The following is a 96,057-nucleotide window of genomic DNA, read 5'->3' as shown; positions in this document are numbered from 1 at the left end:
GGGTGGCCCCGCGCCGAGACCAGGTTGGGGGTGGGACCCCGCGCCCCTTAAGGGGCGCGGGGAACTGCGCGATCAACCACAACGCACCCGCACTCGCAATCGCAACCCAACCCGGCAGGCGAGTAGGCGCACCAAACACCCATTTGTCACTACCGCCCCGTACTGTCGAACCATGGCAGTCCCCGCACCCGCACCCTCTTCGGCCTACGACCCGGCGTCAGCCGACCGCTGGGCCCCCGAACCCGACAAACGCCCCGGCCGCACCGCCTTCCAGCGCGACCGCGCCCGCATCCTGCACTCCGCCGCCCTGAGAAGGCTCGCCGGCAAGACCCAGGTCGTCACCCCCGGCACCCCCGCCCAGGCATGGGACGCCAGCCCCCGCACCCGCCTCACCCACTCCCTCGAATGCGCCCAGGTCGGCCGGGAGCTGGGCGCCGCCCTCGGCTGCGACCCCGACCTCGTGGAGGCCGCCTGCCTCTCCCACGACCTCGGCCACCCGCCCTTCGGCCACAACGGCGAACAGGCGCTGAACGAGTTCGCGGACGACTGCGGCGGCTTCGAGGGCAACGCCCAGTCCCTGCGGCTCCTCACCCGCATCGAGCCCAAGCGGTTCACCCCCGAGGGCTCCGTCGGCCTCAACCTCACCCGCGCCGCCCTGGACGCCGCCACCAAGTACCCGTGGCCGCGCGGCGCGCACCCCACCGCCCCGGCCTCGCCCAAGTTCGGTGTGTACGAGGACGACCGGCCGGTCTTCGACTGGGTCCGCAAGGAGGCCCCCGGCACCCGCACCTGCTTCGAGGCGCAGGTCATGGACTGGTCGGACGACGTCGCCTACTCCGTGCACGACGTCGAGGACGGCCTGCACGCCGGTCACATCGACCCCAACTGCCTGCACGCGGAGCCGGAACGGCAGGCGGTGTTCGCCGTCGCCGTCGGCCTGTACGTGCCCGCCGGCACCGACCCCGCCGAACTCGCCGCCGCCCTCGACCGGCTCCAGGACGAGGAGTGGTGGCCGCACGGCTACGACGGCACCGCGGTCGCCCAGGCCCGCCTCAAGGACGCCACCAGCCAGCTCATCGGCCGGTTCTGCCTGGCCGCGGAGGGCGCCACCCGCGAGGCCTACGGCACCGGCCGGCTCACCCGGTACGGCGCGGAACTCGTCGTACCGCGCGAGGCCCGAATGGAGTGCGCGGTACTCAAGGCCATCGCCCACCGGTACGTCATGCAACGCGCCGAGCAGGAGCGGCTCCGCGCCGACCAGCGGGTCGTCGTCGCCGAACTCGCCGAGGCGCTCACCGCCCGCGCGCCGGACGGGCTCGACCCGCAGTTCCGGGCGCTGTTCGACGCGGCCGGCGACGACCACGCCCGCAAGCGGGTGATCGTCGATCAGATCGCGTCGCTCACCGACGCCTCCGCGCAGTCGCTGCACGCGCGACTGACGGGACGTATGTGAACACTTTGTGACTCTCTGCGACCCTCGGTGGCCTGATCGGGGCAAGATCGCGTCAGCGGGGGTCATTCCCTCTTCCCGCATCACGCTGCGTGCGGGAGGCTCACAGTGCGGCGCATGTGGGCGGCATATGTGGCGGCACCCTTACGAGGAGGCATCAAGTGGTCGACGCGGACCAGACTTTCGTCATCGTCGGAGGCGGACTCGCCGGCGCGAAGGCGGCCGAGACGCTCCGAGCCGAGGGCTTCAGCGGCCGGGTGATACTGATCTGCGACGAACGCGACCACCCGTACGAGCGCCCGCCGCTCTCCAAGGGATACCTGCTCGGCAAGGAGGAACGCGACAGCGTCTTCGTGCACGAGCCCGCCTGGTACGCGCAGCACGACATCGAACTGCACCTCGGCCAGACCGTGGACCGCATCGACCGCGCCGCGAAGACCGTCCGGTTCGGCGACGACGGCACGCTGGTCCGCTACGACAAGCTGCTGCTCGCCACCGGAGCGGAGCCCCGCCGCCTCGACATCCCCGGCACCGACCTGGCCGGCGTCCACCACCTGCGCCGCCTCGCGCACGCCGAGCGCCTCAAGGGCGTCCTCGCCGCCCTCGGCCGGGACAACGGGCACCTGGTCATCGCGGGCGCCGGCTGGATCGGCCTGGAGGTCGCGGCGGCGGCCCGGACGTACGGCGCCGAGGTCACCGTCATCGAGCACGGACAGACCCCGCTGCACAGCGTCCTCGGACCCGAACTGGGCAACGTCTTCGCGCAGCTGCACGAGGAGCACGGGGTCCGGTTCCGCTTCGGGGTGCGGCTCACCGAGATCGTCGGCCAGGACGGCATGGTGCTCGCCGCGCGCACCGACGACGGCGAGGAGCACCCGGCGCACGACGTGCTCGCGGCGATCGGTGCGGCGCCGCGGGTCGGGCTGGCCGAGGCGGCCGGGCTCGAGCTGGCCGACCGGGCGCAGGGCGGGGGCGTCGTCGTCGACGAACGGCTGCGGACGTCCGACCCGGACATCTACGCGGCCGGCGACGTGGCCGCCTTCCCGCACGCGCTGTTCGGCACGAGGCTCCGCGTGGAGCACTGGGCCAACGCGCTGAACGGCGGCCCGGCGGCGGCCCGCTCGATGCTGGGGCAGGACGTCGCGTACGACCGGGTGCCCTACTTCTTCACCGACCAGTACGACCTGGGCATGGAGTACAGCGGGTGGGCGCCGCCGGGGTCGTACGACCAGGTGGTGATCCGGGGGGACGCGGGGAAGCGGGAGTTCATCGCGTTCTGGGTGAAGGAGGGGCGGGTGCTGGCCGGGATGAACGTGAACGTGTGGGATGTCACAGAGCAGATCCAGAAGCTGATCCGCTCCGCGGCGCCGGTGGATCTCGACGCTCTGGCCGACCCCCATGTGCCGTTGGAATCGCTCGCCTAGGGGGCTGCCGGGTTCTGCCGTCTCGCGGGTAAGGGTGCGTGGGGGCTGGTCGCGCAGTTCCCCGCGCCCCTGAAGGGGCGCTCCGGCTCGCCGGAGTTGTCACCGCACCCCCGTAGAATTCATCCGTGGCCGGACGGATCAATGACGAGGATGTGAAGGCGGTACGGGACGCGGTCCCGATCGACGCCGTCGTGTCCGAGTACCTCCAGCTGCGCAACGCGGGCGGCGGGAACCTCAAGGGACTGTGCCCGTTCCACGACGAGAAGTCGCCGTCCTTCCAGGTCAGCCCGAGCAAGGGACTCTTCCACTGCTTCGGCTGCCAGGAAGGCGGCGACACCCTCACCTTCGTGATGAAGGTGGACCATCTCTCCTTCTCGGAGGCGGTCGAGCGGCTGGCCGCCCAGGCCGGCATCACCCTGCGCTACGAGGAGGGCGGGTACAACCCGGCCCACCAGCGCGGTGAGCGGATCCGGCTGGTCGAGGCGCACAAGGCCGCCGCTGTCTGGTACGCGGAGCAGCTCGCCACCAGCCCCGAGGCCGAGACCGGCCGGCTCTTCCTCGCCGAGCGCGGCTTCGACCAGGCCGCCGCCGTCCACTTCGGTGTCGGCTACAGCCCGCAGGGCTGGGACCACCTCACCCGCTATCTGCGCGGCCAGGGCTTCACCGACAAGGAGCTGTTGCTGTCGGGGCTCTCGCAGGAGGGCAGGCGCGGGCCCATCGACCGGTTCCGGGGCCGCCTGATGTGGCCGATCCGGGACATCGGCGGCGAGGTCGTCGGCTTCGGCGCCCGCAAGCTCTACGAGGCCGACAACGGGCCCAAGTACCTCAACACGCCCGAGACCGCGATCTACAAGAAGTCCCAGGTCCTCTACGGCATCGACCTCGCCAAGCAGCACATCGCGAAGGCCAGCCGCGCGGTCGTGGTCGAGGGCTACACCGACGTCATGGCCTGCCACCTGGCCGGGGTGACGACCGCGATCGCCACCTGCGGCACGGCCTTCGGCGGCGAGCACATCAAGATCCTCCGCCGGCTGCTGATGGACAACGGCTCGGCCCGCGTGATCTTCACCTTCGACGGTGACGCGGCCGGGCAGAAGGCGGCCCTGCGCGCCTTCGAGGACGACCAGAAGTTCGCCGCCGAGACGTACATCGCCATCGCCCCCGACGGCATGGACCCCTGCGAACTGCGCCTCGCCAAGGGCGACGAGGCGGTCGCCGACCTGGCCGAACCCCGCACCCCGCTCTTCGAGTTCGCGCTCCGCCAGATCGTCGCCCGCTACGACCTGGACACGCCCGCGGGTCGCGCGGCCGCCCTCGACGAGGCGGCGCCGATCGTCGCCCGGATCAAGAACAGCGGCGCCCAGCACGAGGTCGCCGTCCAGCTGGCCGGCATGCTCGGCATCCTCGACACCCAGTTCGTGGTGAAGAGAGTGGCCCAGCTGGCCCGTTGGGCCCGTGAGAAGGGTGGCGGCGGGGGCCGGACCTCCGCCCCGGGGCGCGGCCCGCAGCAGCCGTCGTACGACACCGGCGGCTCCCGCCCGGCCGTGTCCGGCCCGGCCCTCAACCTCCGCAACGCCGTCTTCGCCACCGAGCGCGAGCTGCTGAAGCTCGCCCTCCAGCGCCCCGAGCTGGTCTCCCCGGCCTTCGACGCGTACGGCATCGACGAGTTCACCGCCGAGCCCTACGCGGCCGTACGCCAGACCATCATGGAGGCGGGCGGCGCCGAGTACGGCGTGCAGGATCCGCAGGAGTACCTGGTCCGGGTCCGCGATGCGGCCGCCGACGACGCGGTCCGCGCGATGGTCACCGAGCTCGCCGTCGAGGCGATCATGCGCCGCACCGTCGACGAGAACTATGCGGGCGAACAACTCGTGACCGTCCGCCGCCGGGCCGTGGACCGCCGCATCCACGAGATCCAGATCACCCTCACCCGCCTCGGCAACGGCGGCGACCCCGCCCAACTCACCTCCGTGCAGAACGAGTTGTGGGTCCTCCAGCAGTACGGGCAGGCGCTGCGCGAGCAGGGCCCGGCCGCCCTCTGAGCCCCGCTCGGCCGCCGGGATAACCGCGCGGTCACGGACCGGACGCAAAAAGTCACCGCACGCCCCTCGTGGCGGCGATGTGTCTTCCCCCACACTGGGGGCGGTGCCTGAGTCCTCGGAGCGCGGCCGGCCCGTCCCGGACGGGTCCTACACCCCCGCCGTTCCACTCATCGCGTACGGGACGGACAGCGGCGAGGCCGTCGTCTCCGCTCCCGAAGTACCGCTGCCGCACCCCCTGGCAGCGATCATCCTGGAGGTCGCCCCCGTGCAGACCCAGACCCTGACCCAGACAGACAGCAGCAGCACGCTCACGGACGATCCGGAAGCCGACAGCGGCGGCTATGCCGGCGTACCGCCGCAGAGCCGGGCCGCGCTGCACCCCGAGACCGAGCCGGAGGGCCCGGCTTCGGAGGAGCTCACGGCCGACGCCCCCGACACGGAGTCCGAGCCCGAGTCCGAGCCCGAGCCCGCCGCGTCGCGCGCCGCCGCCCGCGCCGACACCGCCGGCCCCTCCTCGGACCTGTTCCGCCAGTATCTGCGCGAGATCGGCCGTATCCCGCTGCTCACCGCCGCCGAGGAGGTCGAACTCGCCCGCCGCGTCGAGGCCGGCCTGTTCGCCGAGGAGAAGCTGGCCGGCGCCCCCGACCTCGACAGCGAACTGGCGCTGGACCTGGACCGGCTGGTCGTCATGGGCCGCATGGCCAAGCGCCGCCTCATCGAGGCGAACCTGCGGCTGGTCGTGTCGGTCGCGAAGCGGTACGTCGGCCGGGGCCTGACCATGCTCGACCTGGTGCAGGAGGGCAACCTCGGGCTGATCCGCGCCGTCGAGAAGTTCGACTACGCCCGCGGCTACAAGTTCTCGACGTACGCCACCTGGTGGATCCGCCAGGCCATGTCCCGTGCCCTGGCCGACCAGGCCCGCACCATCCGGGTCCCCGTGCACGTGGTGGAGCTGATCAACCGGGTCGTCCGCGTCCAGCGCCGGATGCTGCAGGAGCGGGGCTACGAGCCGACACCCGACGAGGTCGCCGCGCACCTGGACCTGGCGCCGGAGCGGGTGGGCGAGGTGCTGCGGCTGGCGCAGGAGCCGGTGTCCCTGCACGCCCCGGTGGGCGAGGAGGACGACGTCGCCCTCGGCGACCTCATCGAGGACGGCGATGCGGCGAGCCCGGTCGAGTCGGCGGCGTTCCTGCTGCTGCGGGAGCACCTGGAGGCGGTGCTGTCCACGCTCGGGGAGCGGGAGCGGAAGGTCGTCCAGCTGCGGTACGGCTTGGCCGACGGCCGGCCGCGCACGCTGGAGGAGATAGGGCGGATCTTCGGGGTGACGCGGGAGCGGATCAGGCAGATCGAGTCGAAGACTCTGAACAAGCTGCGGGATCACGCCTTCGCGGACCAGCTGAGGGGCTATCTGGACTGACGCCGGGTGCGGGTGCGTGGGGGTTGCTCGCGCCCACGCGGCGGCAGCCGCAAATCGATACAGCCCCGCGCCCCTTACGGGGCGCTTCGCCCGCCGCTCCTTCCCAGCCGCCCTTCTCAGCCGCGGGCAGTCGTGCCGCTGGGGCGGCACGGGTGGGCGCTGGGGGTCCCCCCGGCCGAAGGCTGGGGGAGGCACCCCGCAAGCGCGGGCGAGTGAACCCCCCCCGCCCGCGCCCACGACGCACCGCACCCGCTCAGTCCACCTCCGCCACCGCCTGCGCGAACTGCGCCTTGTACAGCCGGGCGTACGCCCCGTCCGCCGCCAGCAGCTCCGCGTGCGCCCCCTGCTCGACGATCGAGCCGTTCTCCATCACCAGGATGGTGTCCGCGTCCCGGATCGTGGAGAGCCGGTGGGCGATGACGAACGACGTCCGCCCGTCCGCCAGTTTGGCCATCGCCTTCTGGATCAGTACCTCGGTACGGGTGTCGACGGACGACGTCGCCTCGTCGAGGACCAGGATCGTCGGGTCGGACAGGAACGCCCGCGCGATGGTGATGAGCTGCTTCTCACCGGCGCTGACGCCCGTGCCCTCGTCGTCGATGACGGTGTCGTAGCCCTCGGGGAGGGTGCGCACGAACCGGTCCGCGTGGGCCGCCCGCGCCGCCTCCTCGATCTCGCCCCGGGTGACCTCGCGAGAGGCGCCGTACGCGATGTTCTCCGCGATCGAGCCGCCGAACAGCCAGGTGTCCTGGAGCACCATGCCGATCCCGGCGCGGAGTTCGTCCCGGGACATGCGGGTGATGTCGACGCCGTCGAGGGTGATCCGGCCGTCGGAGACGTCGTAGAACCGCATGAGGAGGTTCACCAGCGTGGTCTTGCCGGCGCCCGTCGGGCCGACGATCGCGACCGTGTGGCCGGGCTCGACCGTCAGGGAGAGGTCCTCGATGAGGGGCTTCTCCGGGTCGTAGCGGAAGGACACGTGCTCCAGGGCCACCCGGCCGCGGAGTTCCGCCGGTCGTTCGCCCGGCACCGGGTCGGCCGTCTGCTCCTCCGCGTCGAGGAGTTCGAAGATCCGCTCGGCGGAGGCGACACCGGACTGCACCAGGTTGGCCATGGAGGCGACCTGGGTCAGCGGCATCGAGAACTGCCGGGAGTACTGGATGAAGGCCTGGACGTCACCGATGGACAGGGCGCCGGACGCGACCCGCAGGCCGCCGACCACCGCGACCAACACGTAGTTCAGGTTCGACACGAACATCATCAGCGGCTGCATGACCCCGCTGTTGAACTGCGCCTTGAACCCGGCCTCGTACAGTGCCTCGTTCTGCTCGGCGAACTGCTGCGCCGACTCGTCCTGCCGGCCGAACACCTTCACCAGGGTGTGCCCGGTGTACATCTCCTCGACGTGGGCGTTGAGCTTGCCGGTGGTCCGCCACTGCTGCACGAAGTGCGGCTGCGAGCGCTTGCCGATGCGGGTGGCGACCAGGAAGGACAGCGGCACGGTGGCCAGGGCCACCAGCGCGAGGATCCAGGACACCCAGAACATCACCGCGAGCACGCCGACGATGGTGAGCAGCGAGTTGATGAGCTGGCCCATCGACTGCTGGAGCGTCTGGCCGATGTTGTCGATGTCGTTGGTGGCGCGGGAGAGCACCTCGCCGCGCTGCCGCTTGTCGAAGTAGGAGAGCGGGAGCCGGGACAGCTTCGACTGGACGTCCTCGCGCATCCGGTACATCGTGCGGTTGACGGCCCGGTTGACCATCCGGGTCGCCACCGCCATCAGCAGGCCGGCGACGAGGTACGTGCAGAGCGCGAAGAGCAGGACGTCGCCGACCTGGCCGAAGTCGATGCCCTTGCCCGGGGTGAAGTCGGTGCTTCTGAGCATGTCGGCGACCGTGTCCTGGCCGCGCTCGTGCATGCCCGCCAGGACCTGCTCCTTGGTGGAGCCGGCCGGCATCTGCTTGCCGATGACACCGGCGAAGACCAGGTCGGTGGCCTTGCCTAGGATCTTGGGGCCGATCACGTTGAGGGTGACGCTCACGACCACGCAGAACAGCAGCAGGTAGATCGTGAACTGTTCGGGTTTGAACCGGGCGAGGAGCCGTTTGCCCGAGTTCTTGAAGTCCATCGAGCGCGTGTCGGGGCCGCCCCCGGCCATCATGCGTCCCATGGGCCCGGCCATCAGGCAGCCTCCGCTTCCGTCAGCTGGGAGAGCACGATCTCCCGGTAGGTCTCGTTGCCGGCCATCAGTTCGTGGTGGCGGCCGGTGCCGACGACACGTCCCTCGTCGAGGACGACGATCCGGTCGGCGTCTCTGATGGTCGCCACCCGCTGGGCGACGATGACGACGGTCGCCTCGGCCGTCTCCTGGGCGAGCGCGGCGCGCAGGGCGGCGTCGGTCGCGTAGTCGAGGGCGGAGAAGGAGTCGTCGAAGAGGTAGATCTCCGGGCGCTGCACGAGCGTGCGGGCGATGGCGAGCCGCTGCCGCTGGCCGCCCGAGACGTTCGTACCGCCCTGCGCGATGGGCGCGTTGAGCCCGCCCTCCAGATCGGAGACGAAGCCCTTGGCCTGCGCCACCTCCAGCGCCTGCCACAGCTCCTCGTCGGTGGCGTCCGGATTGCCGTACCGCAGGTTGGTCGCCACCGTCCCCGCGAACAGGTACGGCTTCTGCGGGACCAGGCCGACGGTCTTCGCGAGCAGCCTCGGTTCGAGGCCGGAGACGTCCTCCCCGTCCACCAGGACCTGGCCGTCGGTGGCGTCGAAGAGGCGTGCCACCAGGCCGAGCAGGGTGGACTTGCCGCTGCCGGTGGAGCCGATCACGGCGGTCACCTCGCCGGGCCGGGCCACCAGGTCGACGGCCTTGAGCACCGGCTCCTCGGCACCCGGGTAGCAGAAGCCCGCGGCCCGGATCTCCAGATGGCCGTGCCGGCGCAGCTCGGTGACCGGTGCGAGCGGCGGGACGACGCTGGACTCGGTGTCCAGGACCTCCTCGATGCGCTCGGCGCAGACCTCCGCGCGCGGCACCATCATGAACATGAAGGTGGCCATCATCACGGACATCACGATCTGCATGAGGTAGGCGAGGAAGGCGGTCAGGTCACCGATCGCCATCTGGCCGCTGTCGATCCGGTGGGCACCGAACCACACCACGGCGATCGAGGACACGTTCACGGTCGTCATGACGATCGGGAACATCAGCGCGAGCATGTTGCCGGTGGCCAGCTGCATGTCGGTCAGGTCCTTGTTGGCCTTCCCGAACCGGCCCTGCTCGTACTCGTCGCGCACGAACGCGCGGATCACCCGGTTGCCGGTGATCTGCTCGCGCAGCACCCGGTTCACCGTGTCGAGCCGCACCTGCATGGCCCGGAACAGCGGCCGCAGCCGGCGCACGATCAGGGCGACGGAGATACCCAGCACGGGTACGACCGCGACCAGTACCCCGGACAGCGGAACGTCCAGGCCGAGGGCGAGCACGATGCCGCCGACACACATGATGGGCGCCGACGCCATCAGCGTGAACGCCATCAGGACCAGCATCTGGACCTGCTGTACGTCGTTCGTCGTACGGGTGATGAGCGAGGGCGCCCCGAAGTGACCCACCTCACGTGACGAGAAGGACTGCACCCGGTCGAAGACCGCGGCCCGCACGTCCCGGCCGAGCGCCGACGCGGTCCGGGCGCCGTAGTACACCGCACCGATGTTGCACACGACCTGTGCGAGCGAGATGCCGATCATCAGGGCGCCGAAGGACAGGATGTAATCCGTGTCACCCTTCACGACGCCGTTGTCGATGATGTGTGCGTTGAGCGTGGGCAGGTAGAGGGTGGCGCAGGTCTGCAGGAACTGCAGCAGCACCAGGATGGAGATGGGTTTCCTGTAGGGCCTGAGATAGGTCCGCAGAAGTCGTATGAGCACGCTACGTCTCTCGGAGTCGGCGGTGGGGGCGGGGTCGCTGGCCCGGAAAAAGGCGGGTCGCTTGCCCTAGGCCCCTATCGTCCGACACTCCACCCGCGTTACCTCAACCGATTAACCCGACAGCGGACGCACCCGGGCATCCACAGGCGTACGTTTCGCGCCGTTTACGACCGGAACGCTCCCGGATGGGTCTGCTCCCGCACCGAGACGTACTGCTGCCGGACCGCCTGCCCGACGGCCAGCTCGTCACCGGGCTCCAGGACCTGCGCCGCCGCGCCCTGCCACACGGGCGGCGTACGCGGGTCCAGGGTCCCCTGCGAGACCCCGAGCGCCCAGGCCGCCTGCCGGGCCGCCCCGATCGCCGCGTAGTCCGCGGGCTGCGGTACGACGACCTGCGCGCCGAACAGCATCGGCGCCGCCGCCTGTACGGCCGGCAGCTCGGCGGCCTGCCCCAGCAGGAAGATCCGCCGCACCCCGACGCCCCGGTTGCGCAGCACGTCCAGCGCGTCGGCGAGCCCGCACAGCATGCCCTCGAAGGAGGCCCGCGCGAGATGCTCGGCCCGCATCGACTCCCGGCGCAGCCCGGCCAGTGTCCCCGCGGTGTGCGGCAGGTTCGGCGTCCGCTCGCCCTCCAGGTACGGCAGCATGACCAGCCCGTGCGAGCCCGGCGTCGACTTCATCGCCAGGTCGGAGAGGCTCTCCAGATCGGCCAGCCCGAGCAGCTCGGCGGTACCGCGCAGGGCCCGTACCGCGTTGAGCGTGGTGACGACCGGCAGGTGCATGCCGGTGGCGTCGGCGAGCGAGGTGATCATCCCGGAGGTGTCGGCGAGTGCCTCCGTGTGCACGGCCATGACCGACCCCGAGGCGCCCAGCGACACCACGGCGTCCCCGAACCCGAGCCCGAGGCCGAAGGCGGCGGCCATGGTCTCGCCGGTCCCCGCGGAGATCAGCAGCCCCTCCGGGGTGGTGCCGGCCGCGTCGGAGGGCCCGATCACCTCGGGCAGCATCGTCTGGTGCCCCAGGGCGAGTTCGACGAGGTCGGGCCGGTAGCCGCCGGTGGCCGCGGACCAGTACCCGGTCCCGGACGCCCCGCCCCGGTCGGTCGTCCTGCGCACCGGCCGCCCGAGCAGCTGCCACACCAGCCAGTCGTGGGCCTGCAGCAGTACGGCGGTCCGCCGGGCGTTCTCCGGCTCGGTCTTCGCCAGCCAGCGCAGCTTGGTGACGGGCTGTGCGGCCTGCGGCACGCACCCGACCGCCTGCGCCCAGGCCTCCCGGCCGCCCAGCGCGTCGATGAGATCGGCGGCCGCGACCTGGGCGCGCTTGTCGCCGCCGACCATCGCCGGACGGACGGTGTTGCCCTGCGCGTCCAGCGGGACCAGCGCGTTCTGCTGCGCGGACACGCCGATCGCCTGCACGCCCTCCAGGAGCCCGCCCCCGGCGGCCTCGCCGAGGGAGAGCAGCCAGGCCTGCGGGTCGACGTCACTGGGGCGCGCCGCGCCGTCCGGCGTGTCGACCGGGTGCGGTGCGTATCCCTGGCGGAGCACCGCACCGGTGTCCGCGTCGCAGACCACGATGCGAGTGAAATCGGGTGAGCTGTCCAACCCGGCGACTATCCCCATGCCCGAAATTCTGCCGCACGCTCCGCTGTGGTTCGGCCGACGGGCGCCGTTGGGGTGAGGGCCGGGCTTCGTGTGCGGGTGCGTCGTGGCCGGTCGCGCCCACGCGGCGGAGCCGCAAATCGATACGGCCCCGCGCCCCTGGGGGGTTGCCGACGGGCGGGTCGAAAAGTGTGCCTACGTGTTGCTGGTGCCCCAGTCGTCCTCGGCTGCGCCGTTCGGGTTGCGGTCGCGCAGGGAGCGGACCCGGGCCGCCACCGAGTCGGGCATGTGGTCGCCGACCTTCACGCTGACCGTGTGGAAGGCCTTGCCGGCGTAGACGCGGCCCTGCTGGGCGGCGGTCTCGGCGGTGTTGCGGACGGCCGGGTTCTGGGCGACCTGCCGGGCCGACTTCTTCAGCTGCTCGTATCGCTCCCGTCCGGCCCTGGTACCGAGCACGTAACCCAGAGCGAGCCCGACGACGAACGTGAGCTTGTAGCGCATGACGGCCACCCTTCCCTCGTGGGGGAGTCTCGTGGGGAGTACCGATTGGCGGAGCACCCCCCTGCTTGCGCTAATGTATGTGTCGCAGCGAGCGCCCGCCCCCTGGCGAATACCCAGGTAGGTGCGTTCGATGCAACGAGGCATTCCTCCGTAGCTCAATTGGCAGAGCAGCCGGCTGTTAACCGGCAGGTTACTGGTTCGAGTCCAGTCGGGGGAGCTCGGTCCTCCGTAGCTCAATTGGCAGAGCAGCCGGCTGTTAACCGGCAGGTTACTGGTTCGAGTCCAGTCGGGGGAGCATGCTGAACGAGGACCCCTGCTGGGGTCCTTTTTCATGTCCGTCCCGTGCCCGCGGGAACCGCCGGGCCTGCACGGATGTCCTCAAGGTCATGAACGTCGCAGTTCGCCGACCAGCCGAGGCAGGAGATCGTATGAGCGGCTATGCTGCGGCAGACGGCGCGCACACATGTACGCGACACGCCGCTATGGGGCGGTAGCTCAGCCGGTTAGAGCAGCGGACTCATAATCCGTCGGCCGTGGGTTCGAGTCCCACCCGCCCCACCAGCGCAGGGCTGTGACCTGCGGAAACATTCCGTTTTGGGTGTTGGAACGTCAACTTTGCCTGAACGGACTGAATCCGCTGCTCCTGGGTTTGGGGTCCGGCGGTGCTCGGAGGAGCCCAAGCCCCACTGACCTGCGGCGGAGTAGACGAGTTCCGTTGTCGCTCGCCGCCCGGGCGACTGCTCTGAGGGTGGATGCCAAGACCCAGGGGCCGTACGGGGGCCGGGGCGGCGCAGCCGTGTCCAGGCCGACGGTTCGTCCGGGACGATTCGTTGCCCCCCCTTGGCAGGTTGCGCGGCACGGGCCTGTTGTCCCAGAAAGCTCTCCCCGACCCGACCCGACCGCCCGTTCCGGACTCAGCCGGTGCCCGTCGGCAGCGGTTCGTCCAGGAGGAAGGCCCGCAGCAGTGCGGTGTAGCGGCCGGGCTGTTCGCCCGAGATGGAGTGTCCGGCGCCCTTGACGGTCACCAACTCGGAGCCTGCGAGGGTGTGTTGGTACTCGGCGGTCACGGCGGGCTTGATGAAGTCGCACTCCCCTCGCATGATCAGAGAGGGGATGCGCAGGGTGCGCAGACGGGGCCGGGGGTCGGGGAGCTTCTCGAAGTCCCTGACGGTCATCTGGTTGCTGTAGAAGCCCTGAGGGTTGTCGTGCGCCGTGGTGGGCGAAGCGTCCTCACACGAGGTGCTGTCTTTTCCCTGGAGGGCGACTTCGTGCATCCAGTGGTCGACCTCGCGGTCGCCGACCAGTGCGTGCGCGGCGCCGGGGTTGATCTGGAGGAGCAGGCTCGCCGCGATGATGCGGGGTGCGCTGTTCAGCCGGTCGAGCCGGGCCTTCTGGGCGGGGGAGAGGCGGTTCCAGGGTTCCCCGGCCTTGGAGCCGGGGTATTGACGGCCCCACAGCGCGCCCGGCGAGGTGAAGACCGCTTTGGCGACGTGTTCGCCATGGGCGGCCAGGTACTGGGCGGTGAGTGATCCGCCCCAGGACTGGCCGACCAGGATGATCCGGTCGGCGCCGAGTGTGCGCCGGATCGCTTCCAGGTCGGCGACCTGGCGGGCGACGGTGTATCCGGTGACGTTCCGCAGCCGGGTGGAGCGGCCGGCGCCGAGCTGGTCGTAGGAGTAGACGTCGAAGCCGTCCGCCGCGAGTTCACGGCCCCCGGTGGGGACGCCCTCGCCGGGGGTGCCAGGACCGCCGTGCAGGAAGATCACCGGGGTCGGTCTGGCCTTGCCTGTGGCGGGGGCATGGACATAGGCGATGCGTGAACCGGTCGGCAGATCCCAGAACCGCACGCCGGGCGGGGCGGGGGCGGCCGTCGTGGTGGGCATCGGACGGAGGACGGTGACGGCGGCGAGGACGGCGAGGGCCACGGTCAGGCCGGCCGTGAGGAACGCGGTCGCCCGCCGGGCCGGGCGGCGGGCGAGGCCGAACAGGGCGAACGCCGTCCGGCCCAGCAGTCCGCCGGCCAGGGCACCGCCGACGAGACCGACGATGACCAGGACCGGCACGCTCGCGGTGACGAACGCCGCGGCGAGGAAGCCGGCCACCGCCACGGCAGGGGTCAGCAAGAGCGCCAGGAACAGCAGGGCGCCGCCGGCGACACGGTGGAGAAGTATGGGTGACATGCCTTCGAGGCTAGGAAACCGACGCGGGCGATCCGTCCAGCTCAGGGACGGTCCCGCCGCGTGCGAGGGCCGCCCTGCGGCGGGGTGTCACCCCCACTCGACCGCCGTGTCGCCGTCCGCCGCCTGCCCGACGACGCACAGGTCGGGTTCCGCGTCGAGGATCGCCGCGATCCCGGCCCGTACGACGGCCTGGTCGTCCGCGACGGTCACTCTGATCGCCATGGGAACGCCTCCGGGAGCCACACGCGGACCGCACCGCGGTCGGTCGTCGAGAGGGTACCGCCGGCGGCGTCCGCGAGGGCGCGCAGCCGCCGCTCCACATCGGGGACGGTGGGTGCCGGACCGGAGACCTCCACGCCGTCGGGGAGCGTGCGCACGGTGAGGGTGGCGCCCACGGCCATGAGCGCGGAGGCGGTCCGGTACGCGAAGACCTCCACGGCGGCGGGCAGCGGGCGGCGTGCTCCGACGTACCGGACGACGGCGCCGTAGCGCGCGGCCAGCGCGGTGATCCCGGAGACGGTGGGCGGAGGGGCGTCGTCGGCGTCGTCCCCTGCGCGCAGCCCGGACAGCAGGTCCCGCAGCGCGGTCAGTCCCGCGCGGGCCTCTTCCCGCACGGCCGGCAGATCCCCCTCCTCCGCCGCGGCGACGACCGCCCGCGCGTGCCGGAGCGCCGTGTCCCGCAGCCCGGTGGCGAACAGCAGACGCTGCGCGGACACCGCCGCGTCGGCGTCCCCGTCGAGCAGGACCCGCCGCCGGGCGTCCGCGGCCCACAGCCGCTCATGCCGCCGGGCGGTCCGGCGCCCCCACGACCAGACGGCGAGGGCGGGGAGGGCCAGCACGCCCGCCAGCACGGCCCAGGCCGCGGTACGGCTGCCGGTGATGCCGCTGCCGCTCGCCAGCGCGAGCCCGCCCACGGCGGCCACGGCGAGCGGCGCGAGCAGGCCTCGGCGCCACGGCAGACGCACCCCGACGCTGTGGACGAGCGTCAGCTCGACCCACCCGTACACCAGGAAGATGTCGCTCACCGGCGGCTGGGTCCAGCCCGCCCGGTCGCAGGCCCACCACAGCAGCAGCGCCGACAGCACCGCCGCGAGCGCGCGGCCGGGCGACCGTGAACGCCAGGCCAGCGGCACGGCGTGCAGGCCCGACAGCACGACGGTCACCAGCGCGGGCAGCAAACCGCCGAACGGAGCCGGTACGTCGGCCGACAGCAGGCTCGCACCGAGCGACAGCGCGATCGCCAGGGCTACCAGCGCGTAGTCGAGCGCGGCCGTCCCACGCCACCGGGGCCGCCGGCGGCGGGGAAGAACCGTCGCCGCAGGCAGCGAGGCCCGCACGCGCCAGCCCTCTCGACGGCCTTGCCCCACAGGTCCCGCGCGGAACGTCCCGCCCGTCGCGGTGACGGTGGCCGCCAGCCCCGCGAGACCGCGCCCGGTCCCGAGGCCCGGCTCGACGGCCGTACCGCCGTCGTCCGTGACGGTGACGACGAACAGGTGATCGCCGTCGACCTGTACGGGTTTGTCCTGGTCGTCCGTCGGCTCGATCCGGACGCGCACGGTCGCGCCCTCGGCGTACCGGGCCGCGTTGGTCAACGCCTCCCGGACGACCCGGTACGTCGCTTCCGTACTGCCGACCGGTGCCTTGTCGACCGTGCGCCGGTAATCCACCGCGTGCGCGGCGGCCAGCGCGTCGACCTCGGTGAAGCCGGCCGCGGTCGTGTCCAGCTCGGTGAGGCGCTCCAGTTCGCGGACGGCTTCCCGGCCCGCCTCGTCGGCGTGGCGCAGCGCGTCACCGGTCCGTTCCCGGTCGGCGAGCCTGAGCGCGGCGCCCGCGGCCACCACGATCCCGGTCAGCCGATGCGCGGCCACGTCGTGCAGCTCCGCCGCCAGCCGGTCCCGTTCCGCCAGCGCCGCGAACAGCGGGACCGCCGCCGTGCTCGCCTCGTAGTCCGCCAGCGCGGACCGGCGGGCCGACCGGTGCCGACGGGAGCGGCCCGTCGCCCAGACGACCGCCACCACCCCACCGGCCGTCAGCGCGACCCCCGCCACGTAGTGCGGCGGTTCACCATGTACGGCGGGGATCGCGGCGACGGCCAGCGTGAGCACGACGGCTCCCGTGCCCCTGATCCCGGCCTCGGGGTGGCCGGACCGCTGTTCAGGGAAACCTCTTCGTCCCCGGGTGGATTTGTCGTACTGGTGTGGACGGGCACCATCGTCCACACCAGTACGACGGGGATCACAGGGAACAGTGAGGGCGGGAGAACGGTGAGGGGCTCACGATTCGGGGTGTCGGCACTGCTGACGGTGTGCGCGCTGGTTCCCGCGGCGGGCGGTGCGGTCGCCGCGCCGCCCGCCGTGGTACCGGACGGAACCGCGTTGCAGGCGGCGCTGGACCGGGTGACGGCGACCGGCGCGGTCGGCGCGGTCGCCGAGGTCCGGCAGGGCGATGCCGTATGGCGCGGCAGCAGCGGCAAGTCCAGGCTCGACGGCCGGCAACCGGCCCCCGTCGACGGCCGCTTCCGCGCCGGAAGCGTCACCAAGACGTTCACCGCCACCGTGGTGCTCCAGCTGGTGGGCGAGGGGCGGCTGCGCCTGTCCGACACCGCCGAGCGGTGGCTCCCCGGCCTCGTTTCCGCCCCCGGAGGCGACCGGATCACGGTCCGGGATCTGCTCCAGCACGCCAGCGGCCTGCCCGAGTACACCGACGGACTGCTCGACGGCGACGTCCCCCGTGACCGCTTCCGCACCTGGACACCCGCCGAACTGGCCCGACGGGCCGTCAAGGACGGCAACGAGAACCGCCCTCTGCTGTTCCCGCCGGGCACCGACCACCACTACTCCAACACGGACTACATCGTGCTCGGCATGATCATCGAAAAGGTCACCGGCCGCTCCTACCGCACCGAGATCGACCAGCGCATCATCCGGCCCCTCGGACTCCGGGACACCCGCCTGCCGGGCTCCTCTCCCTTCCTCACCGGGCCCCACTCCCACGGCTACGAACCGGTGAAGAATGCGGACGGGACACTCGTCCCGGTCGACTACACCACCGTCAACATGTCCGTCGCCGGCGCCGCGGGCGAGATCATCTCCACCACCGCCGACCTCGACCACTTCTTCCGCACCCTGCTCAGCGGCGGCCTTCTGCGCCCGGTCGAGCTGCGCGAGATGACCGCCGACCCCAGCGGCGGCGGCTGGGGCCTCGGCCTGGAGATCGCCACGCTCCCCTGCGGCACGATCGTGGGCCACAGCGGCGGCACTCCCGGCTACCGCACCGTCTCCTTCCACACTCTCGACGGCACCCGCCAGGTCACCGTGGACTGGACCGACTGGGGCACCGACGCCGACGCCGGCCCCGCGGCCCTCGCCCTGATGACCGCCGCCCTGTGCCCCTCGTAGCCACCAACGGCCGAACTCCCTGCCTGGCCCGCAACGAGGTAGCTGTCGGAAACGGTGGGCTGATGGCGCTCCTGGAATTCGGCCACCCGGTAATCGGCTCCCCCTCAGAGTTGCCAGTCCGCTGATCAGGACCCGTGGCATGTCACTCGTTCCCGCGGATGACTCTTGGTGCATTCCGTCAGACCACGGACGGCCTACCACGGGTCGATGACAAGGCGCGGTGAGGCGCGCACCATCAGCCATGACCTCGACGTGTAAGCCGGATGCCCTCGCCGAGGCGGCGATCGGCGGGCCAGAAGGGACCTTTGCCATGGGAGCATTCGATCGATTCGTGTCGCGGCGGGCCTTCGCTGGTGTGCCGGTGTCGGTGTTGTCGTGGATGGCGGCCCGCAATCTGCCACGGACGACGAGGCCGGCGAGACGGGAAGAAGTCAAGGCGCCCGGCAACACACGGGTCACCGATGATGCTTTCGCCGCGTGCATCGAACCGGTCGTCGCGGTCAATCCACTCGATCCGCGTAACCTCCTGGCCGTCTGCCGGGTGTTCGTCGGATCCGGCATCGGTGTAGCCGCGTACACGTCGTTCGACGGCGGCAGCACCTGGCGCGCGCGGGGCCTGCTGCCCGGCCTGGTACCGGACTTCGACGGCAATCCGACCGTGGCCTTCGACAGCCGTGGCCGTGCGTTCGTGTGCTGCGTCGTGGCCACCCAGGGGCCGCCGCGCCACGGTGATGTCCTGATGTGGCGCAGCGACGACGGTGGGCGCGGTTTCCGGCCATCGGCCACGGCGATCGCGGGTGGTGCTGGGCTGGTGGACCATCCCAGCCTCACGTTCGGCACGGGAAGCCGCCGCGCATCCGCGCCTCTGTACCTCGCCGCGGGGGTGTACGGCACCGCCGACGAGGGTGTGGTCGTCGCCCGCTCCACCGACGGTGGCCGGACCTTCCAGCCCCCGCGTGTACTTGATCCTGCCGCAGGCGCCAGGGCTGTCGCCCCCGTCGCCGCGGCCGGACCGGACGGCTCGCTCACCGTCGCCTACTTCACCCCCTCTCCGAGTGGTGACGTGCTCATCAGAGCCGTCACCTCAGGCGACCACGGCGAGACGTTCACGGAGCCGTGCACGGTGGCCGAGATACCGGCCATGGCGCCGGGTCTGGGAGACGTCACCGCGAAGAGCGGCCCGGCTCTCGCGGCTGCCGCCGACGGCGGTCTCGTCTGCGCGGCCGTCACCGGCTTCGATGACGTGACCGGCATGTCGCGACTGCTGCTGGCGACATCGGCCGGCCCCACCGACCCCACCCCGACGTGGAGCACACCGATGACCGTGGCGGCCAGTGACGAGACGGTTTACCTGCAACCCCAAGTCGCCATCGCCGACGACCACCGCATCGCGATCTCCCTCTATGCACTGTCCCTGGCAACACTGCACATGGACGTCCTGCTCCACATCTCGGACCCGGTGCGAGCAGCATCCACGCAACCTGCCTTCGGGCCGCCCCTGCGCGTCACCACGCGGGCCTTCGATCCCCGGCAGGCCATCGACACCGGCAGCACCCACTGGCTCGGCAACTACCAGGGACTGGCCGCTGCTCCCGGCGATGTCCTCCACCCGATCTGGACCGACACGCGCACCGGCCGCGCGCAGATCTTCACCGCCGCTGTTCGCCGTCCCCGCGCCTGACCCCCGGACAAAGGCGAGCTTGAGCACGCCTCTGCCCGCTCCCTGGAACGGTATGCGCGGCCCGGCGTCGCCCTGTCGCCCGGCACGTTGCCGAACGCGACCCTGCCGGTCGTCGGCGCAGGTGAATCCGAGCGCATCCGGGCCTGGGGCTCATTTCGTTGCTCCTTCGGCGTGGATCTCGGTCACACCCCGCTTAAGCTGCGAGCGTGGATTACAGCGAGCTTGAGGCGGACGTTCTGCGGCTGGTCGTCGGGGCCACCGAGGCCGGCGTTCGCGCGTTCGGTGAGGAGACGGTCACCCGTCTGGCGCGGCCGGAATTGCTGCGCGGTGCGGCCGAGGACGAACTCACCGAAGAAGCCCGGGCGGCACTGGCCACCGCCTGCGCGAACGTGCTGACCATCAGCGCCGCCGAGCTGCACGACGAGCTGGCGACGATCTATGACGGCATCCTGGTCGAGGACGGTCTGGACCCCGGAGTCCTCACCGTCATCAGCGCGTTGGCGCACTGGCAGAGCTACCTGGAGCAGAACCGGCGCGGCGAGGTCTACGAACTCGCCATCCGTTCCATCGAGGACATCGACCAAGAGGTGTCCGCGGATCTCGGCGACTTCCTCGCCACACCGGAGATGGCCGCCGAGTACGAGCGCATCCGGCGGCTGCTGGACCCCGGCGCGGGGCAGGAACGCGGGCCCCACCACAGGTAGTTCTGGAGACGGCTCGCAGAGATGTGAGCGGGCCGTCAGTGGCTGGCTCGTGGTGCAGACCAAGGGGACACATCGGTTTTGGCTCATCGCCTGGACCGCTGTAACCATTCCGGCTTCCCCGACCCCGTCGACGGCGGTCGCATCCGCGCCGCCTTCAGGTACAGGACCCGAGCGTCGGCCAAACCGACCGGGCCGGCCCGGTCCCGCATCTGCCGTTATAACCTCAGTGGTGTATGCCGCCAGTGGAATAAATTGTAGAGGGGGGGCGCGTCCATGGCTTGGTAGATTGTCGTGGTCGAGCCAGCTCTGTCGTGGCTTCACGGCCTGCGCCGCACTGACCGCGACACTCTGCTTCAGGTCAGCCGGGCTGTCACTGTCGCCCCGGCTCGGCAGGGGCCACGGAAGTGCGGTTGCTGTTCGTGTTCGACCCGGACCGGCAGGCCGTGATCCTGGTCGGCGGTGACAAGGCGGGCAACTGGTCCGGCTGGTTCCGCGTGGCGGTGCCCCGGGCGGAGCAGGCGTACGCGGTGACCTCGGTACACCCTTCGACCCGCTGCCCCGACGCCCGTGAGCAGGGAACTGTCCATACCTTGCCCCACCGCCTCCGGCGGGGTGGTTCTGAGCCACGATGCGCCGCAATGTTGGTGATGTATTCTGATGACATACATCACGGATGCTGGAGGTGGTCGATGTCCGTCACACAGATTGATCTCGATGACGAGGCACTCGCCGAGGCCATGCGGCTGATGGGTGTCACGACGAAGAAGGAGACGGTCAACGCGGCCCTGCGGGACTACGTGGCACGGATCAAGCGGCTCGATGCCGCCGAGAAGCTGGCCGCGCGTGGTGCGCGTGGCGAGTTCGAGCAGGCCGCGGCGGCGCATGACGCAGGCAAGCGTGCCCGGCGCGAGGCCTTTGAGTGATCACATACCTGCTTGACACGTCCGCCCTGTGGCACCTGTTCCGCACCCCCGGAGCATTGCCGCCCTGGGAGGGGCACATCGCCGCCGGGGTGTTCCACCTCTGCGAGCCGACACGCACCGAATTTCTGTACTCGGCAACCAGCCCGTCCCACCGGGACGAACTCGCGGAAGAGCTGGACGCACTCTGCCACCTCTCTCCCGTTCCGAAGAACGCCTGGCGTTGGGTCGGCACCGCTCAGTACAAACTGACGCAGCAGGGTCAGCATCGCGCGGCCGGAGCGATCGACCTGTTGGTGTGTGCGACCGCAGTTCACCACGGGCACACCGTCCTCCACGTGGACAACGACTTCGTGACGGTGGCCGGAGTGCTCAAGGAAGTTCAGCAGCGGGACGTACGAGCCTGATCTCCTGGGGCCGACCCGATTGCCGGCCTGTTGACCTCTCGTGGATCGACGCCCAAGTCGCTGTCCCAGTCCCGGGACTGGGAACCTGGCCGCTCCTCTGAGTGCAGCCGTCGCGCCGTCCAGATCCGCGAGCCGTTCAGCGCACGCGCATCCACTGCGGGGAGAAACATCTGATCGGCAGCCTCCGAGATCAGGTCATCGCATGGAGCCTGTCTGTGTCGTGGTGGCTGCTGCTACGTCCGCACCGCATACAGGTTGCCGTCAACGTTGCCGATGTAGACGACGCCGTCGGCCACGGTCGGGGACGACGACACGGCACTGCCGGTGAGGAAGGACCAGCGTTTCTTGCCGGTTGCCGCGTCCACCGCGTACAGCCTGCTGTCCCGGCTGCCGACGTAGACCACGCCACCGACCACAGTGGGAGACGAGTACACGACGTTGTTGGTGGGGAAGGACCAGCGTTTCTTGCCGGTTGCCGCGTCCACCGCGTACAGCGAGTTGTCCCAGCTGCCGACGTAGACGACGCCGTCGGCCACGGTCGGGGACGAGTACACGACGTTGTTGGTGGGGAAGGACCAGCGTTTCTTGCCGGTTGCCGCGTCCACCGCATACAGGTGGAAGTCGTCGCTGCCGACGTAGATCACGCCGTCGACCACCGTCGGGGACGAGGACACGGCGCCGTCGGTGGGGAACGCCCAGCGTTCTTCGCCGGTTGCCTGCACCGCATACAGGTTCTGGTCAGCGCTCCCGAAGTAGACCACGCCGTCGACCACGGTCGGGGACGAGGCCACCAAGCCGCCGGTGGGGAAGTTCCAGCGTCTCCCGCCCGTTGTGACGTCCACTGCGTACAGGCTCTCGTCCCAGCTGCCGACGTAGACCTTGCCGTTGGCCACGGCAGGGGAGGAGAACACGACGTTGTCGGTGCGGAAGTTCCAGCGTTTCTTGCCGGTTGTGGCGTCCACCGCGTACAGCGAGTTGTCCCAGCTGCCGACGTAGACGACACCGTCGGCCACGGTCGGGGATGAGGACACGCCCTTGTCGGTGGGGAAGTTCCAGCGTTTCTTGCCGGTTGCCGCCTCCACCGCGTACAGGTTGTGGTCGGCGCTGCCGACGTAGACCACGCCCCCGACCACGGCCGGGGACGAGGACACGGCGTCGCCGGTGTGGAATTTCCAGAGTGGTGAGCCGCTGGATGTGGGTGGTTTCGTAGATCCGTTACCGGAGTCCGTGGTGTTGCGGGTGAGTAATTTCCAGCCGGTGAGGCCGGCTCCCGCGGTGAGGGCTGTGCCTGTCAGGCCGAGCAGGGCGCGGCGCCGGGATATCGCCTGCTGGGCTCTGGGTGGATGTCCGTGCGGCAGCGGGACCAGGTTCAGCGTCCCTGTCGCCGGGGTGGATCCGGTGGGTGTGGGCCGGCGCGGGGTCGGGGGGACGGGGCGGTGCTGTTCCCCGGTCAGGGGCAGTGCCTGATGCGGCCCGAGGGCGGGCGGCGGTGGGGTCGGCGGTGCCGCTCCGGGCGGTTCGGCAGGTGGGGGAGGCAGTGCTGCTGCGGGCGGGGTGGGCGGTGGGGTGCCGGGGGCGGGGTCTGCTGCCGAAGGCGGTGTCGGGGGCGGGGTGCGGGGCAGGGCGGTGGCGGTGTGTGTCTGGATCAGGTGGGCGATCTGCTCGGGCATCCAGCCGGGCTCGGCCCGCAGCGTGGCCGAGGTCGGCTCTCCGCCGCCCTCGTTGGCGCCGTCCGCGGGGGTGAGTCGGTCGAGGAGGTGGGCGATGGTGGGGCGTTGGTCGGGATCCTTGGCCAGGCAGGCGGCCACCACCTCGCGCAGTTCGGGTGGCAGGGCGGCGAGGTTGGGGGGTTCGTGGACGGCGCGGTAGTGCAGGGCGTGGGGGGTGCCGGTGCCGAACGGGCCGACTCCGGTGGCGGTGTAGGCCAGCACTGAGCCGAGGGCGAAGATGTCGCTGGCGGGTCCGACCGGGCGGTCGGTGAGCTGCTCGGGGGACATGAAGCCGGGGGTGCCGATGGTCATGCCGGTGTGGGTCAGCGCGCTGGCGTCGACGGCCACCGAGATGCCGAAGTCGATCACTCTCGGGCCGTCGGCGGCCAGGAGGATGTTGGACGGTTTGAGGTCGCGGTGGACGACGCCGGCGGCGTGGATCGCCTCCAGCGCCTCGGCCAGCCCCGCCCCCAGCGCGAGGACGGGCCGGGTGGGCCAGGGGCCGTGCCCGGCGATTGCCTGGCCCAGGGAGACGCCGGGGACGTAGACGGTGGCCAGCCAGGCCGGGGAGCCGTCGGGGTCGGCGTCGACCACGCCGGCGGTGAAGGCTCCGTTCACCCTGCGTGCGGCGGCCACCTCGCGGGCGAAACGGCGCCGGAAGTCGCCGTCCCCGGCCAACTCCGGGCGTACCACCTTCACCGCGACCGGACGCCCTCCGGGCGAGCGCGCCAGATACACCCGGCCCATGCCGCCCGCGCCGAGCCGTGCCACGATGCGGTAACGCCCCACCAGTCGCGGGTCTTCCGGCCCCAGGGCCTCGAACACTGCCACCCCACCCCACGCTCCCTGCCCTGCGGCCTCCGGGGCCGCTGTCGTAGAGGGCACATCATTCCCGACAGCCTCGTCCGCTCCCACCGCGGAAGGCCGACACCTGCAGTCGGAAGCTTCGTGCGGGGCCGGTATGACGAGTGCGGGCGGGGCGGGTGGTGGGGCTGGTTGCCGGCCGTACGGTGACGGCCTGGTCGCTGAAGGCAACGGTGAAGACGCGTACGGACCGCTCAAGCCAGTTGCGCCGGATGACGTACTTGCAGCCCGTGTACGTGTGGCCGGGACGGGATCCGTGTCCCCGTGCCGTGGTCGAGGACGCGGCCGGAGCTGTCGACGGCGTCGCCGCACTGGTAAAGAAGTGGTAATGTCTGGTCGGCAGGTTCAGCGTCACCTTCGGGTACGTGCCCGAACTGGCTGTGCAGACCCGGCTCCCGGCGTCCGCGTCCCTGCCGAGGACCTTGCAGTCGGCGCAGCCCTTGACAGCGACCGGCACGGTGCAGAGGATCCCCGCTGCTCGACGATCGTGGCGGCCTCCTCGCGGCGACCGCCGCGCACGGTGGCGGCCTCCCGGAGCTGTACCCCTCTTCCGCGTACCACCTGGGCTCAGGCGACCGCACCCCCCAGACCCTGAACGCACTGACCGGCGGGTACGGCTCTCGGCGTACGGTCAGGAGTTCCCGCGCTGGAGTGCGTACAGTGTGGCGCCGTGTTGGTTTTCCAGCGTCTTTCCGTTGGGGCCCTGGAACGGCCAGGCCAGGACGTAGAGCGTGCGGCCGACCGGGCACGCCGCGGCGCCGCCGTTGGCGGTCAGGGGGTGGTGCCAGCGGGAGGTGCCGGACGCGGGGTCCAGGAAGGTGAGCGTGCCCCGGTCGGTGTACTTCGTGGCGCGACTGGGGACACAGATCGTGCTGCCGGTCAGGACAGGGCCCTTTGAGTCGACCTGGGTTCCCATGTCGCGGGTCCAGCGGCGGTGGCCGGTGGCGGCGTCGAAGACCTGGACGACGTAGGAGCCGGTCAGTTCGGGAAACTTGTTGCCCCCGGCCACGACGGTGTCGCCGGAGACGAGGAGAGGGGTCCGTACCATGTCGATGTCGGTGTCCGACTGCCAGCGCACACGGCCGGTCGAGGCGTCGATGGCGACGAGGGTGCTGCGGTACTGGTCCCCGTAACGGCGAACCACCGTGTACAGCGTGCCGCCCGCCCGCTGGATGTTCAACTCGGTGCCGACCGGCAGGTTTCCCGCCCGCCGCAGGACCGTTCCCGAGACGGCGTCGAGCGTGATGAGCGCGTTGTGCTCCTCGTCGGCGCTGGCGCTGCTCGGGCTGGCGGTGACGTGGAGTTCGCGTCCGGCCAGGACCGGGGCTCCCAGGAAGCCTTCCGAAGAGAACTTCCAGCGCAGTGCGCCGGTCGCCAGGTCCAGCGTCCACGCCATCGACCCGTCGTCCTGCACCCCGGTGGTCAGGTACACCAGGCCGTTTCCGGTCACCGGCGCCGACGGTCCCGTCGCCCTCGCGGACAGTTGGGTGCGCCACTTGGTCCAGCCGGACCGGGTGTCCAGCGCGTACAGGACGGTCTTCGAGGCCACGGAAGTCTCCCCGATCACCACAAGCATGGTGTCCCCGGCAGGTGTCGGGGCGTGCCGGGTCAGACCGTCGAGTTCGCGTTCCCAGAGCACGCGGCCCGAGGACGTCTCCAGACCGTTCACCACCGTCCGTCCGCCGGTGCGGACCCCGGTGACGCAGACGACGCCCGCGCCGAACGCCGGTGCGGACTGGCTGTCGAGCCCCGACAGCGCCTGCCACCGCTTGCCGCCGCCGGACTGCTCCACCGCCACCACCCCGCCGAAACCCGACAGGTACAGGACCCCGGCGTGCGCGTTCAGCACCGACGGATACAACCCGTCCAGCGGCTTGGACCACACTTGCTTCCACGGCCACTGCGCCGCGCCGCTGTCGAAGAGCCGCCAGATGCCCACCCCGCCGGCCGCCGCAGCCAGACCACCCGCGCCCAGAACCATGAACCGCCGCCGCCCGGCGGACCGCCCCGGCACCGCCCCGTCAGCCGTCGTCATCCCGTCAGCCGCCTCCGTTCCACACCGCCGCACATGGCCCGTCCGACCCACCATTCTCGCCCAACTGGCGCCTTTTTAAAGGAACTTCAGCCGTCCTGATGGTCGGGGCGGAGCCTCGCCTGCCGGGACCGTCCTCGGACGGGTTCCTGTTCGGGTGAGGGCGGGACCGCCGGCACATGTCGGCAGAGACCTCACGGTGCCAGCGCGTCAAGTCCGCGGCGGCGAGTTCGGTGGTCACCGCCGAGAATGCGTTCTGGCGATGTGCCGAGGGACCGAGGAAACAGCCCGCAGAGAGGACAGAACGGCCCCGGGGTCACTCGACCCTCTCGTGCAGTGCCGTGTGGTTCGGTGGTCAGGCCGCCGGGACGATCGCCGACGGCTTCGTCCAGTCATCGAGCAGAGCAGTGAGCTGTTGCGAACACGCCGGCGCCAATGGGGCGGCAACTGGCATGCAGACCGCTCGGTGAGAGCTACGAACCTTCGGCGTCCGCCTGGGCCGCGAGCGGGCTGGGCTTCTCGACGGGGCCGCGGACGTCTCTCCTCCTTGGGGAACACCAGACCTGTTTGGCGAAGAGCCGACCGCTCATTCCGGATGTGTTCACAGATGCGCCGGTTCCGGTACACAGGGCGCGGCTCTGATGAGCCCGGCACCCGCAGCACGCCCCGAACACCCGGGAGAGACCAGATGACCAGACGTTACGTCAGACCCGCGGCCGTCCTCGCCGCCACCGGAGTCCTGGCCGGAGTGACCGCCGCCCAGCCCTCCGCGTTCGCCGCCTCCCCCCGCCCGGCGGCCGCCGCCAGGCACGTTCTGCTGATCTCCGTCGACGGGCTGCACCAATCGGACCTGGCCTGGTACATCGCCAGGCACCCGAAGTCCGCGCTGGCCCGGCTGGTCGGCGGCGGCGTGGAGTACACCCACGCCAGCACCACCACGCCGTCCGACTCCTTCCCCGGCATGGTCGCCCAGGCGACCGGCGGAAGCCCCGGAACCACGGGCATCTACTACGACGACACCTACAACGCCGCGCTTCTCCCGGCGGGAACCACCAGCTGCAAGGACGTCAAGCCCGGGGCCGAGGTGGACCTCACCGAGGACCTGGACAAGAACCAGGCCTCCATCGACGCCGGTCAGGGCCTCGCGGGCCTGCCGGACAGCATCCTGTCGATGACCGGCCACCCGGCGAGCCTGATCAACGCGTCGAAGCTGCCGGTCGACCCGAAGACCTGCAAGCCGGTGTACCCGCACTCGTACCTCAAGGTGAACACGATCTTCGAGGTGGCCCGCAAGGCGGGTCTGCGCACCGCCTGGTCGGACAAGCACGCCGCCTACGAGATCCTCAACGGCCCCTCAGGCACCGGCGTCCAGGACCTGTTCACTCCGGAGATCAACAGCGACGCCCTCGGCTACGCCGCCGGCCACGACTGGACCACGGACAACAAGGCCACCGAGCAGTACGACGGCTACAAGGTGAAGGCCGTCCTCAACGAGATCGACGGCTTCGACCACAGCCGCACCCACAAGGTCGGCACCCCGGCGATCTTCGGCCTCAACTTCCAGTCGGTCTCCACCGCGCAGAAGCTGCCCGCCTCCGACGGCCTCACCGGCGGTTACACCGCCAAGAACGTCCCGGGCCCGCTGCTGGTGAAGAACCTGGACTTCGTCAACACGGAGATCGGCGCCCTGACCGCCGAGATCCGCAAGCGGCACCTTTCCGGCAGCACCGCCGTCATCCTCTCCGCCAAGCATGGCCAGTCGCCCACCGATCCCGCCGCGCTCACCCGCGTCGACGACGGCCCGCTGCTGGACGGCCTCGACGCCGCCTGGAAGAAGCTGCACCCCGGCGCCGCCGATCTGGTGACGCACGCGGTGGACGACGACGCCATGCTGCTCTGGCTCTCCGACCGCTCCGCGGCCGCCACCGCCTTCGCCAAGAAGTACCTGCTCGCACAGAGCGGCACCGGCACCGACATCAACGCCGCGCCCAAGGCCTACACCCACAGCGGGCTCAGCAAGGTCTACGCCGGCCAGGCCGCGGCCGACTACTTCCACGTCAAGGCCGGCGACGCCCGGGTCCCCGACCTCCTCGGCGTCGCGCAGTACGGCGTCGTCTACACCGGCGGCACCAAGAAGGTCGCCGAGCACGGCGGCGGCCACTCCGACGACCTCGCCGTCCCCCTCGTCGTGTCCGGCGCCTCCGTCCCGGACGGCGTGCGCGACTCCGCGGACGTCCAGACCAAACAGATCGCACCGACGATCCTGAGCCTGCTCGGTCTCGACCCCCGCTCCCTCAAGGCCGTGCGCGAGGAGCACACTGCCGTGCTGCCGGTCCGCTGACCCGTTCGGTGCGCCCCGGCCGCGTAAGCCCGAGGGCGCACCGGCCGCAGACACCGCCCGGCTCGCCCATCGGCGGCCGGGAAACCCCAGTCGTCTCGGCGGGCGCCGGACGCAGGTGCGGGCGGCCTCGCGGAGGGTACCCGGGTCGTCGTCTGCACCCTCGACCGATGTCCGGTCCGGCTGAGGTGAAAGCCTGCGTGACGCGGACAGCCCGTGCGACATCAACACCGTGCAGGGTCCAGGACCTGGCCGCTCCACGTGGCCGCGACGTACCCCAAGAGATGGTCCGATGCCGGCGAGCCGCTCCGCCCGAGTAGTAGGGGCGGGATCTCTGCGCGGTGGAAGGGAAATCCGTTGTCCGGAGGCTCCATCCACTTGGCTGATCTGGACGGACACGTCTGCTGCTGTGATGAGCGTCTGCCTCAAAGACCCTCAGGGGCCGTTGAGGGGCCACAAGGACAGGAACGGATCGACAAGCGCTGCATAGGGTTGACACTGATCAACACGTCGGACCTGCGAAAACGTCAAGTATGGGCGTTGATCGGCAAAGGCCGCCAAGATCCTCGATGGACTCATAATCCGTCGGCCGTGGGTTCGAGTCCCACCCGCCCCACCATGCAGGCGCCTGACCTGCGGAAACGTCTCATCTGGCGTGCGGATGCAGGACTTTGGGCCGCGGGACTGAATCCGCTGCTCGTGAGTTCAACTCTGTGGCTGTCAGTGTGCGTTGGGATCGCTTTGACCTGCGCGGACGTAGCGGCCTGCGGCTGGAGGACGGCGTCGTGGGTGGGCTGTGCGAGCGTCTGGACGTCGAATTCTGGACGCCGGCTGGACACGAGGATCCGGAAGCGGTGTCGCCCGGTGGCCTCTGGGTGTCGGGAGACGGCCCAGGCTGCAGCGGACTGGCCGTCAGGCGGCCGGGTCGGTCGGAAGCTCGGTGCGCCTCGGTACCGTGCGAGTTCTACTGCCTGAGGTCGATCGTGCGGACCGGCTGCCCTGTTGTGCGGGCGATGGTTTCGAAGGTCGCGGTCGAAGTGCAGCAGCGTCAGTCCCGCTTCCTCGGCGGTCGCGGCAACGAGGAGATCGACGGGTCCCGCGCCGCGGCGCTCCCCTTTGGCCGTCAGTTGTTCCTGCACGGTGCGCGAGCGGCGGAAGACGCCGTCTGGCATGGGGCACCATGCGTAGTGGGCGTCGAGTGCCGCCTTCAAACGGGTACGGTCCGCGGCCGAACGGGCCGAGTACAGGACTTCCAGTTCGGTGAGGTCGCAGATCGCGACGAGGCCGGCGGCGATCCTGTCGTCCCATTCGGCCGTGTTCTGGCGGAGCAGGGCGCGAACGAGGGCAGAGGTGTCGATGAGGTGGTCGGCGACGGTCACTCGTCGGCTCCGGCGCCGGGGTCGTTGCCCAGGCCGGCGTTCGCGGGGCGGTATTCGTGCTTGTCCAGGAGCAGGTCGATGTCCAGGGCGCCGTCGGCCACCAGGCTGCGAGCTTCTTCGAGCGCGCGCAGGCGCCGGTAGCGGGCGGTGACTTTCCGCAGGGCGGTGTTGATGGTGTCGCGCTTGGTGGTCGTACCGAGTTCTCTGGCGGCTGCTTCCAGTGCCTCGTCGTCGAGATCGATGACCGTCCGACTCATGGTGACCCCCTCCGGCGGAATGTATCAATCGGAATGTATCAATCAGGGTGTATCGATATATAAGATCTTTTGTATACGGCTGCTGCCGCGGAGGCGACGGCGCCGCGGTGGCATGCCGGAGGGTACGGAATCGCGTTGTGGCCGGGCGCTCGGCTCAGGCGGGCGCGTTCAGCCGGCCTTCCGTGGGCGTCTTCGGGACGCAGGCTGGACACAAGGATCTGGTGTTCCTGCCGGTGGCCGTGGCGACCGGGATCGGTGCCCACCTCGGATCCCGGCCGGTCGGGCGGATCGGCGGCCGTCCCACCGCCGTGGCGGCCATGGTGATCGCCTCGTTGCCTGCCCGGGATCGAAGGAAGCCGCTGTGCGCCGACCGAGTGCACGCGCTACGCTCGGCGCTCCGAGCGGTGAAGAGGCGGAGCAGTGCATGATCACAGCCGCGGGGTTGGCCGGATACGCGGTCCTGGTGGGTGCCGTGGTGCCGCCCCTGCTGGCCAGCGCCCTGTGGGCGCACCGGGCCCCGGCTGTCGCCGTCCTGGCGTGGCAGGGCCTCATGGTCACGTTCGTCGTCGCCACCGCCCTCTCGGTGTACCACGTGGTGACGGCCGAACAGCATGTGCACGACGGAATGATCGGGCTGCTCACCGCATGCGGACTGCCCGCGGACGCCTCGTCGGCGGGCCACGCGCCCCCCACCTTCGACGACGCCCTGGCGATCGCGGCACCCGTCATGGTCGTCCTCCTGCCGGCCGGATGGCTGGTCCGGTGCGTCTGGCGGGCGCGACGTGCCGGCAACCGCCAGCTGGACATGCTCACTCTCGTCGGTGAACCCGCGCCCGAGTACGGCGCCACGATCGTCGACCACGGCATTCCCGCCGTGTACTGCCTAGCCGGACGCCGCGCCCGCGTGGTCGTCACCAGCGGCGCGCTGGACATCCTCACCGAGGAGCAACTGCGCGCCGTACTGGAGCACGAGCGCGCCCATATCGCGGGCAGGCACCACCTGTTGAAGATCCTGGTGGACGCGTTCTCGCGCGCGTTCCGCGGTCTGCCGCTCGCCCGGCACGCCAAAGAGCAGACGAACCTGCTGCTGGAGATGATCGCGGACGACCGTGCCCTGCGGCATCACTCCAGGGACGCGCTGGCGACGGCGATGTGCGAGGTCGCGGCGGGGCGAGCGCCGACGGCGGCTCTGGGCGCGGGCGGCTCGGGAGTCCTCATCCGGCTGCGGCGCGTCCTTGCGCCGCAGCCCCGGCCGCACCGCGTGGCATGGCTGGGCATCGTTGTGGCCACAGTCGTGGCTCCGCTGCTGCCCCTGACGGTGGCTTGCGTGCCCTGACTCCGGCAGGACCCGCACCGCCATCCCCGACAGGCCGGTCGAGGTACCTTCCACTGCACGGCCACCAGGGCGAGGAGCGGCACCCGGATCACCTCCGGGCTGTCGGGCGTCAACGGCGTGTGCCGGCCCGCCGGTGCGGGCGCGTACCCGCGGTTCGGCCTCCCGGCTGGTTCGCCCATATGCGGATGAAAGCTGCCGGATCGTGACGATGTGCCTACTATCTGTCGCGTGCCGCAGGAATCTGCCGGCTGCGCGAGGATGCGCAAGCCGGCCCTCGCCCTCCTCGTGGGTCTGGTGCTGATGCTCCTGGCCCACGCCGTGGCGTGCGCCGCGGACCTGGATGACGGGCACCCGCACGCCACGACCGCGGCCGCGTCGGCGGTGTACCAGGAGGCTGGAGCGAACGGCCTGCGCTCCGTGTGGGCGGTAGCGGACTGTGCCCTGGATCATGGGGCGGACGAACACGACGGGCACTGCTCCCTGTGCTGCGATCCGGCTGACCGGCCCGCCGAACTGCGCGTGCCCGCGGGGGCCCTCGTTCTCGCGCTCGCGCTGATCGCGCTGCTCTCCCTGCGGCACCGCGTGGTGGATCCCGTGGCGTCAGGCGGCCCGCCAGGGGGAGGGGATCCGGCGGCCGTGCCGAATTCCGGCGGCGCCCGTCTGCTGAACCTGGTCTGCGTCAGCCGTACGTGACCGTGCCGCCCGGCGTGCACCGCCAGGCCCTCCGGCACACACACCCGTACGGCAGACACGTGGCCTCAGCGTGAGCGGGGCCGCGGGAGGACCCCCGCATGAGTACTTCCCTGCGCGACGTCACGTCGCACGACATCACTTCGTTCCTCGCGGGACACGAACTTCCCGAACCGGCCGGGGTGCCGCGGCGCTCACCGGCCGGCATGGTCGGCAACACCCCCGTCCTGTGGATCGGGGAGCCCTTCAACCCGGCGGGCCGCGGCTTCTGGGCGAAACTGGAGGGCGCCAACCCCGGCGGCATCAAAGACCGCCCGGCACTCCACATGGTGGCCGCGGCTCGCAAACGGGGTGACCTCCGGCCAGGGGCGCCCATCGTCGAGTCCACCAGCGGCACCCTCGGCCTCGGCCTGGCCCTGGCCGGGATCACGTACGGCCATCCGGTCACCCTCGTCACCGATCCCGGCGTGGAGCCGCTGATGGTGCACCAGCTGCGCGCGCTCGGAGCGCACGTCGACATGGTCGCCGAGTCGCATCCCGTGGGCGGTTGGCAGGAGGCGCGCCGCGAGCGCGTGCGCGAAACGCTCGTCCGTACCCCATCGGCCTGGTGTCCCGACCAGTACAACAATCCCGACAACGTTGCCGCCTACGCCCCGCTGGCCCTGGAACTCATCGTGCAGCTCGGACGGATCGACGTCCTGGTCGCGGCGGTCGGCACCGGCGGCCACTCGGCGGGCACCGCCCGCACCCTTCGTGGCTTCACCCCGGAACTCAGGCTCGTCGGTGTCGACTCGGTGAACTCCACCGTCTTCGGCCAGCCTGCCGGACCCCGTCTCATGCGTGGCCTGGGCAGCAGCATCCACCCCGGCAACGTCGACCACGCGGCCTTCGACGAGGTCCACTGGGTGGCCCCGGGGGAGGCGGTGTGGGCCTGCCGCCGACTGGCTCGCGGCCACTACGCCAGCGGCGGCTGGAGCGTGGGCGCCGTCGCACTCGTCGCGAACTGGCTGGCCCGGACCGAACCGCGGCGGACCCGGATCGCGGCGATCTTCCCCGACGGCGTGCACCGCTACTGGAACACCGTCTACAGCGACCAGTACTGCCGCGCCCACGACCTCGTCCGCAGCGTCCCCGCCACCGAGCCGGACGAGATCGCGCACCCGGGTGAGTACACGGTGGAGCGATGGACCCGCTGCACCGACGTCACCGTGCCGGAAGGGGCCGTGCGATGAAGTCCCTTGTCACGCAGTTCCGTTCGTTCAGCGGATGCAGCCGGCTGCTGATGATCCAGCAGTTCACCATCAACACCGCCTTCTACATGCTCATGCCCTACCTCGCCGTCCACCTCGCGGACGGCCTAGGGCTGGCCGCCTGGGCGGTCGGTCTGGTGCTCGGGGTGCGCAACTTCGCCCAGCAGGGCATGTTCCTCGTCGGCGGCACGCTCGCCGACCGGCTCGGCTACAAGTCGGTGATCGTGACAGGTCTCGTGCTGCGGACCGCCGGCTTCGGGCTGCTCGGCTTCGTCAGCTCACTGCCGGCTCTGCTCGCGGCGTCGGCGGTGACCGGGTTCGCGGGCGCTCTGTTCAATCCCGCCGTCCGTGCGTATCTGGCGCAGGAGGCGGGGGAGCGGCGCGTGGAGGCCTTCGCCGCCTTCAACGTCTTCTACCAGGCCGGGATGTTCGTGGGGCCCCTTGTCGGACTCGCGCTGTTGTCCGCCGACTTCGGGCTCGTCTGCTCCGTGGCCGCCCTGCTCTTCCTTGCCCTGACGGCAGTTCAGCTGCGCATGCTGCCCGCACACGGGGGCACATCGCGGGCCGAACCCGGCGGTGTGCCGGCCGGCTGGCGCACGGTCGTCGCCAACCGCCCGTTCCTTCTCTTCGCCCTGGCCATGATCGGTTCGTACGTCCTGTCCTTCCAGGTCTACCTGGCACTGCCGTTGCAGGCGCACCGTGTCGCCCCGGACCGGGGCGACACGGTGACCACAGCCCTGTTCGCGGTCTCGGCCGCGGTCGCCGTGGCCGGCCAGCTGAAGATCACCGCATGGGCACGGGCGCGCTGCTCGTCCCAGCGCGCCATCGTCTACGGCAGCGCGCTCATGGGTACGGCCTTCCTCCCTCTGCTCATCGACACCGGCACGGCGACCCGCACCTCCGGTACGGCGGCCTGGGCCGTGACACTGGCACCACTGTTCGCGGCGGTGGTCCTGCTCGGACTGGGGACGGCGATGGTCTACCCGTTCGAGATGGACACCGTCGTCTCCCTGGCCGGCGGACGCCTCGTCGCCACTCACTACGGGCTGTACAACACCGTGGCCGGCCTGGGCATCACTCTGGGCAACCTGACCACCGGCGCCGTCTGGGACGCCGCCGACCGTCTGGGACGTCCGGAGCTGACCTGGTGGGTGCTCGCGGCGACGGGCGCGTTCTGCGCCGGCTGCGTCGCACTGCTGGCGCGCTCGGGCCGCCTGACCGCGTGCGCCGAACGGGAGCTCACGGCGGTGGCATCGTGACCGTGCTCGGCGCCGGGATGGATCGAGGCCGCTCACCGGAGCATCGCCTCACTCGCCGACCGGCGAACGTGAGATGACCGCCCCCCCGTGGCGACCGCACTGTCCGAACCGCCCAACGCCGAGATCGCCGCGTGGCTCCGAGTAAAGGCCTCGTCATGTGCGTCCCCTGCGACTGAACGGTCCGCCATCCACGAACGTACTAAGGGCATCAGTAGATAACCCGTGTGACAACAAGGGAGAACTCCGTGTCCCGGCACCGCATTGCCCTCGTCATGGCCTCGGGCGTCGCCTCGGCGCTGCTGCTCACCGCGTGTGGATCGTCCAGCGGCAGCTCCACGGACACCGGCGCGGCCGCACCGGCGGCCTCCGCGCCCGCCGGGACCACGGCACCCGCCGACGGCGCAACGTCCACCCCGAGCAGCGGCGCGGGTCATATGGTCAGCACGAACATGCTGATGTCCAAGACGATGTCCGGCATGGGGGCGGTGGTCACCGACGCCGAGGGCTTCACGCTCTACCGCTACGGCAAGGACCAGGTGAACATGTCGATGTGCACCGGCGACTGCGCGCAGACCTGGATGCCGGTCATGGCCGACGGCACCCCGCAGGGGATGGGCGTGCAGGCCAAGGTCGGCGTCATCACCCGAGACGACGGCATGAAGCAGATCACCCTCGCCGGGTGGCCGCTGTACCGCTACATGGGCGACACCAAGGCCGGCGAGATGAACGGCCAGGGCAAGAACGGCACGTGGTTCGCCGTGACACCGGCGGGCGAGAAGACGGCCGCCTCGGGGTGACGGGCGCTGCGTGCCCTGCGGAGGCCGGTCGTCGGGCGATGCCGTGTACGTAGCTCGCTTAGTAGAACCATATACCCCAGTGGGTATAGTGGGTGGGTCGTGTCAGACAGAACAGGGCGCGGAAGGCGATGACGACAGCCACAGACCGGCAGGCCGGACCACGAGGCGGCGCTGCGCGCTGCGCGCGGGCCGTGGTCGTCGCGCTGCTCGCCGCACTCGCCGTACTCGTCCACCACGACACGACGTCCGCTGTCACGCCCGCCCACTCCATGAGCGCGATGGCCGGCATGGATCACACCTATGTCGCCATGACCCCGGCGGCCGGCATGGATCACACCCACGCCGCCATGAATCCGCCGGCCGCCTCGGTCGCGCACGGCACGGTCCTGAGGACCGCGTACCCGACGACGGGCGATGAGGGCGGCGCCTGCTCGGGTCCCGGCATGCAGCACTGCTCGGCCGGGGACACAGGCACGGCGAAGATCCTGCCGCCGCCTGCCGCTGTCACCGCCGTCCGGTCGGATGCCTTCCCTTCCCTGCTCACCCAGAGCGATCCGACCTGGACGTCGTACCGTGCGCCCCCGGATCTCTCCGTCCTCTCCCGGCTGCTGATCTAGGCCGGATCCCGCGAGCCGCCGCCGCGTCCCCCTGGGACGCGAGCGGTGCTGCCCGCGCGCGGTCCGGCCGACGGCACATCGAGTAGAGGACTCCTCACGTGAACGACATGAACAGCATCAACCGCCGCTCCGTCCTGCTGGCCGGGCTCGGCGTCGCGGGCGCGGGTGCGCTCGCCGCGTGCAGCAGCGGCTCCGGCGGCTCCACCCCCTCCCTGGTCAGCCCCGATGGCGCGGCGGTCGCCGCCGCCGAGAGGAAGCGCAGGACCACCGGCAGGACGCAGCAGGTGACCCTGACCGCCGCGCGAGCCAAGCTCGACCTCGGCGGCGGGGTCATGGCGGCCAGTTGGGCCTTCAGCGGCCGAACCCCAGGCAAGGAACTGCGGCTGTCCGTGGGCGACACACTCGCTGCCGAGCTGTCCAACCAGCTGCCGGACAGGACCACCACCTCCATCCACTGGCACGGCATAGCCCTGCGTGCCGACATGGACGGCGTACCCCCGGCCACCCAGGCCGCCGTACGCGCCGGCAGCAACTTCACCTACCGCTTCGTCACCGACGCCCCCGGCACCTACTTCTTCCATCCGCACGTCGGCGTCCAGCTCGACCGGGGCCTCTACGCCCCGCTTGTCGTGGAAGACCCCGAGGAACCGCTCCAGTACGACGACGAGTGGGTCGTCACCCTCGACGACTGGGTCGACGGTGTCACCGGCACCCCCGATGAGGTCTACGCCGAGGTCAGGCAGGGCATGGGGGGCATGGACGGGATGGACGGGATGGACATGGGCAACATGAGCATGAACGGCGGGAGTTCGGACGCGAGCGCCTCGCCGTCCGGCTCTGGCGGCATGTCGATGAAGTTCATGGCCATGGGGGCCCGGAGCAAGCTGCTCGGTGGCGACGCGGGCGATGTGAAGTACCCGTACCACCTGGTCAACGGACGTGTCCCGGCCGATCCGGGGGTGTACACCGGCAAGCCGGGCAATCGCGTGCGGCTGCGCATCATCAACGCGGGCGGCGACACGGCCTACCGGGTGGCGCTCGGCGGGCACAAACTGACCATCACCCACACCGACGGATACCCCGTTCGGCACCAGCAGGTCGACGCCCTGCTCGTCGGCATGGGTGAGCGGTACGACGTCCTGGTCACCCTCGCGGACGGTGTCTTCCCGCTGGTCGCCCTCGCCGAGGGCAAGGATGCCAACGGTATGGCGCTGGTCCGAACCGGTTCCGGCAGCGCACCGATGGCGACCGTCCGCCCGGAGGAACTCGACGGCATGATCATGACCGCCGCTCAGCTGAAGGCGGCGGACGACGTCCGGCTGGCGACGAAGAAGGCCGACCGGGTGCACCGTATCGAGCTGACCGGCAGCATGGGCAGGTACGACTGGGGCATCAACGGCAAGCGGTTCGACATGAGCAACCCGACCGCGAACCCCATCCTGGTCGAGCAGGGCGAGCGGGTCCGCCTGGACTTCGTGAACAGGACGACGATGTGGCATCCGATGCACCTGCACGGCCACACCTACCAGCTCGGCAATGATGGTCCGCGCAAGGACACCACCATCGTGCTGCCGAAGAAGACGGTGTCCGTCTACTTCGACGCCGACAACCCGGGCCAGTGGATGCTGCACTGCCACAACGCCTACCACGGCGAGGCAGGCATGATGGCGCTGGTGGCCTACCAGGCCTGACGAAGGTCAGACCGGACTCCTCCGTCCGCACCGCTTTCGCCGTGCGGACGGAGAAGCCGACGGCTTCGGTCGTCTGCGCGCGGCGCGTCGGTGTCACCCGTCTCCTTGCCGTCCGAGTTCCGCGAGCGGCCGACGGTCCGCCGCCAGGCGGCAACGAGGAAGTAGCCACGATGACGACGTCGGTCCAGGACCTCCCTGGGCGGGAAAGATGGTCAGTGCCGCCCCGCCTTGGCCGATGACTTTCCGCGCGGGTTCGTCGCCGAGGTCCGTCGGCTGCGGTTCGCGCACGCCCACTTGGCGGTCGATTTCCTGCCTGCCCGTCAGCCGGCCCGTGTCCCACCCGACTGGTCGAGAACTTCGCGTCCGAATCTGCCGGCGTCTCGGAGACGACGTCCGCCCTGCTCCTGTTGACGTCAGCAGCGAGCGGGGAGCCAGGGGCGACGTACTTCCGCTCTCCCACGCGTATCCGGCCTGCGCGACCCTGTCCTCCAGCAGCGCCAGTTACGTGTCGGCGCGTCTTCCCGCGTTGCGCAGGGCCTTGCGGAGCGCGGTGATCTCGGCGGAGGACATCTGGTCCACGAAGTGGGTCAGCGCCACCGGGCGGTCCTCGCTGGCGCTCAGGGCGTCCTCCATGAGGGCGGCCGAGTACTCCTCCCGAGTGCGGACCGGTTCGTAAAGCCAGGCCCGGCCGTCCTTCTGCTCGCGTACCAGCCAGTCTTTGCTGTGGAGGATGTTGGCCACGGTCATCACGGTGGTGTAGGCGACGGGCCGGGTCCGATTGATGTCGTCGACGATCTCGCGCACGGTCGCCGGGCGCCTCCACCTCCACAGACGGTCCATGATCTCCGCCTCCAGATCACCCAGCCGTCGCATGCCCAGCGTCTCCTTCTGCACCGCGGTAATAGGAGTCATCGTAAAGGCTGCAGTACGGCCGGTGGGGTGGCCCGAGTGAGGACGAGTCCGCCGCGGCCGCCGCGAGCCTGCCGACGGGGTGATGTGCTGTCGTCGGCCGGAACCTGGAATACCGCGCACCTCAAGAACACCTCTTCACCAGTACGACTTCTGGAGCGGAGCCTCTGTGCGTTGGAAAGGGAAATGTGTCCATCCAGGAAGCGTTCGGGGCGCTGGCGGGACGCAGGGAAATCGGAAGTGGCTGCCGCGGCCTGTCCTGCCCGCCACTGCTGTGGTGGGTGGCCGAGTGGCGGACGATGACCAGGGTGCTGGGCGCCTCATAGATCACGGCGTAGCAGCCGCGACCTCGGGGCGGCGAGAATCGGCCCCTATGGAAAGCGGCACAAAGGGACACTCGGGGTGCGCGGAGACGACTGTGGACGTTCACCCCGTTCCGTACGAGGTACTCGTCCTTTGGCGCGGGGGACGGGGGAAGCCCAGCCCGCGCGGGGCCGACACGACGTCAGTGCCGTCCCAGACGTGGATGCCGGAGCCATCCCACCTGAGCGGGGCCGACGCCACCGACGTGAACGGGGTCTTTCCGCCAAGGGTTCTGAGAACGCTCAGCCCGTTGGACCTCGGGCCGTCCTGAGGCGCATTGTGCGGAACAGCCGCCCCGTCATGCCCGGACGTCGGTACGTGGTGATCGCGGGCGCGTTGGCGGCGTCGGCCATCAGCACGGCCCGGCCGTGGCGTTCGACGAGGGTGTCCAGGACGAAGCCGCGGACGGCACGGGACAGGCCACGGTCGCGGGCGTCGGGGTGGGTGACGACGCCCGCCAGGTATCCGCAGCCGCGCGCGGACCACGCGTCGGCGGCCACGGCGAGTGGCTCGCCGTCCGGATCGGCGACAACTCCCGCCCGCCGATGAGCACTCGCCCCCGGCTTGGCGTAGGAGCCGGGAAAGAAGCGGTCGAAGAGTGGGCCCGCCCGCAGCGCCTGGTCGGCGTCCAGCCACTCGATCTCCCCGGACACCGTCCCGGGCCGGGAGTCGGTCTCCGTCCAGAGGTAGTGGTGATCAGCCTTCGGGGCCGGCCGTTGCGCGGTGAGGCCGTCGATCGACCGGGCCTCCCCGAGGGGCTCGGGCGCCCCCGGACCGGCGACGGCCACCGCCGGGAGCGGAATTGTCTCGCCCGAATTGATCGACAATACCTTTGACGAATTCAACGAGATCACTGTCTTCATCATTCCAGAGGCGGTCGCGCGACGATATCGATTCTCACTGTGCGCCAACCCCTCCGTCCCCGAGCTCAATGCCTTCGCAATTGCTGTGGGTGTGTGCCCCCTGTTGGCGCTGCTGTTGTCAGGCGGACTGCTCAACCGCGCTTTGAAACGGCATCGCCCCCAAGCTGCCACATTTCATAGTTCCCGCATTCTGCCGTGATCTCGGCCGTCGCTTGAGCGGCGGTGATGAAGTCGTCGACCACTGGCGAGGTCTGCGATGCCGCCACCGCGAGGCACACCTGGTCGGGCGCCAGATCCGGGATGGGCACATAGACGATGTTCGGATGTGAGTAGAACACGGTCGCCGAACGGGCCAGGAACGAGATGCCCCGGCCGGCCGCGACATGCTCGAGCGTTTCGTCCACCCCGCGCACCAGGTACCCGGCGTTGGGGTGCGGGCGCCTGGTGGGCTGCGTGCTCGGGTCGGCATGCCAGACCAGCGGCTCGCCGGCCAGGTCGGCCTCGGTGATCTGCTCCTTGCCGGCCAGTCGGTGGCCGGCGGGCAGCACCGCCACCCGCGGCTCGGTGTACAGGGGGGTGACGCGCAGGCCGGCCTCGTCGACGGGCAGCCGCACATAGCCGACGTCGATATGGCCGTCGAGCAGCATCGGGGCCTGGTCGTCCCCTTCGATCCGTTGCACGTCCACGACCACGTCCGGGTGCCGGGCCTCGAACGCCCGCGCCGCCGGGATGACCGGGATGCCGGCCCGGAAACCGACCATCAGCCGCCGGCTGCCGCGGGCGGCTGATGACACCCTGCGGCGGACCGCGGCCGCGGAGGCGAGCAGCGGACCGGCGTCGGTCAGCAATTGTCGGCCCGCGTCGGTCAGTGCTACGCCGTGGCGATCCCTGGTGAACAGCGAGGCGCCGAGATCCTGCTCGAGCGCGCGGATCTGCCGGCTGAGCACCGGCTGCGCGATATGTAGCTCATCGGCGGCGCGGCCGAAGTGCAACTGGTCGGCCACGGCGGCGAAGTAACGCAATTTGCGCAGGTCCAGATCCATGGGGTCTCCCAGTCCGGTGATGCCTTCAGGGTATCACCACGACTAAAAGAAGTCTTGGACACCCACTCGGGCCAATGGCAGCCTGAACAGGTACCTATTGGGGCCGAAGCGAATCCGGCACGGGAATTCGACATCGGAAATTGATAGCAGGGTCCAGGCTCAGGATGGGCGCACTGTTTCGGATGCCCGTCAATTCAACGGAGTGATCGTGGGAAAGCTCGATGGCAAGGTAGCGGTGATCACCGGCGGATCCACCGGCATGGCACTGGCCGGCGCCAGACTGTTCGTCGAGGAAGGAGCGCACGTCTTCATCCAGGCCCGGCGGCAGGGAGCGCTGGACGACGCCGTGAAGCTGATCGGCCGCAACGTCACCGCCGTCCAGGGTGACGCGGCCGAACTGGACGACCTGGACCGCTTGTACGACACCGTCAGGCGGGAGAAGGGCTCGATCGACGTGCTGTGGGCCAGCGCCGGGACGGGCGAACCCGCCGTCCTCGGCGAGATCACCGAGGAACAGTTCCACCGCGCCTTCTGGCTCAACGCGCGCGGCACTCTGTTCACCGTGCAGAAGGCGCTGCCGCTGATCAACGACAACGGCTCGATCTTCATGACCGGATCCAACGCCTCCCTCGGCGCCTTCCCCGGCTGGAGCCTCTACGCGGGAAGCAAGGCCGTCCAGCAGGCCTGGGCCCGCGTCTGGCTCAACGAACTGCGCGACCGCAAGATCCGGGTCAACGTCCTGACCCCCGGCCAGGTCGCCACCGCCAAACAGGAAGAACTGTTCGACGAGGCCGCCAAGGCCGCATTCGAGTCCCTCATCCCCCGCGGAGAGATGGGCCGCCCCGAAGAAATCGCCACCGTCGCCCTGTTCCTCGCCTCCGACGACTCCAGCTACGTCAACGGCCTGGAACTGGTCACCGACGGCGGCACCACCGCCATCTGAACCACACACCGGGAACGCCGCGGCAGCCGGCCCGGAAACGTCGCGGCCGACGCCCTGCGCCTGACCCTGCACGAACGAGACAGAGCGACATCTCGAGAACGGGAAGAGAGCACACCTCATGAGCAGCATCACCCTCATCGGCACGGGGAACATGGCCCGTACCATCGGCACGCTCGCGGTGGCGGGCGGCAACACCGTCGAGGTCATGGGACGCGATGAGTCCAAGGCCGCTGACCTGGCCAAGGCTCTGGGCGGCGGCGCGACGACGGGCAAGTGGGGCGCCGTCCCGGCCGGGGACATCGTCATCACGGCCCTGTTGTACGACGGTGTCGTTCCGGTCGTCGCCGAGTACGGAGACGCCCTCGCGGGCAAGGTCGTCGTCGACATCAGCAACCCCTTCAACGCCACGTTCGACGGACTGGCCCACAGCGAGGAGACCTCGATCGCGCAGGAAGTCGCCAAGGTGGCCCCGGCCGGCGCCAGCGTCGTGAAGGCGTTCAACACCATCTTCCGTAACGTCCTGGAGAAGGGCCGGCCCGACGTCTTCGTCGCCGGCGACAACGCGCAGGCCAAGGCCGGCGTGGCGGCATTCGTCGAGAGCCTCGGGCTGCGCCCGCTGGACGTCGGCGGCCTGAAGATGGCGCACTGGCTGGAAGGAGTGGGCCTGGTCACGATGGGCCTCGCCGGCCACGGGGTCGGCCACGGGGACTTCGCCCTCGGCGTCTACGAGTTCACCGGCTGAGCCCCGGGGCCGAGCAGTCGGCGAGCAGGGCGCCGTGCGCCCTGACCATGGTTGACCCGGCCGGGGACATCGTTGTCCCCGCCGTGCCGTACGCCGGCGCGACGGCGGTGGTGCGTGAGTACGGGGACGCACTGTGGGGCAGGGCCATCATCGACATCACCGACCCCGTATACCCCGATTTCCAGGGCTTTGTCACCCTCGACGGCGGTTCCGGCGCGCGGAAGACCGCCAAGGCCGCCCCCGCCGGCGCGCCTGCCCTACGGGCGTTCAACACCCTGTTCTCCCATGTTCCGGCGGTCGGCCCGGCCGAGGGTCGCCTTTTGGACGCGTTCATCGCCGGCGGCGACACGCAGGCAGAGACACGCGTGTCGGCGTTCGTCGAGAGCCTGGGACCGCGGCCGATGGACACCGGGAAACCGGCTGTGGCGCGGACACGGGAGAACGTCGCCCTGTAGCAGCCGGGCCTTTTGCCCGCTCCGTCAACACACCGACTTCTTCCTCGGCGTCAGCGTTCTCGGCTGAGCGCACCCGCACCACCACTTCTCGCGCCACGTCACCCCGGTGGATCTGCGGCACGGGGAGAAGCCGCCCCTCCACCTACTCTCACCAGGAGCAGTCGCATGCGTGTTTTCGTCACTGGCGGGACCGGCCATTCCGGTTCGTACATCATCCCCGAGCTCATCGCCGCCGGACACGAGGTCACCGGCCTGGCCCGGTCGGACACGGCCGCGGCGGTGGTGTCCGGGCTCGGTGCGAAGGTGCGTCGCGGCGACCTCGAGGATCTCGACGGCCTCAAGGAAGCGGCCGCGGACTCCGACGGTGTCATCCACGTCGCGCACAGGCAGGACCTGCTTCCCTCCGGCGGGATCGATGCCGTGGCCGACGCGGAGCTCCCGATCGTGCTCGCGTACGGCGAGGCACTCGCGGGAACCGGAAAGCCGCTGGTCGCGGCGGGGAGCATAGGCTCACCCGGGCAGCACCTGGGTCGGCCGGTCACCGAGGAGGACCCGGCCCTTCCCGGCGGCGATGAGCACAAGGGCACCCTGCGGGTTCGCAACGTCGTGGAAACCGCCGTGATCGCCCTCGCCGACCGGGGAGTGCGGTCCTCGGTCGTGCGGATCGCCAACATCGCGCACAGCACGACCGATCGTGCCGGCTTCCTCGTGCAGCTGATCGCGCTCGCGAAGGAGAAGGGTTTCGTCGGCTATCCCGGAGACGGCGCGAACCTGTGGAACGCCGTGCACGTCCGCGATGTCGCCTCCTTGTTCCGCCTGGCGCTGGAGAAGGGGCCGGCCGGCAGATACTGGCATGCGGTCGGAGACGGGGCCATCCCGCTCCACGAGATCGCCGAGGCCATCGCCGGCCGTCTGGGCCTGCCGGCCGTGAGCGTTCCCGCGGACGTACTCATGGTGCCGGGATACTTCGGGTTCCTCGCGAACATAGTCACGCAGAACTACCCGGCGTCCAACCTCATCACCCGCCGGACCCTCGGCTGGGAACCCGCTCAGCCCGGCCTGCTGGCCGATTTGGACAACGGCCACTACTTCTCCGCCGGCTGACGGCAGGGACCCCCATCACAACCGGGTCCGGCGCATGACAAGGGTGCGGCTCTTCCGGAGGGACGCGGAGAACATGACGACTGTGGGATTCATCGGAAGCGGATACATCGGCGGTACCGTCGCGCGGCTCGCCGTCGAGGCCGGGCACCGGGTCGTGCTCAGCAACTCGCGCGGTCCCGAAACGCTCGCGGACATGGCCGCGGAACTGGGGCCCCGGGCGTCCGCGGCGACGAGCGGGGAGGCCGCGGCGGCCGGTGACATCGTCGTGGTCACGGTGCCGGTCAAGGCCTTCCCCCACGTGCCCGCCGTGCCCCTGGCCGGGAAGACGGTCATCGACACGTGCAATTACGGCCCCGAACGAGACGGACACATCCCCGAGCTCGACAACAGGTCGCTCACTTCGAGCGAGCTGCTGCTGCGGTACATTCCGGCCGCCATGCTCGTGAAAGCGTTCAACAACATCTTCTTCAAGCACCTGCGGTCACTCGCCCGCCCGGCGGCGGCCGACCGCTCGTACCTGCCGATCGCCGGGGACTCCCCGCCGGCGAAGGCGGCGGTGACCGAATTCATCGAATCCATCGGGTACGGCGTGGTGGACGCGGGACCGCTGGCCGACAGCTGGCGCCAGGCGACGGGCACGCCGGTGTGGGGGAGCCCGTACGGGCCGTACTCGGACGAGGAAGGCCGGCCGGCCGACGAGGACACCATCCGCGCGGCACTTGCCGCCGCAACGCGGTAACCGCAAGCCGGCGCGGATCGCGGTACAGCCCGACCGTGTCATGGCCCCGTCCGGTAGGTGTCGGGCGGGGCCATGACGCAGAACTCGTCGCCGTCCGGATCCGCCGGGATGTGCCATGTCCTGCCGCTCTCGCGGACCGGACGCCCGTGAGCACGGCGGCCTCCGAGTCGGTGACCCGGCGGACCTCGATGTCGGGACATGGGCTGTCCCGGAGTGTGGTGGGCCGTCAGGTGGCAAACGCGGTGCGCAGGGTGGCGGCCATCAGCTCGATGGCCTCCTTCCCGGCCGGCACCGGGCCGGCGTGGGTGAAGTAGTGGTCGACGCCCTCGAAGACACGGTGGGTGACCGGGACGCCCGCGGCCTCCAGCGCCTTGGCGTAGGCGTCGCCCTCGTCGCGCAGTCGGTCGTGCTCCGCGGTGATGACCAGGGCCGGCGGCAGCCCGGCGAGGTCGTCGGCGAGTCCGGGCGAGACCAGCGGGTGGGCGAGGTCGGCGGGATCCGGGACGTAGGCGGCGGTGAAGACCCGCATGAGGCGCGGGGCGAGCAGCGGCTTCGGAATCGGGGAGTGCTTGCTCGCGGGGTCGGCGAGCTGGTCGAGCGGTGCGGAGTCGATGATCTGGAGCAGAGGCGAGAAGGTGTGCCTGTCGCGGGCCGTACGGCAGACCGCGGCGGTGAGGTTGGCCCCGGCACTGTGCCCGCCGACGGCGAGCCGTGAACCGTCCCAGCCGTGGGCGGGGCCGTTCTCGACGACCCATGCGACGACGTCGTAGGCCTGGGTGACGGCGGTCGGATACGGCCGCTGCGGGGCGACGGCGTAGTCGACGTTGACCACCACGCACCCGGCCGTGGCGGCTATGCGGCGGCAGATGTGGTCGTCCTGCTCGGGGCGTCCGACGATGAAGCCGCCGCCGTGGAAGTTGACGTACACGGGCGCCGGGGTGTCGGCGGTGGCCGGCGGCCGGTAGACGGTGCAGGCCACCGGGCCGGCGCCGGTCTCCACCCGAAGGGTCTCCGTCTGCTTCGGAACGTCGGTGAAGCGCAGGCCCTCGTGTACGCGGGTCATCATCCCGCCGAGCAGCAACTGGATGCCTCTGGCCTGGATCCGGGGACTGAAGGGCATGGTCGACCCGCCTATCGCTGCAACTTTGAACTAACAGGATTCCTGATGATGAAGGATAGGCCTGCGTCCCGCAACGGGTCGGCCCCGATGCCGCCGCGGAGGTCTGCTCGGGGCCGACCGGTCCCAGGGCACGGGAGCCGCCGGCCGGTGCCCTGTCCTCGAGGGCGGGGCGCGCCGGCGGTCCGGGGCGCCTCACCGCCCGCGCCGATGACGAAAAGTGCTGCCTGCACGGAGGACGGCGGACACGTATCGGGAAAATGCGGAGCCCAGGTCTCTCCGCCGTATCCCGGGTAGTGGCAAGCGCTGCGGGACTGCGCGTGGGATGCCCGGTCGCACCAAGTGACCCTGACCGGACCCACGCGGAGCGGCGCGACCCGGGTCGGCTACGAGGTGACGGTCACGGACCCGCGCGCGTTGTAGACGACGGCATCCTCGCGTTCGCCGTAGGCCTGGAAGACCGTGACCGCCTCGTCACGAAGCACGCCGGACACGACCTGGATGCCACGCTGCTCGAACTGCTCGGCCCAGTCCTCGCGCATGGGGCCCTCGTCGAAGCCGGTCAGTCGTTCCACCTCGGGACCTTCTCCGGCGATGACCAGACGCCGGATGCCGGACCACATCGCGGCGCCGTAACACATGGCGCAGGGGCGCCAGTTGACGACCAGTTCAAGATCAGGGCCGCCCGGGGCGCCGAGGTCCCATGCACCCAGCCGGGTCTGCGCGAGGGAGAGGGCGACGACTTCGGCGTGGGTGGAGGAGAGCCCTGACGACAGGACGAGGTTGACTCCGGCCGATACGAGTCGTCCGGTCCCCGTCTCGACGACCAGGGCGGCGAACGGCCCGCCGGTGTCCTCCCGGTGGTTGCGTTCGGCGAGACGGTTGGTGAGACGGACGCGGTCCTCGTCGGTGGGCAGGGTCTCGGGCACGTCGGCCAGTTCGCTCAGCACCCATGGGGGGAGTTGGGCGCCGAACGTGGTGGCGAGGGCGGAGGCATCCATCGAGCAGGTCTCCAGGTGCAGGCGGGTCGGGTTCAGGTGCCCGGGCGGATGTCGGGCGCGAAGCGGGCCAGGGCGAGGGTCTCGATGGCAGCGATGATGTTGTACGCCAGTGCGGACACGGCGGTGAGGACGGCGACCGAGGCCCAGAGGTGGTCGTAGTCGAAGGTGGAGGAGTCCTTGAGCATGGCGTAGCCGAGGCCTTGTCCGGTGGAGAGCCATTCGGCGAGCATCGCGCCGATCAGGGCTCCGGGGACGCCGACGCGGGCGCTGGCGAAGAACGCGGGGACCGCGCTGGGCAGCATGACCTTGCGGGCGACGGTCCAGCCTCCGGCGCCGTACGCGCGGCACAGGTCGGCGGCCTGGCGGGAGGCGGAGCGCAGGCCGAAGGTCATGGTGACCAGGGCGGGGAAGAAGACGATCAGGCCGCTGATGACGGTGGTGGCCATCAGGCCGCGGCCGAAGACGAGCGTGATGAGCGGGGTCATCGCCACCAGGGGCACGGAGCGTACGACGACGGCCATCGGCAGCAGCGCCTGCTCGACGCTCCGGAGGAGGACGAAGACGACCGCCACGCCCACCGCCGCCGCCAGCCCGGCGACGAAGCCGAACCCGGCGTCCAGCAGCGTGCGGCCCAGACCGGACGAGACCAGGGAGCGGTGGGCGCCCGCGTCCGCGCCCGTGAACAGGTAGTGGAAGATGTCGACCGGCGACTTGGCCACCAGCGGGTCCAGGTCGTAGACCTGCAGGAAGACGATCCACAGGACGATGACGGCCGCCATCGTCACGATCACGTTCAGCAGCGGGCGCAGCACGCCCGCCGCGAAGCGCAGCGCGGGGGCCGTCCGCGGCTGGGTTGCGGTGCTCATGCGTGTCCGCCTTCCACTGTCGTCGTGCGCGACCACGGCAGGGCGTAGCGGGCGACGATCCCGACCGCGCCGTACGCGACGCCTGCCACCGCTCCCGAGACCAGGGCGATGCCCCAGGTGCGGGGCACGTCGAGCTGCTGCTGGGCGATGGTCATGGCGATGCCGAGGCCGCTGTCGACCCGGCCGAGGTACTCGCCGATGATCGCGCCGAGCAGCGCCGCCGGACCGGCGATCTTGAGTGCGGCCAGCGTGCTGGGCAGTGCGGCGATCAGGCGGACCCGAAGCATCTGCTGCCAGCGGCCGCCGCCGTAGGCGCGTACCAGGTCGAGGGTGGTGGGATCGGCCGAGCGCAGTCCGAGCAGTGCGCCGATGAGGGTGGTGAAGAAGACCGAGAGCCCGGCCATCGCGGACATCGGCTTGTCCCCGTCGAGGACGAGGGACAGGATCGGGCCGATCGCCACGATGGGCAGGCAGTAGGAGGCCACCGCGATCTGCGTGATCACCCGCTCCAGTACGGGCACCAGCAGCACCAGCACCGCCAGGCCCAGCGCCAGCGCGTTGCCGATCAGATACCCGGTCAGGGCTTCGCCGACGGTCTGTTCGACATGCGGGCTGTAGAAGGTCCAGCCGTCGTCGAACACGCTCGCCACGACTGCCCACGGGGTGGGCACGCCGTCCCCGGTGCCGACGACCGTGGTGGACAGCAGCGACCACGCCCCGATGAGGGCCGTGATGCCGACGGCCCCGCCGGTCCAGGCGGAACGCCGCGCACTCACGACGCCACCGCCGCGGGACCGGGGGTGTCGGCGGAGGCCTCGGCAGGGGCGTCGGCGCGGCCGAACAGGAGTTCCGACAACTGGTCGGCGTAGGCGTGGAACTCGGGCGAGCGCATCATCTCCGGGGTGCGCGGCCGAGGCAGGTCGATGGTGACGACCTCCACGATCCGGCCGGGCCGGGGGGACATGACGGCGACGGTGTCGCTGAGCAGCACGGCCTCGTTGATGGAGTGGGTGACGAGCAGGGTGGTCACCGCGCGGGCCTGCCAGATGCGCTGGAGTTCGAGGTTGAGCCGCTGACGGGTCATGTCGTCCAGCGCGCCGAACGGTTCGTCAAGGAGCAGCACCTTGGGGTCGACGACCAGCGAGCGGGCGATGGCGACGCGTTGCCGCATGCCGCCGGAGAGCTGGGCGGGGCGGGCCTTCTCGAAGCCTTCGAGGCCGACCAGCCTGATGAGGTCGGAGATCGCTGCCGGGTCGGGTTTGATGCCGCTGATCTCCAGCGGGAGCCGGATGTTGGCGGCGACCGAGCGCCACGGCAGCAGCGCGGCGTCCTGGAAGGCTATGCCCAGGTGGTGCCGTTTGCGGGCCGCCTCCGGGTCCTCGCCGTGTACGAGGGCCGTACCGGAGGTCGGGCTGTCGAGCCCGGCGAGGATCCGCAGGACGGTCGACTTGCCGCAGCCCGACGGCCCGAGCAGCGACAGGAACTGGCCCTCGGCCGTGTCCAGATCGACGCCGGCCAGTGCGGGTACGCGCTGTCGGCCGAGCTTGAACTCCTTGCTCAGCCCACGCAGGGACAGCCCGGTGCCGGCATTGACCGGGCCTCCCGAGTCGTCGGACGGCTCGGGAACGGCTGCTGCGGTACTCATCAGATGGTGACCTCTGTGTGCGGTGCGGGTACGGGAAGCCGGTACCGGCGGGACGACGGGGCCGCACCGGTACCGCCGGGGGCCTCAGACGAGGCTGGCGTCTTCCTTGTAGACCTCTTCGAGGATCGAGAGGTCGAAGAGCTTCGTGGCGGTGATGTCGAGGCCGCCGTACTTCAGCGTCTTGATGTTCTCGTCGATCAGCGTCTGTGTGACCGTGAACAGGCCGTTCTTCTTGGTGTCGGCGCTCACCATCAGTTCGCTCTCGTCCTTGGACTCAAGGGTCTGCTCCTTGGTCGTCAGCCCGAGCCCCTTGCCGTACGTCTCGGCCGCGAGCTTCGCGCCGAGCGCCGGGTCGGCGATGTTCGCCTTCCAGCCCTTGATCTCCGCGCGCAGGAACGCCTTGAGCAGGTCGCGCTGGTTGTCGATGGTGTCCTGGCGGACGCAGTACGTCTCCGAGACCAGCGGGTAGCCGGTGTCGGCGAGCAGCATCGTGGCGACCTTGAAGCCCTTCAGGCGCAGCGAGTTCGGCTCGTTCGTCACGAAGGAGAACCAGCCGTCGACGGTGCCCTGGGTCAGGGGCAGCGGGTCGAACTGCACCGGCACCTTCGTGATCTTCGACGCGTCCAGCCCGGTCGCCTTGAGGTACGCCGCCCACACGGACTCGTTGCCTGCCTGGACACCGATCTTCTTGCCGTACATGTCCTCCGGCTTGGCGATCGGGGCCTTGGCCATCGACATGATGCAGAACGGGTTCTTCTGGTACTGCGCGCCGATGATCTTCAGCGGCGCGCCCTTGGCGACGGCCGCGCCCGTGATGTCGGGGGAGCTGATCGCCACGAGCGCCTTCTTGGTGACGACGTCCGTCTCCATCGGCGTCGCGGACGGGCCGCCGCCGATCAACGTGACCTTCGAGAAGCCCTCGTCCGTGTAGTAGCCCTTGCTGTCCGCGATGTAGCTGCCCGCGAACTCGACGTTCTTGATCCAGGACAGCCGGAGCGTCAGCTCACCGAAACTCTTGGAACCGGAGGACGTGGGGGAGGAGGACGAGGACGACGAGTCGGAATCGCCGCACGCGGCGAGCAGCGGGCCGCCGAGCAGCACGGCGCCGCCCAGCTGCAGTCCCCGCCTGAGGAAGAGACGGCGGTCGGTGGCGGCGAACGCTCTGCCGTCACTGTTCGTACTTCTGGTCATGGCGCGCTTTCCTTTCACTGGCCGGTTGGGCACCGGCACAGGGGCGGACCTGAGGAACACGGGTGAAGCGTGGCCCGGACGGTGCCGGGCCGGTCTCCGGTCGAGCGGCGGTCCGGGATCAGGGATCCCGGGTCACAGGTCGAGGAGGAGTTCGGGGGTGCGGGCGCGGGAGCAGCAGATGGTGATCCGGTCGCCCGCCGCGCGCTCGTCGGGGGTCTGGACCTCGTCGCGGTGGTCGGGTTCGCCGGCCAGGACGGTGGTGAGGCAGGCGCCGCAGATGCCCTGCTCGCAGGAGAGCTCGACCTCGACGCCGTGGGCGGTGAGGACCTCGGCGATGGTGCGGTCGGCGGGGACGGGATAGGCGGCGCCGGTGCTCGCGATCCGTACGGTGAACGCGCTGGCGACTTCGGCTTCCGCTCCGTCTCCCTCTCTGCCTCGGGTCGATGGCGGAGCCGCCGGGGCGAAGCGTTCGGTGTGCAGCTGGCCGGGCTGCCAGCCCGCCGCGGTCGCCTTGGCCAGGACGTGGGTCATGAAGCCGTCTGGCCCGCAGACATAGACGGCCGTGTCCGGTTCCGGGACCAGGAGTTCGGCGGGCAGCCCCGCGCGGACGGTGTCCCCCTGGTCGCTGTGGTGGACCACTGTCCGCTCGCCGGGAGCGGAGGTCTGGAGCCGCTCCAGGAGGGGGGCCTCCGCCGCGCTGGAGGTGTAGTGGTGCAGGACGAACGACGCTCCCCGCGCGGCCAGGGCTTCGGCCATCGACAGCAGGGGCGTGATGCCGATACCGCCCGCGACGAGCACGTGATGCCCGGCCGCCACGAGCGGGAAGTGGTTGCGCGGGGGCGAGATCCGTAGCCGTCGGCCCACGGTGAGGTCACGGTGCAAAGTGCGGGAGCCGCCCCGGCCGGTGTCGTCGCGCCGTACACAGATCAGGTAACGGCCTTTTTCCCGGGGGGAGTTGCACAGGGAGTACTGACGGACGAGGGAGGGCCCGAGATGAACGTCGATGTGGGCGCCGGCCTCGAAGGACGGCAGGGTCCCGCCGTCCGCGGCCCGGAGTTCGTAACTGAGGCTGGTGCCGGAGGCGAGGGAGATCGTGTGGACGATGACGTCGAGTGTCTGCACGGTGGGGGCCCCTACGCGGTGAAGAAGTGACTGAGGCCCAGGTCGCGCAGGCCGCGCCGGTAGGCGATGGAGCTGCGGTCGGCGGGGATGTGGACTTCGAGTTTCGGGTCGAGGGGGAGGTTCTCGGGTTTCTGGACCTCGACGATGGCGCGGTCCTCCTCGAAGACCGTGCGGTTGAAGTCGTACACGGCCTGGACGGGTTGGTCGGTGTCGAAGTTGCGGGCGATCGGGGCGAACATGCGGGTCCGGCGGGCGGAGACCGGGGAGGCGGCGTTCATGATGTGCAGCAGTCCGCCGTCGGGGAAGTGCACTTCGAGCGTGGCCGTGAAGGGCAGGTGCACGTCGAAGCGGCGCAGCCACCGGTAGCCGGGCGGGGCCTGCTTGGTGCTGCCGTGCGGGTAGTTGCTGACGGTGCTCCAGTAGTCGACGGAGTGGCCGTACCGGTGGCGGACGGGGGTGTAGTCGGGGACCTCGGTGTTGTCCGGGTCGCCGAAGGAGCCGAGGTGGACGAAGCCGAAGTGGGCGACGTCGAGGAAGCCCTCGACCTGGCGGCCGGCGAAGGCGGCGATGTCGATCCAGGGGCAGTTGATCTGCTGGAAGTCCTCGTCGTCCCAGTGGGCCATGGCCGGGATCACCGGGGCCGTGCCGGGCTCCGGGCGCAGGCAGGTCCACACCAGGCCGTACCGCTCGACGACCGGGTAGGTCCGCAGGTTCAGCCGGGACGGGATCTTCGACTCCGGATGGGCCGGCACCTGCACGCACCGGCCGCCCTCGCCGAACCGCAGCCCGTGATAGGCGCAGGTGATGCCGGTCCCGTCGCCGCCGCCGAGGCTCAGCGGCACCCCGCGGTGCGGGCAGATGTCGTGGGCCACGACCACGGTGCCCCGCGCTCGGTAGGCCACCAGGGTCTCGTCGAGCAGGCGCACGGCGGTCGGGGTGCCGCCGATCTCGCTCGACAGGGCGACCGGGTACCAGTGCTGGGCGAGGATCGCCCAGTCGTCGGCGTCGAACGTGCAGTCCCGGGGCAGGACGGGCCGGGGCGGAGCAGTGGTCATGCAAAAATCCTTCTGCGTAGCGCGGCCGGGAACGGCCGGACAGACACCTGCGAGGCGCGCACGCCGGGACGACGGCGTGGGACAAGCGCGAGGTGAAAGAGTGCGGCGACAAGCCGATCCCGGGCCAGGGACACCGTGGAACCGCAGACCGGGCAGGGCACCGGCCGCGGTCGTCGGTATGAGGTCAGTTGGGAGAGCCCTCGGACTCCGGATGTGAACCGTGCGCCACGCGTCCGCGCGTCCAGGCCGACTGGTGGGCACGGCACCGGAGGTCTGTGCTGCACTCGCTGACAGAGCTCATCGCGCTTCCCTCCGTGCTCAGTGCCGACTGTCTGCCGCCGGACGACCATGCCGAGACTGACGCAGAGAGATTGCCCTGTCATTCCGTGTTTGTTACTTACGGATTCCATGCCCGGTTTTGGCTCGGGGCGTCGAAGCGAGCGCCCGCGCAGGAGACAGGCCGTGCATTCCGGGCAACCAGGTGATCAAGCCGTGGGTGCATGTGATCAATCCCTGGCTGCGGGCCGAGGCGCTGCTGAACGCCGCCGTGTCCATGAACGCCTCGTCGAGCCCCGAGCCGCTCGGTCACGCCCGTTGAGCTGCGGGTAATGTGCTGGCCATGCCCGATACCCAGGCCCTGTCCGAACGCGACCGCCTGTTGAGGCTGACCGCGGACTACGTGCTGGAGCACGGCGTCGCGGAGATGACCCTGCGCAAGCTCGGCAGCGCGATCGGCACCAACAATCGCATGCTGCTGTACTACTTCGGCTCCAAGGAGGAGCTGATCACGGCTGCGCTGGCCGAGGCGAGCGGGCGCTTCCCGATTCTCGGCAAGGCGTTCGCCATCATGGACGACCAGCCGCGCCCGCTGCGCGAGCGGATCACCGCGGCCTGGGACGCAGTGGCGGCAGCCGAGAACCTGCCGTTCCACCGGACGTTCTTCGAGGTACTGGGCCTGGCCGCGCATCAACGCGGCCGGTTCGACAGCTTCCTGGGGTCGGTGGGCAGGGACTGGCGCGAACAGCTCGCGGCCTCGCTGGGCGGCGGTGGCGTGCCGAAGCCCGCCGCGGACGATCTGGCCCGGGAACTGGTCGCGCTGTGGCGCGGCCTGCAACTGGACCTGATCACCTCGGGCGACCGGGCCGGGACCGATCGGGCGATGGCTTCCGCCGCGGAGTCGATCGCCCGGCGGGCGGCGGCGGCCGCCGCCCCTGGATCCTGAGGCCTCGTCACATCACCCTGCGAGATGGGGTTTTCAAGATGCCATCGGGATCCGGGGGACGACAATGTCCAGTGGACCGTCCGGAACCGCGACCGCGTCCTGGCTCCAGCCCCAGATCGAACAGACCCTGCGCAGCGGGTCGCTGTACCCGTCCCTGCCGTGCAGCACCCGGTAGTTGTCGATGCAGATCATCTCGCCCGGGCCCACCCGGAACATCGGCCCGCTGTCCCGGGCCGCGACGACCGCGTCCTGCCAGGCGCGCACATACGTCCAGTGCTCCGGCTCCAACGGGCCCTCGACCGGAGCGAGATAGGGATGGTGACGGCCCTGGAAGCGGCCCGACGGGGTCCGTCGGACGATCGGTGAGAAGCCGCCCTGCGGGTAGTTGGGCTCGGAGTGGTCGATGTCGACAGTGCGGCAGAAGTCGGCAAGCGCGGTGCTGCCGGGATCGGCGGCCAGCAGGTCCAGCAGCCGGGCGGTGTCGATCAGGAAGGAGTCGCCGCCGCTGACCGCGGGCCGCTCGCACCACAGGAACAGGTGGTCGGGAGCGTAGTCACCGAAAGCGAAGCCGTCGTTGTGGGCGACCATCCGCTCCTCGGCCGGGCCGCCGTCGCGTTTGCGGCCACGCCTGTCGGCGGGCTGCGCCCTCATCTTCATCGCCTCGACCCGGCCGCTCTCCTTCGTCGCCTCGAACTGGGTGCCGCAACGCACGGCCCGGTCCCCCATGACCGCGCGGCCCATCGCGACCGCCGTCTCCTCGTCCGGCAGTCCGGTCATGATGGCCGCGCCCTCGGCGGCGAGCACCGCTGCCGCCTCCTGTGGGCCGGTTACCTTGCGCGGGACGAAACTTGCGCTGCTGACGTCCAACACGGCGCCTCCTGAAGTCCGCGGGGCCAAGCCTGATTGAACCAAACGGTTCAATCAGAGTAGGAGTCCCGTGTTTCACCGAAGTGACGCACCCGCGTGCTTTGGGTTGCCCACGGGGCCGGGGCGAGAGCGGGGCCGAGGGGTCGGCCCGGCTGCGGGCCGAGAACGCGCGGCCGAGGAAGGACGGCAAGGAGCTCGGTATGGGGCGTGACGTGCTCAGGCGCCGCATGGTCCTGTGGGTGAGGCAGCTGCTGCGGACCCGGCCGTCGTGGCCCGGGTGATCGGCGATCGGAGGAGGAACTCCGCCGGTCCAAGCCTCCCGTGTGCACCGCCTCGCCGAGTTGCGGAAGCGGTAGCACACCACGCAGGTCCATGCGTTCGTAGGGGACTCCGCTGTGCGAGGGTCCTGTCCCCTTCGTCCAGGGGTCGTACAGGGGCCGGGACAGCGCAGCTGCGCCCGGGTTGACGGTGTCGACGGGCCGATTCGTTGTCACATCTGGTGGCTGCGCGGCGTGGGCTGCCTTCCACGGCGCGGCCGGTCGAGTGCCGGGTCGCGCGCCAACGGCCCGTTTCTACGAGGTCCTCGACCACCCGGCGGACCTGGGCCACGGGGACCTCGGCGACATCGTCGGCCGACCCCGGCCGCGGAGCGCCCAGGATCCGGCACCACGAGATCCGGCCCGATTCCGGCGCGGCGACGAACGAGTGGAGCCAGGGCGCCCCCGGCTCCTGGTGGCAACGCGAGTCGCCGCGCGAGTGGGCACAGGGGACCGACATCTTCCCCGCCGCCGCTGAACGGCGTCGGCGCCCCCTTCACATCGGGCGGTCCTCGGGCGGGTTGCCCGTCGTATCCAGGGCGGGGGCGACCTTGTAGCGGGGAAGGTATGCCGTCGCCAGGGCCTGGAGGGTCGCGGTGGTGGGGATCGCGATGACTGCGCCGACCGCACCGAGCAGGGCCGCTCCGGCAAGGACGGAGCCGAAGGCCACGGCGGGATGGACGTCGACCGTGCGAGCCGTGATGCGAGGCTGCAGGGCGTAGTTCTCCACCTGCTGGTACGCCGTCGCGAAGACGATCACCCACAGGGCGTCCATGGGCTCGACCGTCAGCGCCACCAGCGTCGGCAGGGCCGCGGCCACGTACGTTCCGACTGTGGGCACGAACTGCGAGACGACGCCCACCCATATACCCAGGGCCACCGGGTACGGGATGCCGAGGACCATGAAGGCCACCGCGTGGGCGAGCGTGGAGAACAGGGCGAGCAGGGCCCTTGAATACATGTAGCCGCCGGTCTTGGCCAGGGCGACCGTCCAAGCGCGGTGCACGGCGGGCTGGCGTTGCGGAGGGAGCAGCGACAGGGCGGCGCGGCGCAGGCGGGGGCCGTCGGCGGTGAAGTAGTACGCGAACAGAGCGACGGTGAGCAGGTCGAAGACGCCGCCGACGACGGTGGTGGACAGGCCCCAGAGGTGGTCGGCGGCCTGCCGGGCGTACGTCTCGACGGTTCCCGTGTCGTCGGTCAGGCGGTCCGTGGTGAGGGTCGTCCCGAAGGTGTTGTTGATTCGTTCGACCAAGGTGGCGAGCAGTGCCGGCAGTCGGTGCGAGACCTCGGCCGTCTGGTCGATCAGCAGGGTGAGCACGGCGGTGGCGAAACCGGCGAGCGAGGCCACGGTCACCGCGAACACGAGCAGGGTCGCGGCGGCCCGGCCCATGCCGCGGGCCTGGAGGCGGGACACGGCCGGCTCCATCACCATCGACAGGAAGAAGGAGACCAGCAGCAGCACTCCGAGACCCACGAGCTGCCGGGCGGCCCAGACCGTCATCTCGAACACCGCTGTGAGGACGAGAGCGACGGCGATCGCTCTGGGCAGCCAGGCCGGCATCGGCGTCGGGGCCGGATCGTTGGACTTGGACACGGTGGTGTGGCGTTCCTGTCTCTGGGGCCGTGGGGCCGGGCCGCCGTTCACACCCTCCGGGGCGGTGGCGGCGGCCCGGATCTGTTCAGGCGAAGCGGCGGACGAACGTCAGGGCCGTTTCGGCCACTTCCTGCCAGCCGCTGTCGATGGTGAGGGCGTGGCCCCGGTTCGGTATCTCGGTGATCTCGGTGACGCCGGGGTTGTGCAGCTGTTGTTTGTAGGAGGCGTTGGCGATGGCCCACGGGACGGTGTGGTCCTTCTCGCCGGAGATGATCAGCAGCGGGCCGCGGTCGGGATTCCCGGTGTCGACCCTGGCCTCCGTCCAGGGGTTGAGGTTGGCGGTGGCGGCCTGGAAGATCGGGGCGCCGGGGGCCGGTACGGCGAACGTCTCGAAGAGTTCCTTGGCCTCTTCCTCGCTGACCGCGTTGGCGAAGGCGTAGCGGAACTGTTCGAAGGTGAGCGGGACCGCGCGGTGGCGGTTGGCCGGGTTGCTCAGCACCGGCGCGGACGAGCGGAGCGCGGAGACGGGCAGGGGCAGAACGCCGCGGAAGGGGGCCGGGTCGATGGCGACCGAGGCGGCGGACAGGCCGCGGCCGGCGAGGATCTGGGCGAGCAGTCCGCCGAAGGAGTGGCCGATGACGGCCGGCTTGCGGTCGAGACGGCCGATCAGGTCCGCCAGGTGGTCGGCGACCTGCCCGACGGTCTTGCCGGCGAACACCTCGGGGTGGCTGTTGGCCTCCGCCACGGTGTCCGGGTCGTCGGGCCAGGAGAGCGAGACGGCGGCGTAACCCGCCTGGTCGAAGTAATCCACCCAGCGGTCCCAGCTGCTGGGCAGCAGCCACAGCCCGTGGACGAAGACCACGGGTGTCCTGCCGGAGTCGTTGGCGGCCTGGATCTGCTGTTCATCGTGTGCGGACATGGCGGCAGGCTAGGAAGCGCGGGGCGCGGGCCGCGACCGTCAGATGACGGGTCTGTCGACGTATTCGACGTATTCTCCGCCGTACTCCGCCCGGGCCTGTGCTCCGAGGGCGTCGCGCAGCGCCGCGCGGGAGCGGATGCCCAGCTTGGGGAAGATGTTGTACAGGTGGGTGCTGACCGTGCGCGGGGAGATGTACAGCCGGGCGCCTATCTCCTTGTTGCTGAGTCCGGTGGCCGCCAGATCCGCGATCTGGAGTTCCTGGGGGGTCAACAGGCCGTCCTGGTCGAGTGGTTCAGGCTCTGCCGGCGGCGTCAGGGCGGCGAGCTCCGTACCGGCCGCGGCGGCCCAGGGCGCGGCGCCCAGCTCCTCCAGCGTGTGCAGTGCGGCCGTCAGGTGCTCGCGGGCGGCCTCCGGTTCGCGGCCGTGGGCGCGCAGCCAGCGGCCGAAGGCGAGCTGGACCCGGGCCCGGTCGAAGGGGGCGTGCACGTCGGCGACCGCCAGGGCCCGCCGGAATCCGGCCTCGGCCGTCTCCGCCGGACCGGCGAGGGCCGCCGCCGCGTGTGTCAACAGCGCGAGCCGGGGCGAGAGTTCACCGAGGCACGCGCTCCGCGCCATCGCGACGTGGACGCGTGCCTCGGGGGTCCTGCCCGTGTACACGGCCGCCTCCACCAGGTCGTACACCGACCAGATCGCGCGCGGGTTGAGCGGGGGGAGGGTTCCGGGCGGGCTGACCAGCGCGCAGTCGCGGTATGCCGTCTCGTAGTTCCCCTGCCCCAGGGCGAGCAGCGCGCGGGCCTGCCGGGCGGACACCTGGAGCAGGCCGAGCCGACGCGGTTCGCTCCAGGCGAGGATGGTGCGGGTGAGCGTGCCGACGGTCTCGGCGTCGCCCCGGACGGCCGCCACCAGGGCGAGCTGGGAGGCGAGCCGGAATCCAGCGAGGCGGTGCCCCAGCTCCTCCGCCGTCGCCAGGCCCTCCCGGGCCAGCGCCTCGGCCTCGGTGAAACGGCCGGCGAAGAAGGCCTCGTGACCGAGGAGGATGGTGCCGTACGACCACTGCACGAAGGTGCCGCCCTCCCGGGAGCGCCGGGCGACCCGCATCCAGTGCTCGCGGTACTCGGAGGCCTCGTCGAAGTAGACGCTGAGCATGGAGAGCTGGGTGACCGGCCGGGGGCCCGCGTCGGGCGGGAGGGCGGCGAACGCCCGCCGGATCCGCCGCCGGACCTCCGGGGCCCGCTCCTGCGGGGCGTCGAAGGCCAGGCAGTAGAGCCGCACCTGGTCGGGGGCGTCCTGGCAGCGTTCCAGCACCTCCGGCCAGAGATCGGTCCGCTGCGCGTAGAACGCCACCAGCGTGAGCAGGAACTGCAGTTCGCCGACGACCTCGCGGACCGCGGCAGGCGACTGCTGCCGCCCGGCACCACCGGTCCCGGCACCACCGGTCCCGGCACCACCGGTCCCGGCGCCGTCCGTCCCGGCGGCGAGCAGTCCGTCGATCACACCGGTCAGCAGCCGGTGGGCGGCCGTCGCGTCCCCGTCCGTCTCCAGTAGCGCGTACACCCTGGCCAGGGTGGCGCGCGCGGTGTCCTGGGGCGAGGCCCGCTCCCCGTACCCGTCGTCGACGAGGACCGCGGTGACGTCCAGGGCACCGGACTGGGCCGCGGCGTACGCCGCGTGCGCCAACCGCCGGCTGCGCTCGGCCGGCTCCGGGCTGAGCTCCGCGGCCCGGCGCAGCGCGGTCGTCGCGAGGGCGGCGCTGCCGCGCCCCAGGGCCGCGTGCCCCGCCTGCTCCAGGTCGGCCGCGAGCTGCTCCTCGGGCCCCAGGGAGGCGGCGACCAGGTGCCCGATCCGGCGTTCCGGGTCCCGTTCCAGTGCTTCGGCCAGAGCCCGGTGCGCCGCCCGCCGCCGACCGGGCCGGCAGGTGCGTACGACGGCCGAGCGGACCAGCGGATGCCGGAAGACCAGTCGGCCCGCCCGTGCGTCCACCCGCACCAGACCCGCCTCCTCGGCGGCCAGGAGCGCGGCATCGGCCTCTTCCATCCCGCCCGGATACGCCGCCCAGATCGTGCGTAGCCCGCCGGTCCCCTCCAGCGCGGCGACCAGCAGCAACTCCAAGGTGGCCGCGGGCAGTTCACGGAGCCGCGGAGCGAAGAGCGCCTCCAGCCGGTCGTCCACGGGCAGGGACAGCGGCAGCGGGGCGGCACCGGTGAACTGCTCCCGGCTCAGCAGGGCCGGCAGCTCCAGCAGCGCCAGGGGATTGCCCGCGGCCTCCTGGAGCAGCCGTTCGCAGGCGTGCGGTGCCAGCCCGGGGTGGGCCGCCCGCAGCAGGGCGGCGGCGGACCGTTCGTCCAGTGCCTCGACTCGCCGGCGCAGCAGTCCGTGCCGGTCGAGCGCGTGCGCATGGCCCGCCCGGCCCGCGACCAGCAGGTCCACCGGAAGCCCGGACAGCCGGCGCGCCACGAATTCCAGGACGTCGCCGCTCGCCCGGTCGAGCCACTGGACGTCGTCGATCACGACGAGGACCGGACCGTCCTCCGCCGTGCGCCGCAGGGCTTCGAGTACGGCGACGGAGGCCGCGAAACGCTCCGGCGGCGCCTGGGCCACCGAGCTGCCGAGGACCCCCTCCAGTACCGCGCGCTGCCCCGGCGGCAGCCGGTCGAAGCCGTCACGCATGCCGAAGAGCAGCTGGTGCAGGCCGGAGTAGGCCAGCGTGACCTCGGACTCCACGCCGGCGAAGCGCAGCACCCGGAACCCCGAGGCCCGCGCGCCGTCCGCGGCGGCCTCCAGCAGCGCGGTCTTCCCCACGCCGGCCGGGCCCTCCAGCAGGACGGCCGTCCCCGCGCCCCCGTCCGTCAGCCGCCGACGCAGCTCCGCGAAGAACTCCAGGTCCGCCGATCGCCCCAGTAGCCCGACGGCATCCCCGCCGAGGGGCCCGGGCCCGGACGACTGCTCGATGGACATGCAGGCTCCTCACCGTGCTCAGTGGCCGCCGGGAAGGCGACGGCGGACAGACCGTCAGGTGACGTATGGCCCGACGCGGTCGCCGGGCCCTGGAATGGCACCCGGTGCGCCGGTCCCGGTACACCGGAGCGGCTACGAAAGGCGGCAGGGCGCCGAGATGATCTCCAACCTGGCCCGGATGCGGGCCATCGACGACGCGTGGAACGAACGTGACTGGGATGCGTACGAAGCGCTCCTCGCCCCGGACCTGACGGCCTGGGCGGCCGGTGACGAAGGCCCGCACGGACGGGCCGAACACGTCGTCCGGGCACGGGAGTTCTGCACCCTCTTCCCGGAGAACCACGTGGTCACCGAGCCCTACGTGGCCGCGTTCGGACACGGTGACCAGACCTGCACCGTCGCCCGGCTGCGCGGACGGGTGACGCGGCCGGTACGGCTCCCCGACGGGACCGAGGCGGCGGCGACCGGTCGCACCTTCGACGTCGCGTTCACCACGGTCTGCCGCTGGCAGGCCGGGGCGATCGTCGAGCAGTACGAGTTCATCGACCAGGAGTCCCTGCGGCGGGTCCTGGGTATCGGGTCGTGAACGGCGGGCCCATAGCGCACCGGTGATCCCTTCGCCGAGGAGGACGTGTGCCGTCACCGTAGGTCGGGGGGTGGGTCCGCCGAATCCTTGAGACCCGTAGTCCCGTCGTCCCCGATGGCTGCCAGCGCGTCCCGCAACTGTCCCCGGGCCGTCACGCCCAGCTTCCGGAAGGTCTTGCGCAGGTGGTACTCGACGGTGCTGGGGCTGACGAACAACTGCGCCGCGATGTCCCGGTTCGGGACGCCCGCGGCGGCCAGCCGGGCGATCCGCGCCTCCTGCGGAGTGAGCTGGACGGCGGACTCCACCGGGCGGTGCCGCAACCGCTCGCCGGTGGCTGCCAGTTCGGTGCGGGCGCGGCGGATGTAGAACTCGGCGCCCATGGCCTCGAACAGGGTGAGAGCGGTCCGCAGACTGTCCCGCGCCTCCCGCCGCCGGCGTCGCCGGCGCAGCCACTCGCCGTAGACGAGGTGCGCGCGAGCCGTCTGCGGCCGGGCCGCGGACGCCTCCAGGTGCTCGATCGCCTCCAGATACAGCTTCTCGGCCTCGTCGTCGTCCGCGACCAACGCGCGCGAGCGGGCCAGCAGGCCCAGGGCGACGGGGGTGCCGCTGGCGGTCGCGACGGTGTGCAGTCGGGCCAGGGCGGCCCGCGCGGTCTCCGGGTCCCCGGACCGCTGGGCCGCCTCGACCAGTTCCGGGAGGACGTTCGCGCTGGTCGGCCCGGGGGTGTCGGCGGTGAACACCCGTCGTCCGTGGGTCAGCGCGGCCGGGTAGTCGCCGAGCGCCACCTCCAGCTGGCACAGGGCCAGGTGCGGGACGAGGGCGCCGTAGTGCTCCCGGCCCGCGGCCGTCGCCTCTCGGATATGGGCCCCGGCCGCCTCCCGCGCGGCCTGCTCGGGGCCGGTCACGCAGTACAGCAACTCGTAACCGCCACCGGTACGGCCCTGCTGCCGTGTCGTCAGATCGGACAGGTCGGCCGCGGCCCGGCCGAACTCCGCCGCCGCCGTGAAGTTGCCGCGCCACAGCTCGGGTATGGCCCGCAGCAGCAGCGCCAGCGACAGGGCGCCGTGCGCGCCCCGGGCCCGGGCCAGTTCGACCCAGCGTGAGGTGAGCGCCAGCAGGCCCTCCAGGTCCCACATCTCGCCGGCGAGCACACTGCCCAGGTTGAAACCGCGCAGATCCTCGCTGACGAGCAGGCTCCGTACGCAACGCCGGTACAGGGGGTAGGCGGCCTCGGGACCGTCAAGCAGCCGGGCGGTCAGCGCCGCGCTGATCAGGTCGGTCGGAGAGGCGGAGTCCGGGGCGGCGGGTGTCAGCGCGCGTACGGCCCGCGCCACCGCCGTCATGTCGGCCTTGCCGGTCCAGGTGGCCGCCTCCAGCGCCTGGAACAGCGTGTCGCGGGCCGCCCGTTCGTCGTCCGGGAGCAGCAGTTCCGCGGCTGAACTGGCTGGATGCGGCGGTTGCTCCGGCCGGCGTCCATCTCGAAGACCCGCAGGGGCCGTTGAGGGGCCGCAAGGACAGGAACGCATCGATAAGCACTGCACAGGGCTGACACCGATCAGCATGTCTGACCTGCAAGAACGGCGCGAATCGGCAATGATCGGCAAGGACCGCCAAGATCCCCAATGGACTCATGATCCGTCGGCCGTGGGTTCGAGTCCCACCCGCCCCATCACGCGCTACGCGAGGAGAAACCTTCTGCCCCCCGTGATGACCCGGTGTTCCGCAGGGCGGCCCGCCGGAACGTGGGTTCGGGCGGGCCGCGGGGGAGGTCAGGGACCAGGGGTCAGCACAGGCAAGGGTTCGTGCTCCACCCCAGCGCGAGGATGTCCTTGTCCCTCAGCGCGCCCGAATAGGCCTGTACCTCGTCCACGTCGCCATGCAGGTACTCGCCCCAGCCGTCACCGACCTCGGCCCGGCCGATCTGGAGGGCGCCGGTGCTGTGCCAGCCGTCGGGGAGGGTCGTGGTCGCGTCGGCGTTGGTGTAGCCGTCGAGGTAGAGCTTGATCGTGTCGGTGGCGTCGTCGTAGACCACGGCGAGGCGATGGCCCTGGCCCTCGCCGCCGTCCGCGCCCGCGATCCGGGACACCACCCTCTCGGGGGCTCCGGCCTCGTCCTTCTCCGGCATCACCAGTTGCCAGGTGTGCGTGGACGGCTCGTAACGCACCTTGAAGGCGTCGGTGTGCTCACCGGCCTGCGACAGCACGGTCATCGGGTGGGCGGGATCGGAGTCCGCGAGGCGTACGACGACGCCGAGGGTGAAACTGTCCCCGGTGTCCACGACGGGCCCGTCGGCAGCGGCATAGCCGTTCTCGCCGTCCAGGCGCAGATGTCCCTCGCCGACGAGCGGCGGCGGTACATAGGTGCAGTCGGGGTCGATGTCCGGGATGCAGGAATCGTCGGAGCCCCGGTAGATCGAGGCGCCCGTGCCGAGCCGCAGCGGCGCGCCGTCCGACTGCTCGGGGCTCACCCCGTCCGTCGCGTTCTCCAGCGACCAGTGGCCGAGCAGCTTCGGCTTGCGGTAAGCCAGTTCGGCCGCCTCGTCGGGCACCACGACCCGGTCGTGAACCTGTACGTCACCGATGTCCCCGTGCCACCGGTCCCGGTAGCCGGCAGCCCCGCGGGCGCGCCCGATCTGGAAGGCGCCGGCCGCCTCGGCGGGAGTCGCGTCGGCCGCGGTCCCGACCTCGTGGCCGTTGACGTACAGCCGCGCCTTTCCGGTCTCGGCGTCGTAGAGCCCCAGCAGATGCGTCCACTCGCCGGTCTCGGGGGTCCCGCCGGACACCCGTGCGCCGCCGATCGCGAACGACCAGGCGGGCCCCGAGTCCTGACGGTGCAGACCGAGGCTGAAACCGGGCGCCCCGTCGGCGTCCTGGCTGGCGACGGTCATGTTCCGGTCGGTCTCGGCGGGCCGTACCCACGCGCTCACCGCGAAGGTCCTGCGGATGTCGGCCGCCGGGGCGTCCGGGGTGAGAAAGCCGTGGCCGCTGCCGTCGAGGCTGACCGTGGCGGTGGTCGCGGTGCCCGCGGGCACCGGGCCGCCGAAGGTCACGCCGGTCCCGGCACGGGCGACGGTGCCGGTCTCGGCGGCGGCCGCACGGGAGCCCGCAGGGTCGTCCAGCTTCCAGCGGGCGACGGGAGCGCGGCCGGCCTTCACATTGAAGTCGTAACGCGACTCTCCGCTGCTGCGGCCCGACCGGTCGATCGCGTGGACCGTCAGCGACTTGGGTCCCGAAGTCAGGGGCAGGTACGGGATGGTCACGGCCGCGCCCGGCTGTTCCGCGGAGACGGTTCCATAGGGGCCGCCCACGAAGCCGTACGTGTACGACACCACGTCGTCGGAGGGCGAGTCCACGGTGAAGTGGCCGTAGACGCCCACTCCGTCGACCCAGAACACGTCCTCCGGGTTGGGGTACTCGGGAGAGGTGATCGTCGCCTTCTCCGGGCTCACGTCGTCGTACACGAACGAGCAGACCGAGCCGTCGCCCTCGTCGCTCCATGCGGAGGTCGACTCACCGTCGTTCGCGCGGACATGCCAGGAGATGACGGTGTTCGCCGGGATGTCGCTCGGCACCGTCCAGTACTGGCTCTGCCCCGACGTCAGGGTGATGGTGGTGTAGGTGCGCCGCTGTTCCACGCCTGCCGTGTCCGTCCACCAGGCTTCGAACTCGCCGCTGACCGGGCTGGCCTCGGAGGGCTGGTTGTCCTCCTCGGGGTCGTACAGCACCGCGCTGAGCCTGGGCGGTGCCGAGACGTACGGCGTGTCCTCGCCGGTCGCGCAGGCCTTGCCTCCCGACCGGAGGTCCTGGACGAGCGGCTGCCTCGGCGGCAGGTTGTCCACCGCGTGCGCCGTCCCGGTTGCCGCGGCCAGCAGCGCCGCCGCACAGCTCCCCACCACTGTCCGTCTCCGCCGGCCCGTCCATCTGAATCTGGTCAAGTGGCCCTCCCCTGTTGGCGCGTGAGAATTGTGGATCACGCAGGTGCACGAAGCTAACAGGGGCCACCGACAGCACAGGAGGGGTTTTCCGCGCATGCCGCCGGGCGGGGAAGGGCGGCCGGGCGGAGCACACGTCGTCGGCGGGTCCGGCCTCACACCGTCGCGGTGGTGCTCTCGATCTCACGCGCGACCGTGCTGCCCAGCAGGCGCAAAGCCGCCTCGGAAGGTGAGCCCGGTTCGGCCGTACAGGCGATCAGGCGCCGGCCGGACGAGCCGGGGATGACGAGGTTCTCGAAGCTCAGGTCCGTCGTGCCGACCGGCGGGTGACGCAGCTGCTTCACTCCCGAGGTACGGGTGCGCACCGGACGGCGGGCCCAGCGGGAGGCGAACTCATCGCACTGAACGGCGAGTCGGCCGACCAGTTCGGTCAGCCTGCGGTCATCGGAGCTCGGGGGATCCCCAGCACACCTGACCTGCGGCGGAGTGGACGAGCGTCGTTGTCGCTCGCCGTCGGGGCGACTGATCCGAGGATCGATGCCAAGGCACAGGGGTCGTACAGGGGCCGTGACGGCGCAGCCGTGGCCGTCGGTCGACGAACAGCTCCGGCCGTTCGTGAACCTCGGTCCCAGTCGCGGGCGGTCTGCCGGGCAGTCAGTCCCCGGCCCGTACGAGCCCGCTCTCGTAGGCGAAGATCACTGCGTGGATACGGTCGCGGAGGCCGAGTTTGGTCAGGATCCGGCCGAGGTGGGTCTTCACGGTCGTCTCCCCGACGAAGAGGCGGTCGGCGATCTCGCCGTTGGCCAGTCCCCGGGCGACCAGGGCGAGGACTTCCCGTTCCCGCTCGGTGAGCGCGGCCAGGCGGCTGCGCTGTGCGGGTACGGCCGCGGGGGACTGCAGGACGAAGCGTTCGACCAGGCGCCGGGTGAGTGAGGGCGCCACCATGACCTCGCCCCGCAGCACCGCACGGACGGTCACCAGGATCTCCTCGGCGGGGGCGTCCTTGACGAGGAAGCCGTTCGCCCCGGCACGCAGGGCGGCGTAGGCGTACTCGTCGAGGTCGAAGGTGGTGACGACGAGGATCCGGGGCCCATGCGGCTGCGCGCAGAGGTGTTCGGTCGCGGCGAGCCCGTCCAGACCGGGCATGCGTACGTCCATCAGGACGAGGTCCGGTTCCAGGGCGGCCACGCCCGCGATCGCCGCGTCGCCGTCGGTGGCCTCGCCGACCACGGTGAGGTCGGGCTGGCTGTCGATGACCATGCGCAGTCCCATCCGGATCAGTTCCTGGTCGTCGCAGATCAGCACCCGGGACGAGGACGGGCTCCGGCCGGTCATGGCGTCGCCGTGGTGGGCTCGGGCTCGGTGGGGCGCAGGGTGGCGGCAACCCGGTAGCCCCCGTCGGGTGTGGGTCCGGCGTCGACGCTCCCGCCATACAGGGCGGTGCGTTCGCGCATGCCGTTGAGTCCGTGGCCGCAGGAGAGCAGTCGGGCGGGGTGCTCCGGGGCGGCTCCCGCTTCGGCTCCGGCCGAGTTCTCCACCCGGACGCGGACCAGCCGTCCGGGCCCCTCGGTACCGGTGTCGACCCGTATGTGGATCGTGGCGTTCGGCGGCGCGTGCTTGACGACGTTGGTGAGCGCCTCCTGCACGATGCGGTACGTCTGCACGGTGAGATCCGCCGGAAGGCCGCCCGGCTCTCCGCGAAGGTCCAGCCGGGCGCGCGTGCCGTTCGTGTTGAGGCGCCCGACCAGCCGCCGCAGATCCGCCGAGAGGGACTCGCGGGCCCCACCGCTATCGGGGCCGGGGCCGGGGCCGTCGGCTGAGGCGTCCGCGTCGGGGGTGCGCAGCACCTCCAGCAGCCGACGCAGTTCGTCCAGGGCCTCGCGGCCGGTCGCGCTGATCACACCGAGGGTGCGGTCGACGACCGTGGGGTCGGCGTGCCGCATCAGCCTGCCGCCCTCGGCGTTCAGCACCATCACGCTCACCCCGTGTGCGAGGACGTCGTGGATCTCGCGGGCGATGCGCGCCCGCTCCTCGGCGACGGCGACCCGGGCCAGGGCGATGCGCTCCGACTCGGCGAGCGCCACCCGTCGCTCGAACTCGGCGATATAGGCGCGCCGGGCCCGGACGTACTCGCCGAACACCCAGGCCCCGGCCAGCAGGAGCCCCACGGCCAGCGGGGTGAGCCAGGCACCGCGGGCACCCGGGCCCCCGTAGTCCCGCTGCCAGGCGGGGATCCACAGCACCACGCAGCCGACGGCACAGATCACCGTCGCCGCGGCGGCCCGGCGCAGGCCGCGCACCGTGAGGGTGGCCAGGACCGCGGCCAGGGCGACGGCGCCGCGTCCCGGTTCCTGTCCCCACACCTGCCCGAGAAACTGCACCCAGAATCCGGCCGTCACCAGGGCCGCGACCAGCACCGGCCGATGGCGGCGCCACAACAGGGGCAGTACCAGGGCGGCGTACACGCCCGTCTGTACCCAGACGGGCCGCCAGCCCGGCTGGGGGCGGATCACCGGGGGCACGGCAACCAGCACGACCAGCAGCAGGTCCGTCAGCCACGGATGTCCGCGCCGCAGGCGGGGCAGGGTCTCGATCAGCCGTCGCACCGCCTCACGCTACGGCCGGGGCCCGCTCCCCGGCATCGTCCTGGCGGGCGTCACGGGGTCCTCCCGCAGTCGTACGGACACCGGCCGGGGATACGACGTGCGGCCACCCGGGGCGTTTCCACCATGGCCGCCATGTCGATCACCACCGAGTTCCTCAGACGGCCCCTCATGACCGGTGCCGTGGCGGCCAGTTCACGACGACTGGCGTACGCGATGACCGAGGGCATCGGCCTGGAGCAGGCCCGGACCGTTGCCGAGCTGGGCCCGGGGACCGGGGTGTTCACCGACGCGATCCTCGCCCGGCTCGCCCCCGACGCACGGCTCGTCGCCGTCGAGCTCAACCCGGTGCTCGCCGCCCGGCTGACGGCCACCCGGCGCGACACCCGCCTGACCGTGGTGCAGGGGTCGGCGGCCGATCTGGCCGCCACGGTCGGCGAACCGGTCGACGCGGTGGTCTCCGGGCTGCCGTGGACCGTCATGCCGCAGAACCAGCGCGGGTACATCCTGGATGCCGTGACCGAAGTCCTCGCGCCCGGCGGCCGGTTCACCACCTTCGCCTATGTGCACGCGGCCTGGACCCCGCCCGCCCGTCGACTCACCGCCGAACTGGCCTGCCGTTTCGACCGGTTGGAACGCTCGAAGACGGTGTGGGCGAACCTGCCGCCCGCTTTCGTGCACCGGGCCACCCGGGGGCCATGACCGCGGACAGACCGGCGAGAGCGAGGAACACGACCGGGAAGGCCGAGGACCGCACCGAGGTGAGGTGAGGGGCAAGGTCGGGCTGCGGTCCTTGGCGTCCGACACGCCGCGACCCAGGTCCATGCGCACTTCGGTGGACGAACTCGGCCGTGGGTTCGAGTCCCACCCCCCCCCACCACTCGCCGCGTGAGGACAAACTTTCTGAGCTGCGGCTCTGTTGTTCCCTCGCGCGGGGGAGGGGGCAAGGCCTAGTCGGCGTCGCCGAAGCCGGCGATCGACAGGTGGGTGCCGCCGCGCAGATAGTGGCCGAGGGCGATGCCCGTCGTCGGCACGATGGCCTCCGGGATGGCGTCGGTGCCGGTCCAGCGGACCTGTACATGCTTGGCCGGTTCGGCGTTGACCGGCTCGCCGGTCCACTCGTGGGTGGCGAAGACGACGGTGAGGAAGCCGCCCGGTGCCTCGACACCCCAGGCGCCGTGGATGAGGTGGGCTACGCGCAGCGACTCCGGATCGACGACCAGCCCGGTCTCCTCCCGTAGTTCACGCACGGCCGTCCCGGTGACGGGCTCGCCGGGGTCGCTCTTGCCGGCCGGCAGGTCCCACAGACCGTTCCCGTACTTGGCGCCCGGGCCGCGCTGCAGGAGGACGACCCGGTCGTTCTCCTTGTCGTGGACGATGACGGCGGCCGCCAGCAGGGTCATCGATTCCACCGCGGGCCGCAGGGCCGGTGGCCTGCCGCCGGTGCGCCGGTCCGCCACGGGTCTCCCTTCGTAGACGGGCTCGTTCGGCATGCTAGGGGAGGGTCGTCCGGCCGCGGTGCGGAATCGGCCCCGACGGCCTGCGGACGCCGTCGGCCGCTACACCGAAATGCGGATTGACACGCACAAACCACCGCCCTTGAGTGGACGCCAGGCAGAACCGCAGGGGGAGACGTCATGCCTGGTCACAGCAACTCATCCGCGCCGCAGCCGCCGCTGCAACCACCACTGCCCGGAGTCCCGAACGACCGGCTCTGCCGTGAGTTACTGGGGGCGAGCGACGCCGCCGCCGACACCGGCGACCTGGCGACCGCCGCCGCCCATGCCCGTACCGCGGCGATGCTGGCCGCCTCCGCAGGGCTGGCGACCCACCTGCGGGCCGCCCAACTGCGCCAGGGACGCCTGGCCCTGCTGGCCGGGGACCGCGAGGCCGCCGCAGACTGGTTCCGGCAGGCCGGGTCGTCGGACGCGGGCCGGCCCCCACCGCGCCCATCGGACGACACCGTCCAGGCCGACCCCGGCCCCCGGCTCTGGGGGCGGCTGCGCAACACCTGGCGCGCCCCGGAACCGCAACGGTCTCCCGACCCGTCGACCGGGCCTGCCGCGGACCTCGCGCCGCACCTCGCGCCGCATCTCGCGCCACAGTTGGCGATCGCCCTGCTCGGCTCGCTCAGCGTCAGCGTCGACGGCGTCCCCGCGGAGGGCTGGAACGGCCACCGCACCCGCTCACTGCTCGCCTTCCTGGCCACCCACCGCGACCCCTGGCCGCACCGGGAGGCCCTGATGGACGCCTTCTGGCCGGACTCCGCCCCCGAGGCCGCCCGCAACAGCCTCGGTGTCGCACTGCACCAGCTGCGCCAGACCCTGCGCACCGCCACCGGCGACCCCGTGGTCGTCTTCCGCTGCGGCACCTACCGGCTCTGCCCGGGCCTCGGCCTGTGGCTGGACTGCGACGAGTTCGAGCTGCGGCTGCACACCGCCCGGGACGCGGAGGACCACGGCGACAAGACCGTCGCGGTGACGGACTACGAACAGGCGCTCGCCCTCTACCGGGGCGAGTTCCTCGCCGAATCCCCTTACGAGGAGTGGAGCGCCCTCTACCGGGAGCGGCTGCGCCTGGCCCACCTCGACGCCCTCGCCCGGCTCAGCGAACTGCACTTCACCACCGGACGCTACGTCCCCTGCGCCGAGCTCTGCCGCCGGCTGGTCGAGCTGGACCCGTGCCGGGAGAGCGCCCACCGCCGCCTGATGCGCTGCCTGAGCCGGATCGGCCAACCCCACCTGGCCATCCTCCAGTTCCGCTCCTGCGCCAAGGCCCTGCGGGCCGAACTCGGCATACCGCCACAGCGCGAGACGGCGGCACTGTACGACCGGCTCCGCGCCGACCTTCCGGTGTGAGCGCCGCTTAACGCGTGGCTTAACGCGCCGGGCCGCGCGATTAAGCGGTGCCGGGCGAGGCGGTTAAGCGGCGTCCGGAATAACCGGTGCCATGGCCGGTGGCACACCGCCGCCGAGCCGACCGCTCACGTCTCAGGGGAGACCAGCATGACCGGACAACCCGAACTCAACAATCCCGGCTTCGGAGTCGACGCCAGGAACATCCGGGTGAAGGACAACGATTCCACTCCGTCCAGCCTGATACTCACCGCCTCCCTGCCGATCACGGTCAGCGTGACCTTCGAGGCTCGCGGGTCCCTGCTGGGACTGATGGGCACGGTGCAGTACCGGGTGACCTACGCCTTCGCCTCGCTCTCGGGCACCAGCGACGTCACGAAGTCCGTCGACCGCCCGTTGATCACGGGTTCGCCGTCGCCCACGCAGGTGGTGCACAGCGGCACCGCCACCGAAGTGACTCTGCCGGTGGGCACGTTGGCGCCCGGGCTCTACCAGGTCTCGGCCCTGGTCCAGCTCCCCGGCGTCAACAGCGTCGGAGCGTTCACCACGCTGCCGGTGATCGAGGTCATCAAGTAGCCGTGACCGAAGAGCTGACCCGCATCGACGGCGTCGGTGCGTCCACCGCGCGCAGACTGGCCGCCGCCGGAATACGTACCTGCGCCGAGCTGTCGGCCGCATCCACGGACGAGGTGCTGGCCGCCGTGCACGACTTGCACGGCATGTCCGTGAACCGGGTCGAGCGATGGCGCAAGAACGCGGCGGAACTCGCTGCGGCGGAACCCGGGCCGGAGCCGGAGCCGGCCGACGAGGAGGAGTCAGTGACCTTCTTCCTGCGGGTCCGGCTCGACCAGGGCCGGGTCCGCGCGACGGAGATCCGCAGACTACGCACCGGCGAGACCCGGCACTGGCCCGAGTGGGACGCCCAGGCACTGCTGGCCTGCGTCCTGGGCCGGCCGGCCCCGCCGGAGGCCGACGCGCAGACGGAGCCGGAGCGAGAGCCGGAGCCGGAGGCAGCCGCAACCGCAGCTGCAGCCGGTGAGTCCGCGGCTCGCCCCGTGCCGCCGGCGTCCCCGACCGTCGTCCTCGCCGAGCCCCGGCTGTCGGTCGGGGACGGCGGCACCGTACGGGCGGGGGCGCCGTTCGCCTTGGACGTCACGCTCGAACTGCCGCCGTCGGGTGACCCGGAGCTGCGTTTTGCGTACTACGCGGCCGTCACCGAGACCCTGACCGGCGCCGGACGGCGGATGCTGACCGACGGCCGGGGCGTGGTGGCCGCCGGACACCCCGTCATCCGGCTGCCGTTGCCCGGCCTGCCGCCCGGCACCCACAGCCTGGGCGTCGCGGTCAGCCTCCGCGAACCCGGCGGGCTCCGCCCGAGCGCGCTGGCGGCCACGGTGAACGGGCTCGTGCTCAGCCTGTGACGGTGACGGTGACGGGCACCGGGCCACGCCTCACGCGGCCGAGCCCGAGTCCGGGCCCGCCTCGTCGTCCCAGGCGATGCCGATCTCCCGCAGCCAGCGGCTGTCCTCCGGCCTCGGCCCGGAGGGCATGGCCGACGGCTGCGGGACTGTCGGTGTGGCGGTCACGTCGGTCCGTACGATCGACAGGCCGCCCTTCCCTCCCGTATGGGTGACGCTCTCGTCGCCGCGCTCCAGTACCACCAGTTCGTACCGGGGCGGCCACTGCATCAGTATCCGGCGCCGGCAACTCGGGCAGAACCACTCCTCGGCGCCCGATGCCAACGTGTTGACCAGCTGCATTTCATGGGTCGTGCTCATGGCATCTCTCCGTACCGGCACGGAACAGGGAAAGGGGGATCGGGGACCGGATCGGCCGCGAGGTGGAGCGGCCGTACGCCCGTATCCGGTTCATGCCCATTGCACGCTGATCGCCAATCGGCTTTCCGCGGATCGCTGGGGTCGGGCCGATGGCGTCGCCGCCTCGCGGGTCAGAGGAAGGCCGCCAGGCCGTCCAGGAGCCGGTCCACGTCGTCGGTGGTGTTGTAGGGGGCCAGGCCCGCTCTCAGGGCGGGGTCTTCGAGCTTCAGCGCGGTGAAGGGCTCGTGCGCGTAGAACGATCCCGCGGGTGCCACCACGTCGCGCGCGGCCAGGTGTGTCTGGGCCTCGCGGGCGTCGCGGCCCGCGAAGGTCATCAGGAGGGTCGGGGTGCGGTCGGGAGCCTTCGAGTGCAGGGTGACGGCGTCGCCCAGGGCATCGAGGCCCTCCTGGAGCCTCGTCCGCAGCGACTGCTCGTGCTCGTGCAGGGAGGTCAGGGACCGCGTCAGGCGCTCCCTGCGTGAGGTCTGCGTGGCGGACGTACCGGGGTCCATCGTGGCGAGGAAGTCGACGGCCGCGGTGGCGCCGGCAAGGATCTCGTAGGGGAGCGTGCCGAACTCGAAGCGTTCGGGGACGGTGTCCGGGGAGGGCAGGAGCTTGTCCGGGCGCAGGGTTTCGAGGAGTTCGGGGGCTGCCGCGAGCACTCCGCAGTGCGGTCCGAGGAACTTGTACGGCGAGCAGACGAACAGGTCGACCCCGAGGGCGGGTACGTCCACGAGGTGGTGCGCGGCGTAGTGGACGCCGTCGGCGTACACCAGGGCGCCGGCCTCGTGAGCCCGGTCGGCGATGGCGCGGAGGGGCGGCTTGGTGCCCAGCACGTTGGAGGCGGCCGTGACCGCGACCAGCCGGGTCCGGGGGGAGAGGGCCCGCTCGTACGAGTCGAGGTCCAGCTGTGTGGTGTCGGCGTCGATCTCGATCCAGCGGACGGTCACTCCGGCGCGCTCGGCCGCCTGGATCCAGGGGCGGACGTTGGCGTCGTGGTCCAGGCGGCTGAGGACGATCTCGTCGCCGGCCGTCCAGGTCTTGGCCAGGTGGCGTGAGAAGTCGTAGGTGAGCTGGGTGGCGCTGCGGCCGTGGACGACGCCGTTCGCGGGCATGCGGAGCAGGTCGGCGTAGGCGGTCCGGAAGTCCTTGACCGCGCGTTCGGCGTTGAGCTCGGACGGGCTGACGGTTCCCCGGTTGGACAGGGGGCCGGTCAGCGTCGCGGCGATGGCGTCGGCGACGGGGCGGGGGGTCTGTGTTCCGCCCGGACCGTCGAAGTAGGCGAGGCCGGTGGCGAGGGAGGGGAAGTGGGCCCGCAGGGCGGTGGGATCGAGAGCCATGGTCTCGGCTTTCTGTCGGGCGGAGCGCCGGGCGTCGGGGTGCCTTTACTCTGACGTCGACCTCGTGACACGTAAAGCGATGGATTCCGAAGCGAAAGTTCATGAACCGTGAAGTCCCAGCCGGATCTGAAGCTCCTGGCCACCTTCCTGGCCGTGGTGCGCCGGGGTTCGATGACCGAGGCCGCGGCCGAACTCGGCTATGTGCCGTCGGCGGTGTCCCAGCACATCGCCGCGCTGGAACGCGACCTGGCCGTCGAACTGATCGTCCGCCGCCCCGGCAGCCGGCTGATCCTCACCGCGGCCGGCCGCTCCCTCGCCCAGGCGACCGAGACGCTCTTCGACGCGACCGCGCGGTTCCGGGACGCCGTGAGCGGCATCGCGGACCGCGAGATCGCCGAACTGCGCGTCGGGACCTACCCCAGCGCCGTGAGCCACCTGTTCCCGCAGGTCCTGTCCACGCTCAGGGCCCGCCGCCCGGGGCCGCTCATCCGTCTCGTCGTCGTGGAGACGGACGAGGGGCTGCCGAGGGTGCGGTCGGGGGACCTGGACCTGCTCGTCGCCTACCGCTACCTGCCCGAGGACCCGCCGGCCCCGTCCGAGGCGTTGACGATCACCGTGCTGGGGCGCGAACCGCTGGTCCTGGTCACGGGGGCGGAGCCGGGACGCCGCCGCCCGGTGGAGCTGGCCGCCTGCCTGGAACGTGAGTGGGTGTCGGGCCACGCGCACAACCCCGACCGGCGGCTGCTCGCCCGCTGGGCCGGGGAACTCGGGATCGCGCCCGAAGTGACCCTGGAGACCGAGGACCTGCACAGCATGCTGGCCATGATCCGGGCCGGTCTCGCGGTGGGCCTGATCCCGGCCACCCTCCTCGGCGCGGGGCACGACGCCGGAGTCGAGAGGGTGCTGCTGCCGCCCGGGGGCACGCCGCTCCACCGGGAGATCCTCGCCGTCAGCAGACCCGGCCCCCGTCCTCCGGCCGTCGACGAGCTGGTCACGCTCCTGACCGGCGCGGTGGAGAGCGCGGTCGTCAGGGGGTTCTCACACTTCGGTGATCAGATCTGTGGATCGGAGTAGTCGGCTGTGGACATGACGCTTCGAAGGATTTCCGCCGTGGACGCGGACAGCGGGTTCCGGCATGTCGTATCCGGATTCTCGGGTGAACGCGGCGGTGTGGAGAGTGAGTGCTTTCTCGGCCGGGAGTGGGAGGTCCTGGAGCAGGTCCTGCTGGCTCAGGGGCCCGAGGAGATCAGCGGACTTCCGCTCACCATGGGCGACCTCCTCGGCGACGACGACCTCGGCACCGCCTGCTTCTACCTCCCGCCGGACGAGGTGGCGGTCGCAGCCCGGTTCCTGGCCGCCGTCGACGTCGAACGGTCCGTCGCCGACCACGCCGACGAGATCGCGAGGACGTTTCGCCACGGTGATGTCCCGGCCGGCTACCCGGATGTCCTCGCCCGTTTCCTGGAGAAGATCCGTGATCTCTACACCGCGGCCGATCGGGCAGGTGAGGGCGTTGCCAAACTCGTCCAGGGCTGAGAGCCGCCGCCCCCCGGCCACTCCAAGGGTCGGCGTTGGTCGGCAAGACCCCGTACCCACCGGCGGCAGACGAACCGGCGTTTCGACCCGGCCATGTGTCCGCCGGTGAGCGTGACTACGGCGTCCTGGGCCGGGCTGTGGCCGCTGTCCATGCGTCTGTCCATGCGTCGGGCTGCTGAACGCCGAAGGGTTGTGCGGCCTTGACGCTCCGAGGAAGCATCAGCGCCGAGTCCGCGTGGAGGGTGATGCGCACCGGCGTGAGTTCCTCGGCATCGAGCGGCGATTCCCCGGTACCGGGATTCCGGGCATAGCGCGGATGGGCGCCTCCGCTGATCTGCCAGCGCATACGGTGACCGGCGGCGAAGCGGTGGGCGGTGGCGCTCATCGGTACGGTGACCTGCGAAGGTGCCTGCCCAACCGTCCGCAGCCGAGCGAGCCCGTCGCAGATGTTGGTGGAACGTCCTTGTGCGTCCACGTCGCACAGGCGGGTGAAGACGTCGGCGTGTCCGGTGTCCGTGGCGATGCTCAGCCGCGCGGAGACCGGGCCGAGGATGTCCACGGGCTCGGTCAGCGGCGGACCGGTGAACGTCAGAACGTCCTCGCGGGCCTCCAGCGCGCTGTTGTCACGAGGTCCGGCAGCCGGGGAGAGCAGCGGGCCGCCGAGCGACGGGGTGGGGGCCGCCGGGTCGTAGCGGAAGGACGCCAGCGGTGCGGAGTCCGTGGCGGGCTGCTGGGTGAGGTACCCGCCCGGGGCGGGGAACCATGGTGCGGCGGCCGGGGACAGCGGCCAGTCGTCGAGGTCCCGCCACGCGTCCTCGCCACCGACGTGGACACGCACTGCGGTGGGGCGCAGGCCGGAAGAGTCCGCACACAGGTGCGCACGCAGCCAGGCGAGGCTCTCGGCGAACACCTCGGGCCAGCCCCGTTGGAGCGCGGAGGTGTGTGTCCAGGGGCCGACGAGCAGGGCGGTCTCGCATCCGGCCCGACGCAGCCGGCCGTACTGTTCGAAGGTCTGGTCGGCCAGCGCATCGTGCCACCCGGTGATCAGACCGGTGGGCACGCTCAGCCGCTCCGCCGCCCTTCCCTTGGACGCGCCGTCCCAGTACGGGTCGTCGGCATCCGGGTGTGTCATCACGTCGTCCAGCCAGGGCACTTCGCGCCCGAGGGCTGACATGTGCGCCCCGCGCAGGGGCTGCGCGGTAATGATTCCGCGCAGTCGGCGCCGCAGGCGCAGCGTCGCCCTCACGAACGATGCCGTCCCCCGGTGCTGGTACGTCATGCCGACGCCGACGAGCAGGGCGTTCTCCAGGTGAAGCGCACCGTCCGTGTGGAACAGGGCGTAGGGATCGTGCAGACCCACCTGCACCACCATCGCCTTCAGCTCGGGCGGCGGGTCCAGAGCGAGCGCCCACTGCACATAACCCAGGTAGCTGGGGCCGACCGTGCCCAGCGTGCCGTTGAACCAGGGCTGCTCTCTCAGCCAGGACACCGTGGCCTGACCGTCGGCGGCCTCGTTGCGCCACAGATCGAAGCGACCGCCGGAGCCGCCGGTACCGCGGCAGCTCTGCAGGACGACGTGGAAACCCTGTTCGGCGAAGAGCATGCCGTACATGGGCGACCACGGCAGGCCCCGGCCGTACGGCGAGCGCACGACAAGGGTGGGGAAGTCGCCCTCCGCGCGAGGAAAGTAGTGATCCGTGATCAACGGACTGCCGTCGGCGGCCGGCGCCACCAGCCCGGATTCCCACCCGGCTTCGTGCCGCCTGGCCGGGAGATCGCGCCAGATCGCTCTCATCAGCCGCGAGGACCACGGCGGCTTCCCGGAAGGCGGCGTCCAGGCCGGGTTCGACGTGGCGTGGTGCGTGGGCGATGCCATCATTCCCCTCCGCTATTCTCGTACGGCGTACGAGAATGGCGGATGCTTGGATGACTCTCGCAAGGACCGCAGCGAGGGCTGCAGCGAGGGCCGTAGCAAGGGCTGTAGCGAGGAGAAGGGGACTGCGAAGATCGTGACCCGTGACGGAGCGTCCGGCGCCAGGGGCGTCGACCCCCAACAGCTCTGGCTGGGGCCCGCAGGACCCCGCAGAGGGCGCAGGCCCGCCTTCAGCCGTGAGGCGATCACGGTGGCGGCCGTCGCCCTGGCGGATGCCGAAGGGCTTGAGGCGGTCACCATGCGGCGGGTCGCCTCACAGGTCGGAGCCGGTGTGATGTCGCTCTACAGCTACGCCCCCGACAAGGAGACCCTGCTGGAGCTGATGGTCGACCACGTCAGCGGCGAACTCCCGACGACGGACGCGCCCACCGGCGACTGGCGTGCCGACCTCAAGACCATCGCCCGTCTCCAGCGTGCCCTGATGCTGCGTCACCCCTGGCTGCCCGGCGCCCTGTCCACCCGTCGGACACCCGGCCCCAACACCCTGGCCTTCCTGGAACGAGCACTTGCCGCGCTGCGGCCCACCGGGCTGGACGGCGCGGCGAACCTGGAGGTCTTCGCCCAGCTCACCGCGTTCGTAGCAGGGCACGTCAGCTACGAGATCACGCAGGCCGCAGCCGCGCAGTCACCCGACCGGGCCGCAGCCGAGGCCCGCTATCTGGCCGCCGTCGCATCGGACGGCCACCATCCGGAGCTGGCCGCAGCCCTCGCCTCGCCCGGGCGCCCCCTCACCCCCGAAGCCACGTTCGACCGCTTCCTCGGCCGCCTGGTCGACGGCCTCGACTCCGGCTGATCCGGGGTGCACACCACCGGCCCCGCCCGGGACTTCACCGCCCGAGGCACCTCCGACATGCGAAAGAAGCCCCGATGCCGGACATGACGCGCCCGGAGCGCGAACGGCGACCGCCCGTCGCGCTCGTGGTGCTGACGGGCTGTGCGTTCTTGCTGGTCGCCGGGGCGGTCCTCGCGGCACCACTCGGGCTCTTCGGGTTCTTCGGGCTCTTCGGGTTCAAGGACAACGCGCTGCCGAAGTCCTCGCCGGAGAAACACGGGATCCCCGGCGCCGCGCTCCAGAAGACCTTCCGGACCGCCGTGCCGGCCGCAGCCCGGGACGCCTCCTACCTGGTGGTCCCGGGCGACGGCAGCGCGGACAGCGGCCAGGACATCTACCTGCGCTTCCGCACCACCCCCGCAGGCCTCAAGGAGTTCCTGACCTCCCTGCACAAGACCACCGGGGACCTGGCGGCCGGTGACGCCGTCCTGGACCAGGACGACATCGACTCCGTCGGGCTGCCCTGGAAGATCGAGGCCAAGGGGCACCACATCGCCGGCCTCTACGCGGACATCCCCGAACCGGGCGACACGGTCGGCACGGGCCTTGTCACCGTCGACGAGACCGACACCTCCGCGCCCCTGGTCTACGCCCATGTGACCGTCTAGCCCGGATTCCGCGGCCGGCGGGGCGGCAAGGTGACGGCAAGGTTCCGGCAAGACTCCCTGGCCATCGTCGTCATGTGCCCCGAGGCGACCCCGCCGGCCACCGGCGTGGAAGGTCCCGACGGCGCACGTCATCGCGCATCCGTGCGAGGGACGTGGGACGAAGGAGAGGGAATCGATGCGAACGACACGACGGGCAAGCCTGGCTTCGTTGGCGGCAGTGGCGGCGCTCGCCGTCCCGGCGCTGGTCGTGGGTAGCCCAGGAACGGCGTCGGCCCAGGTTGCGCCGAAGACGGTTGCCGCCGAAGTCGCGTGTACCGGCTTCACCAACGTGAGTGTCGGCGGCGGTTGGTACCTCCACGTGCCGTCGGCGGGCTCGGGAAACTACAACTGCGTCGTGGCCCGGGGGATGAACAGCCTTCCCGTACTGGTCGTGCAGGAGAGCCTGAACGCCTGCTTCGGCCAGAACATCGCGGAGGACCGGGACTTCGGCCCCGCCACCGAGCAGGCGGTGAAGAACGCCCAGACGAAGATCAACAAGGACTGGGGTTCCCACGTGCTGGACGTGGACGGCCGTTTCGGCCCCATAACCAGCTCCTACTTCTACTTCCAGGCGTACGATTACTCCAACGGCCAGAACGGCAGGCACACGGGCGTCTGCTACTCGCGATAGCCCATGACGTGTCCGCACGGCGGCCCGCCGTGCGGACACGCTGCCTGTCGTACGCAGGCCGAGGGCCGACCCGGTCGATCCCGAACTGGTCCACGCGGAGGCCCCGGCCGGTCAGGGGCCGGCCGGCACGCCGAGGCGGCGGAGCCGGGCGCGGACGCCGTCCGAGTCCGGGACGCCGAGCTCGTCGAGGATGTCCGCCGCGCGCCGGGCGGCCCGCCGTGCCGCCGGGGTCTCGCCGGCGGCCCGGTGGCTCTCGCTGAGGTGGGCCAGCACGTCGGCCTCGAAGTATCGGTCCCCGAGACCGTGGAACAGCGCGACGGCGTTGCCGTAGCAGTCCGCGGCCCGGCGGTGGTCGCCGAGGTGCTGGTGGGCGTAGCCGAGGCTGTCCCAGGTGTCCGCCTGCCCGTCGCGGACGCCGAGTTCGGTGAAGAGCTCCAGCGCCTGCCCGCAGAACACCAGGCACTGGCGGTGGTCGCCGAGCTGTGCGTGGTACCAGCCGACCGAGTTCAGGGCCCGGGCCTGCCCGGTCCGATGGCCCAGGGAGGTGTACTGGGCAAGGGCCTCCTCGGCACAGGCCAGCGCTTCGGGGTAGGCGTCCCGCCGGGCGTGCAGGCGGGCCAGGTCGAGGTGGGTGTGGGCCAGCTCGGTACGGTCGCCGAGGGCCTTGTGCAGATCCAGGGCGCGGGTGAGGTGGGTGAGCGCGTCGTCCAGCCGCGTCAGGCGGGTGCAGGCACGGCCGAGGCCGCTGTGGGCGTCGGCCTCCCCGGCCGCGTCGGCCGAGCGCAGGGCGGCGGCCAGCGCGGCCTCCTGGGCCGTGGCCCAGTCGGACCAGTGGCCGCGCCGCTGCAGGAACGTGGTCAGGGCGCGGGTGAGCTGCCAGATCGGGGCACCCGGTGCCCGCGTGGTGGTGCCCCACCGGTGCACCACCGCGAGGAGCACGGGGTGCTCGGCGGTGAACCAGGAAAGGGCTGCTCCGTGGTCCGCGGCGTGCTCGGGGGAGACGCCGGGGACCACGGGCGGCAGCGCGATCGGGTCGCGATGCGGGTCCAGCATGCGGTCGGCGGCGTGGGCGGAGTGCAGGTAGTGGCCGAACACGCGGTCCTCGGCCGCTCGCGTCTCGTCGGCTCCTCGCGTCTCGTCGGCTCCTCGCGTCTCGTCGGCGGCGGGTGCGTCGCCGTCGGCGGATGCGTCGGCGGTGTGTGCGGTGCCGGCGAGTTCGGCCGCGTACATCCGCAGCAGGTCGTGGAGTACGTATCTGCCGCGCGAGTACTCTGTGACCAGGTGGCTGTCGGCCAGCACCGTCAGCAGCCGGCCGGCGTGCTCGACGGGGAGCCCGGCCAGGCTCGCGGCGGCGGCCACGCTGATGTCCGGGCCGGGGTGCACGCCGAGCAGCCGGAACATCCGGGCGGCCTGCGGGCTCAGGGCGCCGTACGACCAGGAGAACACGGCCCGGATGTCCGCCCGCGCGTCCTCGTCGCCGAAGCTGTCCAGCCCGTCGGGGGAGTGCTGGGCGTCCCGGAGTTCGGCGGCGAGCCGGGCCAGGCCGAGCCGCGGCTCGATCGCCGCGCGGGCCGCCACGATCACCAGGGCCAGCGGCAGCCGCGCGCAGCGGCTCACGATCTCGTCCACCGCCAGTGGTTCGGACATCACGCGCCCGGCCCCCAGCCGGCGCGCGAGCAGTCGCCGGCACTCCGCGGCGGGCAGTACGTCCAGGGCAAGGCTCCGGGCGCCTTCCAGGGCGATCAGGCCGGAGAGCCGGTTCCGGCTGGTCACCAGGGTGAAGCAGCCTGGACTGCCGGGCAGGAACGCCCGCACCTGTTCGGCGTCGCGGGCGTTGTCGAGCATCACCAGCATCCGCCGTCCCGCCAGCATGCCGCGGTACAGGGCGGTCTGCGCGTCCAGGCTCACCGGCATGTGCTGGGGGAGCACGCCCAATGCCTCCAGCAGCCGGGGCAGTGCTTCCGCCGGGGGCACGGGTGGCCGCGAAGGCTCGAAACCACGGAGGTTCAGGTAGACCTGGCCGTCCTCGAACCAGTCGGCCACCCGGTGCGCCCAGTGGACGGCCACAGCTGTCTTCCCGACGCCCGCGGTTCCGGAGAGGGTCGAGACCACCGCCACCGCGGGGGCGCCGATGCCCTCCGCGAGGATGCTGTCGAGCCGGGCCAGCTCCTCCTCCCGGCCGGTGAAACCCGGTACGTCCAGGGGCAGACGTGCCAGGACCGGCGTGGACCGCCGCCGTGCCCGAGGCGGCGGTTCCTCGGCCTCGGCCGGCTTCGAGGCACCCTGCAGGATCGCCTGGTGGAGCCGCCGGAGCTCGGTCCCCGGATCGGCGCCCAGCTCCTCGGCCAGCCGTTTGCGGGTCTCGGCGAAGCACTCCAGGGCCTCGGAACCGCGTCCCGCCTCGTACAGCGCCCGCATCAGCACGGCCACCAGCGGTTCCACGAGCGGGTTTTCGCCGATCAGCTCGGGCACCCGGCCGATCACCACCGCGTGGTTGCCCACCGCCGTCTCCGCGTCGGCCCACGCCGTGACCGCGTCCAGCCGCTGCCGCTGCCAGGTGTCGCGCATCCGCGACACCCACTCCCCGGACAGTCCCGCGAGCGGCTCCCCGCTCCACAGGTCCAGAGCCTCACGGAGCATCGTCACCTGCCCGGCGCCGCCCCGGCCGGCTCTGCGGGCGTCGGCGACCAGGCGGTGGAACCGGTGGAGGTCCACTTCCTCCGCGTCGGTGTCCAGCACGTACCCACCGCCCCGCCGAAGCAGGCCTGGCGTGCGAGCGGCTCCGGTGGCTGCCAACACCCGCCGGATGCGGGCCACATGCGCGTACAGCGCCTGCCGCGCGCCCTCCGGCGGATCCTCACCCCACACCCGTCTCATCAGGGTCTCGAGCGGCACGGCCCGGCCGGCGTCCACCGCGAGCGCCGCCAGCACGCTCCGCCGCTGCGGAGGACCCACGTCGACGAGGCCGCTGCCCACCAGCTCGACGGGCCCGAGAAGTCTGAACGTCACCACGACAACCCCCGGCGATCGGACGCGCACACCGTCCGCACTCTCGCCTGGCCGGTCAGCCCTTTCACCGGCGTCGTCCTGTCGACACCTCCCAGGCACCAGGCCCACCAGACGCTACGCGCGCGCAAGAGAGACCGACAAGGCTCCGGCCAGCCAGGTCTTCTCCGGCGCCGGGCAGGTGCTCTCCGGCGTCGGGCAGGGCCACGGCCGTCGGACCGGCGCCGGCCGCACCGGAAAATCGGCGGCGGCAGGCGGCGACTTCGTCGAGGATCTCGTCTGCGGTCTTCGCTCCACGTCTTGATCCAGGTGCGGGGATCCGTCGGAAGGACCCGGAGGGCGCGGCCCGTGCGGCCGGGCATCGGGCGGTCCGCTTCGGAGCGGGGCCGGGTGGCGTGTTCTGTTCTTCCGGGGCCCGAGTGGGGGTGCGGGGCGGGTGCACCGGTGGCGATCCGGACAGGCGTGCCCGTCGGCATGAGTGTGACGAGAGACCGAGGAATGAGCTGTGGCGAGAGAACGAGTGACGGTGTGCGTGCCGCCGTGCGACCCGGGGGACGTGGTCCGGGCCATCGGCGCGGCGATGGCGCCGTTCGACTACAACCGTGATGTCGGAGTCGGCGGTCCGGACGTCGAGACCTGGTGGGACTACTGGCAGATCGACGGCGGGGGCTGCGAGTTCCTGGTCGTCCCGGGGCACGAGGACGACCCGCGCCTTGTCCGGGGTGCCAAGGCCCTGTCCGGAGAGCCGCGCAACGTTCCGCCGGGACTGTGCGACGGCGGCCCGCGCGCACTGCTGGATCTCGAAACACCGCGGGTGCGGGCGGCCGCCGAGGCCCGCCATGCCTTGGAAGCGTGGCAGGACTTCGCCAAGGCCTACCCTCCCGCCCGCGCGGCGGGTGAGTTCTGGGCTCGGCACTACACCGATCCCGAGAACTACCCGCGTGCCCGGGCACTGGAGGACTACCGCACGCAGCCGGCCATCGCGGCGCTCCTGGACACTCCGGAGCTGGAGGAGCTCGTGGGCGACGATCCGGTCGCCCACCTGGGTGGCGACCTCGAAGCCCTGGTGCGCCACACCGTGGACGCCGTCCTGCCCTCGAACGCCCTGCTGACCCTGGACGGACGCTGGCTGGACGTCGCGAACGCCGAGCGGCGCCACTACTTCACCGAGTACCTCGACGCCCTTCCGGGCGACGTGTACGCCGTGCGCGTGCTCTACCACGGATGAGGCCCGCGCCCGTGATGAGGCTTCTTCGCTTAGTTTCGGCGCCGCTTGACAAAACGGGACGCTGTTCCGGATAGTAATCGGGACAGTGTTCCGTTTCGTCGGCCGTGGCCGGGCTCGCCCGGTCGCCGACGCGCGGGACGCAGAAGGGAACCGCTCACCATGAGTGCATTCACCGACATCGCCGACATCACTGACGCCACCGACATCTTCGGCCCACCCGCTCCCGTGCTGTCGTACAGCCCGGTGACGCTGTCCGTGCCCGGACGGCCCGTGGAGCTCCAGGTCCGGGTCTCCGTGCCCGCGACCGGGACCGGCCTGCCTGTCATCCTGTTCTCGCACGGCCACGGCGGCTCCAACAACCTCTCCTCGCTGAACGGCTACGCGCCCCTCGCCAACCTCTGGGCGGCAGCCGGATTCACCGTCGTGCAGCCCACCCACCTCAGCTCCCGGACCCTGAGCCGACGACTCGCCGGTGCCCCCGGAGGCCCCTTCTTCTGGCGCTCGCGCGCCGAGGACATGAGCCATGTCCTGGACCGGCTCGACGAGATCCAGAACGCCGTGCCGGGGCTCGCCGGGCGCCTCGACCACGACCGGATCGCGGTCGCCGGGCACTCCCTCGGCGGACACACCGCGAGCCTGCTGCTGGGTGCCCGGACCACCGACCCCGACACCGGGACGGACGTGGACCTGAGCGAGCCCCGGATCAAGGCGGGCGTGCTGCTCGCCGCACCCGGCAGAGGCGGCGACATCCTCAACGGACCGATGGCCGACAAGGTGCCGTTCTTCCACGCCACAGACTTCTCCACGATGACCACGCCCACCCTGGTCGTCGTCGGCGACAAGGACGACTCCCGGCACTTCACCGACATCGGCCCCGACTGGCATGCCGACCCCTACCGCCTCGCCCCCACCCCCAAGACCCTGCTCACCCTGTTCGGCGCCGAGCACCTGCTCGGCGGCATCTCCGGATACGACGCCGACGAGACCACCGACGAGAACCCCGGGCGCGTCGCCGCCCTCGGCCACCTCACCGCGGCCTACCTGCGCAGTCAGTTCCTGCCCGACCGCCACGCCTGGCAGGCGGCGTGCGAGGCGCTGACGACCGGGACCGCCCCGACCGGACGAGTCGAGTGCAAGTAGGCCATGCGGGGAGAGGTGGCGGGATTGGCTGACGTAATTGACGCATTGTCAAATATCGTTGTGAGAAAGGTCATTGTCGGTCACATCATGGCAATGGAAGGGCGTACGCGGTCCATTCCCGCGGTGTAGCTTCTACCCGTCAGTAGAGGCTTGAGCAACGGGGGACGCGTGGTTGCCTCTCCGCATACCGAGAAGTTCGCCGCCCGCCTTCGGATGCTGAAGGACCGCAGCGGCCGGGGGTACGACCGCCTCGGCAAGGAAGCGGGCGTCAGCGGTTCCAGTCTGCATCGCTACTGCTCCGGTCTCAGCGTCCCGGCCGACTACCGGGTGGTGCATGCCTTCGCCAAGGTGTGCGGCGCCAGTGCGGAGGAGCTTCGCGAACTCCACCGGCTGTGGGCACTGGCGGACACCGACCGGGATGCGCCGGCCGCGGCCGCCGAAGCGAGCCCAAAGCCGGAGGCGGAACGGGAGCCGAAACCGGAGCCGGAGCCGGAGCCGAAGTCTGAGCCGAAGTCTCAGTCGGCGCCGGCGCCGGCGTCGGAGTCGGGCGAACCTGCCGGGCCCGTGCCGACGGGTGCCATACCGGATGACGTCACCCCGCCGGAGACCAGGACCAGGAGGCCGCAGCGGTTCCGGGTGCCGGAAAGGCCGTCCCCCCGTTTCGCGGTCCTGGCCGCGGTGGTCGCGGTCGTGCTGGTGGCCGGCTTCGTCTGGCTGCCCGGCAGCAGCTCCGACGATGCCGCGCCGGCGGCCGGCGGCAGACTGCTGGACTCCACGGCGTGCAGGACCGTGAGCATGGGGCAGCACGACGCCTGCGTGCGCGAGGTCCAGACCCTGCTGGCGCGGGCGAAGGGCAAGCTCGCCGTCGACGGCGACTTCGGGCCGGAGACCCTGCGCAGAGTGACCGCGTTCCAGGTGCTGGCAGGTCTGCCGGCCACCAACGTGGTCGACGACGCCACCAAGAAGGCGCTCTACGAGCACAAGGTGAGCATGACGACCTGGGCGCCGGCCAGGGTGGCGAAGCGGATCCGTGAGGTGTTCGTCGAGGATCCCGGCACCGCCGTCGCCGTCGCCCGTTGCGCGTCGTTCCTCGACCCGCTGTACGTGCTCCCGAACACCAACGGCAGTCGCAACTGGGGCGTGTTCCAGATCTCCGACGCCCGGCTGCAGGACCTCGACGGCACACCGCTGCGGGCGTTCGACCCGGACTGGAACATCAGGGCGGCCCACCGGCTGTGGAGCGTCCGGCACGACTTCCACGACTGGCCCTCCTGCGAGGCGGCGCTGGAGAGCACACCGCAGAGCACGCCGAAGGCCACAGCGAAGAAATGAAGCCCGGAGCTCCGGGTACCGAAGCGGCGGTACCCGGAGCTCCGCTCCCCGTCAGCGGCGTCAGACCGTGCCGTCCTCCCACCACCAGTCACGGCCGAGGTCGGCCCTGCTGTCGACGTGCTGGTGGTCGACGGTGTACGTCTCCAGCCCGGAGAACCCGCAGGTCTCGGCCTTCTGGTAGACGGTCTTGGTGGCCACCCCGGGCACGTCGAGGTCGGCCGCGGTGCCGTACAGGTGCATGCTGTCGCTGGCGCCGCCGATCTCGGCGTTGTGCGCGATGCTGCGGAAGCCGGAGTTGACCGTGATCGGCTTGTCGCCCAGCTTCTTGCGCAGCGCCTCCAGCTTGTACATGCAGCGCCGGACGTTCTCCTTCACCTGTGACGCGCTGAGCTTGCCGCCGTTGAAGGTGCCGTCCGTCTGGTTGTAGAACTCGGTCCAGTTGAAGTGGAGCGTGGAGCCGTCCGACTGCTCCAGCGCGTTCAGCTTCGCCTGGGTGTTGGGGCCGACACTGGCGTCGGCGGTGAGGCCGTACGCGGCCTGGAACCGGCGTACGGCCGCCGCCGTACCGGAGCCGAAGTCCCCGTCGATGCTCACCCGGCTGTGGCTCGCGCTGTCCGCGGCCCAGCCCGCGATCCGGATCTGCAGTTCGGTCACGTCGGCGCCGGTGGCGCCCTGTTCCAGGGTGCGCGACCAGGAATAGGCCTGTGCGGTGCCCGAGAACAGCAGCTGGCCGAAGGCTATGCCGGCGCCGGCGGCCAGCGTGCCACGCAGCATGGTGCGGCGGTCCAGGGGACGGGAGGAGGAGGTCATGGTCGTCCTTTCGAGCTTTTCAGGAGGTCAGTAGGCGATCTGGAACGTCACGTTCTGCGCGTCGGTGTCGTAGGCGTGCACGCGCACGACGAAGTGGGTGCCGTCCAGGACGTCGGTGGCGACGGTTCCCCACTCGGTACCGTGCGTGGTGTACGCGTCGCCGTTGTTGCACTTGCTGGTGTGGTCGACGAACACCACGCAGGCGTCCAGGTACACCCCGGGCTCGTCCGTGATGAGCCGCAGGTTGATGTCGTTGCACCGCGACGACGTGGTGTAGGTGCCGTACTCCTTGGCGGCCGCCTGGTAGTGGTACGTCAGGGTCTTCGCGCCGCCGTAGCAGCTGGTGGCGGCGGCCGAGGCGGTCGACGTCTGCGCGGCGGCGGGCGCGACGCCCACGCCCAGCAGCGCGGCCGCGGTGCACAGAACCGAGGCGAACGCCCTGTTTCTGGTCATGGTGGTCTCCGTTCGGGCGAGGGGGTCAGAAAGCGATCTGGATGGTGGCGGAACTGCCTTCCAGGTCCACGCCGTTGGGCACGGTGAACCTGGTCCCGTCCAGGACGTCGGTGGCGATGGTCGTCCAGCTCCAGCCGACCTTGGTCCAGCGGTTGCAGACGCCGGTCTTCGCGAACTTCACGCAGGCGACGACGTACTCCGCGTCGCCGCCGACGACGCGCATGTTGATGTCGTTGCAGCGGCTCGTGGTCAGGTACGGGCCGAAGTCGAGCACCTCCCCGTAGTGCACCGTGACCGCTCCGCCGTAACAGCTCGTGGCGGCGGCAGTTGCGGTGGTGGTGGCAGCGGCGGTGGCGGCCGAGGCGGGTGCCGGGACGGTGAAGCCCAGGGTGACGAGCAGGGCGACGAGGGACGCGCGGGCGAACCGGGCGGTCATGGGGATTCTCCTCGGTACGACGACGGTGGCGGCCGGGATCACCGGTTGGCCAGCCGGTCCAGGTCGGCCTGGGTGCCGTTGAACACGTCCGCCGTCGCCGGGGCCTTGATGCCCGGGAACAGCGCGGCGTCGGTGTACTGCCACATCGCCCAGGTCGTCGAGCCGGCCGGCAGCGGGGGCTGGGTGATCGACTGCCGGTAGTCGGCGAGTTGCAGCGGATACCGGGCGAAGGCGGTGGTCGAACCCAGGCAGTCGTCCAGGAAGGACTTCTGGGTGTAGATGATCGGGACGCGGCCGAAGGCCGCCTCCACCTTGTCGAGCCAGGCCTTGGCGTCGGCCACCGTGCCGTAGGTGGGGCAGCGTCCGGTGCCGTCGTCCATACGCTCCAGGTCGAACACCGGCGGCAGGTCGCCGGCGCGCTGCCCGGTGTAGCCGGTCGCCTTCACCGCGGCGATGAACCGGTCGGCCTGCGCGGCGCCCGTGTCGGCCGCGGTCCCCGTGTAGAAGTGGTAGGGCGCGACGGCCAGTCCGGCCGCCCTGGCCGCCGGCAGGTCGGTGGCGAGGTACTCGTCGGTGACGTTCAGGCCGCGGGTGGCCTTGACCGTCGCGAACTCGACACCCGAGGCCTTCACGGCCTTCCAGTCGATCGGCGCGCCGTTCGGGTGCTGGTACTTGGCCGTGTCCAGGCCGTCGATCGGGTAGCCGGCGGGGCGCGGTGGCGTGCAGTACGTGTTACGGGCGGACCAGTCCACCAGCTTCGCCCAGGTGTTGGGGCCCACGACGCCGTCGGCGCTGAGGCCCGCGCAGTGCTGGAGCTCGACGACCCGGGACTCGGTGCCGCCCCCGAAGTCGCCGTCGATCGTCAGCGGCGGGTAGTGGAGCGGCTCCATGGCCAGGTTGAGCCGGCACTGCACTTCCTTGACCTCGACGCCGTTCGCGCCGTTGCGCAGGGTCGGCCGGGTGTCGGTGTGGCCGCACACGGTCGCCTGCGCCGTGGCCGACGTGCCCTGGGTGGCGCAGGTGTGCGGCTGGGCGGCCCAGGTGTTGAGCGCCGCCCAGGTCTGCGGGCCGAGCACACCGTCCACGCTCAGCCCGGCACACGCCTGGAACTCCTTGACCCGCGTCTCCGTCGCGGGTCCGAACGAACCGTCCGCCGCGATCGGCGTGTACCGGCTCGGCTTCGTCGCGAGATCGAGTTCGCACTGCGCCTCGACCGTCGGGTCCCCTGTCGATCCCCGCTGCAGCGTGGGCTGTTCACTGGTGTGCCCGCAGACCGCGACGGCGGTGGCCGCGGCCTGCGCCGCATGCACCGCCGTGGGCCCGTACAGGGGCAGGACCGCTGCCACGGCGAGGGTCAGACCCCGCAGAAGCGTCCTCCGTCCCATCTGTGTTCCCCCTCTGTGAGTGGCCGGGAGCTCCCGGCGGGGGACATGCTGGCAGCGGCCGACCCCAAGTCCGGCTTCGCCGGCCCGGATCGGGACACCGGGATGGTCGGGCGCCGCTGACCTGCGGGGACGGGGCGCCGCTGGGACGGGGGTGGGACACGGAGGGACGGGAGGGGAGGGGGCGGGGCCGGCTTCCGGGGCTCAGCCGGCCGGTCGGCGGTGCCGGTCGCGGAGGGCGGCGAGGGCGGTGCCGGGGCGGACGAGGCGAAGCAGGCGGAGCCACGCCTTCGTCAGGTGGTGACAGTCCGCGACGAACCACTCCGCGGTCCGGTCGTCCCGGCACGCGATCCTGACCAGGCTCGCCACCGACCAGAACATGCCGGTGACGCGCCTCGCCCGCCGTTGCGCGAAGACGAGGGCGAACAGGATCCTGCTCTCCCGGGCGGGCGCCTCGTGCTCCGGCAGGCTGGCCAGGACCCAGTGGTACCCGGCCATGACCTGGTCGGCCCGTGAGGTGTCCCGGACCGGCAGGCCCAGGTCGCCCAGTGCTCGCCGCTCGCACCATGTGTCCTCCAGTTCGCGGTAGCGGCCGATCGCCGCCGCGGAGGCTTCCATCGCCTGCGATCGCCGGCGGTCGCGCCGCAGCGCCATGGCGAGGCGTTCCAGCGCCTCGGCCTCCTCGTGCCGGTCACCGCGGGTACGGAACAGCGCGATCTCCCGTTCGTGCACCTCGACGGCCTCGGTGGGACGGCCGGCCGCGCACAGGGCGCCGCCCAGGTCGCGCAGCACCCGGATCAGCTGACTCTCCTCGTCGCGCTCCTCGTGGATGGCCGCCGCCCTGCGGTGGGCCGTGACGGCCTCGTCGTACCGGCCGAGCCGCTGGAGCCTGCCGGCCAGGGCCTTCAGGGCCAGGGCCTCCAGCGGACGGTCGCACACCTTGTGGCAGATGGCCACGACCTTCTCGTAGTTGTCCACCGCCTCCTCCGGGCTCATCTCGCTCACCGCCCACAGGTACTGCATGGCGATGGCCTGGTGGTGTTCGTCGCCGCGCTCCTGGTAGACGGCGAGGGCGCGGCGGTGCGCGTCCACGGCGTCGTCGACCCTCTTCATCGCGAACAGCGTCTCCCCGAGACGATTGAGGTTGAGGCCCTCGGCATGCCAGTCGCCGACCGCGGCGAAATGCCGTACGGCCTGAGTGAACAGACCGGCGGCCTGCTCGTACTCGTGGCTGTCGCACAGCGTGTCGGCAAGGCCCACGAGCGCCCTGCCGATCCGGCCCCGGTCGCCGAGTTCCTCGCAGAGAGCCAGGCTCTCGGAATGGGCCGCGGCGGCCTCCTCGAACCGCTCGGCCTGGCGGAGCGCGCTGCCGAGGAGGTGCAGTGCCGCGATCTGCCGCTCCCGGTCGCCGCGTGCCCGGGCGACGTCCAGGCTGCCGGTGGCGGCCTCCACCGCCTCGGGCAGCCGTCCGCAGTCGCAGAGGGCCTGGCTGAGGTGTCCCAGGGCGTTGGCCTCGCAGCAGGTGTGGCCGATCGCGCGGGCGCAGTCGACGGCCAGCTGCGCGGCGGTCACGGCGTCGGCGGCGTACCGGCTCCGCCCCAGCAGGAACAGACGTATGTGTGCTTCCAGTTCCAGCACCGCACGCGCATGTCCGGTGGCCGCGGCCCGGACGATGAGTGCCACCAGGTTCGCCCGTTCCGCCTCCAGCCACTGCATGGCGTGCGCGCGGTCCGGGAAGTCGCCCGGCAACGGTTCGTCGTCGTGGGTGTGCCGGTGCGCGTCCGCCGCGCGCGCGAGCCGCCCGCAGTGCGCCAGCAGCCGGGTGAAGGCGGCGTCCCGCCACTTCGCGCTGTCCTTCTCCACCAGCGCGGCCGCGTAGACACGGAGCAGGTCGTGCATCCGCCAGCGTCCCGAGCGTTGCGGTTGCTCCGCCAGCAGCCCGGCCCGGGCGAGTGCGGCCAGCGAGTCCCGGGTCCGGGCCCAGGGCCGTCCCGCGAGTGCCGCCGCGGCGTCCGTGTCGATGTCCGGGCCCGGACTGAGGGCGAGTTGCCGGAACAGCTGCCGGTGGTGCGTCGGCAACCGCCGGTACGAGAGATGGAACGCGGCCTGGACCGCCGTCGTGTGCCCGCCGTCCTCGAAGCACAGCACGTCCAGGCGGGTCCGGGCGTCGGCGAGGTCGGCGGCGAGCGCGGCGACGGACCGGCCCGCGTCGGTGGTGAGCAGGCATGCGGCGATCTGCAGGGCCAGCGGATGGTGTCCGCAGAGCCCGGCGAGTTCGGCGAGCGCGCCGGACTCCCGCAGCGGGCGCGGATCTTCGGGCCGGGCATGCCGCAGGGCCTCGGCGACCAGGTCGGCGGCTCCCTGCGGTGTCAGCTCGTCCAGGCCGATCAGCCGGGGCTGGAAGGAGGGGCTGGTGAGCAGGTGACGGGAGGTCACCAGCAGCCGGTGTGCGGAGTGGGCCGGGACGAGGCGTTCGATCTGCGCCGCGTCGGCCGCGTCGTCGGCGATCAGCAGGACCGCCCTGCCCTCGTCCGCGAGCCGGTTCAGCGCGGCCTGGCAGAGTCCCGCCTGCTCGTCCGGTGTCCTCGCGTCGTCCACGCACAGCGCCCGCGCCAGCGCGCCGACCGCCTCGTCCGCGCCGACCGGCCCGGCCGGGTCGTAGCCCCGCAGGTGCAGGAAGACCGCGCCGCCGGGAAACCAGCCCCGGGCCACGGCCCGGTGGGCGACATGGAGGGCCAGGGCGGTCTTGCCGATGCCGGGGAGCCCGGAGAGCAACGAGACGACGGCGTCGGGCCGGCCACGGGACGCGGGGGCGAGCAGCGCGAGTACGGCCTCGGCCTCCTGCCCGCGGCCGGCCAGATGCACCGGCTCCGCCGGGAGCTGCAGCACCGGCGACGGGTCCCCGGCGCCCGACGCGCACACGTGGTTGCCGGTGCCGGTGATCTGGATGACATGGCCGTGCCCGGACGCGGTGGCGGCCTGTGCCCGCCCGGCCCTGCTCCTACCGGTCGCCATGCCCGGGACCCGCCGTACCGTCGCTCCCGTCGTTCCCGCCTACCTGGGTGATCCGGGCCCGGCCCGCTGCCCTGGCGCGCTGGGCCAGCCTGCCGGGGCGTTCCGCGGGGGCGCCGGGTCCGGGGCGCCGGCCGCCCGCGACCTGCGTGACCCGGGCGTCGTCCGACGCCGTGGCGCTCTGCCGCACCGCCGGCCGCCGACCCGCCCCCGCCCCGTCCGCCGCTTGCGGGGGTCCCTCGTGCCCCGCCCACCAGCCGGCCGCCGTCCCGACCAGTGCGGCCGCCGTCGTCGCGAACGCCGTGGCCACCACCCACCGGTCGGCCTCCGCACGGGGCAGGAAGCCGAACGACGCGGCCCGCGCCGCCCACAGACAGACCACGAACGAACCGGCCCCCACGCACACCGCGACGACCCAACGCCCCGTGCGTTGCATGCGTCCCCCCTTGCCTCGACGCGTGCTGCCAGAGGTACAGCGACCGACGGCCCTTCGGGGTCAAAACATGGAAAGCACGGACAGAGCCGCCGTCTTGGGGTAACTCGCCCGGAGGGAGGGCCGCCGCGGTCGTCCGCGGGCCGGCGGGAGCTGGTCGCGCAGGCCCCCGCGCCCCTTCCGGGGCGTCGACGTGCCGCGCCCCGCAGGGGCCCCGGCAGTCCCAAGGGCCCGCGCCGTCACGGTGGTTCGCAGGCTTGATCTCCGTGTCCGTCGGGTAGCAGCTTGCGGGAACTTGTGTGGAGGGGGATCACACCGTGTCGGACGACGGCCCGCCGGACGGCTGGGAGGCGCACGAGCGGCGGCTGTGGGAGGCGTACCGGCACGGCGAGTGGTGCGAGGACGTGCCGGAGGTGCGGGCCGAGGCGCTGCGGTGGCTGCTCGTCGCCGCGCCGCGCCCGGTGCGCGGGCGGCTGGCCCGGCTCCGGCTGCGCGGCGCCCGCATCACCGGCACGCTCGACCTGGCCGAGGCGGCCGTCCAGGGCGCGATACGCCTCGATTCCTGCCACTTCGACGAGGCGCCGTGCTTCGACGGCGGGCAGTTCGGTGTGCTCCAGCTGAAGGACTGCGCCCTGCCGGGGCTGAGCGCGGCCGGGGCGCGGGTGGGCCAGGAGTGCGAGATCGTGGGGTGCACCCTCGACGGCACCCTGAACCTCCGCTCCCTGACCGTCGGTACGCATCTGCTGCTCGACCGCTCGACGGTGCGCGCGCCCGACGGCACGGCGGCCGTCGACGCGCAGTCGCTCGCCGTCGAGGAGCACCTCTCGGCGACCGGACTGGTGTGCACCGGGCCGATCCGGCTCATGAGCTCCCGCGTGCAGGACACGCTCGGCTTCCGCGGTGCCCGGCTCCAGGGGGACCGGGCCTGCCTCCAGGCACCCGAACTGACCGTGGGCGGCGGCCTGTACCTCGACCGGGGGTTCTCCAGCGACGGGGGGATCAACCTCTACGGCGCCTCGATAGGCGGTTCGCTGCATCTGGAGGACGCCACCCTGACCGGCCCGGACGCACCCGGCGGCCCGGACGCACCCGGCGGCGACCCCGCCCTGCAGCTGCTCTGCGCCTCGGTCGGCGGCGACATACAGGCCGGCTCGGGGCTCACCGTGCGGGGGAGCGTCGACATGCGGGACACCTCGGTGCGGGGCAGCGTCGTGCTGCGGCGGGCCCGGCTGCACCATCCGGACGGCACCGCGCTCAGGGCCCACCGCCTGCATGTCGGCGGCGACCTCGACTGCCGGTCCGGCTTTGTCTCGCAGGGCACGGTGGACCTGTGCGACGCCCGGGTCGGCGGCTCGGTCCTGTTCGAGGGAGCCGAGCTGACCGGCAGTGCCGGGGCGGCCGCGCTGCGGGCCAACGGCATAGAGGTGGGGGCGGAGTTCAACTGCTGCGAGGGGCTGACCGCGCACGGCCGGATCTCCCTCAGCAGCATCACCGTACGGGCCAAGCTCTGTTTCGAGAACGCCCTGCTGGACGTCCCGGCGGGGGAGCGTGCCCTGATCTGCCGGCGGTCCGCGGCCGCCGACCTGTCGCTGAAGCCCCGCGAGGCACCGCGCGGCATCGTCGACCTCAGCCACACCCGGGTCGGCGTGCTGCGCGACGACCCGGCCGGCTGGCCCGGCGCACTGGTCCTGGAGGGTCTCGCCTACGACAGCGCCCAGCCCGCGCTGTCCGGCCGGCAGCGGCTGACCTGGCTCGACCGCGACCCGGCCGGCTTCGCACCGCAGCCCTACGAGCAGCTGGCCGCCAACTACCGGCGCCACGGCCGCGACGCCGACGCCCGCCTCGTCCTGCTCGCCAAACAGCGCCGCCGGCGGGCCACCCTGGCCTGGCCCGCCCGGATCTGGAGCCTCCTGCAGGACCTCACCGTCGGCTACGGCTACCGGCCGCTGCGCGCGGTGCTGCTGCTCGCGGTCTGCTTCACCGTCGGCACCGCGCTGTTCTCGGCCTGGCCGCCGCTGCCCTACGGCGACGGCACGCCGCCGGACTTCCAGCCGGCCGTGTACACCCTCGACCTGCTGCTTCCGGTGGTCGACTTCGGGCAGGAGCGCTCGTACAGCTCCCACGGCGCCATGCAGTGGGCGGTGGTCGCCCTGGTCAGCGTGGGCTGGGTCCTCGTGACCACGGTGGTGGCGGGCGCCAACCGGGTCCTGCGCAGGTCCTGATCCGGGACGGAGCGGTGGGACCCGGCCGGTTTCTGTGAACACAGTCGGAACAACAGGGCAACCGTGACGGTCCCCCGCATGTCTAGGCGGTGTGACGCAGCATCAGGACTCGCCGTACGGAGGCGGCGAGCCGCCGATCCCGAAAGGGGATTCCATGCGCATCCGCCCGGCCGTCGCCGCCGTGTCCCTTGCCACCGGTCTTGCCGCCCTGTCCGCGTCGGTGCTTCCGACAGCCGCCCAGGCGGCGGACCGGACCGCGGCCGGCGACACGGTGTTCTCGAACGTCGTCGTCAACGGCGGCAAGGACATCGTCCTCGGCCTCACCACCAAGAAGACCGTCACGATCACCTGGACGGCCACGGACCCGGACGGCGTCGTCGCGTCCTGGGCCTACCTGTGGCACGGCCCGAACACCGACGACGAGGACGGCACCCTGGGGGCGTACCCGGCGGGTACCTGCGAGGTGCCGGCCATCGCCAACCCCACCACCGCGAACTGCACGGTGAGCATCGCCGTGGACGCCGCGCGCGACCTCGACCACAACGGCCTCGCCGGCAGGTGGAACGTGCTCGCCGGGGCGCAGGACCGTACCGACGACTGGACGGAGATCGACGTCGCGGGCACGGCGTCGGTCAAGCGGCTGGGCAAGGTCACGGTGAACGCCTCGCCGGAGCCGGTGAAGAAGGGGAGGACGATCACGGTCACCGGCAGGCTCACGCGCGCGAACTGGTCGAGCGGCAGCTACACCGGCTACCAGGGGCAGGCGGTCAGGCTGCAGTTCCGCAAGAAGGGCAGCAGCACCTACACCACCCTGAAGACCGTCACCAGCGGCAGCGGCGGCGCGCTGCGGACCACCACCAAGGCCAAGGCCGACGGCTACTTCCGCTACGTCTTCGCCGGCACCGCCACCACCGGCCCGGCCACGGCGGTGTTGTCGCTGGTCATTACTGGCAGGCCTCGCAGGACTCGGGGTTTTCCAGGGAGCAGGCGACGGCGTCCTCGGG

General features: G+C 71.4%; 78 protein-coding genes, 4 tRNA genes and 3 pseudogenes. 42 read left to right on the top strand and 43 right to left on the bottom strand.

Going from position 1 to position 96,057, the window contains the following annotated elements; genetic code table 11:
* Positions 1–172 precede the first annotated feature (172 nt).
* The 4 genes from ABZ887_RS42560 (at position 173) to ABZ887_RS42545 (ending at position 6,333) form a co-directional block, all read left to right on the top strand.
* Entirely contained in the window at positions 173–1,453 is a 1,281-nt protein-coding gene (locus ABZ887_RS42560) for a deoxyguanosinetriphosphate triphosphohydrolase (protein WP_361302798.1), read from the top strand.
* Between the two features lie 158 nt (positions 1,454–1,611).
* Positions 1,612–2,874: an FAD-dependent oxidoreductase gene (locus tag ABZ887_RS42555; protein ID WP_361302795.1), complete on the top strand. Its 1,263-nt coding sequence runs from the start codon at positions 1,612–1,614 to the stop codon at positions 2,872–2,874.
* Positions 2,875–2,999: 125 nt separating this feature from the next.
* Positions 3,000–4,916, top strand: a complete 1,917-nt coding sequence (gene dnaG, locus ABZ887_RS42550) for a DNA primase (protein WP_361302792.1) — start codon at positions 3,000–3,002, stop codon at positions 4,914–4,916.
* Between the two features lie 103 nt (positions 4,917–5,019).
* Positions 5,020–6,333: an RNA polymerase sigma factor gene (locus ABZ887_RS42545; protein ID WP_361302789.1), complete on the top strand. Its 1,314-nt coding sequence runs from the start codon at positions 5,020–5,022 to the stop codon at positions 6,331–6,333.
* Positions 6,334–6,586: 253 nt separating this feature from the next.
* Here ABZ887_RS42545 and ABZ887_RS42540 read toward each other — a convergent pair whose 3' ends face one another.
* The 4 genes from ABZ887_RS42540 to ABZ887_RS42525 all read right to left on the bottom strand — a co-directional run bounded on the left by ABZ887_RS42540 (position 6,587) and on the right by ABZ887_RS42525 (position 12,347).
* Positions 6,587–8,515, bottom strand: coding sequence for an ABC transporter ATP-binding protein (locus ABZ887_RS42540; RefSeq protein WP_361302786.1), 1,929 nt, complete (start codon positions 8,513–8,515; stop codon positions 6,587–6,589).
* Positions 8,515–10,248, bottom strand: a complete 1,734-nt coding sequence (locus ABZ887_RS42535; RefSeq protein ID WP_361302783.1) for an ABC transporter ATP-binding protein — start codon at positions 10,246–10,248, stop codon at positions 8,515–8,517. The genes ABZ887_RS42540 and ABZ887_RS42535 overlap by 1 nt, the downstream gene beginning before the upstream one ends.
* Before the next feature lie 164 nt (positions 10,249–10,412).
* Complete coding sequence (locus ABZ887_RS42530) at positions 10,413–11,867, bottom strand: FGGY family carbohydrate kinase (RefSeq protein ID WP_361302780.1); 1,455 nt, start codon at positions 11,865–11,867, stop codon at positions 10,413–10,415.
* A 174-nt stretch (positions 11,868–12,041) separates the two neighbouring features.
* Positions 12,042–12,347 (bottom strand): YtxH domain-containing protein, encoded by a 306-nt coding sequence (locus tag ABZ887_RS42525; protein WP_361302777.1) that lies wholly within the window; start codon positions 12,345–12,347, stop codon positions 12,042–12,044.
* 144 nt (positions 12,348–12,491) lie between these two features.
* Here ABZ887_RS42525 and ABZ887_RS42520 point away from each other — a divergent pair.
* From ABZ887_RS42520 to ABZ887_RS42510, 3 genes are all read left to right on the top strand, one after another.
* A tRNA-Asn gene (locus ABZ887_RS42520) sits at positions 12,492–12,564 on the top strand.
* Between the two features lie 5 nt (positions 12,565–12,569).
* Positions 12,570–12,642 (top strand) — tRNA-Asn (locus ABZ887_RS42515).
* A 189-nt stretch (positions 12,643–12,831) separates the two neighbouring features.
* Positions 12,832–12,908, top strand: a tRNA-Ile gene (locus ABZ887_RS42510).
* A 353-nt stretch (positions 12,909–13,261) separates the two neighbouring features.
* On the opposite strand, the gene ABZ887_RS42505 is transcribed toward ABZ887_RS42510, so the two are convergent.
* The 3 genes and pseudogenes from ABZ887_RS42505 to ABZ887_RS42495 form a co-directional block, all read right to left on the bottom strand.
* Positions 13,262–14,527, bottom strand: coding sequence for an alpha/beta fold hydrolase (locus ABZ887_RS42505; protein ID WP_361302774.1), 1,266 nt, complete (start codon positions 14,525–14,527; stop codon positions 13,262–13,264).
* A 99-nt stretch (positions 14,528–14,626) separates the two neighbouring features.
* Positions 14,627–14,749, bottom strand: a pseudogene (locus ABZ887_RS42500) (DNA-binding response regulator); the annotation flags it as partial.
* The gene (locus tag ABZ887_RS42495) at positions 14,734–16,632 is read right to left on the bottom strand and encodes a histidine kinase (protein WP_361302771.1); all 1,899 of its coding nucleotides are present in this window, start codon (positions 16,630–16,632) and stop codon (positions 14,734–14,736) included. The gene ABZ887_RS42495 and the pseudogene ABZ887_RS42500, both read right to left, overlap by 16 nt.
* A 159-nt stretch (positions 16,633–16,791) precedes the next feature.
* Here ABZ887_RS42495 and ABZ887_RS42490 point away from each other — a divergent pair, with 159 nt between their 5' ends.
* The 5 genes from ABZ887_RS42490 (at position 16,792) to ABZ887_RS42470 (ending at position 21,637) form a co-directional block, all read left to right on the top strand.
* Entirely contained in the window at positions 16,792–17,925 is a 1,134-nt protein-coding gene (locus tag ABZ887_RS42490) for a serine hydrolase domain-containing protein (RefSeq protein ID WP_361302768.1), read from the top strand.
* Between the two features lie 241 nt (positions 17,926–18,166).
* Positions 18,167–19,606, top strand: a complete 1,440-nt coding sequence (locus tag ABZ887_RS42485) for a sialidase family protein (RefSeq protein WP_361302765.1) — start codon at positions 18,167–18,169, stop codon at positions 19,604–19,606.
* A gap of 206 nt (positions 19,607–19,812) precedes the next feature.
* Entirely contained in the window at positions 19,813–20,310 is a 498-nt protein-coding gene (locus ABZ887_RS42480; protein WP_361302762.1) for a hypothetical protein, read from the top strand.
* A 689-nt stretch (positions 20,311–20,999) separates the two neighbouring features.
* The gene (locus ABZ887_RS42475) at positions 21,000–21,233 is read left to right on the top strand and encodes a type II toxin-antitoxin system VapB family antitoxin (protein WP_030606313.1); all 234 of its coding nucleotides are present in this window, start codon (positions 21,000–21,002) and stop codon (positions 21,231–21,233) included.
* The gene (locus ABZ887_RS42470) at positions 21,230–21,637 is read left to right on the top strand and encodes a PIN domain nuclease (RefSeq protein WP_361302759.1); all 408 of its coding nucleotides are present in this window, start codon (positions 21,230–21,232) and stop codon (positions 21,635–21,637) included. The genes ABZ887_RS42475 and ABZ887_RS42470 overlap by 4 nt, the downstream gene beginning before the upstream one ends.
* Positions 21,638–21,870: 233 nt before the next feature.
* Here ABZ887_RS42470 and ABZ887_RS42465 read toward each other — a convergent pair whose 3' ends face one another.
* Both ABZ887_RS42465 and ABZ887_RS42460 read right to left on the bottom strand, forming a co-directional pair.
* Positions 21,871–24,177, bottom strand: coding sequence for a serine/threonine-protein kinase (locus ABZ887_RS42465; RefSeq protein ID WP_361302757.1), 2,307 nt, complete (start codon positions 24,175–24,177; stop codon positions 21,871–21,873).
* Between the two features lie 664 nt (positions 24,178–24,841).
* Positions 24,842–26,245: a PQQ-binding-like beta-propeller repeat protein gene (locus ABZ887_RS42460; RefSeq protein ID WP_361302754.1), complete on the bottom strand. Its 1,404-nt coding sequence runs from the start codon at positions 26,243–26,245 to the stop codon at positions 24,842–24,844.
* A gap of 685 nt (positions 26,246–26,930) precedes the next feature.
* Between ABZ887_RS42460 and ABZ887_RS42455 the strand changes: the two genes are divergently transcribed.
* Positions 26,931–28,583, top strand: coding sequence for an alkaline phosphatase family protein (locus ABZ887_RS42455; protein WP_361302751.1), 1,653 nt, complete (start codon positions 26,931–26,933; stop codon positions 28,581–28,583).
* Between the two features lie 532 nt (positions 28,584–29,115).
* A tRNA-Met gene (locus ABZ887_RS42450) sits at positions 29,116–29,199 on the top strand.
* A gap of 345 nt (positions 29,200–29,544) precedes the next feature.
* On the opposite strand, the pseudogene ABZ887_RS42445 reads toward ABZ887_RS42450, so the two are convergent.
* A pseudogene (locus tag ABZ887_RS42445) lies at positions 29,545–29,959 on the bottom strand (PIN domain nuclease).
* Positions 29,956–30,216 (bottom strand): type II toxin-antitoxin system VapB family antitoxin, encoded by a 261-nt coding sequence (locus ABZ887_RS42440; RefSeq protein WP_361302748.1) that lies wholly within the window; start codon positions 30,214–30,216, stop codon positions 29,956–29,958. The pseudogene ABZ887_RS42445 and the gene ABZ887_RS42440 overlap by 4 nt, the downstream one beginning before the upstream one ends.
* A 424-nt stretch (positions 30,217–30,640) precedes the next feature.
* Here ABZ887_RS42440 and ABZ887_RS42435 point away from each other — a divergent pair, with 424 nt between their 5' ends.
* The 7 genes from ABZ887_RS42435 (at position 30,641) to ABZ887_RS42405 (ending at position 37,856) form a co-directional block, all read left to right on the top strand.
* Positions 30,641–31,552, top strand: coding sequence for a M56 family metallopeptidase (locus tag ABZ887_RS42435; protein WP_361302745.1), 912 nt, complete (start codon positions 30,641–30,643; stop codon positions 31,550–31,552).
* A gap of 228 nt (positions 31,553–31,780) precedes the next feature.
* Complete coding sequence (locus ABZ887_RS42430) at positions 31,781–32,245, top strand: hypothetical protein (RefSeq protein ID WP_361302742.1); 465 nt, start codon at positions 31,781–31,783, stop codon at positions 32,243–32,245.
* A 98-nt stretch (positions 32,246–32,343) separates the two neighbouring features.
* The gene (locus ABZ887_RS42425) at positions 32,344–33,474 is read left to right on the top strand and encodes a PLP-dependent cysteine synthase family protein (protein WP_361302739.1); all 1,131 of its coding nucleotides are present in this window, start codon (positions 32,344–32,346) and stop codon (positions 33,472–33,474) included.
* Entirely contained in the window at positions 33,471–34,751 is a 1,281-nt protein-coding gene (locus tag ABZ887_RS42420) for an MFS transporter (RefSeq protein ID WP_361302736.1), read from the top strand. The genes ABZ887_RS42425 and ABZ887_RS42420 overlap by 4 nt, the downstream gene beginning before the upstream one ends.
* Positions 34,752–34,996: 245 nt before the next feature.
* Positions 34,997–35,548 (top strand): hypothetical protein, encoded by a 552-nt coding sequence (locus ABZ887_RS42415; RefSeq protein ID WP_361302733.1) that lies wholly within the window; start codon positions 34,997–34,999, stop codon positions 35,546–35,548.
* A 128-nt stretch (positions 35,549–35,676) separates the two neighbouring features.
* The gene (locus ABZ887_RS42410) at positions 35,677–36,165 is read left to right on the top strand and encodes a hypothetical protein (protein ID WP_361302730.1); all 489 of its coding nucleotides are present in this window, start codon (positions 35,677–35,679) and stop codon (positions 36,163–36,165) included.
* A 107-nt stretch (positions 36,166–36,272) separates the two neighbouring features.
* A complete protein-coding gene (locus tag ABZ887_RS42405) occupies positions 36,273–37,856 on the top strand; it encodes a multicopper oxidase family protein (RefSeq protein ID WP_361302810.1) in 1,584 nt (527 codons plus the stop codon).
* Between the two features lie 501 nt (positions 37,857–38,357).
* Here ABZ887_RS42405 and ABZ887_RS42400 read toward each other — a convergent pair.
* The 3 genes from ABZ887_RS42400 to ABZ887_RS42390 all read right to left on the bottom strand — a co-directional run bounded on the left by ABZ887_RS42400 (position 38,358) and on the right by ABZ887_RS42390 (position 41,034).
* Positions 38,358–38,729: a BlaI/MecI/CopY family transcriptional regulator gene (locus tag ABZ887_RS42400; protein ID WP_361302727.1), complete on the bottom strand. Its 372-nt coding sequence runs from the start codon at positions 38,727–38,729 to the stop codon at positions 38,358–38,360.
* Positions 38,730–39,370: 641 nt separating this feature from the next.
* A complete protein-coding gene (locus ABZ887_RS42395) occupies positions 39,371–39,916 on the bottom strand; it encodes a GNAT family N-acetyltransferase (protein WP_361302724.1) in 546 nt (181 codons plus the stop codon).
* Positions 39,917–40,122: 206 nt separating this feature from the next.
* Positions 40,123–41,034: a LysR substrate-binding domain-containing protein gene (locus ABZ887_RS42390; RefSeq protein ID WP_361302721.1), complete on the bottom strand. Its 912-nt coding sequence runs from the start codon at positions 41,032–41,034 to the stop codon at positions 40,123–40,125.
* 208 nt (positions 41,035–41,242) lie between these two features.
* Between ABZ887_RS42390 and ABZ887_RS42385 the strand changes: the two genes are divergently transcribed.
* From ABZ887_RS42385 to ABZ887_RS42365, 5 genes are all read left to right on the top strand, one after another.
* Entirely contained in the window at positions 41,243–41,977 is a 735-nt protein-coding gene (locus ABZ887_RS42385) for an SDR family oxidoreductase (protein ID WP_361302718.1), read from the top strand.
* Between the two features lie 118 nt (positions 41,978–42,095).
* A complete protein-coding gene (locus tag ABZ887_RS42380; RefSeq protein WP_361302715.1) occupies positions 42,096–42,719 on the top strand; it encodes an NAD(P)-binding domain-containing protein in 624 nt (207 codons plus the stop codon).
* 83 nt (positions 42,720–42,802) lie between these two features.
* Positions 42,803–43,174 (top strand): hypothetical protein, encoded by a 372-nt coding sequence (locus ABZ887_RS42375; RefSeq protein WP_361302712.1) that lies wholly within the window; start codon positions 42,803–42,805, stop codon positions 43,172–43,174.
* A 165-nt stretch (positions 43,175–43,339) separates the two neighbouring features.
* On the top strand, positions 43,340–44,278 hold the full coding sequence (locus ABZ887_RS42370) for an SDR family oxidoreductase (protein WP_361302709.1): 939 nt from the start codon (positions 43,340–43,342) through the stop codon (positions 44,276–44,278).
* 82 nt (positions 44,279–44,360) lie between these two features.
* Positions 44,361–45,017, top strand: coding sequence for an NAD(P)-binding domain-containing protein (locus ABZ887_RS42365; RefSeq protein ID WP_361302807.1), 657 nt, complete (start codon positions 44,361–44,363; stop codon positions 45,015–45,017).
* A gap of 226 nt (positions 45,018–45,243) precedes the next feature.
* Here ABZ887_RS42365 and ABZ887_RS42360 read toward each other — a convergent pair whose 3' ends face one another.
* The 8 genes from ABZ887_RS42360 to ABZ887_RS42325 form a co-directional block, all read right to left on the bottom strand.
* Positions 45,244–46,137, bottom strand: coding sequence for an alpha/beta hydrolase (locus ABZ887_RS42360; RefSeq protein WP_361302706.1), 894 nt, complete (start codon positions 46,135–46,137; stop codon positions 45,244–45,246).
* A 383-nt stretch (positions 46,138–46,520) separates the two neighbouring features.
* Positions 46,521–47,135 carry a nucleoside deaminase gene (locus tag ABZ887_RS42355; protein ID WP_361302703.1) on the bottom strand — a complete coding sequence of 205 codons (615 nt, stop codon included), beginning with the start codon at positions 47,133–47,135 and terminating at the stop codon, positions 46,521–46,523.
* Positions 47,136–47,167: 32 nt separating this feature from the next.
* Positions 47,168–48,001 carry an ABC transporter permease subunit gene (locus ABZ887_RS42350; RefSeq protein ID WP_361302700.1) on the bottom strand — a complete coding sequence of 278 codons (834 nt, stop codon included), beginning with the start codon at positions 47,999–48,001 and terminating at the stop codon, positions 47,168–47,170.
* Positions 47,998–48,777: an ABC transporter permease subunit gene (locus ABZ887_RS42345; RefSeq protein ID WP_361302697.1), complete on the bottom strand. Its 780-nt coding sequence runs from the start codon at positions 48,775–48,777 to the stop codon at positions 47,998–48,000. Before ABZ887_RS42345 ends, ABZ887_RS42350 begins: the two co-directional genes overlap by 4 nt.
* Positions 48,774–49,646, bottom strand: coding sequence for an ABC transporter ATP-binding protein (locus ABZ887_RS42340; protein WP_361302694.1), 873 nt, complete (start codon positions 49,644–49,646; stop codon positions 48,774–48,776). Before ABZ887_RS42340 ends, ABZ887_RS42345 begins: the two co-directional genes overlap by 4 nt.
* Before the next feature lie 84 nt (positions 49,647–49,730).
* On the bottom strand, positions 49,731–50,837 hold the full coding sequence (locus ABZ887_RS42335) for an ABC transporter substrate-binding protein (protein ID WP_361302691.1): 1,107 nt from the start codon (positions 50,835–50,837) through the stop codon (positions 49,731–49,733).
* Positions 50,838–50,969: 132 nt separating this feature from the next.
* The gene (locus tag ABZ887_RS42330) at positions 50,970–51,959 is read right to left on the bottom strand and encodes a PDR/VanB family oxidoreductase (protein ID WP_361302688.1); all 990 of its coding nucleotides are present in this window, start codon (positions 51,957–51,959) and stop codon (positions 50,970–50,972) included.
* An 11-nt stretch (positions 51,960–51,970) separates the two neighbouring features.
* Positions 51,971–53,014 carry an aromatic ring-hydroxylating dioxygenase subunit alpha gene (locus tag ABZ887_RS42325; RefSeq protein WP_361302685.1) on the bottom strand — a complete coding sequence of 348 codons (1,044 nt, stop codon included), beginning with the start codon at positions 53,012–53,014 and terminating at the stop codon, positions 51,971–51,973.
* 619 nt (positions 53,015–53,633) lie between these two features.
* On the opposite strand from ABZ887_RS42325, the gene ABZ887_RS42320 reads away from it, so the two are divergent.
* On the top strand, positions 53,634–54,236 hold the full coding sequence (locus ABZ887_RS42320) for a TetR/AcrR family transcriptional regulator (protein ID WP_361302682.1): 603 nt from the start codon (positions 53,634–53,636) through the stop codon (positions 54,234–54,236).
* Positions 54,237–54,269: 33 nt separating this feature from the next.
* Here the strand turns inward: ABZ887_RS42320 and ABZ887_RS42315 are convergent, their stop codons facing one another.
* From ABZ887_RS42315 to ABZ887_RS42295, 5 genes and pseudogenes are all read right to left on the bottom strand, one after another.
* On the bottom strand, positions 54,270–55,106 hold the full coding sequence (locus tag ABZ887_RS42315) for a TauD/TfdA family dioxygenase (protein ID WP_361302679.1): 837 nt from the start codon (positions 55,104–55,106) through the stop codon (positions 54,270–54,272).
* 555 nt (positions 55,107–55,661) lie between these two features.
* Positions 55,662–55,820: pseudogene (locus ABZ887_RS42310) on the bottom strand (transposase); the annotation flags it as partial.
* 96 nt (positions 55,821–55,916) lie between these two features.
* Positions 55,917–57,014 carry an AI-2E family transporter gene (locus tag ABZ887_RS42305; protein ID WP_361302677.1) on the bottom strand — a complete coding sequence of 366 codons (1,098 nt, stop codon included), beginning with the start codon at positions 57,012–57,014 and terminating at the stop codon, positions 55,917–55,919.
* A gap of 85 nt (positions 57,015–57,099) precedes the next feature.
* Entirely contained in the window at positions 57,100–57,933 is an 834-nt protein-coding gene (locus ABZ887_RS42300; RefSeq protein ID WP_361302674.1) for an alpha/beta hydrolase, read from the bottom strand.
* A gap of 39 nt (positions 57,934–57,972) precedes the next feature.
* Entirely contained in the window at positions 57,973–60,888 is a 2,916-nt protein-coding gene (locus ABZ887_RS42295) for an AAA family ATPase (protein ID WP_361302671.1), read from the bottom strand.
* Positions 60,889–61,045: 157 nt separating this feature from the next.
* Between ABZ887_RS42295 and ABZ887_RS42290 the strand changes: the two genes are divergently transcribed.
* Positions 61,046–61,474 (top strand): ester cyclase, encoded by a 429-nt coding sequence (locus ABZ887_RS42290; protein WP_361302668.1) that lies wholly within the window; start codon positions 61,046–61,048, stop codon positions 61,472–61,474.
* 53 nt (positions 61,475–61,527) lie between these two features.
* Here ABZ887_RS42290 and ABZ887_RS42285 read toward each other — a convergent pair whose 3' ends face one another.
* From ABZ887_RS42285 to ABZ887_RS42265, 5 genes are all read right to left on the bottom strand, one after another.
* Positions 61,528–63,000, bottom strand: coding sequence for a LuxR C-terminal-related transcriptional regulator (locus tag ABZ887_RS42285; protein ID WP_361302665.1), 1,473 nt, complete (start codon positions 62,998–63,000; stop codon positions 61,528–61,530).
* A gap of 257 nt (positions 63,001–63,257) precedes the next feature.
* A complete protein-coding gene (locus ABZ887_RS42280; RefSeq protein WP_361302804.1) occupies positions 63,258–65,369 on the bottom strand; it encodes a LamG domain-containing protein in 2,112 nt (703 codons plus the stop codon).
* 191 nt (positions 65,370–65,560) lie between these two features.
* Positions 65,561–65,932: a hypothetical protein gene (locus ABZ887_RS42275; protein WP_361302801.1), complete on the bottom strand. Its 372-nt coding sequence runs from the start codon at positions 65,930–65,932 to the stop codon at positions 65,561–65,563.
* Positions 65,933–66,059: 127 nt separating this feature from the next.
* Positions 66,060–66,740, bottom strand: coding sequence for a response regulator transcription factor (locus ABZ887_RS42270; RefSeq protein WP_361302662.1), 681 nt, complete (start codon positions 66,738–66,740; stop codon positions 66,060–66,062).
* Positions 66,737–68,011 carry a histidine kinase gene (locus ABZ887_RS42265; protein WP_361302659.1) on the bottom strand — a complete coding sequence of 425 codons (1,275 nt, stop codon included), beginning with the start codon at positions 68,009–68,011 and terminating at the stop codon, positions 66,737–66,739. Before ABZ887_RS42265 ends, ABZ887_RS42270 begins: the two co-directional genes overlap by 4 nt.
* Before the next feature lie 132 nt (positions 68,012–68,143).
* On the opposite strand from ABZ887_RS42265, the gene ABZ887_RS42260 reads away from it, so the two are divergent.
* Positions 68,144–68,710, top strand: a complete 567-nt coding sequence (locus ABZ887_RS42260) for a methyltransferase domain-containing protein (protein WP_361302656.1) — start codon at positions 68,144–68,146, stop codon at positions 68,708–68,710.
* A gap of 248 nt (positions 68,711–68,958) precedes the next feature.
* On the opposite strand, the gene ABZ887_RS42255 is transcribed toward ABZ887_RS42260, so the two are convergent.
* Positions 68,959–69,501 (bottom strand): NUDIX domain-containing protein, encoded by a 543-nt coding sequence (locus tag ABZ887_RS42255; protein WP_361302653.1) that lies wholly within the window; start codon positions 69,499–69,501, stop codon positions 68,959–68,961.
* Between the two features lie 144 nt (positions 69,502–69,645).
* Here ABZ887_RS42255 and ABZ887_RS42250 point away from each other — a divergent pair, with 144 nt between their 5' ends.
* From ABZ887_RS42250 to ABZ887_RS42240, 3 genes are all read left to right on the top strand, one after another.
* On the top strand, positions 69,646–70,866 hold the full coding sequence (locus tag ABZ887_RS42250) for a BTAD domain-containing putative transcriptional regulator (protein WP_361302650.1): 1,221 nt from the start codon (positions 69,646–69,648) through the stop codon (positions 70,864–70,866).
* A gap of 147 nt (positions 70,867–71,013) precedes the next feature.
* On the top strand, positions 71,014–71,439 hold the full coding sequence (locus ABZ887_RS42245; RefSeq protein WP_361302647.1) for a hypothetical protein: 426 nt from the start codon (positions 71,014–71,016) through the stop codon (positions 71,437–71,439).
* A 2-nt stretch (positions 71,440–71,441) separates the two neighbouring features.
* Positions 71,442–72,284: a helix-hairpin-helix domain-containing protein gene (locus tag ABZ887_RS42240; RefSeq protein WP_361302644.1), complete on the top strand. Its 843-nt coding sequence runs from the start codon at positions 71,442–71,444 to the stop codon at positions 72,282–72,284.
* Positions 72,285–72,314: 30 nt separating this feature from the next.
* Here ABZ887_RS42240 and ABZ887_RS42235 read toward each other — a convergent pair whose 3' ends face one another.
* Both ABZ887_RS42235 and ABZ887_RS42230 read right to left on the bottom strand, forming a co-directional pair.
* Entirely contained in the window at positions 72,315–72,641 is a 327-nt protein-coding gene (locus tag ABZ887_RS42235; protein ID WP_361302641.1) for a hypothetical protein, read from the bottom strand.
* A gap of 170 nt (positions 72,642–72,811) precedes the next feature.
* Positions 72,812–74,020: a cysteine desulfurase-like protein gene (locus tag ABZ887_RS42230; RefSeq protein ID WP_361302638.1), complete on the bottom strand. Its 1,209-nt coding sequence runs from the start codon at positions 74,018–74,020 to the stop codon at positions 72,812–72,814.
* A gap of 108 nt (positions 74,021–74,128) precedes the next feature.
* Here ABZ887_RS42230 and ABZ887_RS42225 point away from each other — a divergent pair, with 108 nt between their 5' ends.
* Positions 74,129–75,094: a LysR family transcriptional regulator gene (locus ABZ887_RS42225; RefSeq protein ID WP_361302635.1), complete on the top strand. Its 966-nt coding sequence runs from the start codon at positions 74,129–74,131 to the stop codon at positions 75,092–75,094.
* A gap of 36 nt (positions 75,095–75,130) precedes the next feature.
* Positions 75,131–75,556, top strand: a complete 426-nt coding sequence (locus ABZ887_RS42220) for a hypothetical protein (protein WP_361302632.1) — start codon at positions 75,131–75,133, stop codon at positions 75,554–75,556.
* Between the two features lie 115 nt (positions 75,557–75,671).
* Here ABZ887_RS42220 and ABZ887_RS42215 read toward each other — a convergent pair whose 3' ends face one another.
* Entirely contained in the window at positions 75,672–77,432 is a 1,761-nt protein-coding gene (locus ABZ887_RS42215) for a CocE/NonD family hydrolase (protein ID WP_361302629.1), read from the bottom strand.
* 133 nt (positions 77,433–77,565) lie between these two features.
* Between ABZ887_RS42215 and ABZ887_RS42210 the strand changes: the two genes are divergently transcribed.
* The 3 genes from ABZ887_RS42210 to ABZ887_RS42200 all read left to right on the top strand — a co-directional run bounded on the left by ABZ887_RS42210 (position 77,566) and on the right by ABZ887_RS42200 (position 79,599).
* Positions 77,566–78,282 carry a TetR/AcrR family transcriptional regulator gene (locus ABZ887_RS42210; protein WP_361302626.1) on the top strand — a complete coding sequence of 239 codons (717 nt, stop codon included), beginning with the start codon at positions 77,566–77,568 and terminating at the stop codon, positions 78,280–78,282.
* A gap of 74 nt (positions 78,283–78,356) precedes the next feature.
* Entirely contained in the window at positions 78,357–78,929 is a 573-nt protein-coding gene (locus ABZ887_RS42205) for a hypothetical protein (protein ID WP_361302623.1), read from the top strand.
* A gap of 175 nt (positions 78,930–79,104) precedes the next feature.
* Entirely contained in the window at positions 79,105–79,599 is a 495-nt protein-coding gene (locus tag ABZ887_RS42200) for a peptidoglycan-binding domain-containing protein (RefSeq protein WP_361302620.1), read from the top strand.
* Between the two features lie 111 nt (positions 79,600–79,710).
* Here ABZ887_RS42200 and ABZ887_RS42195 read toward each other — a convergent pair whose 3' ends face one another.
* Positions 79,711–82,608: an AfsR/SARP family transcriptional regulator gene (locus ABZ887_RS42195; protein WP_361302617.1), complete on the bottom strand. Its 2,898-nt coding sequence runs from the start codon at positions 82,606–82,608 to the stop codon at positions 79,711–79,713.
* 502 nt (positions 82,609–83,110) lie between these two features.
* Here ABZ887_RS42195 and ABZ887_RS42190 point away from each other — a divergent pair.
* From ABZ887_RS42190 to ABZ887_RS42180, 3 genes are all read left to right on the top strand, one after another.
* Positions 83,111–83,833, top strand: a complete 723-nt coding sequence (locus ABZ887_RS42190) for a hypothetical protein (protein WP_361302614.1) — start codon at positions 83,111–83,113, stop codon at positions 83,831–83,833.
* A gap of 159 nt (positions 83,834–83,992) precedes the next feature.
* Entirely contained in the window at positions 83,993–84,973 is a 981-nt protein-coding gene (locus ABZ887_RS42185; RefSeq protein ID WP_361302611.1) for a chlorophyllase, read from the top strand.
* A 168-nt stretch (positions 84,974–85,141) separates the two neighbouring features.
* Complete coding sequence (locus ABZ887_RS42180; protein WP_361302608.1) at positions 85,142–86,305, top strand: helix-turn-helix domain-containing protein; 1,164 nt, start codon at positions 85,142–85,144, stop codon at positions 86,303–86,305.
* A gap of 60 nt (positions 86,306–86,365) precedes the next feature.
* Here the strand turns inward: ABZ887_RS42180 and ABZ887_RS42175 are convergent, their stop codons facing one another.
* The 6 genes from ABZ887_RS42175 to ABZ887_RS42150 all read right to left on the bottom strand — a co-directional run bounded on the left by ABZ887_RS42175 (position 86,366) and on the right by ABZ887_RS42150 (position 92,834).
* Positions 86,366–87,115, bottom strand: coding sequence for a D-Ala-D-Ala carboxypeptidase family metallohydrolase (locus ABZ887_RS42175; RefSeq protein ID WP_361302605.1), 750 nt, complete (start codon positions 87,113–87,115; stop codon positions 86,366–86,368).
* 27 nt (positions 87,116–87,142) lie between these two features.
* Positions 87,143–87,568, bottom strand: a complete 426-nt coding sequence (locus ABZ887_RS42170) for a hypothetical protein (RefSeq protein ID WP_361302602.1) — start codon at positions 87,566–87,568, stop codon at positions 87,143–87,145.
* Positions 87,569–87,593: 25 nt separating this feature from the next.
* Entirely contained in the window at positions 87,594–88,004 is a 411-nt protein-coding gene (locus ABZ887_RS42165) for a hypothetical protein (protein ID WP_361302599.1), read from the bottom strand.
* Between the two features lie 38 nt (positions 88,005–88,042).
* Entirely contained in the window at positions 88,043–89,389 is a 1,347-nt protein-coding gene (locus tag ABZ887_RS42160; protein WP_361302596.1) for a GH25 family lysozyme, read from the bottom strand.
* Positions 89,390–89,590: 201 nt separating this feature from the next.
* Entirely contained in the window at positions 89,591–92,401 is a 2,811-nt protein-coding gene (locus tag ABZ887_RS42155; protein WP_361302593.1) for a tetratricopeptide repeat protein, read from the bottom strand.
* The gene (locus tag ABZ887_RS42150) at positions 92,388–92,834 is read right to left on the bottom strand and encodes a hypothetical protein (RefSeq protein WP_361302590.1); all 447 of its coding nucleotides are present in this window, start codon (positions 92,832–92,834) and stop codon (positions 92,388–92,390) included. Before ABZ887_RS42150 ends, ABZ887_RS42155 begins: the two co-directional genes overlap by 14 nt.
* A gap of 314 nt (positions 92,835–93,148) precedes the next feature.
* Between ABZ887_RS42150 and ABZ887_RS42145 the strand changes: the two genes are divergently transcribed.
* Together ABZ887_RS42145 and ABZ887_RS42140 are read left to right on the top strand one after the other, a co-directional pair.
* On the top strand, positions 93,149–95,053 hold the full coding sequence (locus tag ABZ887_RS42145; RefSeq protein WP_361302587.1) for a hypothetical protein: 1,905 nt from the start codon (positions 93,149–93,151) through the stop codon (positions 95,051–95,053).
* A gap of 154 nt (positions 95,054–95,207) precedes the next feature.
* Positions 95,208–96,057: calcium-binding protein (locus tag ABZ887_RS42140; protein ID WP_361302584.1), on the top strand; the 850-nt coding region annotated here is incomplete at its 3' end.

It is taken from the genome of Streptomyces sp. NPDC047061, from assembly GCF_040643955.1.
Lineage (GTDB): Bacteria > Actinomycetota > Actinomycetes > Streptomycetales > Streptomycetaceae > Streptomyces.
This window is presented reverse-complemented; position numbering and strand designations above follow the sequence as displayed.

Coding starts and splice junctions, on each gene's coding strand:
- ABZ887_RS42560 (WP_361302798.1), top strand. CDS start 173: ATGGCAGTCCCCGCACCCGCACCCTCTTCGGCCTACGACCCGGCGTCA.
- ABZ887_RS42540 (WP_361302786.1), bottom strand. CDS start 8,515: ATGGCCGGGCCCATGGGACGCATGATGGCCGGGGGCGGCCCCGACACG.
- ABZ887_RS42530 (WP_361302780.1), bottom strand. CDS start 11,867: ATGGGGATAGTCGCCGGGTTGGACAGCTCACCCGATTTCACTCGCATC.
- ABZ887_RS42525 (WP_361302777.1), bottom strand. CDS start 12,347: ATGCGCTACAAGCTCACGTTCGTCGTCGGGCTCGCTCTGGGTTACGTG.
- ABZ887_RS42505 (WP_361302774.1), bottom strand. CDS start 14,527: ATGTCACCCATACTTCTCCACCGTGTCGCCGGCGGCGCCCTGCTGTTC.
- ABZ887_RS42485 (WP_361302765.1), top strand. CDS start 18,167: ATGACCTCGACGTGTAAGCCGGATGCCCTCGCCGAGGCGGCGATCGGC.
- ABZ887_RS42475 (WP_030606313.1), top strand. CDS start 21,000: ATGTCCGTCACACAGATTGATCTCGATGACGAGGCACTCGCCGAGGCC.
- ABZ887_RS42460 (WP_361302754.1), bottom strand. CDS start 26,245: ATGACGACGGCTGACGGGGCGGTGCCGGGGCGGTCCGCCGGGCGGCGG.
- ABZ887_RS42455 (WP_361302751.1), top strand. CDS start 26,931: ATGACCAGACGTTACGTCAGACCCGCGGCCGTCCTCGCCGCCACCGGA.
- ABZ887_RS42440 (WP_361302748.1), bottom strand. CDS start 30,216: ATGAGTCGGACGGTCATCGATCTCGACGACGAGGCACTGGAAGCAGCC.
- ABZ887_RS42435 (WP_361302745.1), top strand. CDS start 30,641: ATGATCACAGCCGCGGGGTTGGCCGGATACGCGGTCCTGGTGGGTGCC.
- ABZ887_RS42425 (WP_361302739.1), top strand. CDS start 32,344: ATGAGTACTTCCCTGCGCGACGTCACGTCGCACGACATCACTTCGTTC.
- ABZ887_RS42420 (WP_361302736.1), top strand. CDS start 33,471: ATGAAGTCCCTTGTCACGCAGTTCCGTTCGTTCAGCGGATGCAGCCGG.
- ABZ887_RS42410 (WP_361302730.1), top strand. CDS start 35,677: ATGACGACAGCCACAGACCGGCAGGCCGGACCACGAGGCGGCGCTGCG.
- ABZ887_RS42405 (WP_361302810.1), top strand. CDS start 36,273: ATGAACAGCATCAACCGCCGCTCCGTCCTGCTGGCCGGGCTCGGCGTC.
- ABZ887_RS42400 (WP_361302727.1), bottom strand. CDS start 38,729: ATGCGACGGCTGGGTGATCTGGAGGCGGAGATCATGGACCGTCTGTGG.
- ABZ887_RS42390 (WP_361302721.1), bottom strand. CDS start 41,034: ATGGATCTGGACCTGCGCAAATTGCGTTACTTCGCCGCCGTGGCCGAC.
- ABZ887_RS42380 (WP_361302715.1), top strand. CDS start 42,096: ATGAGCAGCATCACCCTCATCGGCACGGGGAACATGGCCCGTACCATC.
- ABZ887_RS42370 (WP_361302709.1), top strand. CDS start 43,340: ATGCGTGTTTTCGTCACTGGCGGGACCGGCCATTCCGGTTCGTACATC.
- ABZ887_RS42360 (WP_361302706.1), bottom strand. CDS start 46,137: ATGCCCTTCAGTCCCCGGATCCAGGCCAGAGGCATCCAGTTGCTGCTC.
- ABZ887_RS42355 (WP_361302703.1), bottom strand. CDS start 47,135: ATGGATGCCTCCGCCCTCGCCACCACGTTCGGCGCCCAACTCCCCCCA.
- ABZ887_RS42350 (WP_361302700.1), bottom strand. CDS start 48,001: ATGAGCACCGCAACCCAGCCGCGGACGGCCCCCGCGCTGCGCTTCGCG.
- ABZ887_RS42340 (WP_361302694.1), bottom strand. CDS start 49,646: ATGAGTACCGCAGCAGCCGTTCCCGAGCCGTCCGACGACTCGGGAGGC.
- ABZ887_RS42335 (WP_361302691.1), bottom strand. CDS start 50,837: ATGACCAGAAGTACGAACAGTGACGGCAGAGCGTTCGCCGCCACCGAC.
- ABZ887_RS42325 (WP_361302685.1), bottom strand. CDS start 53,014: ATGACCACTGCTCCGCCCCGGCCCGTCCTGCCCCGGGACTGCACGTTC.
- ABZ887_RS42320 (WP_361302682.1), top strand. CDS start 53,634: ATGCCCGATACCCAGGCCCTGTCCGAACGCGACCGCCTGTTGAGGCTG.
- ABZ887_RS42300 (WP_361302674.1), bottom strand. CDS start 57,933: ATGTCCGCACACGATGAACAGCAGATCCAGGCCGCCAACGACTCCGGC.
- ABZ887_RS42295 (WP_361302671.1), bottom strand. CDS start 60,888: ATGTCCATCGAGCAGTCGTCCGGGCCCGGGCCCCTCGGCGGGGATGCC.
- ABZ887_RS42290 (WP_361302668.1), top strand. CDS start 61,046: ATGATCTCCAACCTGGCCCGGATGCGGGCCATCGACGACGCGTGGAAC.
- ABZ887_RS42285 (WP_361302665.1), bottom strand. CDS start 63,000: ATGCGTTCCTGTCCTTGCGGCCCCTCAACGGCCCCTGCGGGTCTTCGA.
- ABZ887_RS42270 (WP_361302662.1), bottom strand. CDS start 66,740: ATGACCGGCCGGAGCCCGTCCTCGTCCCGGGTGCTGATCTGCGACGAC.
- ABZ887_RS42260 (WP_361302656.1), top strand. CDS start 68,144: ATGTCGATCACCACCGAGTTCCTCAGACGGCCCCTCATGACCGGTGCC.
- ABZ887_RS42255 (WP_361302653.1), bottom strand. CDS start 69,501: ATGCCGAACGAGCCCGTCTACGAAGGGAGACCCGTGGCGGACCGGCGC.
- ABZ887_RS42250 (WP_361302650.1), top strand. CDS start 69,646: ATGCCTGGTCACAGCAACTCATCCGCGCCGCAGCCGCCGCTGCAACCA.
- ABZ887_RS42245 (WP_361302647.1), top strand. CDS start 71,014: ATGACCGGACAACCCGAACTCAACAATCCCGGCTTCGGAGTCGACGCC.
- ABZ887_RS42235 (WP_361302641.1), bottom strand. CDS start 72,641: ATGAGCACGACCCATGAAATGCAGCTGGTCAACACGTTGGCATCGGGC.
- ABZ887_RS42230 (WP_361302638.1), bottom strand. CDS start 74,020: ATGGCTCTCGATCCCACCGCCCTGCGGGCCCACTTCCCCTCCCTCGCC.
- ABZ887_RS42215 (WP_361302629.1), bottom strand. CDS start 77,432: ATGGCATCGCCCACGCACCACGCCACGTCGAACCCGGCCTGGACGCCG.
- ABZ887_RS42205 (WP_361302623.1), top strand. CDS start 78,357: ATGCCGGACATGACGCGCCCGGAGCGCGAACGGCGACCGCCCGTCGCG.
- ABZ887_RS42200 (WP_361302620.1), top strand. CDS start 79,105: ATGCGAACGACACGACGGGCAAGCCTGGCTTCGTTGGCGGCAGTGGCG.
- ABZ887_RS42185 (WP_361302611.1), top strand. CDS start 83,993: ATGAGTGCATTCACCGACATCGCCGACATCACTGACGCCACCGACATC.
- ABZ887_RS42175 (WP_361302605.1), bottom strand. CDS start 87,115: ATGACCTCCTCCTCCCGTCCCCTGGACCGCCGCACCATGCTGCGTGGC.
- ABZ887_RS42170 (WP_361302602.1), bottom strand. CDS start 87,568: ATGACCAGAAACAGGGCGTTCGCCTCGGTTCTGTGCACCGCGGCCGCG.
- ABZ887_RS42165 (WP_361302599.1), bottom strand. CDS start 88,004: ATGACCGCCCGGTTCGCCCGCGCGTCCCTCGTCGCCCTGCTCGTCACC.
- ABZ887_RS42160 (WP_361302596.1), bottom strand. CDS start 89,389: ATGGGACGGAGGACGCTTCTGCGGGGTCTGACCCTCGCCGTGGCAGCG.
- ABZ887_RS42155 (WP_361302593.1), bottom strand. CDS start 92,401: ATGGCGACCGGTAGGAGCAGGGCCGGGCGGGCACAGGCCGCCACCGCG.
- ABZ887_RS42150 (WP_361302590.1), bottom strand. CDS start 92,834: ATGCAACGCACGGGGCGTTGGGTCGTCGCGGTGTGCGTGGGGGCCGGT.